We start from the raw sequence: 114,978 nt of genomic DNA, 5'->3' as shown, positions 1-114,978 counted from the left end.
GTCGGAGAAGGTGTCTGCGTCCAGAGCTTTGATCGAGAGCGAGATACGCTCTTTCTCGATGTCCACTTCGGTGACAACGGCCGAAACCATATCGCCTTTGCGGTAGTTCTGGATCGCGTCTTCGCCGCGCTGTTCCCACGACAGGTCAGACAGGTGAACCATGCCGTCGATGTCGTTGTCGAGGCCGATGAACAGACCGAATTCGGTGATGTTCTTGACTTCGCCTTCGATCTGGGTGCCGACCGGATGGGTCTCTGCGAAGACTTCCCACGGGTTACGCATGGTTTGCTTGAGGCCAAGCGAAACGCGGCGCTTCTGGGTGTCGATTTCCAGAACCATGACGTCGACTTCCTGGCTCGTCGAAACGATTTTGCCGGGGTGGACGTTTTTCTTGGTCCAGGACATTTCGGACACGTGAACCAGACCTTCGACGCCTGCTTCCAGCTCGACGAATGCACCGTAATCGGTGATGTTGGTCACGCGGCCCGAGTGCACCGAACCCAGCGGGAACTTCGCTTCGACCGAATCCCACGGATCCGCTTGCAGCTGCTTCATGCCCAGCGAGATGCGGTGGGTGTCTTTGTTGATCTTGACAACCTGGACCTTCACGGTCTCGCCGATCGTCAGGATCTCGGACGGGTGGTTCACACGGCGCCATGCCATGTCGGTGACGTGCAGCAGGCCGTCAACGCCGCCCAGATCAACGAAGGCACCGTATTCGGTGATGTTCTTGACCACGCCTTCGACAACCTGACCTTCGGTGAGGTTCGCGATGACTTCGGCACGCTGTTCAGCACGCGACTCTTCGAGGATCGCACGACGCGACACAACGATGTTGCCACGGCGACGGTCCATTTTCAGGATTTGGAAGGGCTGCTTCAGACCCATCAGCGGGCCGGCATCGCGCACGGGGCGCACATCGACCTGAGAGCCCGGAAGGAACGCAACTGCGCCGCCCAGATCCACGGTGAAACCGCCTTTGACGCGACCGAAGATAGCGCCTTCGACGCGCTCTTCTTTTGCGTAGGCTGCTTCGAGACGGTCCCAAGCTGCTTCGCGGCGAGCCTTGTCGCGCGAGATAACAGCTTCACCACGTGCGTTTTCAACGCGATCGAGGAAGACTTCGACTTCGTCGCCGACTTCGATCTGCGGAGCTTCGCCCGGGTTTGCGAATTCTTTAAGATCAACGCGGCCTTCCATTTTGTAGCCGACGTCGATGATGGCTTGGCCCGCTTCGATTGCGATGACCTTACCTTTAACAACCGAACCTTCGTTCGGGGTGTCGATTTCGAGGCTTTCGTTAAGAAGCGCTTCGAATTCGTCCATGGATGCGTTATGCGACATGCGTTTAGAGTTTCCTTTACAGATTTATTCAGGCCTGATGGTTGGCTCCACCGGTCTTGTCGTTGGATAGTCAAAAAGGGGCGCGACAGACTCGCCCCCCAGTTCGGACGCGCCCATATAAGCGCATTTTCCTTTTCAGGCAAGCCTGAATACGGCCCGCAGCCCTGTCCGCCCTAGCCTTTCAGCGCGGTTTCGATATCACGGCGCATCGCCTCGGACATCGGCGCATCGGAGGCGCGATAGGTGCGCAGCACCTCGCCACCGCGTCCCAGCAGCACTTTATTGAAATTCCAGTCCGGTTCGAAGTGATACCGGTCGCGCAGCCAGGCATAGAAAGGATGCGCCTTGGTGCCGGTGATCGCGGTAATCTGCGCCATCGGCATATCCTCGATCCCGAAGGCCATCACGCAATAGCGGCGCACCTCCTCATTGGTCGGAAGCTCCTGACGGAAATCATCCGAGGGCACCGCCAGCACCGTGAAGCCCTGATCGGCATAGCGGTCCAGAAGCTCCTGCATCTCCTCGAACTGGCCCGCATAGCCGCAACGGGAGGCGGTATTCACCACCAGCACGACCTTGTCCGACCAATCCGCAAGGCGGAAATTCTGCCCTTCGATCCCCTGAAATGTCACATCAGGCATCGGACTGCGCGAACTGGCGGAAACGGCGGCACCCGTAGCACTGAGAGCGAAGCCGATCAGCATGAAAAGCCCGATAACGCCGTAAACAACTTTGCGCATAATCCGATCTCCTTCGTCATCTAACGCAAAATCTCACGCATGGTTCACCTCTATGTGAAAATTATTTCACTCGCAGATGCGTTTGTAACGCCTCAAATGTGATGCTCCGTCGCATTCGGCTGTTTCCCGCTTATCGGGCGCATGCGGGCGCGGGCGACGACCGGCCTTGAACCGCGTTCGTGCAAGGCGATAGCGTGGACAGATGGCGACAGGACGGCGGCTGTCGGGGGTGGCCAGATCCGGCACCCACCCCTCCTTGCACGAGATCCCCGCGACCGCGAAATCAAGCGGTTCAGCCGGTTGCTGGACGAGGGTCCGCACCCAGCACAAGCGCGCCGCTGGCAGAGGAGGACAGCTCGATATAGACATCCCGTTCCGGAGGGGTCTTCACGATCAACGGAAAGCTGCGCGGCAGATCGCTATGGTAGGCCATCAACCCTCGGGGGGTTCGGGCGTCTCGGCACGAAGGGGCGATGCACGCAGACAAAGAAGGAGGATCAGGCGCATATGGGCAGGATGACCCAAGTGCCATATGCTGGCAATCCGGCCTAGCTGTCTCGGCGTTTACCTGCTGACCATAGCTTGTGACAAAAGCCCCAAAGCAGACCCGTCAGGATAGCCAGCGCGACCGTCACTCCTATAATGGCCAAAAAGAAGGTCAGAGGATCAGGGTCTTCAGGCCCGAAGACCAGCACGAGCACCACCGCCGCAATCAGCTGCGCCCAGTTTAACAAATTTTCGGCTACAGCCTTGGCGAGCCATTTAAGACAATTTTTCATCGACGAACCCCGCCAAAGCCTGCAACCTTGGCCCCCCGGCGCTAACCGCGCTTGGCCTCGATCAGGGCGATAGCTTGGGCGATGGCGTCCTCGATGCTCAGATCGGAGGTGTCCAGCAGATGCGCATCCGGCGCGGGGCGCAGTGGCGCGTCCGTGCGGTTCATGTCGCGCTCGTCGCGCTCGATGACCTCGGCCAGAACCTGCGCCTCATCCCCGCCAACTTCCAGCCAGCGACGATGGGCGCGCACCTCGGGCGAGGCCGTCACAAACAGCTTCACCTGCGCGCGCGGGCAGATCACCGTGCCAATGTCGCGCCCGTCCAGCACTGCGCCCTCGGGGCTTTCGGCAAAGCGGCGCTGGAAATCAACCAGAGCCACCCGCACCGTCGGCAGGGCCGCCACCCGCGAGGCCGCCTGCCCCGCGCCCAAAGTGCGCAGGTCCGAACGTTGCAGATCCTCGGGCACCAGCCCTTCGGCGGCGCGGAACGGGTCCTGCCCCTCGGCCACTTTCGCGCCCACGGCACGGTACAAAAGCCCCGTATCCAGATGGGCAAAGCCGAAATGCGCGGACACGGCCTTGGAGATCGTGCCTTTACCGGCGGCGGCGGGGCCATCAATGGCGACGGTAAAGCTCATATCAGTCCCGCGTGATCTTGGCGCCAAGGCCATTGAGAAGCGGCTCGAAGATCGGGAAAGAGGTCGCAATCGGCGAACCATCATCCACCGAGACCGGCTTTTGCGCGGCCAGGCCAAGGATCATGAAGCTCATGGCGATGCGGTGGTCCAGATGGGTTGCCGCCACCCCGCCACCCGGCACGCCATCTTGGCCCATGCCGTGGACGATCAGCGTGTCTTCATCTTCCTCGATCGTGATGCCATTGGCCTCAAGCCCGCGTGCCATCGCGTCGATCCGGTCGCTTTCCTTCACGCGCAGCTCATGCACGCCCTTCATCACGGTCTTGCCCGTCGCAAAGGCGGCCACGACCGAGAGCACCGGATATTCGTCGATCATCGAGGCCGCACGGTCTTCCGGCACCTCGATGCCATGCAGCGCCGAGTGACGCACACGCAGGTCGGCCACAGGCTCGCCGCCCTCTTCGCGCTCGTTCAGGAACTCGATATCGCCGCCCATCTCCTTGAGCGTGGTGAACAGCCCATTGCGGGTCGGGTTCTGGCTGACACCGGGCACCGTGATGTCGGACCCCGGCACGATCAGCGCTGCACAGACGGGGAATGCCGCCGAAGACGGATCACGCGGCACGGCCACGGTTTGCGCCACCAGCTCGGGGCGGCCCTGCAGGGTGATCTTATGGCCCTCGTTCGTGTCTTCCACGGTCACGTCTGCGCCAAAGCCGCGCAGCATGCGTTCGGTATGGTCACGGGTGGCGACCTTCTCGATCACCACCGTCTGTCCGGGCGCATTCAGCCCCGCCAGAAGCACCGCCGATTTCACCTGCGCCGAGGCCATGGGCGTGGTGTAGGTCACAGGCGCGGGGTCGGGCGCCCCCACCACCGTCATCGGCAGACGCCCGCCCTGACGGCCATAGGCCTTGGCCCCGAACAGAGCGATCGGGTCGGTCACACGGCCCATCGGACGCTTGCGCAAAGAGCCATCGCCCGTGAAGGTCGCGGTGATATCCGAGGTCGCCATGCAGCCCATGATCAGCCGCACACCCGTGCCCGAGTTGCCACAATCAATCACCTGCTCGGGCTCGGCAAAGCCGCCAACCCCCACGCCCTGCACGGACCATTCGCCCGGCCCATGCTGGGTCACGGTCGCCCCGAAAGCCCGCATCGCCTTGGCGGTATCCAGCACATCCTCGCCTTCCAGCAGGCCGGTGATCTTGGTCTCGCCCACAGACAGTGCCCCAAGGATCAGCGCGCGATGGCTGATCGACTTGTCACCGGGCACCTCGGCCACACCAGAAAGCGGCCCGCATTTCTGCGAACTCATACGGATCGGATCACCATGGCCGGACATATGGACCTCCCTTGTCTTGTCGCCCCTCTGCTAGCGCATGACAGGGCGGCAGGCAACGGGTTTGGGCGCTTATGCCTCGGGCTTGCGATAGGTCAGGTAATGCGGCTTGCGGCCTTCGCGCAGAGCCTTCTGCTCATAGCGCGTCGACAGCCAGTCATCCCAAGGCGTGTCCCAATCGCCCGAGACTTCCTGCGGATCGTCATAATCAAAAGCCGCGGGCACCTCGAATTGCGGGATAAAGCCCGCCTTCGGGACCTCCTGCACTGCCTGACGGACATAGTCACAGATATCGGTGGCAATGCGGAATTCGGACCCGGGGGCCAGCGCCTCGAACAAAGGCACCAGATGTTCCTGCGTCACGAAACGGCGGCGGTGATGGCGGGTCTTGGGCCACGGATCGGGATAGTTAAGGAAGGCTTTCGAGATACTGCCTGCGGGCAGGATATCCATCACATCGCGCGCATCGCCGGGATGGACCGCGACATTCTGCACCGCCATCCGCCGGATCTTGCCCAAAAGCATCGCAACGCCGTTGATATAGGGCTCGCAGCCGATGATCTCGACCTCAGGATAGGTCTCGGCCATATGGATCATATGCTCGCCACCGCCAAAGCCCACCTCAAGCCAGACCGGCTTGCCCTTGAAACGGGTGGCCATGTCGATAGGCGTGCGCTCGGGGTTCACATCCCAATCCACCGCCCCCGGAGACAGAGCCTCGAGGTCTTCATCCAGATAATCCTTCTGGGCCTTGTTCAGCGTCGGTCCGTGGCGGCGACCATAGAAGTTGCGCCAGCCGCGTTCGGGGTGATCCGGGGTTTTGATATCATCGCTCATGCCCGCGCGCATAGCCAATGCCATGCCCTCTGGTCAAGGCCCATCATGCGCCAGCCGCTGCGACCACGGCCTTGGCGATGGCGGCAACAATGCCGTAGAGCGCGGCGCAGAAGAGCACACCGAAGACAATCGCCATGACACATTCCAGAAAACGGGACGGCAGGCTATTGCGTGTGCTTGCGCGCAAAGCCTGTAGATCGAGACCCGAAGGCTGCGTGACTGCCCACTCTGCCCGATAAAGCTCCTTCGAGATATCATCCTCCAAGCAGAAGGCCAGCTCTGCCCGTCTGAGCGTTTGCATATATTCCGGTGCAGCGCCCATCTTGAGCTTCGGGTGACCATCTGAACACATACTATCCGTGAAAAACAGCCACGGCCGATGGGCCTGCACAAAACGAAACATATCTGCGGCAGGCGCAAAGCCTATGCGTTCGCCCATAGCAAACCACAGATCAGCGGCTTCCTCGGCCTCTGGCGAACCGATGTCGCATTTAAGATCGAAGGCACTGAAAGCTGGTGTCCACTGCGCCATGACCCATTGCGCAGGCCAGTTCATCCGGTTCAGGTCGATCCTCTCGCACCACGCTAAAAGCCCAGCCAGCTCCGCCCGAAACCGTAAATACGAGATGCCAGTTCCGCTACGCCCCGCCTCGAACTGCGCCGCAAAAAGAGCCAGAATTTCGGTGCCTCGTTCTGGGAAACGTGCCATAAACTGGTTCAGAAAGTCGCGCCCCTCGCCGCGTTGCCATAGATATGGTGAGGGCTGCTTTATCCGTTTCCAACCGAAAACCTGACACAGCATATCCGGCAGCGATCTACGTGGTTCTTCTTCGAGAACGGTCCGTATCCTTTGGGCATAGATAGCAACAATGGCCTTCCTTTTGGGGACCTCTGTGACGCGCCCCCTTGCCAGTTCCGACGGGCAAAGGAAGACGTCGGAGAAAGACGGCACTTGTAGACACGCCAGAAGCAAATCAATGCCAACGCGGTCCGTATCCAAGATTGACTGGCTGATTTCGACGATATCGTCGGGGTAGCCACCATGCGCATAGGCCATGCGCCATCTGTATATATTCTCCCGATATATTATACGATCCGCGTCTAACCGATAGGTGAAATGGGCATCGAAATACGGACGATTGGCATGTGCAAGTTCGATGAGCGTTTCAGACATGGTGCGTCCATTCAACGGCACGTTATCACGATGACAACGCATTCCTCCAAGGTTTACGAATATCGCAGCGGCTATAAACACGCGGCAGCCGATGGGCACGGGGAAGGCCCCATACGCACAAACCTGCCATACGTAAAACAGGAATATGGTGGCGTATCCTCATGCCATAATCGAAGCCAGAATGACTTTGGCGACCATCGCGACAATCCCGTAGAGCGTGCCACAGACGACCGCCAGCATAAGCAGGATGATCAGCAAGTCGGTTGGCTTCAGACTGGTCTGGTTCGAGCCATCATCCGCTGCCCGGTTTTCGAGCGGCGGCATGGTTTGGGGATTTCTGGCCGCTGGGACTATCCGTGCCGCCTGAAGATCCTCAACCGTCGGCGTGCCGATGATCAACCGCGCAAGCGCCAGACCTCTCTCTACCTGCGGATCAAGACCAAAGGCCAGCTCCGCCCGTTTTAGAAGAAGAGCATATTGGCGTGCAGTGCCGCTTTTCAGCCGAAGGGGAGTATTGAAGGCCATTTTGTTATTGAGAAGAAGGTCGGAGCGATCTTCCTTAATATAGTGAAGCACCTGTTCCGCCGCTTCGAAACCGATATTCTCCGCCAGTTCAAACCACAGGCTGGGAGTTTCCCCGCTTTCGACCGGCCCAAGCTCTGTTTCGACACATTTCGAAATGAACTTGAAGCGCCACTGCTGAAGCACCCATTGGGACGGCCAGTGATAGTGATTGAGTTCGATCCTCTGGCACCAATCCGCAAAGGCGATCACTTCGGCGCGCCAGTGAAGTTCGCCACTACATTCCTGCTGCCCGTCCTGTAGATACATATGGTAGAACTGTCCCAATAGCGGCGCGCCATTTGCAGGGAAAAGCTCGATAAATTCACGTTGCAAGGCCCAGAGCGGCATCGTATCGTCCGGCTTGACCATTTCGACTGGCGTCCAGCTAAACACCGCAGAGAGCATATCGTTCAACGACTGCTCAGGCGTCCTTTGAAGCGCCGACACCATCCGGTCCAGAAATGGCGCAAGCGCACGCAGCTCTTTGTCGGCGCTGCACCATTGGCGATCATCCCTCGGGTCTATGCCAAACCTGACAAGCCTTGCGAATTCAGGCACCTGTAGACAAGCGGCCAAAAGATCCACCCCGCGCGCGCCGAGAGGCGCGATACGCGCGATGAACTCGGGCTCTATCTGCGGATGCGCGACCGTTTGATACGTCGGTCGCGCTTCACTGAAAAGCTGACTGACACGAGATCTGTCTTTTTCAAATCCAGCGTCCCTGTAGAGATCGAAATACGCGCGATTCTGCTCCAGAACCTCTTCCAAGGGTTTTTGCCGGATCACTTTGATCTCCTTAGAACGCCAGCAAAAATACGCCAGCCGCCACAAGGCAGAGCACCGCGAACCCCAGCATGAACGCCATGCCCATGCCACCTGCAGCAGGCTGTACGGCACGAGGGGCCGGTTTTGCAGCAACCTTATGGACCTCGGCGCGGGTGTAGCTGGTCTGGGCGGGGCGGGGCTGGCTGCTGAGCACGGCTTGCGCCTTGGCAAGGCCCTCCTCTTGGGTGTCGGCGCCGCGATAGGCTGCGACGGCGGCCTCGAAGGCTATGCGATAGGCCTTGGCATGCTCGGCCTGCAAAGGCATCTGCCCGTGCTCCAAAGGGGCCTCGGGGGCAAAGAGCCAAGGCATCGTCGTCTTCACCATGCCGAAAATCTCGCGCGCGGGGCGGATGCCGATCTCTGCGGCGCGCTCGTACCACAGCGCGACAACCGCATCATGCGCATCGGGTTTTGGCAGCACCGGCCCGACCCAGACATCCAGCAGGCTATATTCCCACAAGGCAGCGGGCCAATAGCCCAGAATATCGTCCTCTTCGATGCGCATTGCCTCGCACAGCACCGCCAGCCCGACCAGTTCCAGCCGGAGCCACGCCTGAACCGCCATAGAGGTTGCGGAATCCTCGATAGGCGCGCCGTCCGGATCTTCTGCGCTTTGAAACAACGCACCTAAAAAGTAATCCAGCGCTTCGCCGCCGTGCTCAGGAAACAGGGCACGGAACTCCTCGCACAGCCGATCAACTTCGGGCGGCCATTCGGGATTTTTATACGCATCAATATAAAAATCATCATCGGGGGCCGGCCAATCGCACATATTGGCGAGCATCTTGTCGAGGTCGCCCTCTGTGTCCTCATAGAGCGCATAGGCCATCATTCTGAGGTAGCGATCCTCGAACACCGATGTAAGATTCTTTGTCTCTTTTGCAGTGGCCGGAGGCGTGCCGGCCAGCGCTTCGGCGGGCCGCCCGAGGGGGAAGAGGAAAGCAAAATCGGGTGTCGCTTGTAAAAAAGCCGCCAGAAGGGCTGCGGCCTTCTGGCCTTCGGACCGGAAATTCTTTGCGAAATCAATTTCCAAGGGCGTATAGCGCAGCTCCGCCCCTGCCGGATCGGGCGCATCCAGAAGCTGGCGCAGCAGAGCCTCGGTTTCCGTGCGGAAATGCGGATCGGGTAGCGCGAAACAATGGCGGTTCGCAGCTAAAAGCGCGTTCAATGAGGTCATGAGATCACCAATTCACGGACAGAAGCGCCAGCGCCAGGGCGAGGCAGCCTACGGCCAGCAGGGCCAGCCAGATAAGGCGGGGGGAGGAGCGATCCGGTCTGGACTGCGCCGCCGGTGTTGGGGGCACGGAAACCGGATCGGCCTCCGGTTCGGCCACAGGTTCGGGATGCGGCAGGGCGTCTATCGCGGCAAAGGCCCGCTCAAATGCCTCCTCCTCGGGGCGCGAGGGATCATAGGCGGCAAAGGCCTCCTCGAGCGCCATATGATAAACGTCCGCGTCATGCACCACCAGATGGGCAACGTGCTCGGACGAGACCTGCATTTCGGCACAATAGGGCCGCGTCTCGACCAGATGCCACAGGATGAAATGGGCCGCAGGCAGGCCCGCCTCCGGCACCTTGCGGAACCACAGGCCGGACACATCGTCGGGCAGATCCATCCTGCCAGACGACGAACGCGGCCAGAATTGCGAAAGGGCCCAATGCCTCTGATGCACGATCCAATAGCCCGGAAGATCGCAGTTTTCCGCCTCGTATGCTTCGTAAAGCAGGGCAAAATCGGCCAGTTCGAGCCGAAGCCACGCAAGCGCGGCATCTTCCACCTCGACATCCAGCACCAGATCAATCGCAATCTCGTCCGGCAACTGGTTGAAGAAATGGCTGAGAGCCTCGCCGCCGTGACGCGGGAAGCGGGCAATAAACTGCTCGGCCAGAGGTTTGATGCGCTCGGGGGCGAATTCAAGCGGATCTGTCTGCGGCCGCTGCGGCCAGTCGAACAGATCGCAAAGAAGCCAGTTCAGATCGGGTGCAGGCTCGAGCGACAACAGATGCGCGAGCGGTTCGGCCAGACAAGCCTCGAAATCCGCAAGGAAGCTTTCCGCGGTATCGCTCTCGATCTCGGGCATGTCGGGGTATCGCCCCGCCCGAAACAGCATCGCGCAGACTTCATCGGTCATAATCACAGCAGACAGCAACGCGACCGCCCGCTCGCCATAGCGGTGGTAGCGGTGATGGAGTTCCAGTTCGAAGGCGGAATACCGGCCCTTGCTGGCTGCGGGAGAGCTGTCTGCAAACAGGGTCCGTAGCCGCTGTTCGTCCTCCAGACGCCGTTTTTGCGCGGACATGTCCTCCTTCGGGAGAAACGGCGTCCGCATGGCTTCCATCAACTTGGTCAAATCGTTGATCATGTAATCATCCTAATAAAAACGCGCCCCACATTGGAGGCGCGTTTTATTAGCGTCTTTTCCGACCAAAGATCAAACCGCCTTCTTGAGCGCCTCGACAAGGTCCGTTTTTTCCCAGCTGAAACCGCCATCGGCTTCGGGCGCGCGGCCGAAATGACCATAGGCTGCCGTGCGGGCATAGATCGGTTTGCACAGATCCAGATGGGTGCGGATGCCCAGAGGCGTCAGGTCCATACATTGCACCAGCGCCTGTTCAATCACCTCGTCCGGCACCTGACCGGTGCCGAAAGTGTCCACATAGACCGAAAGCGGCTTGGCCACACCGATCGCATAGCTCAGCTGGATGGTGCATTTGCGCGCAAGCCCGGCCGCCACCACGTTTTTCGCCAGATAGCGCGCGGCATAAGCCGCCGAACGGTCCACCTTGGTCGGGTCTTTCCCCGAGAAGGCACCGCCCCCATGCGGGGCCGCGCCGCCATAGGTATCCACGATGATCTTGCGCCCTGTCAGACCCGCATCCCCATCGGGGCCCCCGATCACGAAGGTACCGGTCGGGTTGACCCACCATTCAGTCTCGGGCGAGATCCAGCCCTCGGGCAGGACTTCGCGGATATAGGGCTCGACAATCGCGCGGATATCATCCGAGCTCTGGCTTTCGCTTGCATGCTGCGTCGACAGCACGATCGAGGTCACCCCGACCGGTTTGCCGTTTTCATAGCGCACCGAGAGTTGGGATTTGGCATCGGGCCGCAGGGTCGGCTCGGCACCGGATTTGCGGGCCTCCGCCAGACGGCGCAGAATCGCGTGGCTGTAATGGATAGGCGCCGGCATCAGCTCGGGGGTCTCGTCGACCGCATGGCCGAACATGATCCCCTGATCGCCCGCGCCATCCTTATCCACGCCCTGCGCGATATGCGCCGATTGCGGATGCAGGAAATTGGCGACCTTCAAAGTGGCCCAATGGAACTCGTCTTGTTCATAGCCGATGTCTTTTACGCAATCGCGCACAAGACCATCAACCTTTTCCATATAAAGCGCCAGTTTGGCTTTGTCGGTCAGCCCGACCTCGCCGCCAACAACAACCTGATTGGTGGTGGCGAAGGTTTCGCAAGCGACCCGCGCGTTTTTCTCTTCCGAGAGAAACGCATCCAGAATGGCGTCGGAAATGCGATCACATACCTTGTCCGGGTGGCCTTCGGAGACCGACTCGGAGGTGAAAATATAGTTCTTACGTGTCATGAAAGACGTGCTCCGTTGGTTATATCCCCACCACGCCAGGAAGCCGTTGTGATGGTTCGATACCGTTGCCTAGACCTCTGCGCGGGGCCGGTCAACGATAATTAGCCCCAAACCCCTTAAGAGAAGTAAAGCCACAAGCATCGCCGTAATGCTGGGCCAATCCCCCAGACGGGCATAAACCGTTACGGGCAAGGCCTTAGGCACGGCAACATCCAGATGCCCCTCGCGGTTCATACCGATACGCTCCCGCAGGCGCCCATAGGGGTCGATCAGTCCCGAAATGCCGGTATTGGCCGCGCGCACCACCGGCAGCCCGAATTCGATCGCGCGCATCTGGGACAGACTCAGATGCTGGCGCGGCCCCGACAGCTGGCCAAACCACGCATCATTGGTGATCTGCATGATCCAGTCGGGCCGTTCGGGCGCATGGCGGATATCCTGCGGGAACACCGCCTCGTAGCAGATCAGCGGTTGCACCTGCCCTGCCGGTCCGAGATCAAGCACGGTTTCGGCGCGCCCTGCCGAATAGCCATTGCCCTCTTGCGCGGCAAAGGCGCTGATCCCCAGCTTCGCCAATGCATCCCCGAAGGGGATATATTCCCCGAACGGCACCAGATGCACCTTGTCGTAAAGCGCGGTGATCCTTGCCTGCCCGTCCAGCACGGCAAGGGAATTGTAATAACGGTCCCCGTCACTGCGCTGGATCCCCAGCGCAATCGGCACCCCCTTGCCCGACTGCGCCACCATCTCCAGACCATCGCCGGGCCAGTTGAGCAAGAAGGGCACCGAGGTCTCGGGCCAGACGATCAGATCCAGCGGCGTCTTGGCGGGGGCCGAGGACTGGTCCAGCAGGCGCTGGAAGAACAGGGCGCGATATTTTGGCAGCCATTTCAGCTTCTGCTCGGCATTGGGTTGGACAATGCGGATTTCGGCGGGGCGGGCGGGATAGTCGACAGGGGTGGCCAGTCGCGCCTGCCCCCAGCCCCAGATCGCCGCCGCGCCCAGCCACAGACACAGCCCCGCGCCCAAGCCCCCTTTGCGGCCCGGGAAAGACAGCGTGACCGCCAGCAGCAGGGTGACACAGCTCAGCCCCAGTTGCCCCGTAAGAGAGGCCAGTTGCGCCACCGGCGTTCCGATCCAGATATGGCCGAACAGCACCCAGGGAAAGCCGGTGAACGCGTAGCTGCGGATCGCATCGGTCAGCCCCAGCCCCAGCGCAATCCCCAAAGCCCGTGTCACCGGCCCATGCCCGAGCCGCGCCCCCAGACCGGCCCCCGCCGCCCAGAACGCCCCGAACCCCGCCCCCATCAGCGCCAGCGCGAAAGGGGCCATCCAGCCGAAAACCTCGGGCTCGACAAAGAACGGCTCGGTGATCCAGTACATCGTCACACAGGTATGGCCGACCCCCGCCATGAAGGCGGCCCAAGCGACATGGGCGGGGCGCTGGCGCGACAAAAAGCGCAGCAGCAGCCCCAAAGCGAGGATTGCCACCGGCCACAGGCTCACAGGAACCTGCCCCAGACCGATGCCACAACCGGCCAGAAAGGCCAGACCCAACACGTTCCAGACCGGTCGGGCCGGAGATCTCATGAAACCGAAAATACGCAAGAAATCCTGACCTTACCTGCCGATCTTAATCCAGCACATTCACTCTGCCGGAGCCACTCCGGGCAGGCGTACACGCAGACGTTTGATGCGGCGCGGGTCGGCATCGAGCACTTCGAATTCGACCCCGCTTTCGGCCACGATCACTTCGCCCCGTGCCGGAACACGCCCGATCTGCATGAAGACCAGCCCCCCCAGACTGTCAATCTCCTGCTCTTCTTCCGGATCGGCCAGCACATGCCCGATCTCGGCCTCGAAATCGCTGAGCGGCGCACGGGCCAGCACGACCCATTGGCCGGGCTTTTCCTGCCGCCACATTCCGCCTTCGACCTCGTCATGTTCGTCCTCGATCTCGCCAATGACCTGTTCGATCAGATCCTCCAGCGTGAGAAGGCCGTCTACCCCGCCATATTCGTCGATCACCAGAGCCATATGGATGCGCTGCACCTGCATCTTCTGCAAAAGCACCCCGATCGGCATCGAGGGCGGCACATAAAGCAGCGGGCGCATCAGATCCTGCATCACCACATGATCGGGTTGATGATCGTTGAACCCGTATTGCAAGGCAAGATCCTTGAGGTGGATCAGGCCAAGAGGCTGATCCAATGTCTCGTGGAAAACCGGCAGGCGGGAATAACCATGTTCGCGGAAAACAGCGACCAGTTCTGCGGGCGGGATATCGTCCGGAACGGCCACGATTTCGACTTTGGGAATGGCAATATCGCCGACACGCATGCGGCGCAGATTGCCCAAGCCAAGCGGGGCGTGTTGCGGTGTTTGCGCAGGTTCGTCATACACCGCGTCTTCGACCGCGGCAGAGCCCCCGAACAAACGTCCAAGAAAACCCCGCGATCGGGGTTCGGAATTTTCTCCCGGTTCCTCTTCGGAAACCGGGCTTTCGGCGGAGAGAGCTCCGTCAGCGGCCTGTCCCATTCGTCCTTTCCAAAATTACACCGCGCCTGGCGGCCTCAAAATTCATATGGGTTTGCGATACCCTGCTTTTCAAGGATGCGGATTTCCAGCGCTTCCATCAAGACCGCATCTGCATCCCTCACGTGATCGTAGCCCAAAAGATGCAATAACCCGTGAATAATCAGATGAAGAACGTGATCTTGCGCGGATTTCTGCTGCTCTGTGGCTTCACGGATGCAGGTTTCATAGGCCAGAGCCAGATCTCCCAGCGCAATCGTGCCGAACATATCGGGCTCCGGCACCTGTGGCACATCGCCCTCGGTTTCGGCCCCCCGTTCTTCGGCAGGCCAGCTCAGCACATTGGTGGCCTTGTCCTTTGCCCTGAATTCCGCATTCAGTTCCTTGATGCGGGCATCATCGCAGCCCAGCACCGACAGCTCGCAAAGGTCAGCCTCAAGACCAAGCGCCGCGCATACGGCCTCTGTCGCCTTTTCACAAAGCGCCTCAAGCCCGAGCTCCGCCCAGCGGGAATCGTCAATATCAATATCGATCTGCATTCCCGTTCGCTACAATGCGCCCCCCCTGTCCGGCAAGAGGCTTCCGCAGTGGCTCACCAAAATGCGTCCTCAGGCCCACCGCGATCCGTAACCGGCAGGCGGGCCCAAAGCTCAGAGCCGGAACCCCCTCACATGCGCTGGCATCTCGACCCCCGGCAGATTGCGCGGATCGGGTTCGGGGGCCCCCACCACGCTGCGCACCGGAAGGACGCCCGCCCAGATCGGCAGCTCGTAATCGGCATCCTCGTCCTTCGGACCGCCGCTCCGCGTCTTCGCGCTGCCCTCGGCGATCTCCAGCCCCAGCACCATCGTCGCTTTCAGATCCTGCGCATGATCGGGGCGCAGGGTGCCATAACGGCCCGGAAAGAGCGTATCGACAAAACGCCCCAGTTTCGCGTGCTTCTCGGCAGGGTCTTCCACCTTGAACGCCCGCCCGTATAGCGTGACCGAACGCGAATTGACCGAATGGTGCATCCCCGAGCGCGCCAGCACGAACCCGTCCAGAATGGCGACGCTCAGACACACGTCGGCATCGCGGGAATGGCGCAGCGCACGGCTGGCAGAGGAGCCATGCCAGTAGACATGATTGCCCTCGCGCCATTGCAGCGTGGGCGTAACAAAGGGTTTTCCATCAATTACATAGCCGACGCTGCACATCGGCTGCGCGTCAAGGATGGCATAAATGGCCTCGCGGTCGAAACAGCCGCGCTCATGGCTGCGGCGAAGGCGGGTGCGCTCGGTGACGGGCAGGGTATCTGACATGGGAAGAGATCCGAAATTGAACTTGCCGCCTCAGGTCTGGCGGCATATTGGTATTTTATAAATGGCCAATTCCGATAAATCATATCAGTCCAATCTGGACAGCGCCCTGTTTGCACTGCTGCTGGACCCTGCGGCCGCCGAAAGCCTGCAGGCCCAGCTTCTGGACGGGCTACGGCGCAAGATCCTGTCCTCCAACGCCTTTTGCGGCGTCAGGCTTCCGGCAAGCCGCGTTCTGGCGGCCGAATTATCGGTCTCGCGTACGACAGTGCAGATTGTCTATGACCAGTTGATTTCCGAGGGCTATCTGGTCACCAGACAGGGGGCAGGCACATTTGTCGCGCAGGAACTGCCGCATCTGTCACGGGTGGCCAGCGTGCCGCGTCACCCGCCCGCACCGGTCGCCAGCTGGCGGCCCTTTCAAAGCGCCCTGCCCGATCCGGCCCTGATGCCCCATGCCCAATGGGCGCGTCATCTGGACCGCGCCTGGCGCGCGCCCTCGGCCGATCTGCTGGCCCGCCCCGACCCGCTGGGGTGGTATCCGCTGCGCGCTGCAATCGCCGATCACCTTCTGGCATGGCGTCAGCTTGCCTGCGACCCGCAGCAGGTGGTGATCACCTCGGGGGCGCGCGACGCCTTCGAGATCATCTTCCGCGCGCTTTTGCCGCCCAAAACCACCGTGGCCATCGAAGATCCCTGCTGGCCGAAAATGGCGCGCACCCTGATGTCGTGCGGAGCGCGCGCCCATCCGGTCCGCATCGGCCCCGAGGGGCTGGACCCCGCGCAGATCCCCGCCCGCGCCAGAGCCGCGATAGTGACGCCCTCGCGCCATTACCCGACGGGTCGCAGCATGCCCCTGTCCAGCAGGCTGGCGCTTCTGGAATGGGCCGGTCGCTCCGGCGGGGTGGTGATCGAGGATGATTATGACAGCGAATTCCGCTATCGTGGCCAGCCGCTGCCAGCATTGGCGGGGCTCGACCGGCTGGAGAATGTCCTGTATCTGGGCAGCTTCTCGAAACTGCTCAGCGCCGCCCTGCGGATCGGCTATATGGTGGTGCCCCAGCGCATGCTGCCACAGATCGCGGCGTATTTCGACGCGGTCGGGGGGCAGGCCTCGCTGACCCCGCAGCCCGCGCTCGCCAGTTTCATGGAAAGCGGTGAATTCGCGCTGCATCTGCGCCGGATGCGACGGGTTTATGCGCGCCGGCAGGCCTATCTGCTCTCGGCGATGGCACCGGCGCAGGGGTTTGTAGAGCTCGCGCCCGATGCGGGCGGGATGCATCTTTGCGCGGGGCTCGGACCAAAGCTGCACGGGCGGGTCAGCGACCGCGAGATCAGTGCCGAGGCCGCCAAGGCAGGGCTATGCGTGGCCGCCCTCTCCGATCATTGCAGCCTGCCGCACGGACCAGAAGCCCTGCTTCTGGGCTATGCGGGGTTTGACGAGGATACGCTCGGGGACGCGGCCCGCCGCCTCTGCGCGCTTCTGGCCCGCATGGGATGAGCGGATGGCCTTGTGTTCTACCAAAGGCGGAAACCCGCCCGTGACCTGCCAGAGTTTTGCCTTGAACCCGCGGGCATCTTTCGCGATTGTACCGCACAACTCTTCTGGCTTTTGTATCCATGACTTTACTCTATGATCCGGGGCTTACCCCGTTTTTGATTGCCGCAGGCCTTGTGGTGGCCCTTCTCCTGCTTGAGGTGGTGATGCTTCTCACCGGCCTGTCGACAACGGGTGACAGCGGCGATCTGGCTTTGGATATGGAGGCCGATGCCGACCTGATCGGACTGAGCGCCCCCGAAATTGCCGCCGAGCTTGATCTGCCTACCGAGGTCGCGGTCCAGATCGAAGGCGCGTTTGACGGCCATTCGCCTGCCGCCCTGGAGGCCACACCCTCTGCGGGCGGTATCATGACCGATATGCTGGGGCTGAACAAACTGCCGCTCACAATCTGGCTGACCCTGTTCTGCGCGCTCTTCGCGGGGCTCGGGCTGGCGGTCCAGACCGGCCTGTGGCAGATCGTCGGGCAGGCCATGCCGCGCCTTCTGGCCGTGCCGGTGATCGCGGTTCCGGCCCTGGCGCTGACGCGGGGGCTGTCATCGGTCATCGCCCGTCTGCTGCCACGCGACGAAACCAGCGCGATCTCGGAGCGCAGTCTGGGGCGGCGGCGCGGTGTCGTCACGGTGGGCGAGGCACGGCGCGGCAGCCCCGCGCAGGTGCGGGTGACCGACAGTTTCGGCAACACCCATTATGCCATGCTGGAACCGCTATCGGAAAGCGATGTCATCGCGCAAGGCACCGAGGTGCTGGTTCTGAAACTTCCGGGCGGCGATCTGCGTCTGGTACCTATTGCGTAAAATTCCGGCAGAGCTTTCTGCCGTCAAAGTTTGTAAGAGACGGGAAATGTTTAAATGACTCTCATTCTAGGTGTAGCGATCCCTGTGCTACTGATTGTGGTGGCCTTTCTGGTGATCGCGATGATTTTCTCACGGATGTATAATCGTTCGACCCGCGAGGTCAGCCTTGTGAAAACCGGCACAGGCGGGCGCAAGGTCATCATCGACGGTGGCACGCTGGTCATTCCGGTGCTGCATGAAGTGACGCGGATCAATATGCGCACCACCCGTCTGGAAGTGCGTCGTGACGGCAATTCCGCGCTGATCACCAAAGACCGGATGCGGGTCGATGTGGGCGTGGAATTCTACGTCACCGTTCAGGCCACCGAAGAGGGCATCGCGCGCGCGGCCCAGACGCTGGGCGACCGCACCTTTGACGAACGCGCCCTGCGCGAGATGGTGGAAGGCAAGCTGGTCGATGGTCTGCGCGCTGTGGCCGCCAAGATGGATCTGGACGATCTGCACGAGAACCGCGCCAATTTCGTGCAGCAGGTGCAGCAGACGGTTACCGAGGATCTGCGCAAGAACGGCCTTGAACTGGAATCCGTCTCGCTGACCGCGCTGGACCAGACCCCGCTGAGCGGGCTGGACGAGAATAACGTCTTCAACGCCGAAGGGATGAAGAACCAGGCCGAGCGCATCGCCCAAAGCCGCAAACAGCGCGCCGCCATCGAGGCGGATGCCGAGGTCGCGGTCGCCCGCTCGCGTCAGGAGGCGGAGGTCAAACGCTATGAGGTCGAGCGCGAGCAGGAAGAGGCCCGTGTTGCCCAGCGTGTGAAGATGGAAGAGCTGGCCGCCCGCGAAGAGGCCGAGAAAGCCCGCCAGCACGAAGAGGCCGAGATGGCCGCACAACAGGCCCGTATCGCCCGTGAAAAGGCCATCGAAGTGGCCGAGCAGGACCGCCAGATTGCCGTCTCCGAGAAATCCGAGGCCGAAAGCCAGGCCCGCGCCCGTGCCGATCTGGCCAAAGCCGAGGCTATCAAAGCGACCGAGGCGATCGAGACTGAGCGCCGCGTGGCCGAGGGTGAGCGTCAGAAGCGCCTGACCATTCTTGCCGCGCAGGAAGAGGCCGAGCGTCAGGCAACCTCGATCCGCGTGGCCGCCAAGGCCGAACGCGAGGCCGCCGATGACCGCGCCGCCGCCATGCGCGAACTGGCGCAGGCCGAGGCCGACCAGATCACCATCCGCGCCGAAGCCGCCAAGAAAGAGGCTCTGGCCGAGGCCGAGGGGATGCGCGCGCGCAAGTTGGCCGAGGCCGAAGGCACCCGCGCATTGGCCGAGGCCGAGAACGGTCTGTCGGAGGCGATTGTCGAATACCGTCTGGCGCAGGCGCGTCTGGAGGCGATGCCGAAGATCGTGGCCGAGATGGTCAAACCCGCAGAGAAGATCGGCGGCATCACCATCCATAAGGTCGATGGTCTGGGCAATGCGTCCACGGCGGCCGAAGGGGCCAAGGCCTCGGGCGGTGACGGGCTGGTCAATCAGGCCTTTGACGAGATGCGCAAGATGGCTTTCCAGCTTCCGGCGCTGGACAGCATCGGCAAGCAGGTCGGGCTGAATATGGAAAAGGGCATGAGCGGGCTGTTCGACGAGGTGATGCCCAAACCTTCTGCCCCGCCCGAGGCCAGCGCGGCAGCCCCTGCCGCACAACCGGCGCAAGACGTCTGAGACCTCTCCGCGCGAGCCCCCCTGATGGGCTCGCGTTTTTCGTATGGCCCCCGTCCGGACGGAAGCCGCGCTCGACAGGCCAGTTCGGGACGCGCCTTATCCCCTGCGGCATTTTGCACCCTCCGTCACAGTCTCCGGCAGGTAAAAACCGTTTTGCTCGGCCCCACCTGCCCGCTATAGATGCCCCCATGATGCAGTCCGGCCGATCTTCTCCGCCCCGCGCCCCAGGAGGCCGCTCCGCATGTTCTGCGGGGGCGGGCGTCTGGCTGCTGCGTCTGTGCCTGCTCTGCGCGCTGTTTCTCTCGGGGATCGTACCGCAGGACATGATGCGCAACCCCGATGCGGAAGGCACGACGCTTGTGCTGTGCACCGGCGAAGGCCCCAAAGAACTGGTGATGCTGCCTGACGGCTCGGTCAAAGACCCCGATGCCCCCGCGCCGCAACGCCATAAGGTCTCGACCTGCCTTGCCGTGTCGCTGTCTCTGGCTGCGGTGCAGGCCGTGCCGGAATTGATGTTCAGCACCGCCGAATTCAGCCGTTATCGTCCCGCCCCTGCCCCCGCGCCGCCTGTGATCCTGCGCCTGTATGCGCCGGTCCAGCCGCGTGCACCACCGCGCGCCGCCTGATCGCGGAAGGCCGTGCTGCGCGGCATTCCGCTGTCTTCTGGCACCGCCGTTTCGGGTCTGCGGCCCTGCGGCAGGTTTTGGCATGCGGATCTGCGGGTCTGCGCAACAGGTTTGGAACTCAATATGAAAACGACTTTCTTTGCGGCGTTTGCCGCACTTGCCCTCTGCCCGCTTGTGGCACAGGCCGACATTACCGTGACCGATCTCGACGGGCGTGAAATCCATCTGGAACATGTGCCCGAACGTGTCGCATTGGGGTTTTACTACGAGGATTATCTGGCGGTTGCCGGTGCGGGCGCAGCCGATAAGATCGTCGCTCTGTCGCGCGCGCCCTGGGCCGATTGGCGCCCGAACCAATGGGCGGCCTATACCGCAAGGTTTCCGGCCCTTGAACAGGTGCCGGATTTCGGCAATGCCGATGATAACACCCTGTCCGCCGAGGCGCTGATTGCCACCCACCCCGATGTGGCGATCCTGTCAAGCTGGCAGACCGCTGCCTTGGGGCAGGCCGGAGTGGCACAGATCGAAGCGGCAGGCATTCCGGTGGTGGCGCTGGATTACAACGCCCAGACATTGGAGCGCCATGTCCTTTCGACCCGTGTTCTCGGGGCTGTCATGGGCCAGCCCGAACGTGCCGAGAGGCTTGTGCATCTTTACGAGACGAAAACCCGCGACACGCTGGCGCGCATTGCCACAGCAGGCCCGTCGCATAAGAAGATCTATGTGGAACTGGCCCAGAAAGGCCCGGAAACCATTGGCAATTCCTATGGCTCCGGCATGTGGGCGGGGGTGATTGATCTGGTAGGCGGCCAGAATATCGCCAAAGGGCAGATCGAGAATTGGGGGCCGCTTTCGCCCGAATATGTCCTTGCCCAGCAACCGGATGTGATCTTGCTGGCAGGGTCGGAATGGCGCAATGCGCCGCAGGCGGTCAGCTTGGGTTTCGGCGCACAGGAGGCCTTGGCCCAGACCCGTCTGGCGGCCTATCTCACCCGCCCCGGCTGGTCCGACCTGCCCGCAGTGCGCCAGCATGAGGTGTATGGCATCTATCACGGCGGCAACCGCACCCTGTCGGATTTCGTCTATGCGCGGGCCATTGCCAAAGCCCTCTATCCGAAACTGTTTGCCGATATCGACCCTGCCGAGGAGCTGCGCGCCTATTATCATGACTGGATGCCGATCGAGGCGCAGGGCACCTTCATCACGAAGATGCCATGACCAGCGCGGCAACAACTGTCTGGCGGGCATGGGAAATCCGTGCCCGCAAGCGCCGCCTCGCATTGGGGCTTGCCTGTGTTGTGCTGGGGCTTCTGGTGCTGGCGGATCTGGGCACCGGCCCGTCGGGTATGGGGCCTGCCAAATTGTGGCAGACCCTGCTGGACGGGCCGGACGGGGCCGACAGGGCGTCGGCGGTGATCCTGTTCCAGATCCGGCTGCCGCAAACCGTGCTGGCGCTGATCGTGGGTGCGGCCTTGGGGATTTCGGGGCTGATGATGCAGACCATCCTCGCCAATCCGCTGGCCTCGCCCTTCACGCTAGGGTTCTCGGCAGCCTCGGGGTTCGGCGCGGCGCTGGCCATCCTGTTCGGCACCCGCCTTGCCCTGCCGGTGCCGCCTTGGCTGCTGACACCGGCCTGCGCCTTTCTGGCGACACTCGGCGCTACGGCAATGATCTGGGCCGTCGCGCGGCTCAAGGGGTCCAAACCGGAGCTCCTCGTGCTGGCGGGGATTGCGGTGCTGTTCTTCTTCCAGTCGATGCTGTCTCTTGTGCAGTTCATGGCCTCGCCGGAGGTCTTGCAGCAAATCGTGTTCTGGCTGTTCGGGTCGTTGCTGAAGGCGAATTGGACGGCGGTGAAAGTCTCGGGCTGCATCGTACTGCTATGCCTGCCTTTTATCGCCAGAGACACATGGGCGCTGACCACGCTGCGCATGGGTGAGGCCAATGCCGAAAGTCTGGGGCTGGACACCGATGCCTTGCGGCGACGGGTCTTCCTGCTGACCGCAGCACTCACCGCCGCCGCCGTGGCATTTACCGGCACCATCGGCTTTGTCGGCCTGATCGCGCCGCATGTGGCGCGGGCAATGGTGGGCGAGGATCACCGCTTCGGGCTGCCATTGGCCGCCGTGATCGGCGCACTGATCCTGTGTTCGGCATCGGTGGCCGCCAAGCTTCTGTCCAGCGGTGCCGCCATTCCGGTGGGCATCGTCACCGCCATTGCCGGCATTCCGATGCTGGCCGTGGTGATCCTGCGTCACGGAGATCGCGGATGCTGAATGTAAGCCTCGAGCAACAAACCCGCGGGCGACGCACCATTCTGGCCCCGATGCGTTTCAGCCTGCCCTGCGGTCGCCTGACCGCCGTTCTCGGCCCGAATGGCGCGGGCAAATCCACGTTGCTACAGGCGCTTTCGCGGGGCAAGGCCGCGGGGGCGCAGATCCTTGACGGGCGCAGGCAGCTTGGCCCGCGCGACATCTGCTACCTGCCGCAGGCCTTTGCGGTGGTCTCCGAACTCAGCGTGCTGGACTGCGTCATTCTGGGACAGCGCGAACGGCTGGGGCTGCGGGTGCCGCAACAGGCGGTCACACAGGCCCGCAGCCTTCTTGATCGTCTGGGGCTGGGGGATCTGGCAACGCGGGCGATGTCGGCACTCTCGGGCGGGCAGCAACAGCGGGTCCTGCTGGCGCAGCGGCTGTTTCGGGGCGGACGGGTGATGGCGCTTGACGAGCCGACATCGGCGCTTGATCTGCACCACCAGCTGGCGGTTCTGGGCTATCTGCGCGATTTCGCCGAACGCACCGGTACTGCCGTAGTGCTGTCGCTACACGATCTGAACCTTGCCGCGCGGTTTTGCACCCATGCCCTTCTTCTGGCCGAAGGGCGTCTGATCTGCGAGGAGACGCCGGAACGGGCGCTGAACGCGCCCGCGATCCGCCGGTTCTGGAAAGTCGCACCGGAATGGCTGCGCGACAGCGAGAACAATGCGGTGTTCGTGCCGCATATGCTGGCGCATCGCTGAGCGCCCGAAAGACAGTCCCCGCCGCAACCGGATGACGGCTGCGGCGGGGAGATCCTGTCAGATATCGAAATTGCTGGGCAAAATCACGACATCGCGGATGGTGACCGTGCGCGGACGGCTCAGCATGAACAGGATCGCCTCGGCGATATCCGACGGCTCGATCAGCGCGCCGTTTTCCCTGGCCTTGCGCAGGTTTTCCTCGGGCCAGTCGGCCAGCAGGGCCGAAACCACCGGACCGGGCGAGACCGAGCCCACACGGATGCCATGTTTGTTCAGCTGGCGTCGCATGGTCTGGACAAAGCTGGTCATCGCCCATTTCGAGGCCGAATAGACCGGCTCCCACGGCACAGCCGTATGCCCTGCCACCGACGATGTGACGATGATATCGCCACAGCCCTGCGCGATCATCTGCGGGATCACGTTATGAACGTTCTTCATGACCGCGTTCACATTCAGATTGAGCATACGGTCAATCGCAGCGGGGTCCGTGACCTCGACCAGATCGCCACCGATATAGCTGCCCGCATTGCAGTGCAGAATATCGATCCGCCCCGCCAGTTCCATCACGCCCGACAGAAGCGAGGCACAGCTTTCGGGGTCCAGCAGGTCGATGACCAGCGGCAGGGCTTTCTCGCCCAGCTTTTCGGTCACGGCCTTCAATGCGGCACCATCACGGTCCACAAAGACCACCGTAGCGCCTGCCTCCAGCATCATCTGCGCACTGGCAAGACCGATCCCCGAGGCCGCACCCGTCACTGCGGCGACCTTGCCGCTTAGTTCATTGCTCATCTTCATCTCCTCCACGTTTTTCCCTTTCCGCCCCGATCGGGACGCGGATCAAGCGGTGTTGGCACAAGCCCCGTGCCTGTGCAAATGACAAAGCCCCGCGCGGCGCCCGTTTGCGCGCCGTGCAGCGGGCAGGCCTCAAACGGCACAGGCCGTATGATAGCTGCGGATCACCTCTTCGACCCGCCAGAGAAGCAGGGCCTCGGGGTCGAGCGGCCTATCGGCAAAAGCTGTCGCGGCAGGCAGGTGCTGCCACATCAGCGGCAATGGCACGACCTGCCCCTGCAGCGCCTCGAGAAGGGCGGCAACAGCGGCCTGTGCCTGCGGCTCGGCCCAGTAATAGCGGATACGATCCGACAGCGAATAATGCCGCAAGACACCCTGCTCGGCCGCATTGCCGCCGTAATGACGCGCCCAGTTAGCGGGTTTTTCCAACATCAGCGCCTCAAGCGCCACTTTCAGAGGCCGCGCGCCATAGTCGGGCAGCAGATCCGAGGCGATCAGATCCAGCGCATATAGCGCCTCGCGCAGCGCAAAGGTCAGCTCCGGCCCGACTTTCAGGATAGCAAAGCCGTCCTGCACCAGTTGTGCCAAGGGCGCGGTCCCCTGATAATCGGTCGAATGGGCCTCGAAAACCAGCCCGTCCAGCGCCGGCAGGACATCGATCAGCGGCCTCGCCGGTGCGGGGTCATAGGCGATGACGTTATGATTGCCAAATTCCACCCCCGGCTGCACCACAATCGCGATCACGCGCGACAGGGCCGCGTCCAGACCACGGGCGGCGAAGATTTCGCGGTGGACGGCCAAGGTCGTCTTGGCCGCGTCGGGCGCGGTGGGGGTGATGGCCTCCAGCGCGTGATCGGCACCACCGGGAGGCGGAACCTCCGTGCCGATCACATAAAGGGGCATCGGCCCCGCCGCACCCGACGCGGTTCTTTCGGCCACAGCCGCCAGACGCGCGGCCCGATCCGCCGTCTGATGGTCATCCAGCGCGACGGGTTCGCCGCGACAGCCCATAGAGGCGTCCAGATGGATCTTGCGGAAGCCCGCCTCCACATAGGCCGCCACCATCTTCTCGGCTTCGGCCATCGCGGTTTCCGCGTCTTGGTCGCGCCACGGATTGGGGCCAAGATGGTCCCCCCCCAACAGGATCAGATCCTCGGGGCAGTTTTCCTCGGCGGCAATCCGGTAGACCATTTCGGCGAAATCCGCCGGTGTCATACCGGTATAGCCGCCAAGATGATTGACCTGATTGCAGGTCGCCTCGATGAGAACCGTCGCCCGCGTCCGCGCGCCATGACGCAGGGCCGCGCGCAGAACAACAGGATGGGCCGAACAGATCGAGCTTATTCCGACCGGATGTCCCGCCGCCCGCGACGGGGCCAGATCTTGCAGCATGACATTCATGATGCTCTCCTTTGGGTGGTTGCGATAAAGGCATCCAGCTCCTCGCGGGTGCCTGCGCCCTCCATCGGGCCGCGCAGAGTGGCATTGCGCGCACCTGCGGCACAGCCATAGTCAAGCGCACTCTCCACAGGCTGGCCGAGCCTGCGGCAGGTCAGATAGGCCCCACCGAAACAGTCGCCCGCCCCTGTGGGATCGACCGCATCGACCACGAAAGACGGCGCATCGATGCGGCGGCCATCGGACAGGAAGCAGCTTGCCCCTGCCTCGCCGCGTTTGAGCACGATCTCCTTGATGCCCCGCGCGAACAGGGCGGCAAGAGCGGCCTCCTCTCCGGCCACGCCCGCCGCATCTTCCAGCTCCTCGCCCGAGGGCAGAAGCAGGTCGGCCTGCCCCACCAGCCACAGGAAGCGTTCGCGCGTTTCGACGTCCTGTGTCAGCTCTTTGCGCAGGTTCGGGTCGAGCGACAGGGTGCCACCGCGCGCCTTGACCTGCGCCAGCACCTGCCGGATCACCTCCCACGCGCCGGAAATCGACAGGGCCGACCCCATGACATGCAGATGTCCCGCCCGCGCGGCCAGCGTCGCAACCGCAGGCGTCCAGCCGAAACGCGCCGCAGCCGAGCGTTCGATATTGAAAACGAAATCGCGCGATCCATCCTCGCGATACCGCACGAAGGCACTGCCCGTGGGATAATCGGGATCGATCGCGATCCCCGAGACATCGACGCCATCGCGGACCAGCCGGTCGATATTGACCTGACCGAAATCATCGCGACCGACCGCGCCGATCATTGCGGCCTGCCCGCCGATACGCCCGCACTGGTCGATGAAAATCGCCGGTGCGCCACTGGGAAACGGGCCGATCAGCGGCAGGGCGTTGCGAAACCCCTCCCCCGGCATGGTCGCCACGATTTCCACCAATATCTCGCCGATACAAAGGGTCGGCCCCAAAGCATCGGGCGCAAGATGAGAATTGTTCATCGCATAGCTCCTCCTGTGCGAAGAACGGGCAAGGCCCGAAGCCCCTGCCCTGTTCCGACGGTCCCGACGGCCTTACGCCGTGATATTGACCTCGCGCTTGCGCTGCGCCTCGGCCCAACGTTGCTCGATGAACTGCTTGGCATGCGCGGCCAGCGGGTTGTTATCGGTCCACGTATCGCGCCAGATCCCGCAGGTGCGCGACAGGCTCTCGTCGACGATTGCGCTGGAGAAGCTTTCGAACACGATGTCGCGGTCGTAGTTGATATCGACAAGGGCGCTGAAGATCGACGCGAAGTCGATCGTGCCGGTGCCGAGGAAACCGCGATAGTTCTCGTTGAAATGGTAATAGGTGCATTTGTCACCCGCCATGCGGATCGCGGCAGCGGGGTCGGCTTCCTCGATATTGGCGTGGAAGGAATCCAGATGCAGGAACACGTCATCGCGGCCCGTATCCTTGATGAACTGCAGACCCTGTGCCGTGGTATTGAGAAGGTTCGATTCAAAGCGGTTGACCACTTCAAGCGCGATCTCGACACCGCAATCCTTGGCGATCTCGGCAGTGGCCGCGATGGACTCGGCGCTATGCATCCAGCCGGTGCGGGTCGGCATGCTGTCATATTTGCCATGCATCGAGTAAAGGATACCACCCAGACGGATGCCACCGATATCGCGCACCGCCTTGACCGCATCGGACAGAAGCTGACGGCCTTTGGCCACAACCGCCTTGTCGTCACTGGAGACATCTGCCGCCGCAGGCAGGCCCATCGTCACCACGATATCGACATCCAGCGCCTTCGCCTTCCGGGCCAACCGGTCCAGATCGAAGAGTTCGGGGCGCAGATAGGCGAATTCGATCATGCGGTAGCCATGCTCGGCTGTCTTATCAAGCGCCATTTCCAGCCCTTCTTGGGTCTGGCCGTTGGTCCATACGAAAGAGTGGATACCAAGTCGTCTCATGTTCAGTGCCTCCCTGAATCACATGTCAGAACAGGTTGTGCCTCTTTTTGTTTCTTCTAGCAACAAATAAGAAAGAGGATCGGAAAATTTTTGCCAGAAACCTGGCATATGCGCTTTCTAAAGATCAGGCAGCACGACGCATATGCCGGTTTTGTTGCAAACGGCATATGCATGTTTTCCGTAAGGCGATACGTTTACCGGATCGCTTTACCGTTTTCGTCGAAGCGGTGGATGTTATGCTCTTGGGGGGTGAGCCAGACGGTGTCGCCGGCATGGACATCGACCTCGCCCGAGACGCGGACGTTGAACTGGCCGATGCCTTCGACCTGCACATGGGCATAGGTGTCCGAACCAAGGTGCTCGGAGACGCCAACCAGACCCTCGATCGCGCCGTCGACCGGCGTGGTCGAGAGGTCGATATGCTCGGGGCGGATGCCGATGGCATGGGCCCCGCGGGCCGCGGCGCGCTCGCCTTCGATGAAGTTCATCTTGGGGCTGCCGATGAAGCCCGCGACAAAGCGGTTATCGGGGTTGCGGTAGAGATCGAGCGGGCTGCCCACCTGCTCGATGCGGCCTGCGCGCAGCACCACGATCTTGTCGGCCATGGTCATCGCCTCGACCTGATCATGGGTCACATAGATCATCGTGGTCTTGAGCTTCTGATGCAGCTCCGAGATCTCGAGGCGCATGTTCACCCGCAACGCCGCGTCAAGGTTCGAGAGCGGCTCGTCAAACAGGAAGGCGGCCGGTTCGCGCACGATAGCCCGCCCGATGGCCACCCGCTGGCGCTGGCCGCCCGAGAGCTGGCCGGGCTTGCGGTGCAGGTAATCGGTGAGGTTGAGCGCCTCGGCCGCCGATGCGATGCGGCGCTCTTGCTCGTCGGTGGGCACACCGGCCATCTTCATCGGGAAGGCGATGTTTTTCTTCACCGACATATGCGGGTAAAGCGCGTAGCTCTGGAACACCATCGCGAGGCCGCGCTTGGCGGGGGGGGCCTCGGTGGCATCCGTGCCGTCGATCATGATCTGCCCGCCCGAAAGATCCTCGAGCCCCGCGATCAGACGCAGCAGGGTGGATTTGCCGCAGCCCGACGGGCCCACGAAGACCACGAATTCGCCGTCCTTGATATCCAGATCCAGCGGCGGAATGACTTCGACTTCGCCAAAGGTCTTGCGCACGCCCTTCAGAGTGATTTGTCCCATGACTTATGTCCTTATTTCACCGCGCCGAAGGTCAGGCCGCGGACAAGTTGTTTCTGGCTGAACCAGCCCATGATCAGGATCGGCGCGATGGCCATGATCGAGGCGGCAGAGAGTTTTGCGTAGAAGAGGCCCTCGGGCGAGGAATAGGAGGCGATGAACTGCGTCAGCGGCGCGGCTTTGGAAGCCGTGAGGTTGAGCGTCCAGAAGGCCTCGTTCCAGGCGAGGATGATGTTGAGCAGCACCGTCGAGGCCATGCCCGGGACCGCCATCGGCGTCAGCACGTAAAGCACCTCTTCCTTCAGCCCCGCGCCATCCATGCGCGCCGCCTCCAGGATCTCGCCGGGGATCTCCTTGAAATAGGTGAACAGCATCCAGACGATGATCGGCAGGTTGATCAGCGTCAGCACGACGACCAGACCGATGCGGCTGTCCAGCAGTCCCAGATCGCGGAAGATCAGGTAGATCGGCACCAGAACCCCCACCGGCGGCAGCATCTTGGTGGACAGCATCCACATCAGGATATCCTTGGTCCGACGGCCCGGCACAAAGGCCATCGCCCAGGCGGCGGGCACCGCGATGATCAGCGCCAGCAGGGTCGAACCGACCGAGATGATGACCGAATTCATGAAGAATAGCGGGTAGTTCGAGCGTTCGAGCACGGTATGGTAGCTTTCCAGCGTCCAGCCCGAGAAGAGCACCTTGAGCGGCGAGGCGATCGCATTCCCTTCCGTCTTGAACGACAGGATGAAGATCCACAGGATCGGGAAGAAGATCGCAATGCCCACAGCCCAGGCAAGCACGGTGGTCAGCGCCTTGCGGCGGGGAGTGACGATACGGGACATCTCAGGCCTCCAGATTCTTGCCGATCATCCGCATCAGGAAGATCGCAACGATATTGGCCAGAATGATCGCGATGACACCGCCCGCCGAGCCGCCGCCGACATCGAATTGCAGCAGCGACTGCACATAGATCATATAGGTCAGGTTGGTCGAGGCCACGCCCGGACCGCCATTGGTGGTTACCAGGATCTCGGCAAAGATCGACAGCAGGAAGATGGTCTGGATCAGGATCACCACGGTGATCGCCCGCGACAGGTGCGGCAGCATGATGTAGAAAAACCGCGCCAGTTTCGAGGCCCCGTCCATCTCGGCCGCTTCCAGCTGTTCCTGATCAAGCGATTGCAGGGCCGTCAGCAGGATCAGCGTCGCAAAGGGCAGCCATTGCCACGAGACGATCCCGATGATCGAGGCCAGCGGCGCCTGAGCCAGAAAATCATAGGCCGGAAGCCCGAAGAGATGCGCGATATGCGCAAACAGCCCGTTGACCGGATTGAGGAACATGTTCTTCCACACCAGCGCCGAGACGGTGGGCATCACGAAGAACGGCGCGATCACCAGAATGCGCACGATCCCCTGCCCGAAGAAGGGCTGGTCCAGCAGCAGCGCCAGAAGAATGCCCCCCACGATGGTGATTGCCAGAACCCCCACCACCAGTAACACGGTGTTAAGCAGCGCCGTGATAAAGGCAGGATCCGTGACAAAGAACTCGTAATTGAGGAAGCCTGTCCATTCTTCCATGCCGGGCATGAGAAGGTTGTATCGCAGGAAGGAGAAGTAGAGCGTCATCGCCAGAGGGACGATCATCCAGCCGAGAAGAAGAATAACGGCAGGAGAAATCATCAACCTCGCAGCGGCGCGGGAATGCTTCGTGGCCATCTTAGCGCATCCCTCCTGCAAGGATGCGCCAGTGCCGCGCGGGATAGAAGCAAGATCTTATATCGCGCCGGTCGCGACACCCGAAATGCCGATGGCAAGGGGCGTAGGCTGTCATGGCGGCAGTCCTCCTCAGGCTTATCTGTCTGATAGAGGGGTCGACGATTTCTGCATGCCGCACCGACCGACAAGATGCCACGCATCTGTCGCTCCGGCCTTCCCCCCTCGCGAATTCCTCCATTCGCGGGACGTAGCATGACTATATTTGCATCTTTTAGCAACAAATATTTTTTATGCTAAAAAACGTTCCGTTTCAACTGTCTAGCAAAATGGCCGGGCGCTCTTCGGCATTTGTGAAGATCGCCTTATGCATCATACAGGCCGCCCCGAATGCAGATCCGGCCATCGCCTTGTCATTCAGATGAATCGCCGGAACCGGAAAGTCCTCGCCCTGCAGATCGCGAATATGGGCCAGCACGCGCGCCGCAATCAATGGATAGAGCAAGGCCAGCGATCCCCCCAGCACCACCTGATTGGGATCGATCAACCGGCTGGCCTGCACGATCGCCCAAGCCAGACCGCGCGCCCAGTCCTCTGCGATCTCCACGGCGCGGGGCACCCTGTCGCGCACCTCCTGCTCCAATGTCGCAAGATCCGCCTCTGCCAGCCCCGAAACCTCTCGGAAGCGGCGCAGAACCGCAGCGCGCCCGATCGTTTGCTCCAGGTTCAACACACTGTCAGGCATATGCAAATGGCCGATCTCGCCCGCCAGCCCATGCCCCCCCCGCAGCAACTCTCCCTCGACCAGAAGGCCGCCGCCAATCCCCGCTTCGAGGAGCAGAAACAAGGTGACACCACTGGCCGCATCGGGGGTAGAATAGGACGTGCCGATGGCAAATGCATTGGCGTCATTTTCGACGGCCACCGGAATTGTCTTTGGAAAACATTCCGGAAGGCTGGACAGCGCCAATTCCCGCAGGTCGACATTTTCCCATTTCAGCAGGGCCGCCGAGCGGACCTTGCGGCTGTCGCCTTCGGTGGTCAGCTGGGCCGGAACCGAGATCCCCACCCCCGCACAGCGCTCCATCAGAGCCGGATCGAAATCTTCAAGTAATTGCGCGATCGACTGGCGCACCGCATCTGCCGGACCAACCCTGTCCCCCTCGAACGGCTCTGTCCGGCAGTGGCGCAGCGCGCCGGTGAAATCGACCTGCACCGTTGTGATATGCTCGACACCAATCTCGACCCCCAGAACCCAAAGCGCCTCGGGGATCAGCTCCAGCAAGATCCCCGGACGCCCGGCCTGCGCGCGCGGCTCTGCCGTGGCGGTGGCGCGGACCTCGCGGACAAGCCCCCGCGCGATCATGTCACCAATGATCTTGCCCGAAGAGGACCGGTTCAGGCCCATGAGCCGTGCCAGATCCGCGCGACTCATCGAGCGGTGCTCGTGCAAGGCCTGCAAGGCCCCCAGAATATTGGTCTGACGGATTCGCTTCGGAGAGCTGGATATTTGTTGCATCATCAGTTCCCCTTTAAAGAGATATGCATAATTTGAGTTATGAATAGCATTCACTCACCGCTCATAGCGACAAAAGTCAAGAATTTCAGTCATATTTTTAAATCACACCAGACGTTATTTTTTATTTGCGTCAAAAAGCAACAAACAATAGCGTAAAGAGGCGAACAACGACCCGACAGTCTGATCCGGAGGAGCCTTGGGCCGCATATAGCCTGCTATATGCCAGCCCGAAGCGGATCACCTGTCACGATATATCAGGGAGGATATTACCAATGACCCTTCGCATGCCCCATCTCGGGCTTGTTACAACCGCGCTCGTCCTTCTGGGGGCCGGCATGGCCTCTGCCGAAGAAACGATCACCATTGCCACCGTCAATAACGCCGATGTCACGCGTATGCAGCGGCTGACCGGCGTCTTCAACAAAGAACACCCCGATATCCACATCAACTGGGTGGTCCTCGAGGAAAACCTCCTGCGCCAGCGCGTCACACAGGATATCGCCACCAATGGCGGCCAGTTCGATGTGGTGACCATCGGCAATTACGAGGTTCCGATCTGGGCCAAGCAGGGATGGTTGAAGCCGCTGGACGACCTTCCGGCAAGCTATGATGTCGATGACCTGATCCCGTCGGTTGCGGCCAGCGCCTCCTACGAGGACAAGCTCTACGGGCTGCCCTTCTATGCGGAATCCTCGATCACGATGTATCGCACCGATCTGGCGAAGAAAGCGGGCGTCACCATCCCCGAAAAGCCGACATGGGCCGAAATCACCGCGGCGGCAAAGGCGATGAACGATCCGTCGGCAGGGGTCTACGGCATCTGTCTGCGCGGCAAACCGGGCTGGGGGATCAACACGTCCTTCCTGACCTCCATGACCAATTCCTATGGCGGACGCTGGTTCGATATGGACTGGAAACCGCAATTCGACAGCCCCGAATGGGAAGAGGCTTTGGATAAATATCTGGAGCTGATGAAAAACTACGGCCCGCCCGGCGCCGTGGGCAATGAATTCAACGACAATCTCGCGCTGTTCGAGACCGGCAAATGCGCCATCTGGATCGATGCCAGCGTCGGTGCTTCGGTGATCACCGATCCGAAAGAGGCGAAATTCGCGAAGGATGTCGGTTTTGCGCGCTTCCCGCATAAAGACGGCGTGGACAATTACGGCAGCTGGCTCTGGGCGTGGACCCTGTCGGTTCCGGCAAGCTCCAAACACGCACAGGCCGCCGAAACCTTTATCAGCTGGGTCACGTCGAAGGACTACACCGATCTGGTAGCCCGCGAGGATGGCTGGGGCCATGCTCCGCCCGGCACCCGCCAGTCGCTTTATGCCAATCCCGAATACCGCAAATCCGCACCTTTCGCGGATGTGACGCTGGACTCGATCAAAGCGGTCGATGTCAAACATCCCTCGGTGCAGGACGTGCCCTATCTTGGCACGCAATGGGTCGGTATCCCCGAGTTCCAGGGCATCGGCACGGCGGTTGGGCAGGTCTTCTCTTCGGCGCTGTCCGGCCAGATCACGGCAGAACAGGCGCTGTCGCAGGCCCAGACCCTGACCGAACGCGAGATGAAACGCGCAGGCTACTAAACCCCTCTAGATCGAAGGCCCCCGCCAGCCGGTGCGGGGCCTTTGTTCCCACACCGCCCGTCACACGGTTTTTTGCGCCGAACGGGCCGCCAGCCCCGCCAGCAGGATCTCCAGCCGGTCAAGGATCTCTTCGGCCTGCATGTGGCGATCCACGGGGACAGTGGGGCGGCGTTTGGGCAACAGCACCCCGAACACCAGATCCAGCATCATCCCTGCCACCCGCTCGGGCTGCGCCTGCGCCACCCGTCCGGTCTGCATCTCGTCTTTCAGCCAGACCACAAGCGTTTCGCGAAACTGCAGGATCCGGCCGTCGTAAAGCAGCGCGTTCAGCGTGGGCAGCATCAAACTTTCGCGATGGATCAATGCCATAAGCGTATCTCTTTCGTCAGCATTGCGCGCGTCAAGATCCAGCCGGAACACCCGCCGCAGCAGGTCGCGCAATGGCAGGGTCTCTCCGTCAGGACGGGGCAGACCAAGGATCAGATGGCGGCGGGACTCGATCGTGGCGGCAAAAAGCGCCTGTTTATCAGAGAATTGCTTGTAAAGATCGCGCTTCGACATGCCCGCCTGCCGCGCGATATCGGACATGGTGGCACGGGCAAACCCCTTATCGATAAACGCTGACATGGCCGCCGCAAGGATCTGCTCCTGTCGGGCCTCGTCCGAACGTTTTTTGGGACGCCCGCGCGAGGCTGTTTTGGCCTTCGCCCCATCCTCGCCGCCCATTGACATCGTTTCTATGTCCCTCATTTAAGGAACCGATCAGGTTCCGGTTTATTCAGGTGGTAGCCGGTCGGCCTGACACGGTTTGGAAAGGACCCAGCATGACGACACGTCGTAACTTTCTTATCGGCCTTGGTGCAAGCGGCCTTGTCACCAGCCTTTCGCTTCCGGCTCTGGCCGGCACTCCCGCCCCGCTTAAAGCCATTGCGATCACGAAAGTCTATGGTGACGGTCTGCGATTTGTCGCCATCGCGCTGGAATATCCGCAAAGCCTCAGCGCCGATATGATCAAGGCATCGGAATTCTCCGTCGAGGGGCGCAATATTACCGATGTGTTCCCCGCCACGGCCGCAGATCCGGACAGCCGCAGCCAGAGCGGCAAGTTCCTCATCATCGCACTGTCCCCTGATGATGCGGCCGCCCGCCTGAAACAGGAAGACCAACCCCAAGCCATGCCTGCGGCGGCCTCCCAGACCGACGGGGCAGCCGCCGCGGGCAAGAAGCCGCACTGGTCGGCAGGCGACCCCAATGACAGCGGCGTCACATGGGCCACTCCGCAGGCCACCATTGCCACGCCCGAAGGGGATGTCACGACCTCTGGCGTCGTCAATCTGGTTCTGGATGCGTTCGAACAACGGGTCTGGAACGACCCCGAGACAGGCGATAGCCTGCCCTATAACCTGTTCATCCCCAAAGACTATGACCCCGCCAAGACCTATCCTCTGGTCAATTTCATGCCCGATGCAGGGGCCACCAGCACCGATCCGCTGATGACGCTGAAACAGGGGCTGGGGGCCATCAGCTGGGCCTCGCCGGAAGATCAGGCGGCACGGCCTGCCTTTGTGCTGGCCCCGCAATATGCGGAAATCATCGCGGATGATGACAACCGGACGTCGTCCATGCTGGAGACCACGCTCAATCTGATCAAGGCTTTGGGCGAGGAATTCCCGATCGACCCTGCGCGGCGCTACACAACGGGGCAGTCCGGCGGTGGCATGCTGTCCATGGCGATGAATATCAAATATCCCGATTTCTTCGCGGCAAGTTTCCTTGTTGCCTGTCAGTGGGGGCCGGAACTTGTTGCCCCTATGGCGCAGAACCGGCTGTTTATCGTGACCTCGCAAGATGACCCGGGCGCGTTCCCCGGCCAGAATGCCGACACGGAAGCCCTGGAAGCCGCAGGGGCGCATGTGGCCCGCGCCATCTGGGATGGCCGCTGGGATGACGACCAGTTCCAGTTCGCCTTCGATGCGCTGATCGCGCAGGGGGCACGGATCAATTATGTCAGCTTTGCCAAAGGCACCGTCATTCCCGCAACCGATAACGGGCAGGGCGCCGCCGGTCATCGCAACACATGGCGACTGGCCTATTCCATCGCGCCGATCCGCGCATGGATCATGCGCACCGATATATGAGGCCGAACATGAAAGCTTTCGCGATTGATCCCCCCTCCCGCATACTGGTGCGCGTACTGGTGCCGGTCTTCGTCCCCGTGCTGGTCAGCCTGGCCACCCCTGCTCTGGCCGATATGCGCACGCCCTCGGATCCGACCATGCGCGCGGCCAAAACCGCAACGGATCAGGGAGATCTGGCGCAGGCGGTGACGCTGTATAAAGAGGCCGCAGATCAGGGACAGGCCAGTGCCGCAAGCGAGCTGGCCCGCCTGTATCTGGAGGGCGGGACCGGCCTGACCCCCGATTATGCAGCCGCCGCAGACTGGGCGGAACGCGCTGCACAGGGCGGGGATAGCCGTGGCTATCTCTATCTTGGCAAGATCTATATGGACGGGTTGGGCGTGCCCGTGGACACCGCCAAAGCCAAGGACTATTTCCACAAGGGCGAGGCAGCCGGTGACATGAAAGCTCCGCGTTATCTGGGGCTTATCGCCAAGGCTGAAGGCGATGACAAAACCGCCGCCACATGGTTTGCGGAAGCGGCCGAGGCAGGGGATATCACCAGCCAGTTCTATCTCGGGCAGGCCTATGAAACGGGCGCAGGTGTCCCGCAAGACTACACGCAGGCGCTTTACTGGTATCGGAAATCCGCCGCACGCGAGGATCTGATCGGCTCCGATGGCATGGTCGGAGAAGCGGGGCTTTACGCACGCGGACTGGGTGTGGCGCAAGATCCGGCACGGGCCAAGGCGCTTTACACGAAGGCTGCGGCCTTCGGCAACCCCAAGGCGCAGGCCGCACTGGCGGCCCTGCCCGACGCCGCAAGCGCCCCCTGAAAAGGACGATCCTCCCGCAGGGCCGGCAATGCCCTGCGGGAGGAGACCCGCTCTTCCTGTCACCAACACTCAGCCCAGCGTCACCCCACGCGCGCCCAGACGTGCCACCGAACGCTCATAGACCGCCTGCAACCCTGCCTGATCCAGCGCCTGCCCTTGGAACAGGATCGCCTCGGCAATATCATAGGCATCCGCAAATCCGGCATAGCGCAGCGGCCCCAGCCCGATTGTGGCAATGGTGGCAATGTCACGGGTCTGCGTATCGCTTTTGAACACCGCCCCGCCCGAAGACCCACGGAAATAGCTCTTGCCCGTGGGAGACACGGTCATGGCGACAAAACTCCACCCTTCGGTCACAAGCGGCGATGCCGCCTCGGCAACGATGGCATCATTGGCCCCCGCAGTCTTGGCGTTAAAATACAGCGCCCCGCCATTCTCGAACATGCCCCAGCCGTGATTGCCCGTCCCGGGGCCGGACAGCGAACCGCCCAGAATGCCCTGACCACTGGCCCCGCTTGTCGCCCGTAACGCCAGACAGAGCGTGAAGCTCTCCGCATCCAGAACCGGTGTCTCGACGCCGCCATTATCACCCTGCATGGTGGTGATATGGCTTTGCGACACGGATGCGGGGGCTGTCAGAAGCGGGTTTGCGCCCGCGATATCGCTGTGGCCGGGATTGTCTGCGCCAAAAAGGTAATGCGCTGTGGCCGCCGTCTCCAGCGGCAGGCTCTGCTGTACGACACCGATCGTGACCCCGCGCGCCGCCAGACGGGCGGTCGAGCGTGCCGCCAACGCCTCCAGTTCGGCCTCGGACAGCGCACGGTCATAGACCAGAAACTCCGCCACATCGACCGCATCGCTGATACCCGTATAATAGCGCGACCCGATCGCGATGGCTTTCCCCGTAGGCGTTGCCCGCGCGATGGCCTGCGTGGCAAATTGCGCAGCGGTCCCATCATGCAGATAGGCCGACATGCTGGCCGCATCGAGCACCATCGCCACAAAGTTCCAGCCGTTCTCGACAAAAGGCGTCGGCGTGGCCAGCGGCATGAGGGTATTGCCGCCCGCATCGTTCTTCTGGTTGAGATACAGCGCCGAGGCCGCCCCATTGTCAAACAGCCCCGCCCCGTTGAACCCCTCGCCCAAGGTGGTGTTGGACCCGAGAGTGCCGAAATAGACGGTAGAAGGATCGCTTGACGGGTTGCGGATCACAGCACACAGCGTCATCTGCGCCGTCTCGGCCAGCGGCGTTTTCAGCCCGCCCCCATCGCCCGTGCGGGTGCTGATATAGCCCTGCGCCCGCGCCCCCGGTGTTTCGCTCAGCGCATTGGCGCCCCGCAAATCGGTATCGGCCACATTATCCTCCCCAAAGAGATAATGCGCCACAGCATCGGCCTCGGCTTCGGCAACCAGCGTGATCTGATGGCTCTGCGCGCGGGTCAGGGCCTGCGCATAGCGGGCACCCAGCACACGGCTCGAAGCCGCGTCCAGATGGATGCCATCCGTTTTCAGCGTCAGATCCGAGGCGTCGACATAAGCGCTATAGGACCGCCGGTTGGGCAGATCCGCATGGATCGCGGCAATCTGCGACAGATAGGGCCAGCCGCTGCCCACCGCCGAGGAGAACCCGCCCACGATGACCGGCGTGCGGGCCTCCATCACGGTGATCTCGCTTTGCAACCCCGCCAGCATGGCATCAAAGCGGGCCTCATAGGCGGTGGCCGCCGCCGCAGCCTGCGCATCGCTTTCGCCCTGATGCCACAAAACCCCCGCCAGCACGCATTCGGGATGTGCCGCAAAAAGCGCATTGGTATCGGCCACCGTCGCCGCATAAAGATCATCGTCGGGATTCCAGCGATTATCGACAAAGCCGGTATTGCCCACCGCCCGCGGCACCAGCACAAGCGGCTCGCGCGGGTTTGCCGCCATATAGGCGCGGGCAAAGGTCACCGCAGGACCGAAAACCTCGCCATTCGACAACCACGGGTCATCGAAATCCAGCTCGGACGTCTCCTCGACCAGAGCCAGTTCCCCCGCCCTTGTCCATTGGCGCACCCCCGCAGGGAACCGCCCGAGCCCGTCATAGAGGTTGCGCCCGACCATATTGGATTGCCCCAACAGCAGGAACACAGGCACCTGCTGCGCCGAGAGAACACGCGGCGGTCCCAACGCGACGACCCGCACTTCCTGATGGGCCGCGACCGGAAGGGTCAAGGGCAGGGTGGTTTCCTCGGTCCAGCTGCCGCCCCCATCGACCGACCAGCGGAACCCCAGCCCCGCCCCGCCGACCGTCACCGTGCCATCCCCGTTGCGGCGCAACGACACGCCCGCGCCGCCCGACATAAATCCAGATCCGATCCCGATCATCAGTACAGCCCCACCATCTCGGTGGCAGTGGTGCCGCTGGCCCAGACGCGGCGGATACGCAACCCGTGAATGCCCCCCGCCGCAATATTGGTGAATGTCACGGTCTGACCACCGGCCAGCGTCACCCGTAGATCCCCGCCCTGCCCCAGATAGATACCGCGTGTGACCTGCGCCAGATCCGCGTCGTCATCGGGCGCGATCGCAAATCCGTTCAGCGCCGGTCCGGTCAGGCTTGTAATTCCGTGATAGTCGTCCGCCATGAAAGCCTCCTGCGTGGAAATCCGGTTCAGGATCAGAGGGGCGGCTGAACAAAGCGTAAGACCACCGCACGTTGCGCCGCGAAGCCGCAAATCATCCGCTTAACTAGAGACATGGGCGCATCCTGCGCGACAGGGCACAATGCCCGCGAAGAGCTTGGAAAAAGTCTTTCATCATGAAAAATCGGCAGCTATCGGGCCGAACCGCGTGCCTTGCAGGAAGCCGATGCCCACAGATGACCTGAGGGAACATCGTCGTAACAGGATGGTCAAGGCAGGCGCAACGGACCGCCCATGCACGGGATGACCCCGAATCTTCCGAAGGACGACATGATTTCCTTGCCCGAAGGTGAAGCCGAACATGCGACCTTGGTATTATTGTCGCGCCAGTGCCGATATGCAGAAATCATCAGACGGGAGCCTTATGGGAGGAGACATCATGGCTTGGAAGAAACCTGTCCTGCGCGAGATCGATTGCGGCATGGAAATCAACATGTACGGCCCGGATTCCGGGGATGAAGGCGGCGTTCTGTTCTAAATCCGCCTGAACGCTGGGGCCTGCACCATGTCGATCAAGCTACGCATCCTCGGTGCGGCAGCCGGTGGCGGCTTGCCCCAATGGAACTGCGGTTGTGATAATTGCAATGCGGCACGTGAAGGCCGCATTGCGCCACAGACGCAAAGCTCGGTCGCGGTCAGCGGGAACGGGCGGGATTGGGCGGTGCTGAATGCCTCTCCCGACATCCGTACGCAGCTGGCGGCCACACCCGAACTGCATCCGACAGGGCTGCGGGAGCTGCCATTGCGCTCGGTTCTGGTGACCAATGGCGATATCGATCATGTGGCGGGCCTGCTGGTCTTGCGCGAAAGCCAGCCTTTCACGCTTTTCGCCACAGCCGATATTCACGGAACGCTGGCCGCCAATCCGGTCTTTGATGCTTTGCGCGCCGATTGTGTGACGCGGACCGCCGTGCGGCTTGACCAGCCTTTCGACTTGGCCCCAGACCTAAGCGCCACACTCTTCGCCGTGCCGGGGAAAGTGCCGCTTTATCTGGAAGGCGCAGAGGTCGAGACCGGCCTTCTGGGCGAACAGACCGTCGGGGTCGAGCTGCGTGCGGGCGGCAGGCGCGCCTATTACATTCCCGGTTGCGCCCATGTGCCCGACTGGCTGGCCACAAAGCTGGCAGGGGCGGATCTGGTGATGTTCGACGGCACCTTATGGACCGATAACGAGATGATCGCGGCGGGGCTCAGCCAGAAAACCGGACAGCGCATGGGGCATATCTCCATCTCGGGGCCACAGGGCAGCATGGCGCAGCTTGCCCGCCTGAATATCGCGAAAAAGATTTTCGTCCATATGAATAACAGCAATCCCGTGCTGGACCCCGCCTCGCCCCAGACCGCCATCGCTCAGGCGCAGGGCTGGATCATCGGACGGGACGGGATGGAGGTGTCCTTATGACCCAGACACGCGAAGAATTCGAAGCCCGCCTGCGCCAGATCGGGGCCGAACGCTATCATGACAAACATCCCTTTCACGACCTGCTGCATGGGGGCCGGTGCACCCCCGATCAGGTACGGGCATGGGTGATCAACCGCTATTACTACCAGCACACGATCCCGATGAAGGATGCCGCGTTCATGAGCCGTGTCGAAGATCCTGCCCTGCGCCGCGCTTGGCGCTCGCGCATCGAAGATCATGACGGGCATGGCGAAAACGAGGGGGGGATTGAACGCTGGCTGCGTCTGGCCGATGCCGTCGGCCTCGACCGCGCCTATGTCGCCGCGCGGGAAGGGGTGCTTCCGGCGACCCGCTTCGCCTGCGACGCCTATCTGCGCTTTGTGCGGGACAAGACCCTGCTGGAGGCGGTGGCCTCTTCGCTCACCGAACTTTTTGCCCCGAAAATTCACGCCAACAGGATCGAAGGGCTTCTGCAACATTATGATTTTGCGGATGAACGCGCCCTGTCCTATTTCAAGCGCCGCCTGTCCGAGGCCCCGAAAGACGTGGCCTTCGGGCTGCAATGGGTGCTGGACCATGCCGACACGCAGGAAAAACAGGATGCGGCGGCGGCGGCGCTGGAGTTCAAGACGGATGTGCTCTGGGCGCAGCTGGACGCGCTTTATTCGGCCTATGTCACGCCTGCGCGCATCCCCCCCGGCGGCTGGCAGCCCGGCACATATCTGCGGGCGGTGGCGGCATGATCGCGGCGACAGCCGTGCCGGTGATCCCGCGCGGTGTGCGCCTGCACCGTGACCGCGTGCGCGACCGCTGGGTCCTGCTGGCACCGGAAAAAACCATTGCCTTGGACGAGATCGGCCATGCCATCCTGACCGAGATCGACAACCACACAGATTTCGCAACCCTTGTCGGGCGGCTGGCCACGAAATACGATGCGCCAGAAGACGAAATCGCACCGGATGTGGCGGGGTTCATCTCCACGCTTGCCGCGCGCCGTATTCTGGAGGTTGCATGAGCCAGATCCCGCCCCCGATGGCCATGCTGGCCGAACTGACCCATCGATGCCCGCTCTCCTGCCCCTATTGTTCCAACCCGCTGGAACTGACCGCGAAAGACCGCGAGCTTGCGACAGAGGACTGGCTGCGTGTCTTCCACGAGGCCGCAGATCTGGGCGTCTTGCAGCTGCATCTCTCCGGTGGAGAACCCGCCGCGCGGCGGGATCTGGCCGATCTGGTTGCAGGGGCGCGGGCAGCGGGGCTTTATACCAACCTCATCACCTCGGGGATCGGCCTGACCGAAGCGCGGCTGACCGCGCTCGCAGAGGCCGGGCTGGACCATGTGCAGCTCTCGTTGCAGGGAATGGATGCCGCCACGGCCGACAGGATCGGTGGTTATCGCGGCGGGTTCGACCGCAAGATGCAGACGGCAGAATGGATCGGTGCGCTTGGCCTGCCGCTCACGCTGAACTGCGTCTTGCATCGTCAGAACCTGCACCAGCTGCCCCGTGCCCTGGAGATGGCCGTCGAACTGGGCGCGCGCCGGATCGAGGTGGCCATCGTGCAGTTCTATGGCTGGGCCATGCGCAACCGCGCCCCTCTCATGCCCACCCGCGAACAGGCCCGCGAGGCAGAGCGCCTTGTCCGCGAGGCGCGCATCAGGCTGAAAGGCACGCTGGTTGTGGATTTCGTGCCCGCCGATTACCACGGTGACTTCCCGAAACGCTGCATGAATGGCTGGGGCTCTGTCGGGCTGAACATCACGCCGGAGGGCACCGTTCTGCCATGTCATGCGGCCCAGACCCTAACCCATCTGACCTTCCAGTCGGTCAGGGACCATGGGCTGCGGGAGATCTGGTATGACAGCCCCGCCTTCAACGCCTATCGCGGCACCGAATGGATGCAGGAGCCCTGCCGGTCCTGTGAACACAAGCTCAAGGATCTCGGTGGCTGCCGGTGTCAGGCGCTGGCCATCGCCGGAGATGCGGCCGCCGCAGACCCTGTCTGCCAGAAATCTCCGGCCCATGCACAGATACAGGCCCTCGCGGAACAGTATTCCACGCAGGCTCCCTCACCGGCTTCCTCACGGGCCGCAGACATGGCAGACCACACCGATCTGGTCTTTCGCGAAAACGCGGCCAGCGTTACGGCATCCTGACGCGCCCCGAGGCGATCGGTCTGCGCGCACGCGGCCCCGAACGCTTTCGGGAAACGCAAAAAGGCACGACATGCAGAAGGCCTGCCGTGCCTTGGATGCGCCGCAGCGCGTCAGAGCCTCAGCTCATCCACTGGCCACCATCGACATTATAGGTTTGCGAGACGATGTAATTCGCCTCTTCGGAGGCCAGAAACACCGCCATCCCCGACAGATCCGACGGTTCGGCATAGCGGCCTGCGGGCACACCGGCCTCGACCTCGGCCTTTTTCTGGCCAAGCGGCTTGCCCTCCAGCTTGGCAAACATCGCATCCACATGTGCCCAATGTTCGCCATTCACCACACCGGGGGCGATGGCGTTGACATTGATCCCGTGCTTGATGAGGTTCAGCCCTGCCGATTGCGTCATCGAGATCACCGCCGCCTTGGTCGAACAATAGACCAGCACCAGCGGCTCGCCACGGCGTCCCGCCTGCGAGGCCATGTTGATGATCTTGCCACCATGCCCCTGCGCGATCATCTGCTTTGCCGCCGCCTGCATGGTGAACAGCGTCCCCGCGACATTGACGGCATAAAGCTTGTCATAGCTTGCGCGGGTAATATCAACCGTTTCCGCCGCATCGAACAGCGCGGCATTGTTGATCAGGATATCCAGCTTGCCCGCCGTCGCCACGACAGCGGCAATCGCGGCGTCAATACTGTCCTGCGAGGTCACATCCAGCTCGACCGCATAGGCCTGCGGCCCCAGCTCGGCGGCGGTCGCTTCGGCGGCGGCCAGATTGATATCGGCAATCGCCACCCTTGCGCCTTCGCGGATATAGGCTTCGGCAAAGCCCCGCCCGATGCCGCGCGCCGAGCCGGTGATCAGGGCGGATTTGCCCTCGAGTCGTTTCATAGATGATCCTCCAAACGGGCCCAAACCGCCCCTTGGCGGCCAGTTTTATGCGACCGCCAGAAAATGGCAACATGGCGCGGGCCCCTGCCGTGAAGGCAGCTAGAGCGAGGAGAGAACCCGCGGCCTCGGCACCTGCCCCGTCAGGCGGTGATAGAGATGGGTAAAGGTCGCCGCCCCGAGCACCGGCACCACCAGATTGACCACCGGAATGGTCAACACCACGGCCATCAGCGCGCCGGTCATCCAGACCGTCCAGCGATGCTTGAGATACAGCGCCTGCACCTGTTCCTTGCGCAGACGGCGCGCCGCCGCCATCTGGAAATATTCCCGCCCGAGCAGATAGCCGTTCAGCCCGAAAAACAGCAGCGGTGCAAAGGGCAGAATGAAGAAATAGACCGTGAAAGCGACAAGGTTCGCCACGATCACCACGCCCAGAAAGCGCAAACTATCGGCGATGGTCTCGGCCAGCGTGAATTTGCGGATCTGCGGCAGGTCGGGGTAATGGGCCTCTTCGACCAGCGCCGCCACATCCTCCAGAAAGAGGCCGGTAAACGCCGAGGCAACGGGGATCATCAGGAAGATCGACAGCACCAGCATCAGCCCGACGGTGGCCAGCGACGCGACATCATTGACGAAGCCGATCTGGTAATGGGTGAAAGGCAAGGTGAAATGGTCGGGGGTGATCGCCCCCACAACCCATGTGAACAGCACCGTGACAAGCACCAGCAGCCCGACCGAAAGCCCGACGCCCAGCCCCAGCACTTTCAAGGCGCCGGGCCGGAACACATCTTCCACAGCGTGGCGGATCGACGAAAAGATCATGGGCTGGCCCTTACTCGGTCACATAGCTGGTGATGCGCGCCAGATCGGGGCGCGGGCGGTCAACGGGCGTAACGCCCTCGGTGCCGATATGGACAAAGCCCGCCACCCATTCCCCGTCTGCCAACCCCAGCACATCGCGCCCGAAAGCCGCATTATGCGCAGCCCAGCCCGACAGCCAGCTTGCCCCCCACCCCGACGCCAGCGCGGCGCAGAGAAGCCCGTAACAGACAGCCCCTGCCGACAGGGTCTGCTCGATCTGCGGAATCTTGGCGCTGTCAACGGGGGCGCTGATCACGGCCACGCAAAGATGGCTGTCCCCGAACTGCTTGGCCGCCTTTTCGACGTCAACGGGGGCAAGACCTTCGGCCTGCGCAGCCGCCGTCGCGGCCTTGGCCAGACGTTCAAGCGCCGCACGACGCAATACGATAAAGCGCCAAGGCTCCAGCTTGCCATGATCGGGCGAACGCGCCGCGATCTCCAGCATCGGCTGCAATGCCGCGTCATCGGGCACCGGCGCCACAAGCGTCTTGGCCGGACGCGAGCGGCGGGTTTTCAGAAACTCCAGCACTTGCGGATGCATGATTGCCGGATTGATTGCTGCCTCTTGCACGGTCATTGTCGGGCCTCCTGTCCATCATCCGCCCAGATATCGGGGGCTTTGTCCCCGAATTCAACCGCTTCATTTATCGGCGCCACAACAACATGCCCCGCCAGCAAGGCCCCTGCGAAGGGCGAAAACGCATAGCAGCGGTTGCGCTGCTTCACGGCTTCGTGCTCTATGGTGAACAGCACGTCTGGCAATGAAGGTTGAACCTTGTGAAAAACCACCCGTCCGCATGGCGCAGCGCGATCACGGCTGCCCTTCTTTGTGGGGCCTGTCTGCCGGCGCGGGCACAGGACAGTCGCGACCTGCATTTCACCCAGCCTCCGGCCGCATCGCTGAACATGTACGGGGTGCCCGGCGGAATCGACATGCCATCCGCCGAGATGCTGCCCGACGGCCAGACCGCATTCAGCTATTCCTATACCAGTGGCATTTCGCGCTATAACCTGACCTTTCAAGCCTTCCCGTGGCTCTCGGCCACCTTCCGCTATAGCGGGATCAAGGATCTCGATCTTTACGGGTTCGACACCTATTACGACCGCAGCTTCGATCTGCGCCTGCGCCTGCTGAAAGAGGGGCATTACACGCCCCAGATCACGCTGGGGCTACAGGATTTCGCCGGAACCGGCCTGAATGCCTCGGAATATATCGTCGCGGGGAAAAGCTTTGCCACGCCCGGCTTCGGCCCGAATAACGAAGGCCGCCTGCATGTCAGCGCGGGGCTTGGCTGGGGGCGACTCGGGTCTTTCGGGGCGATCACCTCGACCGGCGACCGTCCGTCCTATGACAGCAACAGCCGCGGCGGCAAACTGTCGACCGATCAGTGGTTCCGTGGCGATGTCGCCCCTTTTGCGGGGCTGGAATGGGACAGCGGCGCGAATTGGAGCGTGAAGGCCGAATATTCCTCGGACCGCTATGAAACCGAAACAGAGGCCTCGGATGTGTTCGAGCGCAAGAGCGCCTTCAATTTCGGGGCCGAGTATCAGGTCTCGGACCAGCTACGCGTCGGGGCCTATTACCTTTACGGCTCGATCGTGGGGGTGAATGCGCAACTCCAGCTCAATCCGCGCCATGCCATCACCCCGATTGCCGTGGCCGCCCCCGATCCGGTGCCGCCGCGCCGCCAATGGGCCGATGCCAGCGATTGGGATCCCTCCTGGGTCCAGAGCGAGGCGGTGCATGACGAAATCTACACCGATCTGAAAGCGGCGCTTGCCAAAGACGGCCTGATCCTTGAATCGGTGACGCTGCATCTGCGCAGCGCCGAGCTGCGCTACCGCAATACCCGCCATCAGGCCGAAACGCTGGCTGTCGGGCGGGTTGCACGGGCACTGGCGCGCTATCTGCCTGCGACGGTTGAGGAATTCCACATCGTTCCGATGGTGGACGGGATGGCGGGCTCGGCGTTCAACATTGACCGCAGCACGCTGGAGAACACCGAATATCTTCCCGACGCAACCGACGCGCTTTGGGCCAAGGCCCGCATCACGGATGCCCCTGCCCTTGCCGCACAGGCACGCCGGAACGAGGATCTCTACCCGAAATTCTCGTGGTCGCTGACCCCCTATACCAAGCCCGGCTATTTCGACCCTTCCAAACCGTTCCGGCTGGATGTCGGGGCGCAGCTCGGCGCCAGCTGGCAATTCGCACAGGGCTGGACGCTGGCGGGCACGCTGCGCCAGCGCGCTTGGGGCAATATCAAGGACGGGCGCGGCTCGGATTCGGTGCTGCCGCATGTGCGCACCGACCAGACCGAATATGCGAAATATGACAGCACGGTGCAGAACCTCTATCTGCAGCATAACTGGAAACTGGCCCCCGATCTTTACGCCCGTGCCAGCGCGGGCCTGTTTGAACAGATGTATGGCGGGGTCTCGGGCGAAGTGCTGTGGAAACAGGCCGACAATCCCCTCGGGCTGGGGGTCGAGCTGAACTATGCCAAGCAACGCGACTATGACCAGCTTCTGGGCTTCCGCGATTATGACGTGGTGACCGGCCATGTCTCGGCCTATTACCGCTTTGACGACTATCTGCTGGAGGTCGATGCCGGGCGCTATCTGGCCGGCGATTATGGCGCGACCCTGTCGATTGACCGCATCTTCGACAATGGCTGGTCCGTGGGTGGTTTTGTGACCGTGACCGATGTCTCGTCCGACGACTTCGGCGAGGGGTCTTTTGACAAGGGGATCCGCTTCAGCATTCCGATCGACTGGCTGACGGGGGATGCCAATCGCAGCAACTATGGCCTGACCATCCGTCCGGTCCAGCGCGATGGCGGTCAGCGGCTCGATGTGCCCGGACGGCTTTACAACTCTGTTCGTGGCAAGGATGCAACGAGCTTGACACAACAGAAGGCAGGGTTCTGGCAATGAAGTTCTCCGCTCTCCTACCGGCCGTGTTGCTGGCCGCCCTTGCCGCCTGCTCGGGCGGGGTCGAGGCCCCCAAAGGCGAAGAGGTGATCGGCAAGAGCCTGATGACCGCCCTGAAACAGTCGCGCCAGCCTGCCCCGCCGCAGCTTTCGCGCGCCCAGCTTGCACAGGTCGGCCTGCCGGTCATGGAGGTCACCCCCGACCGGACCGGCCTGACAGGCTATGTCACCCCCGCCACGCGGCAGAGTGATTCGCTGCCCGGAACCGTGGTGACATGGCAAAGCTCCGACAAAGCGACCTTTACTTTTCGGAATGGTGTGTTGATTGCGTCACGCGGGCTGGGCTTCGATCTGCTCTCGGCCTCCGCGCCGATCGGCGCACAGGGCCGGATGGGTCCGGCACATGGCGGCGAACGCCACTACGTCATCCGCGCCGACGACTATTCCGAAATCCGCCTGACGCTACAATGCACCTTGACGGCACAACCGGACGAGACGGTTGAAATTCTTGGTGAAAATCACGCCACGCGTCACCTTGAGGAACGCTGCACATCGCCCGAGGGTGGACGGATCGTCAATGATTACTGGCTGGGCAAGGCGGATGGGGCGCTCTGGCAGTCCCGCCAATGGGGCGGGCCGCGGCTTGGCTATGTCCGCTTCCGGCAGATTATCCGCTGAAAGACCGGGCAATAGGACACAGGCATTTTCTGCATGAGCGAAAAAACGCGCGCCGCTGCACAAGAAAAATTGAAAGTGACCCTAAGCCTGCTACCCTAATCGTGATTGCTGTCCAAACTGGAGTGTACCCATGAAAAAAGTTCTCGCCGCTCTCGCGCTGTTGACTGCCGCTTCCACCGCACAGGCTCAAGGCGCAGACAGCCTTGCCGGTCCGACCAGCCTGCCGGGCGTGGGCGCTGGTGCCTATATTGCGGGCGGTCTGGTTCTGGCCGTTGCTGTCGGGATCGCTGTGGCTGAAGACGACTCGTCCTCGACCACCACCACGACCAACTGATCCCCCCTGCGGGCAAACCCGCCTGCTTTTCAGACGCAAGCCCGGCCTTTTGGCCGGGCTTTTGCGTGAGCTTTTGCATGGGCCTTCCTCACAGACCTTGCTGAAGGCGCCTTGCTGAAAGGGCCTTCCAAAACGACCTTCCACAATCGGGCTTTGCAAAAACAGGCCAACGACACCTTTGCGATACCCGCCCTGCGCGGGTTGAAGCCACGCGGACCCCATGTTCTAACCTGAAACAGGAGGAGGCCCGGCAGCGGAAACGCGCCGGAGCAAGAGGAGAGTAGAATGTCGAATTTGCAGCACAAGCCGTTCGGAACACGCGGCAAGGTCCATGACATCACACCGGCTTCGGCAGGGTGGCGCTATGTGGGGTTCTCGCTTTACCGGCTGAAAGCGGGCGACCGCGCGCATGAGGCGACAGGGTCAAACGAAGTGATCCTTGTCATGGTCGAGGGCCGCGCTGCGGTGAGCGGCGCAGGGAAGGACTGGGGGGTTCTGGGCGAGCGGATGGATGTCTTCGAGAAGACCCAGCCGCATTGCCTCTATCTGCCCAATGGCAGCGATTGGGAGGCCGTCGCTCAGACCGATTGCACCATCGCCGTCTGTCAGGCACCGGGCAAGGGCGGCCATGAAGCACGCCGGATCGGGCCGGACAACATCACCCTCACCCAACGCGGGGAAGGGTCCAACAGCCGGTTCATCAACAATATCGCGATGGAGGCCGAACCGTATTGTGACAGCCTGCTGGTGACCGAGGTCTTCACCCCTGCGGGCAACTGGTCTTCCTATCCCAGCCACCGCCATGACGAGGATGACTTCCCCCGCATCACCTATCTCGAAGAGACCTATTATCACCGGCTCAATCCGGCGCAGGGCTGGGGGGTGCAGCGCGTCTATACCGATGACGGCACGCTGGACGAGGTGATGGCGGTCAGGGATGGCGATGTGGTCTGTGTGCCGCGCGGACACCATCCCTGCGGTGCGCCGCACGGGTTCGAGATGTATTATCTCAACGTCATGGCAGGCCCCCGCCGCAACTGGCGCTTCGTCCCCGCGCCAGAGGTCGAGCATCTGTTTTAAACGACGGGTATGAACGACGGGCCCATAGGGGCCTGAAACACAGCTCCGCGCCCTGCGCGGACCACGCCGCCACACCCTGCCTGTGGCGGCGTGGTCCGGCCCATTACCGCGCCTTGTGACGGGGCGGCAAACAATCGGCTTGATGGTTATGGCGAATACAGGGATACATATTCAGCCGCATTCAGGCCGGAAAGACTGTATAGATGACTGACTTTATTGTTTTAGGCGCAGGAATGGTGGGCGTCGGATCGGCCCTTGCCCTGCAGGCACGCGGACATGAGGTATGCCTGATCGACCGTCAGGCCCCCGGCCTGGAGACGAGCCACGGCAATGCGGGCGTCATCCAGTCCGAAGCGGTCGAACCCTATGCCATCCCCCGCGATCTGGCGACATTGTGGAGCTATGCCAGCGGGCAAAGCAATGATGTCGTCTGGCATCTCGGACATGTGCTGCCGATGCTGCCGAACCTGTGGCGCTATTTCCGTGCCTCGGCTCCGGCCGCGCATAAGCGCGCAGCGGCCAGCTATGTCGAGCTGATCCGGCGCGCGCTGTTCGACCATGCGCCGCTGATCTCTGCCTCGGGCGCGGAACCGCTGATCCGGCGCAGCGGAATGGGCGAACTGTATCGCAGCCCCAAGGCGCTGGAGGCGGCACAGGCCCATGCCACAAGGATCGAGGCGGAATATGGCATCCCCTTCGAAACCCATAGCCGCGCCGAGCTTCAGGCCGCCGAACCCGCCCTGACCGGCGAGGTCGCGGGTATGGTGCTCTGGACCAGCCCGTGGAGCAGCATGGACCCGGGCGCGCTGACCCGCGCCTATGCCGACCTCTTCGTGGAACGCGGCGGGCAGATCGTCACCGGCGAGGCCATGACCCTGACCCGAGAGCCTGCGCAGGGCTGGTCGGTCATGACCTCCGACGGCAAGATCCATGCCGAACAGGCGGTAGTGTCCCTGGGGCCGTGGTCGCCTGCGCTGCTGGCGCGGTTCGGGCGGCGGGTTCCGATGATCCTCAAACGCGGCTATCACGGGCATTACCGGACCGCCCAGACCCTGAGCCGCCCCTATGTGGATGTCGATAGCGGCATCGTGCTGAGTTCGATGACGCGCGGGCTGCGCATCACCACCGGCGCCGAGCTGACCGCCGCCTCGGCCCCGCGCTGCCTCAGGCAGCTGGAACGCGGCCGTCAGGCGGCGGGTGAGTTAATGGAGATCGGCGAGGCCGTTCCCGACAGCCTGTGGCACGGGCACCGCCCCTGCCTTGCGGGCATGTTGCCGATGGTCGGGCCGGTCGCCGGAGAGGCGGGGCTATGGCTCAATACCGGCCACGGCCATCAGGGCTTCACCCTTGGACCGACCACAGGCGAGATTCTGGCCCAGATCGTTGAGGGGCGGCAGGATGCGTTGACTCAGGCGCTTGCACCGCAATTCTTGTAAGATCCTGCCGGTTTCCGGCGCTTGCGGCAAGAATCCGGCGCGTTTTCCGCGTTCCGGCGGCGGGATGCTTGCGTTCACCCTAGGGGCACGATAGCTGGAACACAGATCAAGCCGCGCAAAGGAGAGTCAGGTGAGCGATAAGGACCGGGTCAGAGATGGCCAGTCGATCAGTCGGGCGGTCTTCGTTCTGCGCGTGGTAGCGGACAATCCGGGAGCCAGTCTGGGCGAGATCGCCAAAGCCACAGGGCTGGCGCGATCGACCGTGCAAAGACTGGTCGCCGCCCTGCATGCCGAGGGGCTTCTGGCCAAGACGGCAGGCCATCAGGGCGTTTCGCTGGGCATGGAACTGGCGCGTCTCGGAGCGAAGGTCCAGATCGACATCCGCCAGCTTCTGCGCCCGCTGATGGAAGACCTGCATCGCGAGGTGGGCGAGAATATCGACCTCACCCTGTTTGATCATGGCAAGGCCATCGTGATCGAACAGCTGGCCGCGCATGAAGGCATCCGCGTGCTGTCCTATGTCGGACGCGAACACCCCATCCACTCCAGCGCCAATGGCAAGGCGCATCTGTCCCAGATGGGCCGCGAAAGCGCCCTTGCCCGTCTGGGCGCGGCTCCCGAGCGCTTTACCGAACACACGCTGACCGATCCGCAGGCCATTCTGGACCAGGTCGGCACCCAGGCGCAGTCGGGACTGTTTCTGGATAACGAGGAATTCTCGGAACAGACCTGCGCCATCGCGATCACCCTGCCGGTGATCAACGGCCAGAACCTCGCCTTGGGCGTGGCGATGCCGAAATTCCGTTTTGAACGCCATGCCGCTGCCGTCAAGGCGGCGCTTCTGCTGTTCCGCAAGCGGGTGCAGGACGCCTTCGGCGCCACCGTCTGAACACCCACCCCCGATCCACTGTATTGCCAAGCGGTCCCCCAGAGCCTCATGCCCTGCGGGGCTGTCCTGCGCCCTGCGCGCACCCTGCGGGCCCCAAAATCCTTCCGCCGCGCCGCCGCCCCCGCATAGGGCAAAAGGCCCTTTTTTGTGGCGAATTCTTCGCAACTTACCGAGATTCAAGGCAGCAACAGGCCCCGTTCCGCGTCCCCACCGGCGCGGAGAAATTTGATCTATCTCAAAAACTGTCGCTTGACATCACTTCGCGATTTTACCACATTGCGATACAGTGCACCACATTACGGTGCAGAGCCGTTGAGGAGCGGCCCATATATAGCATCTGGGAGGATCACCTATGCTTTTGGCAGCCAAGATTTTGCTGACCGTATCGACGCTGGGCTACAGCGCGATTCCCTTCGCGTTCGACACCAATAAAACCCATTGGTTCAACCATTCCTGGACCTCACATGCGCGCTTCCACTGCGTCTGGCAGGTGATGTCCTATGTGTATATCGGGCTTGTCTCGCTGTATCTGATCTGGACGGCAGGCGATGACAGCTGGCGGCTTTGGGTGCCCGCCATTCTGGCCCTTTGCGCCTATGGCGGCTTCTGGACAGCGGTTTTCCTGCGCAAGCGCCTTCAGCTTTCGCTGGTGGACGAGGTGAACGGTGTCACCCCCTTCATGCTGCCCATTCTGGGCGAATGCGATGCGAATGTGACGCTGTTCTCGTCTGCAGTCCTGCTGCTGGGATCGGCCTCTGCCGTGCTGGCGGTGGCGACCTTCCCCAGCGTGTAAGGGCGCGGCCCAAGACACTCCCGTGCGATCGGCGCTCCCCCCGCCGGTCCGCACCTGTCGGGCGCGGGGGCTGTCCCCAGATTGGCCAGCCCCCCGCCCTACAACAGCGCCGATCCGCACCAGACAGCGGCCCCTCTGGCAGACACAAAAATGCGCGCGGTCCTTGGCAAGACCGCGCGCATCGCGTTTTCAAACCGGCAGAACCTATCTGGGCATCTTGAAGAAATCCGCAATCTTCTCGCCAAAGCGGTCCGCGCTGAGCGGGACATCCAGACGCTGATAGGCGCGTTCTGCAATCTCGGGCGGCAGGACCGCCTGACGGGCTTCGAGGAGATCGCTCAGGAAGCTCGGGCTGAATTCGGGATGCGGCTGGACGCTCAGGGCTTTCGTACCATAGGCCAGCATCGCATTGGCACAGAAGTCGGATTGCCCGATCACATGCGCCTCGGGCGGCGGCACCACGACCTGGTCCTGATGCCAGGCCATCATCATCTGCTTGCTGCCATCTTCCATCCGGTATTCGGTGGCCCCGACAGACCAGCCGCCCGCGAATTTCTCGACCTTGCCCCCAAGGGCCTGCGCCAGAATCTGGTGCCCGAAACACACGCCCACAATCGGCACTTGCGCCGCATAGGCCGCACGCAGAAAGGCCTCGAGCGGGGCGATCCAGGGGTGATCCTCATAGACCCCGAATTTGGACCCCGTGATCAGCCAGCCATCCGCGTCATGCACCGAGTGCGGCAGTTCGCCATCCAGAACGCGCCATGTCGCGAAGCTGAAGCCCTTGCCTGCCAAGAGCCGCTTGAACAGGTCATCATAATCGCCGTGAATAGGCTTCAGCTCATCAGGCGAGGTGCCCGTCTGCAAAATTCCGATTTTCATGGCCACTCCTTTGAAACTCACTGCCAGAAAGACCAGAGGCGGAGACCTGCCCGCGCAGCCCTCCGCCCCATTCGTGTCAGGCCATCACGTAGCCCAGCACGAGAAAGACGCCCACCGTGACAACCGCGCCGAACAACGCATAGGGGAATTGCGTGAAGGCGTGGGAAATGGGTGAGCATCCTGCCCCTTGTGCGGCAAGCACGGTCGAGTCACTGAAGAAACACGCGTGGCTGCCGAAGGAAGATGCGGAAAGGAGCGCGCCGATCACCAGCGCCATATTGGCATGGATGCCCTGTGCAACCGGTGCGACAATCGGAATGGCGATGATGAACACGCCCCAGCTCGATGCGGTGCCAAACACCACCAGAGCCAGCGAGACAAAGACCAGCGCGGGCAGAAGTTCCTTGCTCATCAAGGGGGTCAGCGACTCGATGACATATTGCGTCATGCCCAGAGCATCATTGATATCCTTGAGCAGGAAGCCCGCGATCACCGTCGACAACGGATAGAGCATGACCTTGAAACCGTCGAAGATGGCTTCCATCTGGCGCTCGAAGCTTAGCAGGCCCTGCAGGTAATACAGTCCGACCGTGGCCACCAGCGTCAGCAGCACGCCGCGCAGAAGGTCGATTTCGTAATAGATCGTCGCCACAACCAGCAGCACCATCGGGAAGAGGAAGTTGAACATGCCGACGCCATTGCTCATCTTCTTGCCGTCATAGATCACGGCTTCGATTTCGGTGCCCTGAAAATCGGGCGGGATCGGCTGTCCGGCCTTGGCACGGGCTTCGGCTTTTTTCATCGGGCCGAAATCCTTGATGACGCCGAAAGCCACCAGAAACACGAGGATCAGCGCGACCCATGCATAGATCATGAAAGGGATCGCCGAGAGATAGAGCGACAGGCCCTTGCCGCTTGCGGCAATCCCGTTTTCTTCCAGCAGCCCCGCAAAGAACACCGCCCAAGTCGAGACCGGCACGATGACGCACATCGGCGCTGCGGTGGAATCGATGATATAGGCCAGCTTCTCGCGCGAGACCTTGTAATGGTCGGTCAGCTTCTTGACCGAGGACGAGACGGCCAGACAGTTCAGATAGTCATCGATAAATACGATCACCCCGATCATGGCCGTCACCACCAGTGACTGGCGCTGGGATTTGATCTTGGTGCGCAGCCATGACGAGAAGCTGCCAAGACAGCCCGAATGCTCCAGCAGCGCGATCAGCCCGCCCATCAAGCCGCAGACCAGAATGATCCAGACGATGGTCTCGCTGCCCATCACGCTGGAAAGCCGGTCTGAGAAATGCGCGATCAGATCGCCCCCGCCCAGCATGATCAGGCCGGCAAAGCCGCCAATGATCAGCGCCTCGAAGGGACGGCGCGTGACAATGGCCATGACAAGAACCAGCAGCGTGGGCAAAAGGCTCAGCGCGCCCCAGGACGTGTCAGGGGTATGGGTGACGTAGAGATAATAGAAAAAGGCAATCACCGCGAGCACACTGGCAAGAACCCATGCCGCTTTCGGATGATTACGATACGCAAGAATGGTGCGCGTCATTTGTTCCATGGTTAGTTCCTCTCTGGCCCTTTGTTTTTGTTGCGGCACGCGTCGGGCAGTGGCGTGCCGCTTTGGGGTGTCGGCCCCTTCGGGGCGCGAGGGTTGAAAAACGAGGTAACGGACGGTGGTCAGATACCCAGACGATCGCGCAGCGCATACCACCACGCGCCCATGACCGTGTAAGGCACGCGGAAGGTCCGCCCGCCGGGGAACGGAATCCACGGGATTTTGGCAAAGGTATCAAAGCGCGACAGATCGGCATCCACGGCCTCGGACAGGATCCGCCCGAACAGATGCGCGCCAGTGACCCCGTGACCGGAATAGCCATGCGCGAAATAGGTATTGCTACCGATCCGGCCCATCTGCGGCACGCGCGAGAAAGACAGTGCGAAATTGCCCGACCAGCGGTAATCGATCTTCACATTGGACAGCTGCGGGAAGACCTTCTTGAGGTTCGGCACGATCTTGGCCTCGATATCCGCCGGATCGGTGCCGCCATAGACAAGCCCGCCGCCAAAAATCAGCCGCTTATCCCCCGAAAGGCGGAAGTAATCGAGGATATAGCGGATATCTTCGATACATTCGTCCCCCGGCAGGATTTCCTGTGCCAGTGCCTCGCCCAGAGGTTCGGTGGCGATCATCTGCGTCGAGACCGGCATCACCCGCCATTCCAGCGTCGGCACCACCTTCCCCAGATAGGCATTGCCACACAGGATCAGCGTCTTGCAGGTCAGGCTGCCTTTGGCGGTGCGCACGACGGGCCGCGCGGCCTCGGTATCGACAGAGGTTACCGGCGAATGCTCGTAGATCACGCCACCATTCTGTTCGAATGCCGCAGCCTCTCCCAACGCCAGATTGAGCGGATGCATATGCCCGCCGGTATGGTCGATCATCCCACCGGAGAACACATCCGAACCGATTTTCTCGCGCAGCTGCGCTTTGCTCAGGATTTCCTGATTATGATGGCCATAGCTCTCCCAAAGCGCCTTGCGCTCTTCGAGTTCGCGCATATGCGCGGCGGTATAGCCCGCAAAGATATTGCCGTTTTTCAGATCGCAACGGATGTCATAAGTGGCAATCCGGTCCCGGATGATCTCCTGCCCCTCCTGCACGAGCCCCGCCACGAAAGAGGCCGTATCGCGGCCATAGCGCCGTTCGATGGTCTGCAAGGAGGCGTTCAGACCGTTCACGATCTGCCCGCCATTGCGCCCCGAGGCCCCCCAGCCGACCTGCGCGCCCTCGACAATCGCCACACGATGGCCCTTCTCGGCCAGAAACAGCCCCGCCGACAGCCCGCTATATCCCGCACCGACAATACAGATATCGATATCCTGATCGCCGGTCAGTTGCGGGCGACGGGGCGACGGGTTGGCCGAGGCAGCATAATAGCTGCCGGTGTGCTGGCCCGCGCCAGCATAGGAAGCGGTCATCGCATTCATCAGACGGTCTCCAGATAGGTGTGATATTCGAAATCGGTCACGCGGCGGTTGAACACACGCAATTCCTGCGTCTTGCAGGCCGTCAGCATACGCTGAAGCTGCGGGTTGTAGATCGCGGGCACATGCGCCCCGACCTTGAAGGCCTCGATTGCAGAGGCCCAGTCCAGCGGCAGATGCGGCAGATCCTGATCATAGGCATTGCCGGTAATCGGGGCGGCGGGGTCCCATTTGCCCTCGATCCCCATCAGGGCCCCGCCCAGAATGCTGGCCAGCACCAGATAGGGGTTGGCATCCGCACCGGCAACGCGATGTTCGATCCGGCGTGCCTTGTGGCTGCCGCCCGGAATACGCACCGCGACCGTGCGGTTTTCATAGCCCCATGCAATGGCGGAAGGCGCGTGCGACCCCGGCGCCAGACGGCGATAGGAATTTTCGTGCGGCGCAAAGGTCAATGTGCATTCGGCCATCGTATGCAAAAGCCCCGCCACCGCATGCCAGAGCAGATCCGTGCCCTGCGGCCCGCCATCGTCAAACACATTGCGACCGTCTTTGTCGATCAGCGAGAAATGGACGTGGAAGCCGCTGCCCGACAGCGCACCATAGGGCTTGGCCATGAAGGTCGCCACAAGGCCGTGCTTGCGGGCCACCCCCCGCACCGTCTGCTTGAACAAGATCGCATCATCGGCGGCGCGCAGCGGGTCGGGGACATGCATCATATTGATTTCAAACTGTCCCGCGCCATTTTCGGAAATCGCCGCATCGGCGGGAATGCCCTGCTCGCGACAGGCATCGAAAACATCGCTGAGAAAATCATCGAAATGCAGCAGCTCATCGACGGAATAGACATCATCGGAGTGAAGCTGCTTGCCCGAAACCGGCGAATTCGGAGGTTCCGGCAGATCGGGTTCGGGATTGACGAGGTAGAATTCCAGCTCGGTCGCGACAACGGGGGTCAGGCCAAGCGCGGCGAAACGGCGGGTGATCTCTTCAAGGGCGCGCCGTGGATCCGCCGGAAAGGGATCGCCATTCGCGCAGGAAAGCGTCATCGGGGCAAGGATGGCGGGCGGATCGGCCCATGTCATCGGTAACAGCCCGCGCTCGATCATGCCACCGCGTCCGATGGCCTCGCGGGAGGGGAAAAGCGGATCTTGCTGCGCGATCTCCTCCCCCCAGACATCCACCCCCAAAGCCGCAAGAGGTATCCGCAATCCGGCATCGCAGAGCTTGCCGATCTGCGCGACAGGAACGCGCGTTCCACGCAGCATCCCGTTCAGATCGCAGACCGTCACAAGGGCGCTTTCGATCTCCGGATGGTCTTGCAACCACAGATTCGCATCCTGTCGTTCCATCGCTCCCCCCAAATGCGATACTGATTCGAAAAATGTGATATCATTTTTCTGACTTGTATCTTCTTTTCACTTCCAGTCAACTGACACGGTGGTGACATAACATTTCAAGGCACGGAAAAGCGTAGCGCTTAATGAGCAAGACAAGCGACCTGAACCTCCCCGATATCAAAGCAGCCCCCGGATTGACCGTGCAGGAATATGCGTATCTGCGCTTGCGCAATGCCATCATGCTGGGCGCGATTGCTCCGGGAACCAACCTGACCATACGCGGTCTGGCCTCCTATCTGGATCTAAGCCCGACCCCTGTGCGCGAGGCGATCCGGCGGCTCAGCTCGGAGAATGCGCTCGAGGTTCTCAACAATCGCCGCCTGTCGATCCCGCATATGAAAGCGGGGCGTTTCGAGGAGCTGATCCAACTCCGGATCACCTTGGAAACCCACGCGGCCGAACGTGCCCTCCCCTATTTTTCTGACGTCATTATCAACGACTTGACCAGAATGGACGATGAAATGGATCAGGCCGTTCTGGAGCATCGCACGGAAGATCTGACCCAGTTGAACCATGATTTCCACCGCCGCCTCTATGCCGCCAACCCCAATTCCCAAGCGATCCCGCTGATTGAAAGTGTGTGGTTGCAATTAGGGCCGTTCCAGCGGCAGGTAGTGCGCGAGGTAAAGCAATATTACAGCGTGGACCGCCATAAAGAGATCCTGAATGCCTTACGCCAGCGGGACCCGATGGCGCTTGTGGTGGCCATCGAGAATGATATCCGCGACGGGATTGTGCGCTCGGGTCGCGAGAAGCTACAAAAAGAGGCGCAGCGCACCCAGCCGCTTTTGCACTAAACCGCGCCGCCCGTATCGGGATCACCATGTTTGACCCGAAACCGCAGCCATGAGCAGCGGATATAATGATATTGCTTTCTAAAAAATGTGATACTATTTTTGAAAATGTAATACCAATTTCAACATGGGGGTCTTCAGATGGCACTCAAAACGCATCAGGACTGGCTTGATGCCCGTCAGAATCTGACGATCCGTGCACAGGCGCTGATTGACGGGAAATTTGTGGCGGCGTCTTCGGGGCGCAGCTTTGCCTCGGTCTCGCCGGTTGATGGCAGCACCCTCGCGCAGGTCGCGGATTGCGGTCAGGAAGATGTCGATCTGGCCGTCGCGGCAGCACGACGCGCCTTCGAAGACGGCCGCTGGTCCAAGCGCGCGCCCGCCGAACGCAAGGCCGTGCTGTGCCGTCTGGGCGATCTGGTCCGCGCCCATCGCGACGAACTGGCCCTGCTGGAAACGCTGGACATGGGCAAGCCGATTGCCGACAGCACCTCGATTGATGTGCGCGCGGTGGCGAATTGCTTTGCATGGTATGGCGAGGCGATCGACAAGATCTATGACGAGATCGCCCCCACCCCTTCGGACACGCTGGCGCTGGTCAGCCGCGAGCCTCTGGGAGTGGTTGCTGCGGTTGTGCCGTGGAATTTCCCGATGCTCATGGCCAGCTGGAAAGTCGCGCCCGCATTGGCGGCAGGCAATTCGGTTGTGCTGAAACCATCGGAAAACTCGTCGCTCTCGGCGCTCCGGCTGGCCGAACTGGCACTGGAAGCGGGTGTGCCGCCCGGCGTGTTCAACGTGGTGACCGGCTGGGGTCCGGAAACGGGCAAGGCGCTGGGGCTGCATATGGATGTGGACGGGCTGTTCTTTACCGGCTCGACCGCGGTCGGGCGCTTCTATATGGAATATGCCGCGCGTTCGAACCTGAAAAAGATCGGGCTGGAACTGGGCGGCAAAAGCCCCAACATCATCCTGTCAAGCTATCACGACATCCGCCACGCCGCCGAAACCTCGGCCAATTCCGCCTTCTTCAACCAAGGAGAAATGTGCACCTGCCCCAGCCGCCTGATCGTCGAGGAAAGCGTTCATGACGAGGTGGTCGATGTGCTTCTTGCGCAAAGCAAAGCCTTCGCCCCCGGTCATCCGCTTGATCCGGCAACCCGTTTTGGTGCGATGGTGGACGAACGCCACACGACGCGCGTTCTGGGCTTTGTCGATATCGCGCAAGAAGACGGCGCGACCCTTGCAACGGGGGGCAAACGTGTCTGCATGGACAGCGGAGGCTGCTATCTGGAACCCACGATCTTCGACCATGTGCGCAATGACATGCGGATCGCGCAGGAAGAGGTCTTCGGGCCGGTGCTGTCGGTCATCACCGTCAAGGATGTGGACGAGGCACTCCGCGTGGCCAATGACACGCCCTTCGGGCTGGCCTCCTCGATCTGGACGGATGACCTGAGCACCGCCCATCGCGCCGCGAAGGAATTGCGGGCCGGTCTGACCTATGTGAACTGCTATGACTGCGACGACATGACCGTGCCGTTCGGCGGCTTCAAGGAAAGCGGGATCGGGCGGGACAAGTCCTTGCATGCGCTCGATAAATATACCGAGCTCAAGACCACATGGATCAAGTTGTCGAAGTAATCGAAAGGCCCCGTCCTTGCGCCGACTGACCGGCTTGGACTGACCGGCTTGGACTGACCGGCTTGGGGCGCAGGGCCTGCCGATATGGCCCGGAACACGCCAACGGACAAAGACCGGAAATTGAAAACGGGGCGCCTGCTGGGCGCCCCGTTCCTGTTGCAATCGATCCCTATGGCGCGGGTCAGCGCAAAGCGCTGACATCCTTGGCGCTGACAGGATCGGCAGAATTGCCCCATGCGCTGCGCAGGAAGCTGGCCAGTGCCGCAACATCGTCATCGGACAGGCGGTCGGCAAATCCGGGCATTTTCAGTTCTGCCGGCCGCTGCGCGGTCGACGGTATGGCCGCGCCATGCAGAATGGTGTCCACCAGCCCGTTCGACTGTTTCGCCGTCACAGTGGCATTGCCTGCCAGAGCCGGGAAGATCCCCGCAGCCCCTTTGCCATCGGCAAAATGGCAGGCCGCGCAATTATCCATGAACAGGCGCGCACCCAAAGGCTGGTTCTCGGGCGTCAACAACAGCTTGCGCGTGGCGTCATCCAGACCGGCTTTCAGCTCTGCCGGTCGTGCCACAGCCGCTTTCGGGGCCGCCTCGCCGGTCACCGCCACGGGCTGGTATGCAGCGATCGACCGCAGATAGGCGACCATCGCGGCGCGGTCTTCATCGCTGAGATATTGCAGCGAATCGCGGATCGCCAGCGCCATCTCGCCCGAGACCCCCGCATGGGCATTGCGCCCCGAAGCAAGGAACAGGTCCAGATCGGCCGCCGACCACGATTTGATCGTCGCATCGGCGCTGCGCAGATCGGGGGCGGTCCAGCCATCGATCACACCGCCCGACAGGAAATCGGGATCGGAGGCGTCCGTGCCATTCTGCGCGAAGGCCAGATTGCGCGGACTATGGCAGGCCGCACAATGGCCCGGCCCTTCCACCAGATAGGCCCCCCGCGCGATCCGCGCATCCTGCGAGGGCGGCACGAAACCGACCTTCGGAAGCCCTACCCATTTCCACGCGCGAATGCCCCAACGCTGGTTGAAGGGGAAGCTTAACGCCGTCGCCTGCACCTTGTTCTCGACCGGTTCCAGCGTGTCATGGAAATAGGTATAGAGCGCCTCTATATCGGCCTCGGACAGTTTGCGATAATTGTCGTAAGGCATGGCCGGATAAAGGTTTTCGCCATGTTTGCCGATGCCGTCCACCAAGGCGGCACGGAACTCGTCCAGTGTCCAGTCGCCAATTCCCGTCGCCTTATCGGGGGTGATATTGGAGGCATAGATCGTGCCGAAGGGGCTGGCGATCGCGCGCCCGCCCGCATAGGGCGTGCCCCCTTCTGCCGTGTGGCAGGCCGCGCAATCGGCCACACGCGCCACATATTCGCCGGTCTTGTCCTGATGCGCGGGCAACCATTGCGCATCGAAAGACAGGTCCTTCGCCGAACTGCGGTGCTGGGGCACCAGAATCATGGCGGCGATCACAATGATCGCGGCAATGGCCAGCCACATGATGAGGCGTAGAAACTTAAGCATCTTTCATCCTCCTCACATCAATGGCCGCGGATTGGGCAGATAGTCCTTGCGGAGGTGATCCACCGCCCAATAGGCCAACCCGCCGACCGCTCCGGTGGGGTTGTATTGCAGGTTCTGCGGGAAGGCCGAGGCCCCCATCACGAAGACATTGTGGCAGTCCCAGCTTTGCAGGTAGCGGTTGATCGCAGAAGTCTTGGGATCGGTGCCCATGATCACGCCACCGGTATTATGCGTCGTCTGGTACGGACGCACATCATATTGCGCCCCCGCCTCCTTGTAGGAGGATTTTATCATATCGGGATTGAGGCTCTGGGCGATGGGCTCGATCTTCGATTTCATGAACTGTGTCATGCGGATATCGTTGTCCTGCCAGTTATAGGTCATCCGCATCAGCGGGCGCCCGTGACGGTCTTTATAGGTCGGGTCCAGATCCAGATAGACATCGCGATAGGCCATATTCGACCCGTGCGAGGCAATCGACATCGAATGGCCGTACCATTCCTGCGTCGCCGCCTTCCATTCCGCCCCCCAGCTTGGCGTTCCCTGCGGCAGGGACATCTGCTGGATCGGGCGACCGCCGGTATGCCCGCCGGTGATATAGCTCCCACCGATAAAGCCTTCCTTGGCAAAATCGATCTGGCCGATAGAATAATCATCCAGCGAATAGCCAACCGATCCCGTGCCGATAAAGGGGTCGAAATTATGCTCTTTGAAGAACAGGCTCGTGCCGCCGGTCACCTGATAGGCATAGTTCTTGCCCACCACCCCCTCGCCCGTTACCGGATCGTAAGGCTGGCCGATGCCCGAAAGCAGCATCAGATGCACGTTATGCAGCGAAAAGGCCGCCACGATCACCAGATCTGCGGGCTGGAAGACCTCCTCACCGGCTTTTTCGTCCCAATAGGTGACGCCGGTTGCGGTCTTGCCATCTTCGGCCTTCTCGATCTTCAGAACTTCGGAATTAACCCGATATTCGAAATTCGGCATCCGCTTGAGAGCCCCCAGAACGCATGTCTGCGGCGAGGATTTCGAATAGTTCAGACAGCCGAACCGTTCACAGAAGCCGCAATAATTGCACGGACCAAGCTGCATGCCATATTCGTTCACATAGGCCGCAGAGGCGTTGGCCGACGGGCGCGGGAAGGGATGCAGCCCCTGCGCGCGGGCGGCCTGCGCGAACATCTCGCCATCAAGGTTCTGCACCAGCGGCGGCAGCGGGTAATCGGTCGAGCGCGGGGCCTCGAACGGATTGCCGCCCTCAATGATATTACCGTTGATATTGCCCGCCTTGCCGGAAATCCCCGCCATATTCTCGAAACGCGTCAGATAGGGCTCCATCTCTTCGGCGGTCACACCCCAATCCTGAATGGTCATGCCCTCGGGGATGGTCTGCGCGCCGAAGGTCTCCTCGACATAGGATTTCAGCCGCCATTCCACCTCTTGCGGACGCCATGTCTGGCCGTTCCAGTGGATCCCCGCACCGCCCACACCATCCCCGGGCAGGAAAGAGCCCAGATGCCGGTAGGGCAAGGCGGTCTCTTGCAGCGTGCGCCGGATGGTCAGCGTCGATTTGGCCGGTTTTTGCATGAATTTGTAGCGGATGCCGTATTTCAGCTCGTCCGCCACATCGGGATATTTGAAATCGGGCACGGTATCGCGGTCCTCGCCGCGTTCCAGTGCCAGCACATCCAGCCCTTCCTTGCACAGTTCTATCGAAAGGATCGAACCGGTCCAGCCAAGCCCGATCACAACAACGTCTTTTTTGGGTGCCTGACGTGTCATGGATTACCCCCTCTCGCCTTTGATCGACACCGGCCCGAGCGGATAGGGCTGGTCGCGCATCTCCACCCATTCGGTGTAGGACGCCCGCGCGCCGGGAAAGCCGATATGCTTCCAGCCCGCCATCTTGTAATTGCCGCCATACATCGGATCGGCAAAGAACCCCTCTTTGGTATTGCTCAGCAAAATGGTGAAGAAGTCACGCAGCTCGGGGGGAAGGATCTCGGCGCGCCCGCCTCCGGTGCCGTCTCCTTTGTTGTTTTGCAAGGCGGTCAGCGCGGCATCCTGATCGGCAGAAGACAGCTCAACGAAAGACGCGCCGAATTGGGCCCGACACCATGTGTCGAATTCCGGAATGGCCTTGCGATAGACCTGAGCCGGGGTCAGGGGCGTCTGCCAGCCCAGCAGCGGATCGGCGGCCGCATCATGCGGGCCGTCCATATACCAGTCATCGGCATTGCCATACTCACCGGCAAGCTGCCGGTCGATAAACACCGGCACCCGCGCCTCGATCGCGCCGGGAGCCGCCTCGTCACCGGGGATCAGCCGTGCGCAGGCCGCCATCAGGAACGACCATTCCGCCGCCGTCAGATAAACGGGTTCGTACTGGTCAAGCGGCGGAGCGTCCTTGGTCTGGGCGGCAGCTGGGTTGGTCACCTGGCTTAGGGCGAAACCCGCAGCGCCCGCTTTCAAAAACCCGCGTCGCGTCGCGGCGAAAGAGGAACTGGGCATCGGATACCTTTCTGACAATAGGTTGGGTCTTATGTGGCGCGCCCTGCAACATGGCGCATTTCCCGTCAGAAGCTGCGACAAATTGTCTGGCTAAGGCTGGTTCTAGGGCATGTTCACAGTTTGAAAAGCAAAATTGATCGATTTTGTGGGAAAATTTCTGTGTTTCGAGGCAATCCCTTAGCGCCGGTCGCACATAGTAGCCGCCCGTTCTGCCCGCCCGTCCGGCGGAAATGTGCCGCAAGGTAACAAATGCCTATCCCCGCGCCCCGCCCGCACGAAAATACAGGCGGCGCACGCGGGGGCCCAGGCATCCGGCCTCTGCTGGCGGGTGGAAAACCGCGCAAGTTCAGCCGCTAACGCTATTTCCTGCATCAACCATGCAGGATACGCATTAGACTTTACCTCCGGCCACGCGCTTGGTGGCGCAACCGGTGCCCGCTCAGGGCACCGCGCTTCTCACAGGGACCGGACCAGACGCATGTCGGATCAAAAATTCTTCGCCAATATCGAACGTTTCATCGCCAACGCGACGCCGCATCTTGCCTTGCCCGAAGGGCTGGACGAGCGGATCACCCAATGCAATTCCACCTATGCGGTGCGCTTCGGGGTGAAATTGCGGGGCCGGATCTACAGCTTCGAGGGCTGGCGCTCGGTCCATAGCGAACATATCGAACCGGCCAAAGGCGGCATCCGCTATGCGCCCGACGCGAATATGGACGAGGTCGAGGCGCTGGCCGCGCTCATGAGCCTTAAATGCGCGCTGGTCAATGTGCCCTTCGGCGGCTCCAAGGGTGCCTTGCGCATCAACCCCTCCGACTGGAGCGAGGACGAGCTGGAGCGCATCACCCGCCGCTTCACACAGGAACTGGCGCGCCGCGACCTAATCCATCCCGGTCGCAACGTTCCCGCCCCCGACATGGGCACCAGCGAACGCGAAATGGCATGGATCGCCGATGAATACCGCAAGACCGGCCGTGCCGATGCCATGAATGTCAATGCCTGCGTAACCGGCAAACCCGTGGCGCGTGGCGGCATCGAAGGCCGTGTCGAGGCGACGGGCCGTGGGGTGCAATATGCCGTGCGCGCCTATCTCGCCCATCCCGAAATGCCCGCCGTTTCGGGCCAGAAAACCGTCGAGGGCCTAAGCGTTGTCGTACAGGGCTTCGGCAATGTGGGCTATCACGCGGCAAAATTCCTTGCCGAGGACGGTGCTAAGATCGTCGGGATCGTCGAGCATGACGCGGCCATTTTCGCTGCCGAAGGTCTGGATGTCGAGGCCGTGGCCGCCCATCGCCGCGCGACCGGTTCGATCGGCGGGTTTGCCGGTGCCGAAACCGTGCCAAGCGCCGAAGGCCTGACCCATATGGCCGCCGATATCCTGATCCCCGCCGCCAAAGAAGCCGCCATCACCGAGGCGAATTGCGAAGACATCAACTACAAGCTGATCGTCGAGGCCGCGAACGGGCCGGTGACCGCTGCCGCCGAAGACTGCCTTGGTCGCCGTGGCATCCATATCCTGCCCGATCTCTTCGTCAATGCGGGCGGGGTTGTGGTAAGCTATTTCGAATGGGTCAAAAACATCACCCATATCCCCTTCGGCCTGATGGAACGCCGCCAGAAAATCGCGAACGGGCTGTCGATGGTGAATGCGCTCGAGCAGGTCTCCGGTCACACTCTGGCCGAGGAACTGCGCGCCAGCATCGCCCGCGACACGCAGGAAATCGACCTTGTGCGCTCGGGTCTGGAAGAGATCATGACCCGCGCCTTCAACGAGATCGCCACCCAGAAACAGGCCCTGCCCGACGCAAATCTGCGCACTGCCGCCTATGCCGTTTCCATTGCCCGAATTGCGGATTATTATCGCGCGATCGGACTGTAACGGGTGCACTGAATGGATATGCGTTGGCTGGAGGATTTCCTCGCGCTTGTCGAAATGCGGAATTTCACCCGTGCGGCAGAATTCCGCAATGTTTCGCAGGCCGCCTTCAGCCGGCGCATACAATCGCTGGAGCACTGGGTCGGCTCCGCCCTGATCGTCAAGGGGGCGGTGCCCGTGCGCCTGACCGAGGCGGGCGAGCAGTTCCGCGAGGATGCCGCCGCCTCTGTCGAGCGCCTGCTGGGGGCGCGTTCCAAGATCCGCTGCAACCAGTTCGAGCTGATGTCACAGGTGCGTATCGCCACGCCCAACTGTCTGGCACGGTCGGATTTCAAGCGCGTGCTGCAGATGCTGCGCGGGCGGGTCAAATCCTCTTTCTCGGTGATTGTGGGCAATACGCAGGATGTAACGGCCCGCTATATGGCCGGAGATGCCGATATCCTGCTGTGCCATGACAATCTGGCCCTGCCTAGCCCCGTGCATTCGGACGCACAGGAGCGGCTTGTCGTGCGCCGCGACCGCTTCATGCCCTATGCCGTGCTGAACGAGGACAAACGCGCCGCCTTCGGCTTTCCGGGCAATGCGCGCCATCCTTTCCCGCTGATTTCCTATTCGCACAAGGCCTATTTCATGCGCCTGTTCGAACATGTCCTTGAACGCGCGCCCGCCCTGCCCGCCTACAAGATCACCGTGCAATGCGACATGTCCGACGTGCTCAAGGAGATCATCATGGAGGGGCATGGCGTCGGCTGGTTGCCCGCCTCTGCGGTGGATGCCTCGGCCGCGCAGGTCATCGGGCCGATTGGCGGGCCGGAATGGGCGCTGGATGTCGAGATCTGCGCCTATCGCCCGCGCCGCGATCTTGCGCCGGAAATCGAGGCGCTTTGGGATGCGCTCAGACAGGAGGTCGGAAGTGACCGTTGACGCTCAGGCCCTACAGGCTTTTCTGGACAGGCTGACCGCCGATATCCACGCCCGCCACGATTGGGGCGAAGTGGCCAATTACATCCCCGAACTGGCCAAGGTCGATCCGGCGCAATTCGCCGTGTCGATTGCGCTGGCCGATGGCCGCCTGCTGCATGCGGGCGCCAGTGCGCGCCGCTTCTCGATCCAGAGCGTCTCGAAGGTCTTCACGCTGGCCTGCGTTCTGGGGCGGCATGGTGAACAGATCTGGACCCGCGTGGGCCGCGAACCCTCGGGGACGCGCTTCGATTCCATCCTGCTGCTGGAGCAGGAGAAAGGCCGCCCGCGCAACCCGTTCATCAATGCGGGCGCGCTGGTGACCACCGATGCCCTGCTGACAGGGCGTGCGCCCCGCGAAGCCCTGAGCGAAGTGCTGGCCTTCCTGCGCGAGGCCGCGGAAGAGGATGACATCCATATCGACCCCGCAGTGGCCCTTTCGGAGGAACGGACCGGGTTTCGCAATATCGCATTAGCCAACTACCTGAAATCCTTCGACAACCTGCAAAACGCGCCTGAGCTGACACTGGGCACCTATTTCCATCAATGCGCCATAGAGATGACCACAGACCAACTGGCACGCGCAGGCCGGATCATTGCACAACTGCCCGGGGTCTCGCCGCTGCTGACCGCCGAAAAGGCGCGGCGGCTCAATGCTCTGATGATGACCTGCGGCCATTATGACGGGTCGGGCGATTTCGCGTTCCGTGTCGGCCTGCCAGGGAAAAGCGGCGTGGGCGGCGGCATTCTGGTGATCGCCCCAGGCGTCGCCTCGATTGCCGTCTGGTCGCCCGGCCTCAATCTTTACGGCAATTCCCATATGGGCACATATGCCGCAGAACAGATCGCGAAATTCACCGGCTGGTCCGTCTTCGGCTAAAAGCCCCCCCACAGGCCAAGGTCGCAGGGCGGAAAATCGGTCTGCACAGGGAGCCTGCGCTGCGTAGTTAACTGAATAGTCACCCTATTCCCGTTCTATTCATCTCACCTTTCGCGTCGCTTTGACCCGAGGGGCCGACCTCAAGGGGACAGGCGGAATTCGGGATGGCCAATGCAACACTGACCGGCAATAGCGGGGCCAATGGCGCCACGCTGACAAACGCCGCCGATGGCAGCGGCAAGCCCTCCCAGAACCAGTCCGATGTCACATTGCAGACCTCCAGCGCGACGGTGACCGGCACCGGTCGTTTCTATGACGTCAATTTTCTTGGCGGCAATGACACGCTTGTGGCCACCAACATGCCTTGGGTGCATCCCGATAGCGGATCGACCATCGGGTTTGACAATATCAGCATGGGCACCGGCAATGACCTTGTCGAACTGCATCGCAGCGCCTTTTACGACACGCTCGATATGGGCGATGGCGATGACACGCTGATCCTCGACAATTCCGGTGGCCGCGATGTCGTCATGGGGGCAGGCAATGACCGTGTGCAGCTCGATATGTCGCAAGCCGGTGCCGCCTCGGAAGAGGAACTGGCCCAGAAAGTCGGACAGGCCGCGATTGATCTGGATGGCGGCACGGGGTCGGATACGCTCAATCTGGTGGGAGACTGGACGCTGACACTGGCGGCGGGCAGCATCACGCTCGACACCAATAATGACGGCATTGGCGACAGCGTCACCAATGTATTGCGCTCGGATCAATACGGGCAGGTGCTGGGCATGCCCACGGTGCTGTCGGGCACCGTGCGCTGGGGCGACACGATCACCCTCAGCAATGGCGACACGGTTCTGGCCGAGGCGGCATTCTCGAATTTCGAGGCGCTGGAGGCGGTATGTTTCGCCGCGGGCACCCGCATCGCCACACCGCAGGGAGAGATCGCCGTGGAGCAGCTTCGCGAAGGCGATCTGGTGACTACCCGCAACGGGCCGCGCCCGATCCGCTGGATCGGCAAAAGGCGGTTGGACCTGATCGACCTGATGACAAACCCCAAGCTCCTGCCGATCCGCATCCCCGCCGGAGCCTTCGGCACAGGCCGTCCGCATAGCGACCTGCGCGTATCGCCGCAGCACCGGCTGGCCGTCCGGTCAAAGATTGCCGAGCGGATCTTCGGCACGCCCGAAGTTCTGGTTCCCGCCAAGCTGCTGGTGGGCGTGGGCGATATCCATATCGAGGGCGAGACACAGGAGATCCGGTATTACCACTTCATGCTGGATCACCATGCGGTGGTCATGGCCGAGGGCATGGAGGCCGAAACGCTTTATCCCGGCCTCCATGCGCTCAACTTCCTGACACCGGACGGGCGCGCCGAAGTCCTGTCTCTCTTTCCCGAACTGGCAGATCCCGGACATCAGGCCGTGCCCGCGCTGCCCCTCGTGAAAAACCGCGAGGCGCGGGCGCTGGTCGAACGGCATCGGCGCAATGCCAAACCCCTCTGGTCATGAGATGAACCAGAAGGTAACCTTATGAAACCACACACAGGACCGGTCGGGCACCATCTGCGAGGTACAGCCATTGGAAAGCAGTCTTTCCGAAGAAGAGCGCGGCAAAGTCCGTATCGTTTTGGGCGAGGATGTCGCCGATGTCCCGCATGTGTTGCCGCTGGTACGGCAGATGCACAAGGAAAGCCTGTTTTCCGATCTGCCCTTCGACCAGCCGCAATTCGATCAGATCATCGGCTTCATCCGCGACAATCCCGGCTATAACGGTGCGCTCTATGTCGAATATGACGGCGAGCCGGTGGCCTTTGCCTATTACGTCTTCCGCCCCTTCATGGGCAGCCGGAAATCATGGGTCACGGTGATGCATACGCTCTATCTGCGGGCCGATATCCGGTCGACAGCCGTCGGCAGCTATATCTGGCAGCGCATCATGATGGCCGTGCGTGGCTGGTCGGCCCCGCGCGGGTCGAAAGGGGTGATGTTCAACGTCACCTCCGGCATCGCGATCGAAGAAACCGATACGGTGCTGCGCTCTGGTGGGGCCACCCATCTGGGCGGCAACTATTTCATGCGGATCTGACATGAAGGCGGCCCGATGAATTGTGACCATGACAACGCGCCCATCGTGGCGGGAATCGGACTGCGCCTGCCCGGCGCGCGTGGTCTGGCCGCCGCATGGTCCGTGCTCTCCGAGGGGCGCTGCACCGTCACAACCGTTTCCGCGCGCAGCTTCGATCCGGCCTTCTACCACGATCCGGCGCAGGGCCGTCGCGGCAAGACCTATTCGCTGGCCGCAGGACAACTGGACAACCTCTACCATTTCGATGCCGCCTTCTTCGGCATCAGCCCGCGCGAGGCCGCCGAAATGGACCCCCAGCAACGCCAGATGCTGGTTGCGACATGGGAAGCGGTAGAGGATGCGGGCCTTGACATGGCCGACCTGTCGGGGCCGCGCACCGGCGTGTTTATCGGGTCTTCCATCGTCGAGAACCTCTCGTCCTACTACTACGACACCGCGCGCGGCGGCTCGACCTTCACACTTGGCAACACGCTGGCCATCATCGCCAACCGGATCTCGGCTCGTTTCGATTTCGGCGGCCCGAGTCAGGTCATCGATACCGCCTGTTCCTCCGGCCTGACGGCGCTGGACACCGCCACAAAGGCGCTGTCGCGGGGGGATCTGGATATCGCCATTGTCGGCGGCGTGCATGTGCTGCGCGCACCGGGCGGCTTTGTCGGCTTTTCCCAGGCGCGGATGCTCAGCCCCAGCGGGCGCTGCAGGGCCTTTGATGCGGGCGCGGATGGCTATGTCCGTTCGGAAGCGGCGATCGCACTGGTCCTTCTGCGGCCCGAAATCGCGGCCCGCCTGCACGCACGGCACAGGGGGCGCATCCTTGCAACCGGCGTCAATACCGATGGCGGGGCCTCGCCGCTTCTGGTGCCCTCCAGCGACCGTCAGGAGACATTGATCCGCTCGGTGCTGGACCAGGCGGGCCGGGCCCCCGAAGACCTTGCCTTCTACGAGGCACATGGCACCGGCACACAGGTCGGCGACCCTGCCGAGGCGCACTCCATCGGTCGGGCGGTCGCATCGCTCAGGCGGGCTCCGCTGCTGATCGGCTCGGCCAAGAGCAATTTCGGCCATACCGAGCCCGCCTCCGGTCTGGTCGGGCTGGTCAAGGCCTTGCTGGCCATGCAGCACAGGGTTCTGCCCGCATCGCTGCATTTCAACACGCCGAACCCGAATATCGATTTCGACGGTCTCAATCTGGCGGTGGCCGCAACGCCAATGCCCTTGCCGGAGGGCCCCCTGCTGGCGGGGGTCAACGCGTTCGGCTTTGGTGGCACCAATGCCGTTGCCCTGATCGAGGGCGGGACACAAGCCACGCCTGCCCGCCGTTTCGTGCCGGTGTCATCGGGGACGCCTTGGCTGTGCCTGTCTGCCGCCTCGCCCGACAGCCTCGCAAAGCTTGCGGGGCACTGGTCGGCCCGACTGGACGCCAGCCCGCACGCCCGCGAGGCCCTTGCCGCCGCCGCCACGCGCCGCACCGCCCTGCCGCACCGGCTGGCGTTGCGCTGCGATGAAACCGCCAGCGCGCGGCTGCGCGACATCGCCCTTGGTCAGGCCGCAGCCCTTGGCGGGCGCGCGGCCTTCGAGCGCCCGCAGACCGTCTTCGCCTTTCCTGGCAACGGGGCGCAGATCATGGGGATGGGGCAGGACGCCTATCGCCATGATGCCCGTTTCCGCGACGGGTTCGACCAGATCGCTGCGGCCTTTGCACAGGAAGGGATCGACGCTCTGGCCGAGCAGCTCTTTGCCGCAGATCTCGACCGGCGTCTGGCCAGCCCGCTGGTGGCCCAGCCGCTGCTGGTGGCCTGTCAGGTGGCACAGGCGCAAAGCCTTATGGCCGCAGGGCTGCGCCCCGATGCGGTGATCGGCCATTCGGTGGGCGAACTCTCGGCGCTGACGGTTGCGGGATGCCTCACTCCCCAAGGGCTGGCGCGGGTTGTCGCCTCGCGCTCGCGCCGGTTCGAGGCGCTGCGCGGCAGCGGCGGCATGGCCGCGCTGGCCCTGTCCGAGGCCGAGGCCAGCCGTGCCATTGCCGGATTGGGGGCGCCGCTGCTGGCCCTTGCCGCCGTCAATGCCCCGCGCTCGGTCACGGTCTCGGGGCCGCAGAAGGCGCTGGAACAACTGGCAAAGGTCAGTATCGGCGGCAAACGGATTGCCATGATGCCGCTCGGGGTCGAGGTGCCCTACCATTCCCCCGCCGTCGCACCGCTGCGCGCCGCGTTCATGGCCGACATCGCGGGGCTACAGCTTGCCGCGCCGACCTGCCGGATTGCGGGATCGGCCTTGGGGCGCCTTCTGGAGACGCAGGATCTGACCGCCGACTATCTGTGGCGCAATGCACGAGATACCGTGCGGTTTTCCGATGCGCTGAAAAGCCTGTGTGCCGAAGCGCCCGCCGTGGTGGTCGAACTCTCGCCCCGTCGCCTGCTGGCGGCCAATATCCGCGATCTGGCACGGCTTGAGGGGCAGCCGCTCAGCTATTGCGCGGCGACACCCGCACAGGGCACAGAACCTGCCGAGGCCACCGTCCTGCGCTGCTGGTGCCACGGCGCGCGCATCGACCGCACGCAGCTTTCGGGCCTCCCCGAGGCCCCCCCGCCCGATCTGCCGCTTTACCCGTGGCAGGAGGTGGAACATGCCACGCAGCTTTCGCCGGACGGCTATGACGCTTGGGGGGAGGCCGGACAGAGGCATTTCGCCGGACGCAGGCCGGACCGCGAACTGCCGGTCTGGACAACCGAAATCACCCCGACCGCCCCCGAATGGCTGGCCGATCACCGGATCGGCGGGGCGCAGGTGCTGCCCGCTGCGGCGCTGGTCGAGCTGGCCCTGTCTGCCGCGCAGGAAACATGGCCCGAGACGCCGCTGACGCTGTCGGGGTTCGATCTGCTGCACCCTGCCGATATCGCGGGCGAGGGCCTCCGCCTGCGCACCAAGCTGCTGGATGGCGGGCGTGTCGGGATCGACATGCGCCCACGGCTTGCAAAAACCGACTGGACGCCGCTCGCGCGTGGCACCTTGCGCCCCGACGCGATTGCCCCGCCGCCGCGTCGGGACAGACCCACCCACGAGAGCATCCCCACCGAGGCGCTTTATACGGCACTGGCGGCGCAGGGGCTGCATTATGGTCCGGCTTTCCGACGGCTGGGCCGGATCTGGGCCGAGGAGGCCGGTGGTCTGGGCGCGACCCTTACGGGAGACCCGCCAGCGGGACAGTTCCTTTTGGACCCGACGGCGCTGGATGCCGCGTTCCACCTTCTGGCCCCCTATGCCGGACAGGTGGCTCTTGCGGGGGATACACCGCCTGCACTGGCCAAGGCCCTTGCGGCGGGTGCGGCGCTTTTGCCCACCCGTATCGGGCGGCTGACCCTCTGGCCCGAGGCCGGACCCGCGGCCACTGTGCGGCTTGTTCCGGGGCGGCTATGGCAGCGCGGACTAGAGGCGTCCTTCACACTTGAAACCGCTGACGGCCGGACACTGGCGGCGCTGGACGCGGTGGAGTTCACCCTTGCGCGGCCCGATGCCTTACCGATCGCCCCCGCCTTATGGCACAGACGCGCCGTCCGGCTGCGCCCGCCAGAACAGCCGGTCACAGGCCCCGAAAGCTGGCATGAGCCCAAGGCCGCGCTGGCCCGTCTGGGCTATGGCACGCCCCCGCCCCGCGCCGAAACGGACCTGTCCGATGCCGGAACCGTGCTGCGCCTGCACCCCGATCGCGCCAGCGACCTGCAACTGGCCATGCTTCAGGCCCGCGGGATGGACCAGCCCGATATCCGCCGCCACTCTGCGGCAACGCGCGCCTGCTGGCAGACAGCAGAGCGGCTGCTCGACGATCTGCTCGGGCAATGGCCCGCAGAAGAACGTTGCGCCCTGCTGCTGGTCGGATTGCCCCCCGGCTGGCTTGTCACCCGTCTTGCCGCCGATCCGCGCCTTGACGACCTCAGGCTGTCCCATCCTGACGAGACGGCGCGTGAAAGCCTGCGCCGCCTGTTGCCTGCGGCCTGCACGCCCCTGCTGCGCGATCCTCCCGAGGCAGGGATGTTCGACATCATGGTGACGGCCCTGCCCCATAGCCCGCCTCTCCTGACACCGCTGGCCGCAGGTGGCATTTGCGTCGCGCTCTCCACCGAGCCGGTCTGCGGGCCCCCGCCCGACGGGCGCGATCAACACGGGGCGACGCCACCGGTCGCACCACCACCGACCGAGCCGCTGTTTTACGATGGAACAGGCCCCGTGCCGGTGACCATTTCCGCCTGCCGCAGCCCCGTCCCCAAGCCCCCGCCCCTCTCCGTGGCACCAACGAGCACAGACAGGCCGGCGGCAGCCACGCCGCCTAAGGGCCCGCCCGAGCTGCGCGGGCTGGATACCGGCGGACGCAATCTACGCCTCATCGTGCGGCTGCATCAGGGCGCAGATGATCCGGTCACGGCGCTGGCCGATATGCTGGCGGAGCTGCGTCGTGCCACCTTGGATGCAGACGACATGCGCCCGCTGCGTCTGGTGGTGATGGGGGACGGCGATACAGACGGATTTGCGCAGCTGACAGCGGGTCTCGGGGCCGCCGTGATGGTGCTGCGCAACGAGGCTCCGGCAGCCGCTGCCTCACTGATTTCGGTGCAGACCGACGGCCTGCCGGACTGGGAGGCGCTCTTTGCCCTTGCCGACCGCGAACCCTGGGTCGATTGCGCCGGTTCCGCTTTGCGCGCGCCGCGCCTGCTGCCGCAGCCCCGCCCCGCAGAACCCGCCGCAGCATTGGGCCTGAAGGACAGAGCGAACGGGGCCCAGAACGGGGCCCAGAACAGGGGCCAAACCCACAGCTCGGCCTTCTCGTGGCAACCCAGACCGCGCCAACGTCCCCGCGCCGACGAGGTCGAAATCGCGGTGGCCGCGACAGGGCTCAACTTCCGCGATGTGATGCTGGCCAAAGGTCTTTTGCCCGAGCGGCTGATCCGTAGCGGGGCGTCCGGTGGCGGTCTGGGTATGGAATTTGCCGGTATCGTGCAGCGGGTGGGCCGCGATGCCCCGCTGGCGAAAGGCATGGCCGTCATGGGCTTTGCAGCCGATGCCTTCGCCACACATCTGACCGTGCCCGCAGCGGCAGTCATGCCCCTGCCCGAGGGGCTGGACCTGCATCAGGCGGCGGCCCTGCCGGTGGCCTATGTCACCGCATGGGAGGCACTGCGCGGTGTGGGGCGTGTCTCGGATGGCGACATCGTGCTGGTGCATGGCGGCGCGGGAGGCCTGGGGCTGGCAGCGATCCGTGTGGCGCGGCTTTTCGGGGCGCGGGTCTTTGCCACAGCCTCGAGCGCAGAGCGGCAGGCACTGGCGGTTGCCGCAGGGGCGGAGGCCTGTTTTGACAGCCGCACACTGGACTTTGCCGATGCGTTGCGCGCCGCGACCGGCGGACATGGGGCCGATATCGTGCTCAACAGCCTCACGGGGGAGGCGATGCTGCGCTCGGTCGAGGCACTGGCCCCTTTCGGCCGTTTCATCGAACTGGGCAAGCGTGGCTTTGTCGAGAATGCGATCCTGCCGCTCGGACAGTTGCCCGAAGAGGCCAGCTATCACAGCTTCGATCTGGACCGGCGTCTGGCGGCCCGCCCTGCACAACTGGCCGGAACGCTGCACAAGATCGGCGCGGCGCTTGCCGAAGGCCGCCTGCCCGCATTGCCGGTGACCCCTTTTGCGGCAGAAGACGCCGCCGAAGCCTTCGGGCATATGTTTGCCGCAAGACAGGTGGGCAAGATCATCATCACCCCGCCGCCACTTCCCACGGGCCCCGCCGCACCCTACCGGCCCATCCGCGACGACTGGGTGATCCTGGGTGGCACCGGGGGCGTGGGGCTGGCTCTGGCCAAAACCCTGCGCGAGAACGGGGCCAAACGGGTCCATCTGCTGTCACGCTCGGGCACGCCGAACCTTGGCAGCGGGGCGGCGGGCGCATGGGTTGCCGCCGATCAGGGCACGGTGCTCCACGCGCTGGATGGTCGCGACGCCGCCGCGCTTTCGGCCTATATGGCGCAGATCGATGCCGACGGCCACCGTCTGGGCGGCGTGATCCATGCGGCAATGGTGCTGCGAGACCGGTTGATCCGCGACCTCGACCCCGTCGAGACGGCGCTGGTGCTGCGCGCCAAACTGGGGGTGGCCCGCAGCCTTGATCAGGTGCTGCGCCAGCGGGCGGAGTCCCCCGATGCGGTGCTGTTTCTGTCTTCCGTGGCGGCCTGTCTCGGCAATCCGGGACAAGCCGCCTATGCCGCTGCCAATGCGGCGATGGAGGCGCTGGCCGAGCGCCGCCGCGCCGATGGCCACCCGGCCTCGGTGCTGGCACTGGGCCCGATCGGGGACGGGGGCGCGCTGGCACGCAATGCGGCCCTGTCGGCGCAGTTGGGACGGCTGGACGGGCTTGCGATGCTGCCGATGCGCACCGCCGTGGCAGAGATCCTGTCGACCCTGCGCGACCCCACCGCCCGAAACCGCCTTTTCGCCCCGCTGAACTGGGCGCGTCTGGCACCGCATCTACCGGCGCTTGCCGCCCCGCCTTTCTCGTGGATCGTGCCCGAGGGCGCGGCACAGGCCGCAAAACCCGGCGATCTGGCGCGCGCTCTGCGCGGCCTCGAATGGCCCGAGGCTCTGGCCCATGTCGAACGGGAACTGGCCGATATCCTATGCGATATCCTGCGCCTTCCAGCGGCAGAATATGACCCGCATCGCCCGTTGGGGCGCTATGGGATCGACTCGCTTATGGCACTGGAATTGCGGCTGGAAATCGAACGGCGACTGGGGCTGCAACTGGCAAGCTTCCCGCTGTCCGAAAGCACGACCCCCGCGCGCTTCGCCGTTGCGCTGCTGACACGCCTGCACGCACAGGAGGCGCCGGATGGCTGACGGCCCGCGCATTCTGCTGCTCCACCGCAACCAACCCGCGCAGTTCGAATTCTTCGGCAGGTGGCTGGCCCGTCGGGGCTGGCAGGTGACCTATATCCATGTCGGACCCGCCTCGGACAGCACGGATGCGCTCGGCATCCGCACGCTGCGCTTTCCGGTGGCGGCCATGGAGCGCCCCGAGACCGATTTCCGCTATGCGCTGGATTATGCCGCCGCCACCGCGATGGGGGCTGCGGTGCTGTTCGAGCATCTGCGCAATCACGAGGGCTACCGCCCCGATGTGGTCATGGCGCATGCAGGCTGGGGGATCGGGCTCGGGGTGCGGCAGATCTGGCCGCAGACCCGCTACATCGCTTATCACGAGTGGTATTATACCGATCTGGACTGGACCACCGGCAGGATCGAGCGCCCCAGCACGCCTCCCGTCGCGATGACCAACCGGATGCGGAACCTGCCGATCTCGGCCGAATTCGACAGCGCCGATGCCAACTGGTGTCCGACACAGTTTCAGGCCAACCGTTTCCCGCCCCCGCTGCGGCAGCAGATTTCCGTTCTGGCGGATGGCGTGGATTGCCGGTTCCATCACCCCGATCCGACCGCCAAGATGGATTTCGACTGGCTCTCCCTGCCCGACCGGCCAAAGCTGCTGACCTATGCGACCCGTGGTCTGGAGCCTTTGCGCGGCTTTCCGCAATTCATGATGGCGCTGGCCCGTTTGCAAAAACAGCGGCAGGATTTCCATACCGTGGTGCTGGCGCAGGACAGCGTCTCCTATGGTCCGCGCCTGCCCGAAGGAGAAAGCTGGGGCAAACGGGCGCTGGCGGCGCTGGACCTTGACCGGAGCAGGCTGCATCTGGAAAGCATGAAGCCCCGCAGCGACTATCTGCGCACGCTACAGGCCTCGAGCGCGCATATCTATTTCACCGAACCTTTCGTCACCTCCTGGTCGCTTTCGGAGGCCCTTGCAAGCGGCTGCCTTGTGATCGGGTCACGCACGGGGCCGGTGATGGAGCTGGTCGAGGACATGCAGACAGGCATTCTGGTGGACATGGACGACCCCGAGGAGGTTTCCGACATGATCGGCTGGGTCTTCGACCACCCCGAAGAGGCACAGGCGATCCGGCGGCGGGCACGGCAGCAGATGCTGGATCTCTATGACAGCGAGGCGGTCTTCCGGCGTAAGGAGGCCCTGTTGCGTCAGATGATTTCGCACGTGGCGGACACGACCGGACCCTATCAGCCCATCCTGTAAGCGCCTGTGAGGCCGGCACCGCCGCGCGCCATCTACCCGCCCGTGCAGGCCCTGCCGACACGCGGGCCGCAGCCGGAAAGACGGGCCGTGTCGCGGGCCTCTATAGCTTTGCCAGCACCTGCGCGATCACGTCACGGACACGGCGCGCGCGGGCCGGAAGCTGCCGGTTGCGGCGATAGGTCAGCCAGAGTGCGTGCCGGACCGGAACTGGCAGCACCATCACCTGAAGGCGGTGGCGCTGCGGATGGGCCTGAACCCCGCTGCGCGGCAGGATCGTGTAGCCCAAGCCCCTGAGGACAGGCGCGGGAATCTGACCGATCTGGTTGATGAAACTCCGCGCCCGGATATGTTCAGCGCCCTGAAAACTCTCCGGAAAGTTTGCGCCAAGCACCTCTTCGGCATAGGCGAACCCGTCTGGATGGGCAATGAAGCCCAAAGCGTCCAACCCTGCCAGATCCTGCGGTGGCGAGACCTGTTCCGGCAGGATCAGACACAGCTCGTCCTGCCCGACGATATCTCCGTCGAGCCGCATATGGGCGGGCGAGTGATCCACGATCCCCATATCACACTGCCCGCCCAGAAGGCCGTCGATGATACGCGGTTGCGGCATCGCCTCAAGGCGGATCGACAGGCCCGGGGCCTGCTCCATCAGATCCATGAAACGCGGATAGAGCAGCAGGGCAAGCGACCCCGAGCAAGCCACACAGACATCGCCATGATCCGGATCGTCATACTGCAACCGCCTACGCAAATCGGCCTCTTCCGTACGCCTGCGGCGCGCAAGGGCCAGAACCGTTTCTCCGGCGGGGGTCGGGGCAAAGCTCTTGCCGTCGCGCGACAGAAGCGGCTGCCCGACCTGCGCCTCGAGCTTGCGGACCTGCTGGCTGACACCGGGCTGGGTCATGTTCAGGGCCTGCGCGGCGCGTGTGAAATGACCGATATCGCAAAGCGTCGCAAAGGTTTCGAGCCAGCGGGCGTTCAACATCAGATCATTCCGGCATGTTATGAAATTCAGAATGAATGATAATTTGATGATTTTTGTGCTGCAACACATATCAACGGGACCAATCAAGGAGCTTTCCATGACCCGACCAACCCCCCGCACGTTCTCCCATATCGGCCTTTCGGTCCCCGATCTTGATCGCGCTGTCGAATTCTACCGCGATATCATGGGCTTCTATGTCATCATGGAACCGACCGAGATTGCGCAGGACGATAGCGATATCGGCATCATGTGTGATGATGTTTTCGGCGCGGGCTGGGGCAAATTCCGCATCGCCCATCTATCGACCGCCGACCGGATCGGCTTCGAACTGTTCGAATTTCCCGAAAACTACCAGCCCGAAGACACCCTGCCCTATCGCCAGACGGGCCTGTTCCACTTTGCGATTCAGGATCCCGACCTTGAAGGGCTGCTGGCCAAGATCGTGGCGGCAGGCGGCAAGCAGCGTATGCCCGTGCGCCATTATTTCCCGGGCGAGAAACCCTATCGCATGGTCTATGTCGAGGATCCTTTCGGCATCGTTTTCGAGCTATATTCGCATAGCTACGAGCTGACCTATTCGGCGGGGGCCTATAACTAAGGCCCCGCATAGGCCTGCGGCGCGACCGGCCCGATGCCGCGCGCAGGCCGCCACATCCCCGAGCGCTCAGGTCGGCGTGGGGGTATCATACCCGATTGCCGCGCAAAAGCGGGCCATTTCTTCCGCACTCGGGCGCTCGCCGATATAGACCTCGACATAATAGGGATGGCGCGCCACACGCTCGGCAAGATCCTCCTGCACCCGCATCGAGATATACCCGATCTGCACCAGATAGATCGTGCGGGCACGGACATCGGCATCTGCCGGTGCGAACCCCCAACGCAGCAACATCGCGCGAAGGGCCTCAAGGCGACGGGCATCATTGGCCTGCAACCGCGCCAGCACGGACGGATCCCGCTGCGCCCATGCCCGGACCGCCAGTTCGAGGGCGGTATCGAATTGCGCCTCCGACATGAAAATCGTGATCACGTTCAGCATCGCTTCGGGGCGGCTGGCGGCATAGCTTTCGGTGGCGGCAATCAGAGCCGCCGTCGTGGCCTTCTCCCAACGCTCCAGAAGCGCCGCCAGAAGCTGCCCGCGGTCTTTGAAAAACCAGTAAAAGCTCGTGCGCGACAATTTCAGGCTATTGGCCAGCGGCATGATCTTGACGGCATCCACCCCCTTGGCAACGAGGGCCTGATAGGCGGCATCCAACCATAGCTCGGAAGAGCCGCGCCAGCCGCGCTCGGGGGGGGGATCATCTGTCATCAGGCATTCTCGTCATGGGTGGAGGCGAATTGTCTATAAAATGTGCAATACTGTCCAGAGGCATTTCCCCTCAGGATCTACAAGGCGGCCCCATCCCGCCGGTGACCAAAAATCCGGCGCGCGCAATGAATGCCATCCGGGAATAGAGTACATTCGTGAACTCATAGTTGACACATATGAACATTTTGCCGCACCCTCCCGCTATGGCCCCAAGGCACCGCAGGGAAAGGTACCCAGATGTCGCATGATCCGCTGTTGCAGCCCTATCAGCTCAAGCATCTCACTCTTAAAAACCGTATCATGATCACCAGCCACGAACCGGCCTATCCCGAAGACGGCATGCCGAAAGAGCGCTATCGGGCCTATCATCTGGAACGGGCGAAGGCGGGGGTGGCCCTGACCATGACGGCAGGCTCGGCCTCTGTGGCGCGCGACAGCCCGCCGGTGTTCAACAATATCCTTGCGTGGAAAGACGAGGTGGTGGGCCATATGGCCAAGCTCGCGCAGGAATGCCATGACGAGGGCTGTGCGGTGATGATCCAGCTGACCCATCTGGGCCGCCGGACCCGGTGGGACAAGGCCGACTGGCTGCCCGTTGTCTCGGCGGGGCATGAACGCGAAGCTGCCCATCGCGCCTTTCCGAAAAAGCTGGAAGACTGGGACATCGCCCGCATCATCGACGATTATGTCGATGCGGCAGAGCGTATGAAGGCTGCGGGGCTCGACGGGATCGAGCTGCAAGCCTATGGCCATTTGATGGACCAGTTCTGGTCACCGCTGACCAATACGCTTGACGGGCCTTATGGCGGCTCTGTGGACAACCGGCTGCGCTTTACCTTCGACATCCTTTCCAAGATCCGCCAGCGCTGTGGCGCGGAATTTCTGGTGGGCCTGCGCTATACCGGCGATGAGGACCTGCCGGGTGGTCTGACCGAAACCGACGGGATAGAGATCTCGCGCCGCCTGCGAGACAGTGGTCTGGTCGATTTTCTCAACGTGGTGCGCGGCCATATCGATACGGATGCGGGCCTGACCGATACCATTCCGATTCAGGGAATGAAAAACGCGCCGCATCTGGAATTTGCCGGACGGATCCGTGCCGCGACCGATTTTCCGACCTTCCATGCCGCGAAAATTCCGGATGTGGCCACCGCGCGCCACGCGATTGCCAGTGGCAAGGTCGACATGGTCGGGATGACCCGCGCCCATATGGCGGACCCGCATCTGGCGCGGAAGGTGATCGAAGGCTGCGAAGACGATATCCGCCCCTGTGTCGGCGCGAATTACTGCCTCGACCGCATCTATCAGGGCGGGATGGCGCTGTGTTTGCACAATCCCTCGACCGGACGCGAAATCGAACAGCCCCACAGTATTGCGAAAGCCGAGACCGCGAAACGGGTCACCATTGTCGGGGCGGGCCCTGCAGGGCTTGAGGCGGCGCGCGTCGCGGCAGAACGCGGGCATCATGTGACGGTCTTCGAGGCGGCGGACCAGCCCGGAGGGCAAATCCGTCTGGCGGCACGGCAGGACCGCCGCCGCGAGATGTCATCGATCATCGCATGGCGTTACGAGCAATGCCTCAAACACGCCGTAACATTCCATTTCAACAGCTTCGCCGATGAAACCGATGTCGAGGCGACGCAGCCCGACGAGGTGATCATCGCGACGGGCGGCCTGCCCCATACCGAGGTGCTGGCGCGCGGCAATGATCTTGTTGTCTCGGCATGGGATATTCTTGCAGGGGATGTGAAGCCCGGACAGAATGTGCTGATCTTCGACGATGCGGGCGATCACGCAGGGCTTCAGGCGGCGGATCTTGTGTCCGCGACCGGCGCGAAAGTCGAAATAGTCACCCCCGATCGCGCCTTCGCCCCCGAGGTGATGGCCATGAATCTGGTGCCCTATATGCGCGCCCTGCAAAAACGCGACACGACCTTCACCGTGACATGGCGCCTCAGATCGGTGACCCGCGCAGGCAATCAGCTGACGGCTTGTCTCGGGTCCGATTACGGTGACATCACCCGCGAACGACAGGTGGATCAGGTCATCGTCAATCATGGCACCCGTCCTCTGGACGAGATCTATTTTGCGCTCAAGCCCCGCTCCCGCAATCTGGGCGCGGTCGATTACGACGCGCTGGCAACCGGTGGCCTGCAGGAACGGACACCCAACCCCGAGGCCGCATTCCGCCTGTTCCGCATTGGCGATGCCGTCTCGGCCCGCAATACCCATGCGGCCATCTATGATGCCTTACGCCTGATGCGCACATTATAGACCACGCCTCTTTGGCCGCGACCTCTGCCGTGGTGTCGCGGCCCTCTGCCCGAGAATGCGCGCCGTTCTACGCGTCGTCCCGCACCTTCTCGAGCCATGTCACAGCGGTTCCGTCAAGGCTTTCCTGAATGGCGATATGGCTCATGGCCGTGCTGTCGCAGGCCCCGTGCCAGTGCTTTTCTCCGGCAGGAAACCAGACGACATCCCCTTGCGAGACCTCCTCCACGGGACCGCCCTCGCGCTGCACGCGCCCACGCCCGAAGGTGATCAGGAGGGTCTGCCCCGCCGGATGGGTGTGCCATGCCGTGCGCGCGCCTGGCTCGAATGTGACATGTGCCCCCGAGCAGCGACCGGGCGCTTCGGCCTGAAACAGCGGATCGATACGCACGGTGCCGCTGAACCAGTCTTCCGGCCCCTGCATCGACGGGGTCTCACCGGAACGGGTAATTTTCATAATGCTTTCCTTTCTATGGGATTTCTATCGGACGTCCCCAGATTACAACCGGCCACCATAGACGGGAAAGACGCCAGCTTCGCCATAATCGCGGATCGTCTCGAACGCTTTCAAAACCGCCATATCTTCCGGCGTGATGGTGAAATCGAGCTGCGCATTGCGGCGCATATGGTCGGGATTGGCGGTCTTGGGCAGGGCGATCATTCCCAGTTGCAGCACATAGCGGATGCTCAGTTGCGCGACCCCCACCCCGTAGGTTTCCGCCATCGCCTGCAGATCGGGATGCGACAGGATCTGCCCGTGCCCGATAGGCGAATAGGCCTCGGCCAGCATGTCATGCCCCTGAATATAGGAAATCAGATCAAAGGGCGTGTTCGAGATATGGGCAAGGATCTGGTTGATCATCGGCTTGATCTTTGCATTTTGCAACAGATTGTCCAGATCCGCCTGCTGGAAATTCGACACCCCGATCGCGCGCAGCTTGCCTGCCTCGTAAGCCTCTTCCAAGGCACGCCATGCGGCCAGATTACCCTCGGAATAGGGATCGGCCTCATGGAAGGCGGCCCAGGGTTTCGGGCTATGGATGATCATCAGGTCGATGTAATCCAGCCCGAGCGTCTGTAACGACCCGTCAATCGCCTTCACGGCATCCGGATAGGATTTGATCTCTGCGGCCAGCTTCGTGGTCACGAAGACCTCGTCGCGCGCGATGCCACTGTCGCGCACACCCTTCCCGACGCCCGCTTCATTGGCATAGGCCTGCGCGGTGTCGATATGGCGATAGCCCAGTTCCAGCGCGGCCTGCACCGCGGCGGCCACCTCCGCATTCTCGATCATCCATGTGCCCAAGCCAAGCTTCGGGATCGCAACCCCGTTCGGCAAAGTCAGGGTTTCGGTCATTCCCATCTCGCAGTCCTCACATCATCCTATGGCGCCCGCGCAGTCTGGGCCAGCGGGCTCTGGACGGCACTTTAGAGCGATAAGCCAAGAGGGATAATCGGCGCGATACTTATAGGACTAATGAGCCAGCCGCATAAATCCTTCCTTCACAACCGCAGCGCCTCCAGCACTGCGCCAAAGGCCGAAGAGGGGCGCTGGCGGCTGGGGTAATACAGGTGGAACCCCGGAAAAGCGGGAGAAAACGTCTCGAGGCAGGACTGTAGCGCACCGCTTTCCAGATAGGGCGCCGCCAGACAGTCCGGCACCAGAGCCAGACCGTGCCCGTCAAGCACCGCAGGCAGCAGGACGCCAACCGTATTGAAACAGAGCTGCCCTGACACCTTGATACGGATGTCATGGCCCGCCGCATCCTGAAACTCCCACGCATAGAGGCCGCCATGCGTGCTGAGACGCAGGTTGATACAGGCGTGACGTGTCAGATCCTGCGGGACCTGCGGCACACCGGCTGCGGCAAAATAGGCGGGTGCCCCCACGCAGAGCATCCGCTCGTCCGGACCGATGCGCAAAGCGATCATCCCGTCACTGACATCCTCGCCATAGCGCACACCCGCATCACATTGCGCCGATGCAAGATCGGTAAAGCCGTAATCCATCACCAGTTCGAGACGGATCGAGGGGTACTGCTTCAGTAACGGAGAGAGTTTGGGCCAGAGCAAGGTCTCGATCGCATATTCGGTGGCCACGATCCGCACCGTACCTGTCGGATGTTGCCGCCCCTCGTCCAGCGCCCGCAACCGCGCCTCGATTGTCTCGAAACAGGGGGTCAATGTGGCCAGCAGGTCCTCGCCTTCCAGAGTCGGTGCCACAGAGCGCGTGGTCCGCGTCAGAAGGCGCAACCCAAGCCGGTGTTCCAGTGCCTTGATGGTGTGGCTCAGCGCCGATTGCGAGACATTGAGCCGCGCCGCCGCCCGCGTGAAGCTGCGCTCTTCGGCAACCGCGGCCAAAGCGATAAGGTCCTGAATATTCTCGCGCAGCATCCTGATCTCCTTCGCGGGGGCGTCTTCCGAAGGATATATGCGCACCACTCATAAGGTCTACAGAGTGATGCGCCCATTGCAGCAATCGGGCCCGCCCCCGTCTGAAGCCCCGAACCCCGTCCGGCGGGCCGCGCCGCGTCAGAAGGTTTTCGACAGCGTCAGACGGACATCGCGCCCCGCTTCGGGATAGGAGGCACTGCTGGTGGTATATTGGCGGATATACTGCTTGTCGAAGATGTTATCGACCGCGAAATCGACCCGCAGCCCCTCCAGACGGCCCTGCGCAACCGTATAACCCACGGCCAGATCGTTCACGCCCCAGCCTGCCTGTTCGACACCGTCAATCGTCTGTGCCCGCCCTGCCCGCAGGGTCCAGCTCAGATCCCAGCCAGAGGCGAACTGACGGCCCAAGGTCAGCCGCGCCTGATCGGTCAGCGCATAGTTATACGCGCTATATGCCGACAGGCTGTCATTGCTGTAGTCATTGTAGAAACTGGTGGTCAGGCTGGCCTGCGCATAGACCCCGTTTGCCAGCCGGTATTGCAGCGCCGCTTCCAGACCCGCGCTGCGCAGGTCTTGATAGGTCGTGCTGGGATAGGCATTATTGTCATCGATATCAGTCCGGTAAAGCCCGATGGACGCCGTCATCTGGTCGCCCTGCTGCAGCGCGTTGGTTGACTGCTGCTTTACGCCAATCTCCCACGAACGGCTCTTGGACACCGTCTCCCCCCAATAGGTGCCATCCGCCCATTGGCGGCCCGCATATTCGGGAAGGGCCAAGGCTTCCGAATAGGTGAAAGAGCCATAGAGGCGCAGATCATGGCCAAGCCCTTTCTCGAACCCCGCCCCCAGACTGCGCGCGGTGCTTGACATATCCGCCAGCGCGGCACCGGTATTGGAGGACAGATCGCTCAGCCGCTGATGCTCGATCCGCCCGCCCAGCGACACCGTCAGATCACGCCCGAAATCCATCTCGTCAATAGCAAAAAGGGCGGTGCGGCGCGAGGTGCCCTCGCCCGCGACGCCGCGCATGATCCCGTCATGTTCCTGCCGGATCAGCGCCACGCCGCCCCGCAGCCTATGCTGGATCGCGCCGGTGGAGAATTGCGCGGTATTGGTTGCCTGCAGCGTATCGGTATCGACCGTATAGCTGCCCGAAAAGGCAAGGGACGCCCCGCCCAGCCCCTCAATGTCGAACTCCTGCCGCGACTGGGAATAGCTCAGCTTGAAATCCACCAGCGGATTGGCCTCCGGCTGGTAGCTATAGGCGACCGAGGCCACATGGCCATCGCGGGTCCGGTTGACATTGCCGAAGGCCGCAATCTCGGACGAGGTGGCAAAGGGCACATTCTGCTGCACGCTTTCGGACCTGTCATAGGTAAAGGTCAGCGCCTGCTCATTTGCGGCCCCGAAGCGGTAGCGCCCCTTCAGCAGATAGGAGGGCACGTTATAGGCCCCCAGATCGATCTCCTCGCCCTTGCCATCCTTGCTGTTATCCTTGGCGCTGCGGGCATAGCTTGCCAGAAAATCGACGCTTTCATTGGGGGCCCATGCCAGCGTGGACGCCGTTTTCCACCCCTCGCCATTGGAGCTGGCCCCCAGCACCTGACGATAGCGGAACCCGCCTTCCGCACCGGTCAGGTCACGGCCATTGATCGTCTCCATCGCGATGGTGCCCCCCACGATCCCCGAGCCGTATTCCAGCGAGGCCAGTGGCCCCTTGAGCACGGAAACCGATTTCAGCAGGGCCGGATCGACCGCCTGTCCGCTGGAATTGCGATAGATCGAGCTGCCCGCAATCGAGATGCCGTCCAGCGCATAGACCACCTGCTGCGAACTGGGCATGGCGGCATTCCCGCCGAAATTGCGGATCGAGATATTGGAGGTCAGCAGATCGTTCTCGCGCGTGACCGACACGCCGGGCACCGATGCCACCGCCTCGGCCACCGACTGGACCTGACGGTGCGCCATGTCCTGTGCGGTGACACGCTCGGTCGCCGGTGCGCCCGCGGGCGCCTGCGACATATCCTCGACGCGGATCGTCTCCAGCAGAACGGGGTCGTCCTCCTGCGCCATTGCCTGCGGCGCGAATGCCACCATCATTATCAGCCCCAAAGCGGTGCTTCTGTGCCAAGGCTGTGTCGAACAGGCCATATCTGTCTCTCCATAGGGTCCGCCTTTTCTGCGGCGGTATTGCTGTTTCGGCTGGCGATGGCTGGCCTTCAGGATCATCGGGGGACGGCGTTAGCGGTCCCGTGCGGTTTGCGGCAACAACCAGGGCCGTCCGTCCTGCGGCGCGGTATTGATGCGCAACGGGCAGCCGTAGCAAGCACTGAGATCCCCATCGGTCAGCACCGCCTGCGGCGGCCCCTGCCGGTAAATCCGGCCCTGCGACATCAAGGCGATCTGGTCGGCAAACATCGATGTCAGATTGAGGTCATGCATCACCGCCACCACACCGCCGCCTGCATCGGCAAAGTCGCGCGCGATCTGCATGATGGAAAGCTGATGGCCGATATCGAGCGCCGAGACCGGTTCATCCAGCAGGAGCCAGCGCGGCTGTCCCTCATGCATAGGGTGCCAGATCTGCGCCAGAACGCGCGCCAGCTGTGCCCGCTGGCGTTCGCCCCCCGACAGTTCCTGCACCAGCCGCCCGCCATAGCCCGCCAGCCCCACGCGCCGGATCGCCGCCTCGACGATCCCCAAAGGGCCGGTCCCCTCTGCCCCCTGTTCGGCGATATGGCGGCTCAGCCCCGCGCCCAGCCCCAACCGGACCAGCTCGAACACGGTAAAGGGAAAAGCCACCTGCCCCGATTGCGGCAGCACCGCCCGCCAGCTTGCCTGCTCGGCGGGGCGCAGGGCAGAAAGCGCCCTGCCATTCAGATACACCTGCCCCTGATGGGACAGCTCCCCCGCGAGACAGCGCAAGAGGGTCGTCTTGCCTGACCCGTTCGGGCCGACAATGGCCGTCACCGCAGCAGGTCGGGCCTGAAAACTGACCCTCTCAAGCACCTGCCGCCTGCCGAATTGCACCGAAACCGTTTCTGCCACCAGCATGATCAGACATCCACCAAGGCGCGATTGCGCAGCAGGATCCACAGGAAAAACGGTCCGCCCAAGGCGGCTGTCACAATCCCGATCGGCAATTCCGCCGGTGCGATCACCACGCGGCTCAGGCAATCGGCAAGCAAAAGGGTGATCGCGCCCAGCAGGGCGGCATTGGGCAGCAGAAACCGGTGTGCAGGCCCCTGAACCAGCCGCAGCAAATGCGGCACCACAATCCCGACAAAGCCGATCCCGCCGGTCAGCGCAACAGAGGCCCCCACCGTGGCCGCCACCAGCACGATGGCCCGCCGCTTCAGCCGCTGGGGATCAACCCCCAGATGCACGGCCACCGCCTCGCCCAAAGACACCGCATCCAGCCCGCGCGCCAGAGCGGGGGCCAGACAGAGCCCCGCCAAGATCACCGGCGCGGCCACCACCAGCTTGGCCCAGCTGGCCCCCGCCACCGATCCCATATTCCAGAAGGTCAGATCGCGCAGCTGGCTGTCGCTGGCGCGATACACCAGCACTCCGGTCAGCGCCCCCGTCAACGCGCCAAGCGCGATGCCCGCCAGCAGCAGGGTCGCGACCGAGGTCCGCCCGCCCTGTGTGGCAATCCGATACAGCACGAAGGTCGACAGCCAGCCGCCCAGAAAGGCCGCCACAGGGGTCAGCCCCGCGCTTGCAGGCCCGAGCAGCGCAACCGGCAGCAGCCCGCCCAGCACAATGGCCGCCACCGCCCCGAGCCCGGCCCCCGCAGAAACCCCGACCAGCCCCGGATCGGCCAGAGGGTTGCGGAAAAGACCCTGCATCACGGTGCCCGACACCGCCAACGCCGCCCCCACAAGCGCCGCCGTCACCATGCGCGGCAGGCGGATGTTCCAGATGATCAGACTGTCGCGGGGATCGGCCACACCCAGCCCTGCCTTGGCGGCGAGAACGCCCAGCACATCGCTGGCCCCTGCCGCCCCCAGATGCAGCGACAGCGCCATCACCCCGATCAGGGTCGCGCATAATCCCAGCCCGAGCAGACGGGCACGGAGATGCCGGTCCCCCGCAGGGCGCGGCGCAGCCATGCGCCACCGGCCCGAAACGGCCCCGAAGCCACAGCGCAGGATCATTGCGGTGCAGCCGCGGCCAGAAGGTCGTGCCGCAAATGCGCGGCCATCTCGGCGGTGCGCGGCCCGAAGGCCAAGGCCGCAGGCGCGATCCGCACCAAGGCCTGCCGCTGCCCTGCCGGTGTGCCCGCCAAGGCCGCATTGCGCCAGAGATCGGCCGCAGGGGCGTCCATCTCGGGGCGGCCGGTATGATCAAGCATCACGACGATATCGGGGGCGGCCTGCAGGATCGCCTCGTCCGACACAAGGCGATAGCCCGTATAAGCGTCCGCCATCACGTTCTCCGCACCCGCAAGGCGCAGGATCCCGTCGGCGCCGGTGCCGGCCCCTGCCACATTCAGCCGTCCGGCCTGATCGGACAGCACGAACATCACCCGCGGATGCGGGCCTTGGGCCACCATATCGGCCAGCTGTGCAAAGACCGCCTGCTGCGAACGGGCCAATGCGTCGGCCTGTGGCGCACGCCCCAGCGCCGCCCCGATCAGACGGATATTGTCCAGCACCTGTGCCGGATCGAACCCGCCTTCCAGCGTCACAAGCGGCAGGCCGGTGGCGCGCAACTGCTGCAGCGTTTCCGGCGGTCCCGCCCCCGCCTGCAAGAGGATCAGATCGGGCGTCACCGACAGCACGCCCTCGGGCGAAAGCTGGCGCATATAGCCGATATCGGGCAAAGACAGCACCTCGGGCGGGAAACGCGATGTGCTGTCACGCGCCACCACCTGATCCCCCGCCCCCAGCGCGAAGACAAATTCTGTCGCCGCATCGCCCACCGGCAGAATACGTGCGGGCTCTTGCGCCTGAGCCGCCCTGACACAGACCAAGGCGACGCTGACCAAGGCGAGAACGGCGGCCCGTAGCTTCCGGCTCATTCTGCGGCCTCGGCGGAACAGGAGGGCAGCGCATCCAGCAGATGATGCCATTGCGCCAGATCGTCGCTGTCACTCTCGCGCTCGCCAAAGCACTGGAAGATCAGCTCGCCCGCCGCATCGAAAGCCTCCAGCGACACCGCCAGACCGCGACGGGTCGGCTTTTCGACCACATAGCATTCCGCAATATGATCGCCGCGCAGATGCAGGTTGAACCTTTCATCCAGCACATTCAGCCACGGTCCCAGCGGGCGGACATTGCGGATTGCGCCCCAATGAATCTGGATATGCCCACGGTTGCCGACGAAAAAGATCACCTTCTGGCCCGTCATCGACAGATCCCGCAACCAGCCGCCGACCGATGCCGGATCCACCGCGCGCACGAAGGGATGGCCAGCCATACGATAGGCCCCCAGACGGTTCATGCCCAACCTGTGGGTGAGCCGGTTGAACTGATGGGTGTCGGTCATCTCCTGCCAGCCCGCAATCAGCGCGGGCCGCTTGGCCGGATCGCCCTTGGGGCCTTCGGGGGCGGGCAGCGGCAGCGGTGCCAGCTCGGTGGCGGGGTCGGGCAGGCGCAGCCGGTCAACCAGCGGCTGCCATGCCGCAAGCTGCGATTGTGCCAAGAGGTAGATCTTCTGTAGCGCCTCGCCATAGAGATCATAGAACTGCAAAGAGCGGCGCGGACCTTCGGGACGAAGCTCGGTCACGGCAAAGCCATAAGCCCAGTATTTGGGAAAGATCCGCGTGTCGATCTCGCGGCCCAGAACCATCGCGGCATGAGGCCCCGCCTTATAGGTGCCAAAGCGCCCGACGCGTTCATGCACGCAAGACCCGTTGCGTGTCAGCGTCATGACCTCGCCCAGATCGGGCAGAAGCGGCATGACCTCGTCGGGATGGGCCGTGATGGGAGAGGCCGCATAATCCCCCGGCACATCCAGCGCCGCCCCGATATGGGCGGCCACGAAAGCGGCCTCGGACAGGCCAAGCTCTGCCGCCATATCCCGTTGCCGTTTGCCCGACGCCTTGCGGAAGTCCCGAATACTCTGCACCGTTCGCATGATATCCCTCATGTGAAAATATCGGGCTCGCAATCAATATGCTGGCGGTTTCATCTGGAAAAGGACGGGATCAGGCGCCGGACATGGGGAAAAATTCCCATGCCCCATCAGGGGCGCCCCCCAAGGCGAAATAAAGCGCATACAGAAAAGACGGCCTCTGCGCGCCAAGCCGGTCTGCCTTATAGGGCGGCAGGTTTCGGCAGCAGAGCGGCCAGACGTGCCGCCGTTTTCACGATCTGCTCATGGGCATTGGCTTCCGACAGGAAAATCGCGAACGGCTCGGCATTGGCGGGCTTGCCCTCCCAATGGGCCGCAACCACCCGCAGCAGATAATTCTCCAGCGGATTGATCTTATGCGCGCAGCAGTCGCAATCGGGATTGCCATAGCGCATCGGTGACTTGCGCGCCGTCAGCACCCGATCCATCAGCACGGCCATATCGGCGAACACCTCGGCCCCCTTGCCACGCCCCCAGATCTTCTGGGCAAAAGCCAACCCCCGCAACCAGCCATTTTTGGGCGGATTATCAAGACTTTGCATCTGCAACCGGAACAATCGCAGCAACTCGGCCTGCGGAAACTCTGCTTGGGTCTGATCCGAATGGTGGGTGCTTTGGATATGTGACAAGATCTGTGACTCCATTGTTGCGGGCAGAACTTGACAAAAATACTCGGAAAAATCAAGAGACGATTTCCTTGCGGCGGAGAAAACGAAAAAGGCCCCCGCGAACGGAGGCCTTTTATAGGCATTTCAATACCTTAAAGAAGAACGCGGATCATTCTTCCTCGAAATGGCCGCACCAGTCATCGGTTTTCACAACCGGCCAGAGGCCATGCGAGGAGGCTTCCGGCTGCGACACCGGCGGGTTGAAACGGCACAGACCCGCATCATCGGCGGCTGCAACGGTTTCGGAATTGGTTTTGTGGTCTTCGAAGAAGGCGCAATCGGCGCAGGACTTGCTCATGATATTTCCTCTCCTTTTTATGGCGGTCCGGACAGGACGCGGCCTTGCATAGGGGAAATATATGGCACAAAAAATAAAAGTCAACAAAAACAAATACTTGAGTGTAAATGTCAGGGATAGAAACCCGACCATTTCACTTGCAAAACGTCACCCAATCCCCAAGCCGCACGCCCATAAGAACCGCTTTGAGATGCCCCCCGAAGGCAAAGACAGGGAGATGTGGGCCCATCCCCCTGCCTGCCCTTACAAACGCCCCATCAGGAGGCGATTGCAGATCAGAATGTCATCTGCACCGACAGATACGCCGTCCGGCCCGGCTCGTTGACGCGGGGAACGGTGGTGTCGAACACGCTTTTGCGGTTGAGATGGCGGGCATAGGTTTTGTCCAACAGGTTATCCACCCCGCCCATCAGGCGCACATTATCGCGCAACTGGTAGCTGCCGAACAGATCCAGCGTCGCCCAGCCCGCGGTTTTGCCCGGATCGATCGACGGGTCGATCCGGTTCTGGCGGCTGGCCCAGTTCACCCGCGCCCCTGCCGACCACAGATCGGCGGACCATGTCGCGCTCAGGCTGCCCGATAGCGGCGGGATCTGCGCCAAGGCCGTGTCATCGCTGGTATTCTCGCCATGCGTCCATGTCGCATCCCCTGCAAAAAGCCATGCGCCATAGCTGTAGCTTCCCAAGACCTCGACCCCCGAGAGGTCCGCCCCGACATTGCGATATTGGGTGCGCGAGCTGCCTGTCGAGGTCGTGACGATCTCTTGCAGGATATAGTCATCCACACGGTCATAGAAAGCGGACGCATTCAGCGACCAGTTCTCCCGCGTGGTCTGGAAACCGATATCCAGCTGGTTGTGCTTTTCCGGCGCGATATCGGGATTGCCGACATAGCTTGCAACCCCCATCGACCCGCGCGCCATCGCGCGTTCATTCGCATCCGCCGTGCGCACCGCCCGCGACAGGCCGATAAAGGCTTTGGTCTGCGCATCGAACTGGTGTTCGTACCGCAAGAGCCCGCCGACATTGTCCTCGCTGCGGGCATGATCATAGCTGGTGCCATACACCTCGGTGTAATAGTCGTTGGGCGAATAGCCATTGACCGACTGATCGGCCTTGCCCACATCGGCATGCACGTGATCATAGCGCAGCCCCGCCCTGAGCGTGTCGCTGGCGCTCAGCATGGTTTCGGTCTGCACATAAAGGCCGGTCTGGGCGATGGTGACATCGGGCCATGTCAGCGAATAGGGGCTGTCCAGGTCGATCATCGCCGAAGACATCGCCATATAGCCCAAGGCCGTGCGGGAATTGGACTGGTAGTCGATGCCGACCGTCGCTTTGGTGCGCCCGAAATCCAGCTTGCCTTCCAGTTTCCCCCCATGCGTATCCGAAGTGGTGGGCGACAGCATGGCCATATTTGTGGGGCTGCGGAGCGAGTAGTTATCCATCCGGTGATCGACATCCGACCGGTAGACCGAGCCTTCGATCCGCGTCAGCGGCCCGTAGCTGAGGTCGACACCGCCCCGCAGACGGATCGTTTCGGTTTTTGACAGCGGGCTGTCCATCGCCGCGCCTGCAAATTCGACATCCTCGGCACGGTCATGTTCGACATCCAGCGCCAGATCCACACCATTGTTCTTGTAACCCAGCGTAACGCCGGTGCTTTTCTGGGTATAGCCCGCGCGGACATCCCTGCCGCTGCCGTCCTTATAGTCATTGGCCGTCTTATACTCGCCCGAGGTTTCCAGATAGAACCCGTGCCCCAGATCGAAGGCCAGCGTGCCCGAAATCTCTTTCGCCTCGGAATTGCTGGACCCGCCAACCGTCAACGACCCCGAGACCTTCTTGCCCGCCTCGAATTCGGGGGCGTCGCGCTCCAGCCGCACCGTGCCTGCCGGTGCTCCCGGCCCGTTGGTCACACTGGAATAGCCCTTTTCCACCACGATCCGGTCCGCCCGGTAAAAGCTGGCAATCGAGGTAGGCGGGTCCATCCGGCTGGGGCAGCCGCCATAGGTAAACGAGCCCGCATCAATGATATTGATCTGGTTCTTCGACATGCCCCGCAAGATGATGTCGATCCCGTGCCCCCCCATACGCGACCCTTCGATGCCGGGAATGGTGGACATCAGCGCCCCGCCATCCAGCGCAGGTGCCGTGGCAAGGGCCTCCTTGTCGAGAGTGACGGTGGTGCCGTCGGTCTGCATCGCAGCCCCTTCGACATAGATCGTGTCCAGATCGACGGTTGTCGCGTCCTTCTTTGCGGTTTCCGCAAAGGCAGGCAGGGCAATGGAACAAAGCAAAAAGGCGGTCACGCTACGGCGTGCCGTGAAAGACAGAATAGTCATGGAGAAGCTCCGGAAAGTAACGAAACATGCACAAGGCGGCAACGCCCTGCTGCGCAAGACATCTTGAGGGCAGAGCCTGCCCTGTCAGCGGTTGTCAGTTGATATCACGCTACAGACGGAGGGCCACGGATCCACAGCCGCACAGGATGGGCCGCCGGAACGATCCCCGCCAGCCGCACGGGTCCGAAACCGATCCCCCGCGCCAGTGCCACGAAATCCGGCGGGCCGCCCAGAACCGGCAAGGCGGTCAGGCCAAGAACACAGAACGGACATTTCGCAGCCGCCCTGCCCTCGGTCTCGGGCAGATCGCGCACCGCGCCGGTGACCGGATCATAAGCCACACGATGCAGCCCCGCCCCGTCGCAGAGCTGCAAGATCACCTCATCGGCGCGCAGACTGGCATCGGGCAAGGCGGGCTGATAGGCAAATGCCACCTGCAGCCCCAGAAGCGACGCAAGAAGAACGGCCAGAATGCCGTGAAATCCCTTCCCGATATGCGCCGCTTTTTTCATGACGCGAAGTAATCGCGTCACCCGAATGTGATCAAGGGGGCGAAGGCATTCCGTGCCGCAACGTGACATCACAACCACAGGTAGAACGCCGCGCCCTTTTCTGTGCGCAAGAGGGGCCGCCCCTGCGCGGCGGATGGAATGGTCCGTCAGGCTGTCATGTTGCAAGATGGCCCGAGAAAAGAACGACCCACCCAAACGGGGCAGACCCAACGTGATGCAGACCACTCCGAGACAGGCAAGGCAGATCCTCCACTGGGCAGGGCTTGGGGCGGCCTGTATCCTCTCGGGCATTGTCCTTTCGGCACTGGCGGTGCCGGCAGGGCTGCTGATCGGGCCGATCCTTGTGGGGATGTGTTTCGGCCTGTCCGGCCATGTGCTGACCTTCAACCGTGACCTGCGGGCGCTGGCACAAGGGGCGACGGGAGTGCTGATTGCCACCAGCTACCGCCCCGACACCCTTGCCCGTCTTGGCGAGGTCTGGCCTCAGGCGCTGGCCACACTGGCGGGCACGATGCTGGTGGCGATCCTCGCAGGGGTGATTGTGGGACGGCTCGGGGTCATTGCCCGCGAAGAGGCGATCTGGGGGTTCCTGCCGGGCATGGCCAGCGCCGTCATCGCCATCAGCGAGGAACGCAATCTGGATGCACGGGCCGTTGCCATCATTCAGGTGCTCCGGATTCTGGTGGTCATCCTGTCGATGTCGGCACTGGCGGCGATTTTGCATATGACGGGCCTGCATGTGACGGACCTGTCCGATCCGGCCCAAGCAGCCCCCGCCCGAAGCACCCCGCACGGGCCGGTCTGGATCACATGTCTGCTGGTGGTGCTGGCCCCGCTGTCACAGCGCTTCCTGCGTTTTGTCCCCGCCGGAGGGATGATGGTGCCGCTGATTGCCGCCATCGCGCTGAAATCCGCAGGCGTTCCGGTCGGCATCCCCCACGAGATGCTGGTCGCCGCCTATCTGGTCATCGGCGCGAATGTCGGCCTGCGCTTCGACCGCCCCCTTCTGCGTCAGGCCGGTCGGGCCATGCCCGCAATCATCGGTGCGGCGATAGGGATGGTGCTGCTGGGCGGCGGGATCGGACTGGCTCTGGGCTGGACGGTCGGGCTCGACCCGCTCAGCGGGGTACTGGCCGCCGTGCCCGGAAGCATCGATGCCGTGGCCGCGCTCGCCTATTCCAGCAATGCCGATATGTCTTTCGTGATGACCTTGCAGATCCTGCGGCTGTTTGTCGTGCTGATTGCCGGACCGCCCCTTGCGGCTTGGGCCGCCCGACACTCCGCCCCGCGCCGCAGATAGCGGCGCAGGCCTGCACAGCTCAGGTCCAAGGGCTGTTTTTATCCCGCTGGCGGTTCACCTTGGGCAACGATGACGGGCGCGCTTGCAACGGGCTGGCGGCTTCGGCCGGACGAGGCGCCGTCGCGCGAGGCGCGCCAGAGCGTTCGCCCCGATCGCCCATCTGCACAGCCAGTTCCCGCAGCGCGGCCACACGGTTTTCTGTGGCGGGGTGCGTCGAGAACAGCTTGTCACGCCCGCCCCCGTGCAGCGGATTGATGATGAACATATGCGCGCTGGCCGGATTGCGCTCGGCGGTCAGGTTATCGACCTGCGCAGCCCCCTGCTGGATCCGCTGCAAAGCCGACGCCAGCCACAAAGGATGGCCACAGATCTGCGCCCCCTGCTTGTCGGCGGCATATTCCCGCGTGCGGGAAATCGCCATCTGCACCAGAGAGGCCGCCAGAGGGGCAAGGAACATCATCGCCAATGTCCCCACAATGCCCAGCCGGTTCTCGTCGCGGCTGCCACCGAAGAATAACGCAAAATTCGCCAGCATCGAAATTGCCCCCGCGAAGGTCGCGGTAATGGTCATGATCAGCGTGTCACGGTTCTTGATATGGGCCAGTTCGTGGGCCACCACGCCCGACAGCTCTTCGCGCGATAGCACGCGCATCAGACCCGTGGTCACCGCAACAGCGGCGTTCTCGGGGTTGCGCCCTGTCGCAAACGCATTGGGCTGGGGCGTGTCGATCAGATAGACCGCAGGCATCGGCAGGCCCGCATTGCGCGCCAGCCCCGCCACCAGCTCGGTCAGTCCCGACGGATCACGCGGACCGATAGGCTGGGCGTTATGCATCCGCAGCACCATCTTGTCGGAATTCCAGTAGCTGAACAGGTTCATCGCGGCGGCAATGGCCAATGCGATCACCATCCCCGTGCTGCCGCCAAGCAGATAGCCAAGGCCCAAAAACAGCGCCGTGACAGCGGCCATCAACATTCCGGTTTTTACATATCCCATTGCCTTGATCCTAATCCGGTCTCCTCTGGAGGGGTTCAACTGGATATAGGTGTCAAACCGGACGGCACAATGGGGCACAGGGATTACGCAGGACCGAAGGGGCGCAGGACCGGCGGGGCGCAGCGCCCTTCAGGCCGGTGGCCAAAGATATCGGCCGAATTTCGTTAGCGCGCTGTTGAATATTCCACAAACCCCGCCATCACATTGCCGAAGCAGAGGGGGGCGCCGGAATTGGAAGAAGGGCAACCCGAAACCGGATCACCCTTCCTCACTGGAGATGCACATCAGTGATGTGCAACGGTAGCGACGGAGCCGATTACGAACGGCCAGCGCCGCGATAGGGGCGCTCGATCGGCGCAACGGTATTGCGCGATGCGCCGGTTTCGATGAAGCGCGCTTCTTGGTCATCATCTGCGGTCGACATCGACACGAGTTCTGCCATCGAATATTTCGATGCATCAACGCCAAGCTGAGCTGCCAGCTGTGCTTTACCTTGAGAAACCGAGGTATTTTCCGAAGTACGGTTTTCGTGCTTCAGGAAGTAATTCGCGGTTTGCGTGTCGCCGTTGATTTTTGCATCGCGGATATTGGTCAATTCAGCGGTGGTGAAATCTGCGCCGTTCAGGCCGAGCTGCGCTGCGAGCTGTGCGTGACCTGCGGATTCTGCCGAAGCGATCCCTGCGGAAGCGGAAAGGGCAACAACGGCTGCGATAAGAACGTTTTTCATAGTCATCTCCAATGATTGCGGATGGCCTTTAGTGATTCAGGCCACCTGCCTAGTGATGACGCCCCTCTACGCCTGTGACTTTCACCGGTAAACGCTAGAAAGAAAGCAAGCTTATGTTTATATATGCACAGTCACAATTCTGTCATTTTAATGATTGATTCGAAATATATTAAGCGCCAATGATCGCGAGGCTCTTCGACGCGCCAATCCGGCTGGCCCCTGCGGCAATCATCGCCAGCGCCTCTGCGGTGGTCGAAATCCCACCCGACGCCTTCACGCCCATCTCCGGCCCCACCGTCTTGCGCATCAGCGAAACCGCCTCGATCGTGGCACCGCCGGAAGAAAACCCGGTGGAGGTCTTCACAAAATCCGCCCCCGCATCCTTGGCCAGATGGCAGCCCGTGGCGATCTGGGCGCCTGTCAGCAGGCAGGTCTCCAAGATCACTTTCAGACACAGAGGACCGCAAGCCGCTTTGACCGTTGCAATATCTTCACGCACGGCATCCAGATCTCCGTCGATCAGCGCACCGACAGGGATCACCATATCGATCTCCCGCGCGCCCTGCGCGATGGCCCAGCGGGCCTCTGCCGCTTTCACCTCGCTCGGGGAGGCGCCCAGAGGGAACCCCACAACGGTGCAGACCAGCACATCGCTTTGCGCCAGCGCCTTGACCGCGCGCGGCACATGCAGGGCATTCACACAGACGGATTTGAACCCGTGGCTGGCCGCCTCGGCACAGAGCGCGTCAATCTGCGCCGCCCGTGTCTCGGGTTTGAGCGCGGTATGGTCGATATAGGCTGCGATCTCTGCCGGGGTCATCGGAACTCTCCTGAAACTGTCTGCCCCAATCCTTGGCAGGCCCCCCGTGGCAGGTCAACTGCCGAGCGCAGCGCCCGTCTCCGGCGGGGGCGCGATCCGTGGAAAGACAGGTGTGGCCGCGCCATCAAGCTTTCGGGCCTCGGCCAGCAGCGCCTCGCGCAAATCACAAGACGTCGCCCAGCCGGTATTGGGGTCGTCACTTGGCACCAGAAACAGCACGGTCTGGCCCCAGATATCATGCTGCGTCACATAGACCCCACGGCTATCGGGCGCATCGCTCAACCCGTAATCGTCCAGCAGGCGGTGATAGGCCAGCCGCAGCGGCGCGACATCCGTGAGGTGATCAAGACGCAAAATCACCTCGAACAGGGTGAAATGCTCCTGCATGGTCCAGTTCTCGAAAGGCTCGGCCACGAAATCCACCACCGGCACCACAAGACGCTTGCCTGTCCAGACACGCAGCTGGACATAGGTGAAATTGATCCGCTCGACCGAGCAGACATAATCGCGGAACAGGATCTTGTCACCGATCCGCGCCGACTGGTTCATCGAGATCTGCAACGAGGCCATGATATTGGACAGGATATTGCGCGCGGCAAAAGCCAGCAGGATCCCGATGGTCCCTGCCGAGGCCAGAAGCGAGATCCCCAGCGACTGCATGACGCTGGCCTCGTTGAGGACAATCCCCACCCCCACCATCGCAATCAGCACAATCGCCCCGCGCCGCAAGGCCGATACGCGCGTGGCCATCGCGCGGCGCAGCTCCTGGCCTTCGCCGATGGCACTCAGTTCGGCCCCGTCAAAAGAGACCAGCCTCTCGATGATCACATCGGCGATATTGACGATCAGCCACAGCACCGCCGCCACCACACCCAGCACCACAAGCGGCGAGATCACCGTGTCGATCCGGCCAGAGAAGATGAACAACCGGTTCGAGATCATCGCCAGCGTGACGGTCATCACCAAAAGCACGACCGGCCCGCGCATCGCCACCAGGAACGAGGCGGGGGCCACGCGGCGGTTGCGGTGTAGCCCGCGCGACAGGAGCTTCTGCGTGATCCATCCGGCCAGTGCGGTGATCGCAATCGCCAGCGGCAAACCGATCGCCTCCCACCATTGCAGGCCCCAGACGGCCTCGCGGCGCAGAACGGATGGCAGCGCCTTTTCCAGTGCCGAGGGCGCATAGGCCTGTCCCAGAGCGGGCAGATTATCCACCGTCTGGCGCGACACGACCCAGACCGCCGCGCCGTTTTTCGGCTTGATACGGTTGATACGGATCGGCACCGGACGGTTACCCAGATCGACATACCATAGCAGGATGGAACGGCGCGGCTTGCCCGCCATAGGCGCATCCCCGACCGCACGTTCATCCAGCCCGTCAGGCCGGTCCCTGAGTGCATACCAGTCAATCACGATCTTCCGGTCGAGCAATGTCTTGAAATCGCGGGCAAGTTCCGGCCCCTTGGTCCGCTGTTCCATCTCGGGCACATCCGACAGATCCAGCATATGCGCCGCCGCCAGCCACTTGCCGTCATTGGCCTGTATCAGGAAGCTTTCCAAAGACGATCGCGGCGTGCTGCGGTCCAACCCGTCCGGCGGCGTGCCAAGACCGCGATTGAGCGCATCGGCCTCATACCATTCCGACGAGGCGCTTTCGGTTTGCTCGGCATATGCCGCGTGCGGCAGGGCCTGCGCCAGACAGACAAGCAGCAAAAACAGGCCAGCACAGCGAAGGGGGCGACGGAACAGCACGAGATAAGGCATCATTCCTGCCAACACCTCACGTCGCAAACGGTTCCCTGTCCCACAATCGCGGGGGCAAGGCTGGATTTCCCTAAGGTAGCTGACTAAAGATTACGCCATATAAAAGGGGGAGCCTTCCGACATGACTATCGAGACCACCGGCTGGATCGAGAAATTCGAAGGGTTGCGCCGCCTGCCCGAAGACATCAAATCCGTACTGATCGCAGGCAGTCAGGTGCTCAGCGTGCCCGCCGGCACCGAAATTTTCGCCCCCGGACAATCGGCCGACAACCTGCTTTTGCTGCTGGACGGCACAGTGCGGGTCCAGCAGAAATCCGAGACCGGTCGCGAGGTGATCCTGTATCGGGTCAATGCCGGTGAAAGCTGCGTTCTGACCACCGCCTGCATGCTGGCCTTCGAAGACTATGCCGCCGATGGCGTCGCGGAAACCGATGTCACCGCCGTGGCCATTCCGCGTGCGACCTTCGACGATCTGGCCGGACGCTCGTCCCTGTTCCGCGAGTTCATCTTCAAGGCCTATTCGCGCCGGATCACCGATCTGTTCACGCTGATCAATGACATCGTCTTCCAGCGGATGGATGTCCGGCTGGCGCAGCGCCTGCTGGAACTGGCGGATGCGACCGATACCATACGGGCCACCCACCAGCAGCTTGCCAACGAACTTGGCACCGCCCGCGAGGTGATCTCGCGGACGCTTTCGGAATTCCACCGGCGCGGCTGGATCGAACAGGCGCGCGGCGAGGTGCATCTGACAGGAAAGGTCGGGCTGGAACGTCTTGTTAAGGCTGCTGGCACAATTTAAGCGCGAAATTCATAGTTGTGTGACGAAGTCACCGTTACCCTGACACGCGCGGGTCTATGATCATGCATCTGCTCATCGGGAGGATATGATGACAAGAAATATGGGAAAAACGGATCGTGCCTTGCGGGTCATTGTCGCCGTAGTGCTTCTGGTTCTGGCCATAGCGGGGATACTCCCTGCCGGGCTCCTGAAGATTCTGGCCGTCATCGTTGCCTTGGTCTTCATCGTGACCTCGCTGATCGGGACTTGCCCGCTCTATACGATCGTGGGCATCCGCACCTGCCCGCGCTCCTGAAACCGCGACGCCCCCTGCACAAGGAACTATGCGCATGAATTATCCGACCGACATGTCCGTCACCCCCGAGGTCAAAGGCTTCTTCGACCCGGCGACCAATACGATCAGCTATATCGTCAAGGATCCGGCCAGCCAGTCCTGCGCCATTGTCGATAGCGTCATGGATATCGATTATGCCGCAGGCCGGATCAGCTATGAGCATGCCGATGAGCTGATCGCCTATGTCGAGGCGCAGGGGCTGAAGCTGGAATGGCTGATCGAGACCCATGTCCACGCCGATCACCTCTCGGCGGCCCCCTATATCCAGAAGAAACTGGGCGGCAAGCTGGGAATCGGGCGCCAGATCACCGTGGTGCAGGATACATTCGGCAAGGTCTTCAACGAAGGCACCGAATTCCAGCGTGACGGTTCGCAATTCGACAAGCTGTTCGAGGATGGCGACACCTATCAGGTGGGCGGCATGACCTGTTTTGCCATGCATACACCGGGCCATACGCCCGCCTGTATGGTGCATGTAATGGGCAACGCCGCCTTTGTGGGCGATACGCTCTTCATGCCCGATGGCGGCTCGGCGCGGGCCGATTTTCCGGGCGGCGATGCCGCGACCCTGTATGACAGCATCCAGAAAGTCCTGTCTCTGCCCGACGAGATGCGCCTGTTCATGTGCCATGATTACGGCCCCAATGGCCGCGAGATCCGCTGGGAAACCACAGTGGCCGAAGAGAAAGCGCATAACATCCATGTGGGCGCGGGCAAGACCAAGGAAGATTTCGTCAAGTTCCGCACCGAACGCGATGCGCAACTGGATATGCCCAAGCTGATCATTCCGTCGCTTCAGGTCAACATGCGCGGCGGGGACCTGCCGCCGCAGGACAAGGACGGCAAACGTTTCCTGAAGGTGCCGCTGAACGGGCTTTAACCCCCGCCGCCTTAAGTCTTGCATGGCCCCAGGCCTTGCACCGCCCGGTAGCGCGACAGCGACATGCGCGATCGGGAGAGGCAGGGCGGAGAACAGCGCGACGGGGAACAGCGCAACGGAGCCGCGTTTTGACAGGGCTGCGTTTTGACAGGCCCGCGCTTTGACAGGCCCGCAAGGGTCACGTTTTAAACCTCGGGGTTGGCTACGGCCTGCCCCCTTTTGACACTTTATTCCAAGGAGGAGGGAGATCTTTGGAAAAACACGAATTGACGCGTGGCCTGTCTGTCGGCCCGCAAATCACGGCGGAAGATATCGACACGCTTGCCGCCGCCGGTTTCCGCTCGATCATCTGTAACCGGCCCGATGCAGAAGGCGCAGACCAGCCCAACCATGACGAGATCGCGCGGGCGGCCAGCGCGAAGGGGCTGGAGTTCCGCTACATCCCCGTAACGCCCGGCATGGTGACGGAGGCCGATGCCGAGCAATTCGCCTCGGCGCTGACCACCCTGCCCGGCCCGACCTTCGCCTATTGCCGCACCGGCACGCGCTCGACCACGCTCTGGTCGCTGTCGCAGGCCAATGACCGCCCGCTGACCGAAATCCTCGCCCGCACCAAAGCGGCAGGGTACGACATGAACGGCGTTGCACGGCGCATCGCCAATGGCGGCAAAACCCCCACCGATACCGCAGATGCCAAATTCCAGATCGTGATCGTGGGCGCAGGCGCGGGCGGCATCGCGGTGGCCTCCAGCCTGAAGGCGCGACGTGCCGATCTGGAAATCGCCATCATCGATCCGGCAGATATCCATTATTACCAGCCGGGCTGGACGATGGTCGGCGGCGGCATTTTCGAGCCTGCCCAGACCGCCAAGACGATGGGCAGCCTGATCCCGCATGGCGTGAAATGGATCAAGGCGGCGGTGGCCGCTTTCGAACCGGAAAACAACGCCATCATCCTCGATGGGTGTCGTGTGGTGAAATATGACCGACTGGTGGTATGCCCCGGCCTCAAGCTGGACTGGGCCGGTATCGAAGGGCTGGAAGAGACGTTGGGGCGTAACGGGGTGACCTCGAACTACCGCTATGATCTTGCGCCCTATACCTGGCAGCTTGTGTCTTCGATGAAAGAAGGGCGGGCGCTGTTCACCCAGCCGCCGATGCCGATCAAATGCGCGGGGGCTCCGCAGAAGGCGATGTATCTTTCGGGGGATGCGTGGTTCAAACGCGGCGTCCTGAACAAGATCGACATCCAGTTCATGAATGCGGGAGGGGTGCTGTTCGGGGTGAAGGACTATGTTCCCGCCCTGATGAAATATGTCGAGAAATACGACGCGACGCTGAATTTCTTCCACAAGCTTGTCGCAGTCGACGGACAGGCGAAGACCGCCACGTTCGAGGTCACCAAGCCCGAGACCGAGACACAGACGATCACCACCGAATTCGACATGATCCATGTGGTTCCGCCGCAGACCGCGCCGGATTTCATCCGCGTCTCGCCTCTGGCCGATGCGGCAGGCTGGGTCGATGTGGATCAGGCGACGCTGCGGCATAGGACCTATGACAACATCTGGTCGCTGGGCGATGTGATGAATGCCCCCAATGCGAAAACCGCCGCCGCGGCCCGCAAACAGGCCCCGACAGTGGCCGAAAACATCATGTCCGATCTGATGGGCAAATCGGCACATGCCCAATATGATGGCTACGGGTCGTGCCCTCTGACCGTGGAACGCGGCAAGATCGTGCTGGCCGAATTCGCCTATGGGGGCGTGCTGAAACCCTCCTTCCCGAAATGGCTGCTGGACGGCACGCAACCCACGCGCGCGGCCTGGTTCCTGAAAGAGAAGCTGCTGCCGCCGATCTACTGGAAGGCCATGCTGCGCGGCCACGAATGGATGGCCAAGCCCGAGCCCCTTTCGGCCAAGTCCGAATAATTCAGGCCCAACCCGATGCTGCTGCGGACCGACAACCGGTCCGCAGCCATAGCGCAGGACCCCAAAGCCATGCCCTCTTTTTCCCGCTATCTGCCCATCCTGACCTGGGGCCGTGCCTATAACCGCACGGCTCTGTCCAACGATCTGGTCGCGGCCATTATCGTGACCATCATGCTGATCCCGCAATCGCTGGCCTATGCGATGCTGGCGGGGCTCCCTCCCGAAGCCGGCATCTATGCCTCGATCGCGCCGATCATCCTCTATGCGATTTTCGGCACAAGCCGCGCGCTTGCGGTGGGGCCGGTGGCGGTGGTTTCGCTGATGACAGCCGCCTCTATCGGCGAGATCGCCGCCAGCGGCACCGCAGGTTACGCGATTGCCGCCTTGACCCTTGCCCTGCTTTCCGGCCTCTTCCTGCTGGCCTTGGGGCTGTTCCGTCTGGGTTTCATCGCCAATTTCCTGAGCCATCCGGTGATTGCGGGCTTCATCACGGCCTCGGGCATCCTGATCGCCACCAGCCAGTTGAAACATGTGCTGGGGATCAAGGCCAGCGGTGCCACCCTCCCCGAGATGGTCACCGCACTTGTCGCACATCTGGGGCAGACCAACCCGATCACCCTGACCATCGGCGTCCTCAGCACCGCCTTCCTGTTCTGGGTCCGCAAGGGGTTGAAGCCGCTTCTGCGGCGGTTGGGTCTGGGTCCGCGACTGGCCGACATCCTGACCAAGGCCGGTCCCGTCGCCGCCGTTGTCATCACGACGCTCTGCACATGGGGGCTGGATCTGAACGCGCAGGGCGTGGCCATCGTCGGCAGCGTGCCGCAAAGCCTGCCGCCCCTGACCATGCCGGGCCTGTCCCCCGAATTGATCGGCCAGCTGGCGCTTCCGGCCATCCTGATCTCGATCATCGGCTTTGTCGAATCCGTTTCCGTGGCCCAGACATTGGCCGCGAAAAAGCGCCAGCGGATTGACCCCGACCAAGAGCTGATCGGCCTTGGCGCGGCCAATATCGGGGCCGCTTTCACCGGCGGCTATCCGGTCACCGGCGGCTTTGCGCGTTCGGTCGTCAATTTCGATGCAGGGGCCGAAACGCCCGCAGCAGGTGCGTTCACGGCAATCGGCCTCGGCATCGCGGCCATCGCGCTGACCCCGCTGGTCTATTTCCTGCCCAATGCCACGCTTGCCGCGACTATCATCGTGGCCGTGCTCAGCCTTGTCGATTTCTCGATCCTCAAGAAAACATGGCAGTATTCGCGCAAGGATTTCGTCGCCGTTCTGGTGACCATCCTGCTGACCCTTGCCGCAGGCGTCGAAATCGGTGTGGCGACAGGGGTGATCCTATCGATCGTGATGCATCTGCTGCACACCTCCAAACCGCATGTGGCAGAGGTCGGTCTTGTGCCCGGCACCGAGCATTTCCGCAATATCCGCCGCCACGAGGTCATCACCGAACCGAGCCTGCTGACCCTGCGGGTGGATGAAAGCCTGTATTTCGTCAATGCGCGCGTGCTGGAAGACCGCTTGCAGGACCGCCTTGCCAGCGCCCCCGAAATCCGCAACGTCGTGCTGATGTTCTCGGCGGTCAATAGCGTGGATTACTCGGCGCTGGAAAGCCTCGAGGCGATCAACCATCTGCTGAAAGAACGCGGGATCGGCTTCCATCTCAGCGAGGTCAAAGGCCCCGTGATGGACAGGCTGGCCACTGCGCATTTCCTGTCGGAACTGAACGGGCAGGTCTTCCTGTCGCAATATCAGGCATGGAAAACACTGGTGCCTGCCGCGCAAACGGCCGCCGCAGAATAGACGCTGACAGGCCGAAACACATGGCCTGCAAAGCGTGGCGCCCTGCCCGTTCGGGGCGCCATGCCTGCCGGAAGGATCAGGGGCGCAGACCCGTGGGAAGCGCCTCCGCTAGAGAGCCTTCGATCACCTGCCCAAGCCATTTCGCCTCTTTTTCAAGGTCGAATTCGGCGCAGACCTTGCGGCGGCCCTCTTTTCCCATCTGCGCCCGCAGGGCCGGATCGGCCAGCAGGCGATCCAGCCGGTCGGTCAGGCTTTCCAGATCCCCCGCCGGAATCGTAAAGCCGGACACCCCGTCTTCCACCAACTCGCCCACACCCGCCACGCGGCTGGCGATCACCGGAAGTTGGGAGCCCATCGCCTCCATCAGCGTGACCGGCACCCCTTCGGCAAAAGAGGCCAGCACCAGCATATCGGCACGGCGCATATGGTCGGCCACCGCATCCGAAGGCTGATACCCCCAGAACTTCACCCGCTCGGCCACCCCCATCGTGCGGGCCATCGTCTCGCAATAACTCCGCTCCGGCCCGTCACCGATAATCGACAGGGTCGCCTCGGGATGCGTATCCCTGAGCCGCGCGAAGGCCTCGATCAGAAGCGGCACGCCCTTGATGGCCGCCAGACGCCCGACAAACAGGATTTCCTGCCCCGCTTCTTTCGGCGTGGACGGGGTCTCGGGCGGGGTCTCATGCCCATAGAGCGCGGGGAAGATACCGCAATGGACGATTTTCAGCTTCGACCAATGCTCGGGCTTGGAAAAATACATTGCCTGCGAGCGGCAGAAATGGCTGATGCAGGACACAAAGCGCGCCCGCGCGATCTTGGCATCAATGCGCCACCAGCGCGGCTCGTAGAAAATGGCGGGGCCATGCATGGTCACCGAGAAGGGGATGCCCGACAGCTCGGATGCCAGCATCGCCACCGAACAGCTGGAATTGGCAAAATGGTTATGCAGATGACGCACGCCTTTGGCCTGCAGATGCTGCGCCAGAATGGCCGCTTCAAGGAAGTAGAACCCTTGCCAAAGCGCCGCTTTCACCCCCGGCGGGCGGGTTTTCCATGCCAGCCTTGCGGTGCGCAACCAAGCTTTCGCATCGCGTTTCAACGCCCAGACCTGCGCCCCCAGAACCTTGGCAGGCGATTTGATCGCATCGAAAATGGCAAAGGTTGCCGCCTGCTCGCGGATCTGGTCCTCCCCGACAACATCACGGGCCGCCGTGCGCCGGACCGAACAGGTATGCACCTGCCACCCCTCATCGCGCAGCGCGGCAATCTCGCGCTGGATAAAGGTATGCGAGACCTTCGGATATTCGCCGGTCAGGTAGGCAATGGGAGGACGGGTATGCGTCATGAGAAATTCCAAAATGAGCGAGTGGGGAGGGAAAGGCCGCCTCAGGAGGTGACGGCCGGCCGGTTCAACCGGCCCTTCTTGCGCGTCGGTTTGGCCGGAACATCGGGGGCTATGTCGAAATCGGCATCGCGCTTGTGATACAGGCGGCGTTCCCGCGGTGAAAGATGCGAGGCCATCTCGGTTTGGCGGGCCTGATCATAGCGGACCCAGAGCGCCCCGCTCAGAAGCCAGATCGGCGCGACCAGCGACGAATTCGGGATGAGGTCGATCATATTCGCCGCCATGACCACCATCATCCCTATATCGATCGTATCGAGCCTGAGTTTGCGATAGGAAAAGGCACAGAGGATGACCGGCAGACAGATGAAGCCGAACAGGCTGAGATACCCGATCCAGCCATATTGGCCGATGATAATGATCCAGATCCCGTCGGTAATGGTGCTTGGCTTGCCCGTTTCAGGGTTGAACAGCAGGTTCCGGCCCCAGCCGCCCCACCCCGCCAGAGGTTTGAGATTGGCATGCGCCAGCAATTCGTCTTCATTGCGCAGGCGGAATTCCAGTGAGGCGGCCCGTTCGGGCGCATAGGGCGCAATCGTCTCGGCCACGCTTTCGGTGGGCACGAGGTTTGTGCCGCGCACAATCGGATAGCATAGCACCAACGCCGCGATGATGCCTGCCATCACCGCCTGCATCCCGCGCGAGCCGACCAGCAGGATCGGCAGCAGCAGCACGGTAATCAGCAGCGCGCCGGTATTCTTGGATAGGTAGAGTGCGACCAACAGCCACAGCGACACCAGCAACCAGCGCAGGCGCGACTTGCCATTGTCACTGGCCCGCGCCAGCGTCGCCGCCGCCAGCACCGCCATCGACATGAAAATCCCCACCCGCAGACCATGCGCAAGGAACACGATGGGCCGCCAGCCGCCATTGCGGTAATGCTGCCGGAAGTCATGCGCAAAGAAGCCATAAATCCAAGTGCTTAGCTGGGGGCTCATGCGGATTTCAATGAGGATTGCCACGGTATAGAGCAGCCCGCCGAAAACGATGGTCCGCAACAGCCAGATCTGCCCCTGACGGTCTGTCACCAGCTTCAACCCGACAAAGAACGGCAGCAGAAGACAGGCCAGATTGCGGGTATAGGCCGCAACGTCATAGGGCCGGATGCCCGGAAGATAGGTCAGGCCGTCTACAATCGGAGCGCGATTTGTCAAATAGGTGATCACCGGCGAAATCAGCAGGAAAACCGTCGCCAAAATCAGCATCAGCCGAACTTTTGTGCGGGGCTTTTTCAGCAGGAAGGCCTGACGTTTCTTTGCAATCGGCGACGCGACGCCCTCGCCCGTCTTTTCGGCAACCGGTGCCAGTGCGGCTTCGTGCCGCGCCGCACGCCGCGCCATGAAGATCTCGTTTTTCTTCACATAGTGATAGACGATCAGCACCGCCAGAGACGGGACAATGGACTTGTTTATGTTGGGAATAACCGGAAAATTCAGGTTTGGCCGCTCCGGCAGGAGCAGATAGCCCCAGATCACGGCACCGATTGCGGCCTTGGTTGCGGGGTAACGCTTGAACAGCTGCCATGTAATGAGCGGCCAGACAAAAAGCATGAAGTAGGCAAAGAGGTTGGGCATCGGCGCTCGTGTGCTGACTCAAGGACTTGCAGAATGTGCGTCTATCTTTGGCAGAGTTTTGCACGTGCCTCAATCGCACAGTGCATCCTTTCTTGTCCCTGCCCCCCAGATCGGTCATGATCAACGCAAAGTTGATTAAGGAAATGGATTCCTGTGTCTGATATTGCTGTCATTGTCGTCAATTACGGTACCGCCGACCTTTCAGCCGCTGCCGTGCAAAGCGTGCTCGAGCATTCGCATGGGGGGCGGACGGTCGAGGTGCATCTGGTCGATAACGCCTCGCCCGGCGATGATGCGCAGGTCTTTGCGCGCCTGCATGCCGAGCGGAACTGGGGATCGCAGGTCACCTTATGGCCCGAAACCGAAAATCACGGCTTCGGACGGGGTAACAATGTCGTGCTCGACACATTACTGGCACGCCCCGCCTCTGAACGCCCGCGCTATGCTTTCCTGCTGAACCCCGATGCCACGCTCGAAAACGAGGCGCTGTCGATCATGGCGGATTTCCTCGACGCGCATCCGCAGGCCGGAGCGGCAGGCGCCAAGATCGCCAAACCCTCGGGAGAGCCGGTTTCGGCGGCCTTCCGGTTCTTTTCGCCGACGGCAAGCTTCGTGCATGCGGTCAATTTCGGCCCGCTGGCCCGCGCCTTCCGCAACCACGAGGTCGCCCTGCCCCCTGACACTCCTGAAGGCGAGGTGGATTGGGTCTCCGGGGCTGCGGTGATGTTCCCGCTTGCGGTGCTTGAAAAGGTGGGCACTTTCGATCCCGAATTCTTCCTCTATTTCGAAGAGACGGAATTGATGCACCGCATTCGCGCGCATGGCTATCAGGTCTGGCATCTGCCGCAGGCACGGGTGCTGCATGCCGAAGGGGCCGCGACCGACGTGCGCTCGAACGAGGCCGTGCGCAAAGCCAAGCCGGGATATTGGTATCGGTCGTGGCTTTATTACCACCGGAAATGTCAGGGACGCGGCGGAGCCTTGCTGACGGGGTTGGCCTGGATGGCGGGGGCTGCGCTCAACGCGCCGCTGGCCAAATTGCGCGGCCAGAAACTGCATGCGCCGCTGCATTTCTTCCGTGATTTTTCGGCCCAGGTGATGTGGCCCTTGCTTCGGGGACGCTGATCCATGCCGGAAAGATTTGCCGCGATTGTCATCGGGCGCAACGAAGGCGAACGCCTGCTGCGCTGTCTGGCCTCACTGGAAGGGGCGATGCCGTTGATCTATGTCGATAGCGGCTCGACGGACGGCTCCCGCGAGGCCGCGCGCGCGCGCGGTGTGGAAGTCGTCGAACTGGATCTGACCCAGCCCTTCACCGCAGCACGGGCCCGCAATGCGGGGCTGGAGCGGCTGCGCGCGATTGCCCCGGATGCCGCCTTCGTGCAACTTGTCGATGGCGATTGCGAGATCCGCAGCACATGGATCGAGACAGCCCGGAGTTTTCTGGAAACCCGACCGGAGGTCGCCGTGGTCTGTGGCCGCCGCCGCGAACGCTTTCCCGAGGCGACCCCCTATAACGCCCATTGCGATCGGGAATGGGATACCCCTGTTGGCGAGGCCCGCGCCTGTGGCGGTGATGCGCTGATGCGTGTTCAGGCCCTGTCCGAGGTTGGCGATTACAACCCGACCCTGATTGCGGGCGAAGAGCCGGAGATGTGTGTCAGGCTGCGTAAGGCGGGGTGGAAAATCTGGCGGATTGACGCCGAAATGACATGGCATGATGCGGCCATGACGCGGTTCGGGCAGTTCTGGAAGCGGGCGCGCCGCGCCGGTCATGCCTATGCCGAAGGGGCCTATCTGCACGGAGCGGCCCCCTATCATCACAATGTCGCACAAACGCGGCGGGCTCTGCTATGGGGGCTGTATCTGCCTCTCGCACTCCTGCTTGGCGCGCTGCTTCTCAGCCCATGGATCGTGTTGGGCTTTCTGATCTACCCCGTGCAGATCCTGCGACTGGCGCGTAAGGAAACGGCGCGTTACGGCAGCCTGCGCACGGCCCTCGAACATGCCGCCTTTCTGACCATCGGAAAGGTCCCCGAAGCCATCGGGATCTGCGAGTTCCATCTGCGGCGCCTGACCGGCAAACGGGCGGGCATCATGGAGTATAAATAGTTCGCCTTGTGCCTCCTCCTCCCCTTTCAAAACGAGATCTTCACCATGACCGGAAGCGACGCCCATGAAATCTAATCCCGCGTATATTCCGTCTCTGGATGGCCTGCGGGCTATCTCTATTGCCATCGTCTTCCTGAGCCATGCCGGTCTGGGCCATATCGTCCCCGGCGGCTTCGGGGTGACGGTCTTTTTCTTCATTTCGGGCTTTCTGATCACCTCGCTGCTCTGCCGCGAATATGACCGCTATGGCAGCATTTCCCTGCGGGTCTTCTACCTGCGCCGCGTGCTGCGCCTGATGCCGCCACTGGCCTGCGCGATGGGGCTGGCCATCGTGCTGGTGCTGGCCGGTGCACTGGTGGCCAAGATCGATATACCGACCCTGCTCAGCCAGATTTTCTTCCTGTCGAATTACTACCAGATCTACGGCAACTCGCAGTCGATCCCCGGCCTCGGCGTCTTGTGGTCGCTGGCGGTCGAGGAGCATTTCTACATGCTCTGGCCCTTCATCTTTATCCTTTTCGCTAGAAATATCATCGGCTTCCGCAGCCTGACTCTGGCGCTGATCGGCTTTCTGGTCTGGCGCGGCATCCGGTTTTACGTCCTAGGCAGCAGCGAAAACGCGCTTTACTATCTCAGCGATGCACGTCTTGACAGCCTGCTCTATGGCTGTGTGCTGGCACTGATGATGTGGTGTGGCTACCTCCCGCGCGAGAACGTGTCGACGAAATGGCGCGGGGCGCTTCTGGTCGGGGCGCTCGGGGTGCTGCTGGTCAGCTTGGTGCTGCGCGATGCGGCCTTCCGTGGCACGCTGCGCTATTCGTTGCAGAGCCTCGCGCTGATGCCGGTTTTCTACTACGCGGTCACCACGCCCGATATGGCCCTGTTCCGCCCGCTGAACTGGCCGGTGCTGCGCAAGATCGGGGTCTGGTCCTATTCGATCTATCTGGTGCATTTCGTGCTGATCAACCTGTTCAACCAGCAGATCACCGGCGCCCATGCGCACCTCATTTCCGGCGGGCTCGCCCTGATCGGGTCGCTGGTTTATGCGGCAGTGGTCTATCACTTCGTCGAGGTCCCCTCGGCGCGTTTCCGCCACAAGATCACACGCCGCGCCCCGAAAGGAGAACCGGTCGGCGCGTAATGCCCCGACCGGTTCCGAAAGTCCTGCACCTTGTCTGCCCCTCCGGGGTCAGTCGAGGTGCAGCTTGATCCGGTCATAAAGCGGCTGGGCCATCAAACGCGAGGCGGTTGCCGTAATATGGTTTGAATCGCGGTAAAGCATGATCTTGTCACGCACCGCAGGGCACCGCCCCTTCTCGCAGAAGAACCCCGAAAAATCGACAGCTTCCACATGATCGGGCAGGTTTTCCGGCTGCAACGCATCGCGCGCAAGCGTCGGGCGCATCGCATCGCAGGCGGGATCGTCCTCGCCATTACGGTCGATACAGGCTGCGATGTCGAAGCTGGCACGCGGATTGTCGCGGATGGCGATCACCGGCGTATGGGGTAACGCATCCCACGCCATACGATAGCCCTGCGGAATCGTTTCGCCATCGCGCTGGATCCGCGTGGCATTGGTGACCACCATATCGGGGTCCAGCGCCTTCAGCTTTTCCACCGCCTGACGGTTCCAGTCCAGACAGGCCGCACGGTCGGAATCGATCTCCATCCCGTCCAGTGACAGGGTGAATGTGCAGCCGCTTTTCACCAGATTGATAATCTTGATACGCGGGTCCTTACGGGCAATCTCCTGTAGCGCAGGCAGCCATTGCAGGGCGTGGCTCCCCCCCACAAGCGCAATCCGGTAGCTGCCCGACGGGTTGCCGTAATTACAGCTGACCACATCCGAGGCGCGGAAATTGCGCTGATAGCAGCCATCCTTGTAACTTGAGGGGATGTCATCCTTGATCAGGCGCAGATCAGGGGTCAGTTGCGCCACCTTCTCGCCGGTTACCGCCTTCTCGATATCTTCAAGCGAGGCGACCTGACGTTCATCAACATGGTGTTTCCACCCCCATGAGAACCCCAGCGTCGGCACCAGCGCCAGCGCGCAAACGGTCACGGCCGTGGCCAGCCGCTTCTTGACCAGTCGCAGGTTCCGGAACGGTGTTTCAAGGAAGTGATAGGTCACGAAGGCCAGCACAAAGGCCACCAGCAGAATGGCCATCCCCACCCCGACGGACACGTTCGGGGTGCCGGTGCGATCCCAGATGAACAGATAGATCGGCCAGTGCCAGAGATAGAAGGTAAAGGACAGGTTGCCGAGCCATTGCATGGCGCGGTTGTTCAGCACCACCATACCGGCGTTGTTACGGGCGGCGACGATAATCGCCGATGTGGCCAGCACGGGAATGAGCGCGGCCCAACCGGGGAAGGAGTCCGCCACAGGGATCACGGCGGCAAATCCGACAAGCGTTATCAGGCTGGCATAGCCCAGCCCTTTGGCCACCGCACGGCCCACAACGATGCGCGGCAGGACAAGTGCCAGCAGGCCGCCGGCCAGAAATTCCCACAGGCGGGCAAAGGTGTTGAAATAGGCGCTCGGCTGGTAGCGATAGGTCTTGTAAAGCGCATAGGCAAAGGCCAGCGCGAGCAGCCCCAGAAAGACCTGCGTCATGGCGCGGCGCGCATTGGTGCGGTTGCGGCACAGCCGGAAGACCAGATAGACCAGCGGCGGCAGCATGAAATACAGCTGGAACTGCACTGACAGTGCCCAGAGCTGCTGGAAGGGGGATGGCGTCTGCCCCATCGAGAGGTAATTCACCCCGTGGTTCGACAGCCACATGTTTTCATAGAACAGAATGCCCGCAATCGCGCTGTCGATGCGCTCTTCGGACAAGATACGCGTCCCGAAACCGCTGAACAGAAGGGATGTCCCCAGCACGACCGCCGAGGCACTGGGCACGATCCGCCCCAAGGTACGGCGCCAGTATTTGGTGACATCGCCAAAGTGCAGATCGTCCCGCTTGAGAAAGCCCTGAAACAGGAAAAACCCTGCGATTACGAAGAACGCATCCACCCCACCGGACACGCGGTGAAACCAGATATGGTAGATGGCAACCAGCAGGGCCGCGACCACGCGGAAACCCTGGATTTCTTTTAAATACACGACATGAGGTCCCTGAATAACGAAGGATAAAAGGCGAATTGAGCTGACACAAAGCAAGCTCAGGTTGCACAGTCACCGATTACGTCATCATGGGAAAGGGGGCTCGATGCCGCATGGCAGAAAATTGCTAGCGTGCAAAGAATTCGGGCAGGCTATCCGGAGACCGCCTGCCCTGTCTGATCAGTTATACCCGTAATTATAACCGGTCGGATCATTCTCGTCGGGGAAGTTGCATTTGTTCAGCACCACCCCCAGCA

General features: G+C 62.4%; 102 protein-coding genes and 1 riboswitch (2 of these 103 only partly in view). Of the genes, 42 read left to right on the top strand and 60 right to left on the bottom strand.

The features are described 5' to 3' along the window. The 16 genes from rpsA to WDB88_RS16615 all read right to left on the bottom strand — a co-directional run. On the bottom strand, positions 1–1,344 hold the 5' portion of the coding sequence (gene rpsA, locus WDB88_RS16690) for a 30S ribosomal protein S1 (protein WP_330629266.1). It extends 336 nt beyond the left edge of the window; 1,344 of the gene's 1,680 nt are visible here — the first part of the coding sequence; the start codon lies at positions 1,342–1,344; its stop codon lies beyond the left edge, outside the window. Between the two features lie 173 nt (positions 1,345–1,517). Beyond that, on the bottom strand, positions 1,518–2,084 hold the full coding sequence (locus tag WDB88_RS16685) for a glutathione peroxidase (RefSeq protein ID WP_330629265.1): 567 nt from the start codon (positions 2,082–2,084) through the stop codon (positions 1,518–1,520). A 292-nt stretch (positions 2,085–2,376) separates the two neighbouring features. Further along, positions 2,377–2,517 carry a hypothetical protein gene (locus WDB88_RS16680; RefSeq protein WP_339109843.1) on the bottom strand — a complete coding sequence of 47 codons (141 nt, stop codon included), beginning with the start codon at positions 2,515–2,517 and terminating at the stop codon, positions 2,377–2,379. A 115-nt stretch (positions 2,518–2,632) separates the two neighbouring features. Next, a complete protein-coding gene (locus WDB88_RS16675; RefSeq protein ID WP_339109842.1) occupies positions 2,633–2,863 on the bottom strand; it encodes a hypothetical protein in 231 nt (76 codons plus the stop codon). Positions 2,864–2,904: 41 nt separating this feature from the next. Further along, a complete protein-coding gene (locus tag WDB88_RS16670; RefSeq protein WP_330629262.1) occupies positions 2,905–3,498 on the bottom strand; it encodes a d(CMP) kinase in 594 nt (197 codons plus the stop codon). Between the two features lies 1 nt (position 3,499). Further along, a complete protein-coding gene (gene aroA / locus WDB88_RS16665) occupies positions 3,500–4,843 on the bottom strand; it encodes a 3-phosphoshikimate 1-carboxyvinyltransferase (RefSeq protein WP_339109841.1) in 1,344 nt (447 codons plus the stop codon). Between the two features lie 69 nt (positions 4,844–4,912). After that, entirely contained in the window at positions 4,913–5,677 is a 765-nt protein-coding gene (locus WDB88_RS16660) for a tRNA (guanine(46)-N(7))-methyltransferase TrmB (protein ID WP_330629259.1), read from the bottom strand. Positions 5,678–5,720: 43 nt separating this feature from the next. Next, a complete protein-coding gene (locus WDB88_RS16655) occupies positions 5,721–6,851 on the bottom strand; it encodes a hypothetical protein (RefSeq protein WP_339109840.1) in 1,131 nt (376 codons plus the stop codon). Positions 6,852–7,010: 159 nt separating this feature from the next. Beyond that, entirely contained in the window at positions 7,011–8,201 is a 1,191-nt protein-coding gene (locus WDB88_RS16650; protein ID WP_339109839.1) for a hypothetical protein, read from the bottom strand. A 10-nt stretch (positions 8,202–8,211) separates the two neighbouring features. Further along, the gene (locus WDB88_RS16645; RefSeq protein ID WP_339109838.1) at positions 8,212–9,417 is read right to left on the bottom strand and encodes a hypothetical protein; all 1,206 of its coding nucleotides are present in this window, start codon (positions 9,415–9,417) and stop codon (positions 8,212–8,214) included. Between the two features lie 4 nt (positions 9,418–9,421). Continuing rightward, a complete protein-coding gene (locus tag WDB88_RS16640) occupies positions 9,422–10,603 on the bottom strand; it encodes a hypothetical protein (RefSeq protein ID WP_339109837.1) in 1,182 nt (393 codons plus the stop codon). Positions 10,604–10,672: 69 nt separating this feature from the next. Further along, complete coding sequence (metK, locus tag WDB88_RS16635) at positions 10,673–11,839, bottom strand: methionine adenosyltransferase (protein WP_330629252.1); 1,167 nt, start codon at positions 11,837–11,839, stop codon at positions 10,673–10,675. Between the two features lie 8 nt (positions 11,840–11,847). Then, positions 11,848–11,897, bottom strand: a riboswitch (SAM-SAH riboswitch). 11 nt (positions 11,898–11,908) lie between these two features. Beyond that, entirely contained in the window at positions 11,909–13,447 is a 1,539-nt protein-coding gene (gene lnt, locus WDB88_RS16630) for an apolipoprotein N-acyltransferase (RefSeq protein ID WP_339109836.1), read from the bottom strand. A gap of 39 nt (positions 13,448–13,486) precedes the next feature. Beyond that, positions 13,487–14,377, bottom strand: coding sequence for a hemolysin family protein (locus WDB88_RS16625; RefSeq protein ID WP_330629250.1), 891 nt, complete (start codon positions 14,375–14,377; stop codon positions 13,487–13,489). 35 nt (positions 14,378–14,412) lie between these two features. Further along, positions 14,413–14,913 carry an rRNA maturation RNase YbeY gene (ybeY, locus tag WDB88_RS16620; RefSeq protein WP_330629249.1) on the bottom strand — a complete coding sequence of 167 codons (501 nt, stop codon included), beginning with the start codon at positions 14,911–14,913 and terminating at the stop codon, positions 14,413–14,415. 111 nt (positions 14,914–15,024) lie between these two features. After that, complete coding sequence (locus WDB88_RS16615) at positions 15,025–15,675, bottom strand: pyridoxamine 5'-phosphate oxidase family protein (protein WP_339109835.1); 651 nt, start codon at positions 15,673–15,675, stop codon at positions 15,025–15,027. Positions 15,676–15,736: 61 nt separating this feature from the next. Between WDB88_RS16615 and WDB88_RS16610 the strand changes: the two genes are divergently transcribed. From WDB88_RS16610 to WDB88_RS16580, 7 genes are all read left to right on the top strand, one after another. Then, positions 15,737–17,173, top strand: a complete 1,437-nt coding sequence (locus WDB88_RS16610; protein ID WP_339109834.1) for a PLP-dependent aminotransferase family protein — start codon at positions 15,737–15,739, stop codon at positions 17,171–17,173. A gap of 119 nt (positions 17,174–17,292) precedes the next feature. Then, complete coding sequence (locus WDB88_RS16605; RefSeq protein WP_339109833.1) at positions 17,293–18,027, top strand: OB-fold-containig protein; 735 nt, start codon at positions 17,293–17,295, stop codon at positions 18,025–18,027. Between the two features lie 54 nt (positions 18,028–18,081). Further along, complete coding sequence (locus WDB88_RS16600) at positions 18,082–19,734, top strand: flotillin domain-containing protein (RefSeq protein WP_330629245.1); 1,653 nt, start codon at positions 18,082–18,084, stop codon at positions 19,732–19,734. A gap of 188 nt (positions 19,735–19,922) precedes the next feature. Next, complete coding sequence (locus tag WDB88_RS16595; RefSeq protein WP_339109832.1) at positions 19,923–20,360, top strand: DUF2946 family protein; 438 nt, start codon at positions 19,923–19,925, stop codon at positions 20,358–20,360. 123 nt (positions 20,361–20,483) lie between these two features. Then, a complete protein-coding gene (locus WDB88_RS16590) occupies positions 20,484–21,578 on the top strand; it encodes an ABC transporter substrate-binding protein (RefSeq protein WP_339109831.1) in 1,095 nt (364 codons plus the stop codon). Continuing rightward, a complete protein-coding gene (locus tag WDB88_RS16585; RefSeq protein ID WP_330629242.1) occupies positions 21,575–22,633 on the top strand; it encodes an iron ABC transporter permease in 1,059 nt (352 codons plus the stop codon). The genes WDB88_RS16590 and WDB88_RS16585 overlap by 4 nt, the downstream gene beginning before the upstream one ends. Further along, positions 22,627–23,376 (top strand): ABC transporter ATP-binding protein, encoded by a 750-nt coding sequence (locus WDB88_RS16580; protein WP_339109830.1) that lies wholly within the window; start codon positions 22,627–22,629, stop codon positions 23,374–23,376. Before WDB88_RS16585 ends, WDB88_RS16580 begins: the two co-directional genes overlap by 7 nt. Positions 23,377–23,433: 57 nt before the next feature. On the opposite strand, the gene WDB88_RS16575 is transcribed toward WDB88_RS16580, so the two are convergent. The 8 genes from WDB88_RS16575 to WDB88_RS16540 all read right to left on the bottom strand — a co-directional run bounded on the left by WDB88_RS16575 (position 23,434) and on the right by WDB88_RS16540 (position 31,943). Beyond that, positions 23,434–24,165 carry an SDR family oxidoreductase gene (locus WDB88_RS16575; RefSeq protein WP_339109829.1) on the bottom strand — a complete coding sequence of 244 codons (732 nt, stop codon included), beginning with the start codon at positions 24,163–24,165 and terminating at the stop codon, positions 23,434–23,436. Between the two features lie 135 nt (positions 24,166–24,300). Further along, entirely contained in the window at positions 24,301–25,569 is a 1,269-nt protein-coding gene (locus tag WDB88_RS16570; protein WP_339109828.1) for a D-tagatose-bisphosphate aldolase, class II, non-catalytic subunit, read from the bottom strand. Then, positions 25,566–26,549 (bottom strand): sugar kinase, encoded by a 984-nt coding sequence (locus WDB88_RS16565; protein WP_339109827.1) that lies wholly within the window; start codon positions 26,547–26,549, stop codon positions 25,566–25,568. Before WDB88_RS16565 ends, WDB88_RS16570 begins: the two co-directional genes overlap by 4 nt. 72 nt (positions 26,550–26,621) lie before the next feature. Next, complete coding sequence (locus WDB88_RS16560; RefSeq protein WP_330629237.1) at positions 26,622–27,506, bottom strand: sugar phosphate isomerase/epimerase; 885 nt, start codon at positions 27,504–27,506, stop codon at positions 26,622–26,624. Between the two features lie 194 nt (positions 27,507–27,700). Further along, positions 27,701–28,708 (bottom strand): ABC transporter ATP-binding protein, encoded by a 1,008-nt coding sequence (locus WDB88_RS16555; protein WP_330629236.1) that lies wholly within the window; start codon positions 28,706–28,708, stop codon positions 27,701–27,703. An 11-nt stretch (positions 28,709–28,719) separates the two neighbouring features. Further along, entirely contained in the window at positions 28,720–29,550 is an 831-nt protein-coding gene (locus WDB88_RS16550; protein ID WP_330629631.1) for a carbohydrate ABC transporter permease, read from the bottom strand. Position 29,551: 1 nt separating this feature from the next. Continuing rightward, entirely contained in the window at positions 29,552–30,424 is an 873-nt protein-coding gene (locus WDB88_RS16545) for a sugar ABC transporter permease (protein ID WP_330629630.1), read from the bottom strand. Positions 30,425–30,734: 310 nt separating this feature from the next. Next, complete coding sequence (locus tag WDB88_RS16540) at positions 30,735–31,943, bottom strand: ROK family transcriptional regulator (RefSeq protein WP_339109826.1); 1,209 nt, start codon at positions 31,941–31,943, stop codon at positions 30,735–30,737. 269 nt (positions 31,944–32,212) lie between these two features. Here WDB88_RS16540 and WDB88_RS16535 point away from each other — a divergent pair, with 269 nt between their 5' ends. Further along, on the top strand, positions 32,213–33,532 hold the full coding sequence (locus tag WDB88_RS16535) for a sugar ABC transporter substrate-binding protein (protein WP_339109825.1): 1,320 nt from the start codon (positions 32,213–32,215) through the stop codon (positions 33,530–33,532). 60 nt (positions 33,533–33,592) lie between these two features. On the opposite strand, the gene WDB88_RS16530 is transcribed toward WDB88_RS16535, so the two are convergent. Continuing rightward, complete coding sequence (locus WDB88_RS16530; RefSeq protein WP_339109824.1) at positions 33,593–34,282, bottom strand: helix-turn-helix domain-containing protein; 690 nt, start codon at positions 34,280–34,282, stop codon at positions 33,593–33,595. Positions 34,283–34,356: 74 nt separating this feature from the next. On the opposite strand from WDB88_RS16530, the gene WDB88_RS16525 reads away from it, so the two are divergent. Then, a complete protein-coding gene (locus tag WDB88_RS16525) occupies positions 34,357–35,670 on the top strand; it encodes a hypothetical protein (RefSeq protein ID WP_339109823.1) in 1,314 nt (437 codons plus the stop codon). A gap of 8 nt (positions 35,671–35,678) precedes the next feature. Next, on the top strand, positions 35,679–36,485 hold the full coding sequence (locus WDB88_RS16520) for a tetratricopeptide repeat protein (protein WP_339109822.1): 807 nt from the start codon (positions 35,679–35,681) through the stop codon (positions 36,483–36,485). A 69-nt stretch (positions 36,486–36,554) separates the two neighbouring features. On the opposite strand, the gene WDB88_RS16515 is transcribed toward WDB88_RS16520, so the two are convergent. Then, a complete protein-coding gene (locus WDB88_RS16515) occupies positions 36,555–38,852 on the bottom strand; it encodes a sialate O-acetylesterase (protein WP_339109821.1) in 2,298 nt (765 codons plus the stop codon). Continuing rightward, the gene (locus WDB88_RS16510) at positions 38,852–39,112 is read right to left on the bottom strand and encodes a hypothetical protein (RefSeq protein ID WP_339109820.1); all 261 of its coding nucleotides are present in this window, start codon (positions 39,110–39,112) and stop codon (positions 38,852–38,854) included. Before WDB88_RS16510 ends, WDB88_RS16515 begins: the two co-directional genes overlap by 1 nt. 436 nt (positions 39,113–39,548) lie before the next feature. On the opposite strand from WDB88_RS16510, the gene pqqA reads away from it, so the two are divergent. From pqqA to pqqE, 5 genes are read left to right on the top strand one after another with little or no spacing between them, the layout of a single operon-like run. After that, a complete protein-coding gene (pqqA, locus tag WDB88_RS16505) occupies positions 39,549–39,647 on the top strand; it encodes a pyrroloquinoline quinone precursor peptide PqqA (protein WP_330629620.1) in 99 nt (32 codons plus the stop codon). Between the two features lie 27 nt (positions 39,648–39,674). Continuing rightward, positions 39,675–40,571: a pyrroloquinoline quinone biosynthesis protein PqqB gene (gene pqqB / locus WDB88_RS16500; RefSeq protein ID WP_330629619.1), complete on the top strand. Its 897-nt coding sequence runs from the start codon at positions 39,675–39,677 to the stop codon at positions 40,569–40,571. Beyond that, positions 40,568–41,314: a pyrroloquinoline-quinone synthase PqqC gene (gene pqqC / locus WDB88_RS16495; RefSeq protein ID WP_330629618.1), complete on the top strand. Its 747-nt coding sequence runs from the start codon at positions 40,568–40,570 to the stop codon at positions 41,312–41,314. The genes pqqB and pqqC overlap by 4 nt, the downstream gene beginning before the upstream one ends. Beyond that, a complete protein-coding gene (pqqD, locus tag WDB88_RS16490; protein WP_330629617.1) occupies positions 41,311–41,586 on the top strand; it encodes a pyrroloquinoline quinone biosynthesis peptide chaperone PqqD in 276 nt (91 codons plus the stop codon). The genes pqqC and pqqD overlap by 4 nt, the downstream gene beginning before the upstream one ends. Continuing rightward, the gene (gene pqqE, locus WDB88_RS16485) at positions 41,583–42,725 is read left to right on the top strand and encodes a pyrroloquinoline quinone biosynthesis protein PqqE (RefSeq protein ID WP_339109819.1); all 1,143 of its coding nucleotides are present in this window, start codon (positions 41,583–41,585) and stop codon (positions 42,723–42,725) included. Before pqqD ends, pqqE begins: the two co-directional genes overlap by 4 nt. 118 nt (positions 42,726–42,843) lie before the next feature. Here the strand turns inward: pqqE and WDB88_RS16480 are convergent, their stop codons facing one another. The 4 genes from WDB88_RS16480 to WDB88_RS16465 form a co-directional block, all read right to left on the bottom strand. Then, entirely contained in the window at positions 42,844–43,617 is a 774-nt protein-coding gene (locus WDB88_RS16480; RefSeq protein ID WP_330629615.1) for an L-iditol 2-dehydrogenase, read from the bottom strand. A gap of 99 nt (positions 43,618–43,716) precedes the next feature. After that, positions 43,717–44,439, bottom strand: coding sequence for an EI24 domain-containing protein (locus tag WDB88_RS16475; RefSeq protein WP_339109818.1), 723 nt, complete (start codon positions 44,437–44,439; stop codon positions 43,717–43,719). Positions 44,440–44,449: 10 nt separating this feature from the next. Continuing rightward, positions 44,450–45,055, bottom strand: coding sequence for a nitroreductase (locus tag WDB88_RS16470; protein WP_339109817.1), 606 nt, complete (start codon positions 45,053–45,055; stop codon positions 44,450–44,452). Further along, positions 45,052–45,240, bottom strand: coding sequence for a hypothetical protein (locus WDB88_RS16465; RefSeq protein WP_339109816.1), 189 nt, complete (start codon positions 45,238–45,240; stop codon positions 45,052–45,054). The genes WDB88_RS16470 and WDB88_RS16465 overlap by 4 nt, the downstream gene beginning before the upstream one ends. 15 nt (positions 45,241–45,255) lie before the next feature. On the opposite strand from WDB88_RS16465, the gene WDB88_RS16460 reads away from it, so the two are divergent. The 7 genes from WDB88_RS16460 to WDB88_RS16430 all read left to right on the top strand — a co-directional run bounded on the left by WDB88_RS16460 (position 45,256) and on the right by WDB88_RS16430 (position 52,621). Then, on the top strand, positions 45,256–47,415 hold the full coding sequence (locus tag WDB88_RS16460) for a YjbH domain-containing protein (RefSeq protein ID WP_339109815.1): 2,160 nt from the start codon (positions 45,256–45,258) through the stop codon (positions 47,413–47,415). Continuing rightward, a complete protein-coding gene (locus WDB88_RS16455) occupies positions 47,412–48,089 on the top strand; it encodes a YjbF family lipoprotein (RefSeq protein WP_339109814.1) in 678 nt (225 codons plus the stop codon). The genes WDB88_RS16460 and WDB88_RS16455 overlap by 4 nt, the downstream gene beginning before the upstream one ends. A gap of 130 nt (positions 48,090–48,219) precedes the next feature. After that, on the top strand, positions 48,220–48,423 hold the full coding sequence (locus tag WDB88_RS16450) for a hypothetical protein (RefSeq protein WP_339109813.1): 204 nt from the start codon (positions 48,220–48,222) through the stop codon (positions 48,421–48,423). Between the two features lie 285 nt (positions 48,424–48,708). Next, positions 48,709–49,503 carry a 5-deoxy-glucuronate isomerase gene (gene iolB, locus WDB88_RS16445; protein WP_339109812.1) on the top strand — a complete coding sequence of 265 codons (795 nt, stop codon included), beginning with the start codon at positions 48,709–48,711 and terminating at the stop codon, positions 49,501–49,503. Positions 49,504–49,706: 203 nt separating this feature from the next. Further along, on the top strand, positions 49,707–50,939 hold the full coding sequence (locus WDB88_RS16440) for an FAD-dependent oxidoreductase (RefSeq protein WP_330629607.1): 1,233 nt from the start codon (positions 49,707–49,709) through the stop codon (positions 50,937–50,939). A gap of 130 nt (positions 50,940–51,069) precedes the next feature. Further along, the gene (locus WDB88_RS16435) at positions 51,070–51,828 is read left to right on the top strand and encodes an IclR family transcriptional regulator (RefSeq protein ID WP_330629606.1); all 759 of its coding nucleotides are present in this window, start codon (positions 51,070–51,072) and stop codon (positions 51,826–51,828) included. A gap of 352 nt (positions 51,829–52,180) precedes the next feature. Then, positions 52,181–52,621 carry a hypothetical protein gene (locus WDB88_RS16430; protein WP_330629605.1) on the top strand — a complete coding sequence of 147 codons (441 nt, stop codon included), beginning with the start codon at positions 52,181–52,183 and terminating at the stop codon, positions 52,619–52,621. 204 nt (positions 52,622–52,825) lie between these two features. Here WDB88_RS16430 and WDB88_RS16425 read toward each other — a convergent pair whose 3' ends face one another. From WDB88_RS16425 to WDB88_RS16410, 4 genes are all read right to left on the bottom strand, one after another. Then, positions 52,826–53,503: a type 1 glutamine amidotransferase gene (locus WDB88_RS16425; RefSeq protein WP_339109811.1), complete on the bottom strand. Its 678-nt coding sequence runs from the start codon at positions 53,501–53,503 to the stop codon at positions 52,826–52,828. 76 nt (positions 53,504–53,579) lie between these two features. Then, complete coding sequence (locus tag WDB88_RS16420; protein WP_330629603.1) at positions 53,580–55,070, bottom strand: Na+/H+ antiporter NhaC family protein; 1,491 nt, start codon at positions 55,068–55,070, stop codon at positions 53,580–53,582. A gap of 119 nt (positions 55,071–55,189) precedes the next feature. Then, complete coding sequence (locus WDB88_RS16415) at positions 55,190–56,500, bottom strand: FAD-binding oxidoreductase (protein ID WP_330629602.1); 1,311 nt, start codon at positions 56,498–56,500, stop codon at positions 55,190–55,192. Further along, on the bottom strand, positions 56,500–57,849 hold the full coding sequence (locus tag WDB88_RS16410; protein WP_339109810.1) for a glutamine synthetase family protein: 1,350 nt from the start codon (positions 57,847–57,849) through the stop codon (positions 56,500–56,502). The genes WDB88_RS16415 and WDB88_RS16410 overlap by 1 nt, the downstream gene beginning before the upstream one ends. 131 nt (positions 57,850–57,980) lie before the next feature. On the opposite strand from WDB88_RS16410, the gene WDB88_RS16405 reads away from it, so the two are divergent. Together WDB88_RS16405 and WDB88_RS16400 are read left to right on the top strand one after the other, a co-directional pair. Continuing rightward, positions 57,981–58,694 (top strand): GntR family transcriptional regulator, encoded by a 714-nt coding sequence (locus tag WDB88_RS16405; protein ID WP_330629600.1) that lies wholly within the window; start codon positions 57,981–57,983, stop codon positions 58,692–58,694. A 138-nt stretch (positions 58,695–58,832) separates the two neighbouring features. Beyond that, a complete protein-coding gene (locus tag WDB88_RS16400; protein WP_330629599.1) occupies positions 58,833–60,332 on the top strand; it encodes an aldehyde dehydrogenase in 1,500 nt (499 codons plus the stop codon). Between the two features lie 181 nt (positions 60,333–60,513). On the opposite strand, the gene WDB88_RS16395 is transcribed toward WDB88_RS16400, so the two are convergent. The 3 genes from WDB88_RS16395 to WDB88_RS16385 are packed head-to-tail and all read right to left on the bottom strand — an operon-like array spanning position 60,514 to position 64,368. Next, complete coding sequence (locus WDB88_RS16395) at positions 60,514–61,857, bottom strand: c-type cytochrome (RefSeq protein ID WP_339109809.1); 1,344 nt, start codon at positions 61,855–61,857, stop codon at positions 60,514–60,516. Between the two features lie 12 nt (positions 61,858–61,869). Next, on the bottom strand, positions 61,870–63,639 hold the full coding sequence (locus tag WDB88_RS16390; protein WP_339109808.1) for a GMC family oxidoreductase: 1,770 nt from the start codon (positions 63,637–63,639) through the stop codon (positions 61,870–61,872). A gap of 3 nt (positions 63,640–63,642) precedes the next feature. Then, complete coding sequence (locus WDB88_RS16385; protein WP_330629596.1) at positions 63,643–64,368, bottom strand: gluconate 2-dehydrogenase subunit 3 family protein; 726 nt, start codon at positions 64,366–64,368, stop codon at positions 63,643–63,645. Positions 64,369–64,846: 478 nt separating this feature from the next. Between WDB88_RS16385 and WDB88_RS16380 the strand changes: the two genes are divergently transcribed. From WDB88_RS16380 to WDB88_RS16350, 7 genes are all read left to right on the top strand, one after another. After that, the gene (locus tag WDB88_RS16380) at positions 64,847–66,247 is read left to right on the top strand and encodes a Glu/Leu/Phe/Val dehydrogenase (RefSeq protein WP_339110048.1); all 1,401 of its coding nucleotides are present in this window, start codon (positions 64,847–64,849) and stop codon (positions 66,245–66,247) included. A gap of 12 nt (positions 66,248–66,259) precedes the next feature. Beyond that, positions 66,260–67,168, top strand: a complete 909-nt coding sequence (locus WDB88_RS16375) for a LysR family transcriptional regulator (protein ID WP_339110047.1) — start codon at positions 66,260–66,262, stop codon at positions 67,166–67,168. Then, positions 67,158–68,084, top strand: coding sequence for a glutaminase (locus tag WDB88_RS16370; RefSeq protein ID WP_330629593.1), 927 nt, complete (start codon positions 67,158–67,160; stop codon positions 68,082–68,084). Before WDB88_RS16375 ends, WDB88_RS16370 begins: the two co-directional genes overlap by 11 nt. Positions 68,085–68,248: 164 nt before the next feature. Next, on the top strand, positions 68,249–69,592 hold the full coding sequence (locus WDB88_RS16365; RefSeq protein ID WP_339110046.1) for a Hint domain-containing protein: 1,344 nt from the start codon (positions 68,249–68,251) through the stop codon (positions 69,590–69,592). A 70-nt stretch (positions 69,593–69,662) separates the two neighbouring features. Further along, positions 69,663–70,169, top strand: coding sequence for a GNAT family N-acetyltransferase (locus tag WDB88_RS16360; RefSeq protein ID WP_339110045.1), 507 nt, complete (start codon positions 69,663–69,665; stop codon positions 70,167–70,169). 15 nt (positions 70,170–70,184) lie between these two features. After that, positions 70,185–77,048, top strand: coding sequence for an SDR family NAD(P)-dependent oxidoreductase (locus WDB88_RS16355; RefSeq protein WP_339110044.1), 6,864 nt, complete (start codon positions 70,185–70,187; stop codon positions 77,046–77,048). Further along, on the top strand, positions 77,041–78,300 hold the full coding sequence (locus WDB88_RS16350; RefSeq protein WP_339110043.1) for a glycosyltransferase: 1,260 nt from the start codon (positions 77,041–77,043) through the stop codon (positions 78,298–78,300). Before WDB88_RS16355 ends, WDB88_RS16350 begins: the two co-directional genes overlap by 8 nt. Before the next feature lie 100 nt (positions 78,301–78,400). Here the strand turns inward: WDB88_RS16350 and WDB88_RS16345 are convergent, their stop codons facing one another. Next, positions 78,401–79,285, bottom strand: coding sequence for a LysR family transcriptional regulator (locus tag WDB88_RS16345; RefSeq protein WP_339110042.1), 885 nt, complete (start codon positions 79,283–79,285; stop codon positions 78,401–78,403). A 97-nt stretch (positions 79,286–79,382) separates the two neighbouring features. On the opposite strand from WDB88_RS16345, the gene WDB88_RS16340 reads away from it, so the two are divergent. Further along, a complete protein-coding gene (locus WDB88_RS16340; RefSeq protein ID WP_339110041.1) occupies positions 79,383–79,883 on the top strand; it encodes a lactoylglutathione lyase family protein in 501 nt (166 codons plus the stop codon). Between the two features lie 66 nt (positions 79,884–79,949). Here WDB88_RS16340 and WDB88_RS16335 read toward each other — a convergent pair whose 3' ends face one another. After that, the gene (locus tag WDB88_RS16335) at positions 79,950–80,591 is read right to left on the bottom strand and encodes a TetR/AcrR family transcriptional regulator (RefSeq protein ID WP_339110040.1); all 642 of its coding nucleotides are present in this window, start codon (positions 80,589–80,591) and stop codon (positions 79,950–79,952) included. Between the two features lie 237 nt (positions 80,592–80,828). On the opposite strand from WDB88_RS16335, the gene hpbA reads away from it, so the two are divergent. Next, positions 80,829–82,865 (top strand): N-methyl-L-proline N-demethylase HpbA, encoded by a 2,037-nt coding sequence (gene hpbA / locus WDB88_RS16330; protein ID WP_339110039.1) that lies wholly within the window; start codon positions 80,829–80,831, stop codon positions 82,863–82,865. A gap of 67 nt (positions 82,866–82,932) precedes the next feature. On the opposite strand, the gene WDB88_RS16325 is transcribed toward hpbA, so the two are convergent. The 12 genes from WDB88_RS16325 to WDB88_RS16270 form a co-directional block, all read right to left on the bottom strand. Continuing rightward, positions 82,933–83,319, bottom strand: coding sequence for a cupin domain-containing protein (locus WDB88_RS16325; RefSeq protein WP_330629582.1), 387 nt, complete (start codon positions 83,317–83,319; stop codon positions 82,933–82,935). Between the two features lie 42 nt (positions 83,320–83,361). Beyond that, positions 83,362–84,225, bottom strand: a complete 864-nt coding sequence (locus tag WDB88_RS16320; RefSeq protein WP_339110038.1) for an aldo/keto reductase — start codon at positions 84,223–84,225, stop codon at positions 83,362–83,364. Between the two features lie 140 nt (positions 84,226–84,365). Then, the gene (locus tag WDB88_RS16315) at positions 84,366–85,256 is read right to left on the bottom strand and encodes a LysR family transcriptional regulator (protein ID WP_330629579.1); all 891 of its coding nucleotides are present in this window, start codon (positions 85,254–85,256) and stop codon (positions 84,366–84,368) included. A 138-nt stretch (positions 85,257–85,394) separates the two neighbouring features. Continuing rightward, positions 85,395–87,410, bottom strand: coding sequence for a TonB-dependent receptor (locus tag WDB88_RS16310; RefSeq protein WP_339110037.1), 2,016 nt, complete (start codon positions 87,408–87,410; stop codon positions 85,395–85,397). A gap of 90 nt (positions 87,411–87,500) precedes the next feature. After that, positions 87,501–88,313, bottom strand: coding sequence for a heme ABC transporter ATP-binding protein (locus WDB88_RS16305; protein ID WP_339110036.1), 813 nt, complete (start codon positions 88,311–88,313; stop codon positions 87,501–87,503). 2 nt (positions 88,314–88,315) lie between these two features. After that, positions 88,316–89,374 carry an iron ABC transporter permease gene (locus WDB88_RS16300; RefSeq protein ID WP_330629647.1) on the bottom strand — a complete coding sequence of 353 codons (1,059 nt, stop codon included), beginning with the start codon at positions 89,372–89,374 and terminating at the stop codon, positions 88,316–88,318. A gap of 41 nt (positions 89,375–89,415) precedes the next feature. Next, on the bottom strand, positions 89,416–90,285 hold the full coding sequence (locus WDB88_RS16295) for an ABC transporter substrate-binding protein (protein ID WP_339110035.1): 870 nt from the start codon (positions 90,283–90,285) through the stop codon (positions 89,416–89,418). Continuing rightward, a complete protein-coding gene (locus WDB88_RS16290) occupies positions 90,282–91,343 on the bottom strand; it encodes a ChuX/HutX family heme-like substrate-binding protein (RefSeq protein ID WP_339110034.1) in 1,062 nt (353 codons plus the stop codon). The genes WDB88_RS16295 and WDB88_RS16290 overlap by 4 nt, the downstream gene beginning before the upstream one ends. A 179-nt stretch (positions 91,344–91,522) precedes the next feature. After that, complete coding sequence (locus WDB88_RS16285; protein ID WP_339110033.1) at positions 91,523–91,969, bottom strand: hypothetical protein; 447 nt, start codon at positions 91,967–91,969, stop codon at positions 91,523–91,525. Positions 91,970–92,117: 148 nt separating this feature from the next. Continuing rightward, complete coding sequence (locus WDB88_RS16280) at positions 92,118–92,306, bottom strand: hypothetical protein (RefSeq protein ID WP_330629571.1); 189 nt, start codon at positions 92,304–92,306, stop codon at positions 92,118–92,120. A 275-nt stretch (positions 92,307–92,581) separates the two neighbouring features. Continuing rightward, positions 92,582–94,651: a TonB-dependent receptor gene (locus WDB88_RS16275; protein ID WP_339110032.1), complete on the bottom strand. Its 2,070-nt coding sequence runs from the start codon at positions 94,649–94,651 to the stop codon at positions 92,582–92,584. A gap of 104 nt (positions 94,652–94,755) precedes the next feature. Next, entirely contained in the window at positions 94,756–95,163 is a 408-nt protein-coding gene (locus WDB88_RS16270; protein WP_339110031.1) for a hypothetical protein, read from the bottom strand. A 214-nt stretch (positions 95,164–95,377) separates the two neighbouring features. Between WDB88_RS16270 and WDB88_RS16265 the strand changes: the two genes are divergently transcribed. Continuing rightward, positions 95,378–96,463 (top strand): AbrB family transcriptional regulator, encoded by a 1,086-nt coding sequence (locus WDB88_RS16265; RefSeq protein WP_330629646.1) that lies wholly within the window; start codon positions 95,378–95,380, stop codon positions 96,461–96,463. A gap of 19 nt (positions 96,464–96,482) precedes the next feature. Here WDB88_RS16265 and htpX read toward each other — a convergent pair whose 3' ends face one another. The 4 genes from htpX to WDB88_RS16245 all read right to left on the bottom strand — a co-directional run bounded on the left by htpX (position 96,483) and on the right by WDB88_RS16245 (position 100,774). After that, positions 96,483–97,460, bottom strand: a complete 978-nt coding sequence (htpX, locus tag WDB88_RS16260) for a zinc metalloprotease HtpX (RefSeq protein WP_330629568.1) — start codon at positions 97,458–97,460, stop codon at positions 96,483–96,485. Between the two features lie 316 nt (positions 97,461–97,776). Continuing rightward, on the bottom strand, positions 97,777–98,187 hold the full coding sequence (locus WDB88_RS16255) for a hypothetical protein (protein WP_330629566.1): 411 nt from the start codon (positions 98,185–98,187) through the stop codon (positions 97,777–97,779). Between the two features lie 169 nt (positions 98,188–98,356). Continuing rightward, on the bottom strand, positions 98,357–99,007 hold the full coding sequence (gene deoC / locus WDB88_RS16250) for a deoxyribose-phosphate aldolase (RefSeq protein ID WP_339110030.1): 651 nt from the start codon (positions 99,005–99,007) through the stop codon (positions 98,357–98,359). 54 nt (positions 99,008–99,061) lie between these two features. Further along, positions 99,062–100,774 carry a mechanosensitive ion channel domain-containing protein gene (locus WDB88_RS16245; RefSeq protein WP_339110029.1) on the bottom strand — a complete coding sequence of 571 codons (1,713 nt, stop codon included), beginning with the start codon at positions 100,772–100,774 and terminating at the stop codon, positions 99,062–99,064. A 118-nt stretch (positions 100,775–100,892) separates the two neighbouring features. Here WDB88_RS16245 and WDB88_RS16240 point away from each other — a divergent pair, with 118 nt between their 5' ends. The 5 genes from WDB88_RS16240 to sulP all read left to right on the top strand — a co-directional run bounded on the left by WDB88_RS16240 (position 100,893) and on the right by sulP (position 106,521). Further along, positions 100,893–101,573, top strand: a complete 681-nt coding sequence (locus tag WDB88_RS16240; protein ID WP_339110028.1) for a Crp/Fnr family transcriptional regulator — start codon at positions 100,893–100,895, stop codon at positions 101,571–101,573. 100 nt (positions 101,574–101,673) lie between these two features. Further along, the gene (locus tag WDB88_RS16235) at positions 101,674–101,868 is read left to right on the top strand and encodes a DUF2892 domain-containing protein (protein WP_339110027.1); all 195 of its coding nucleotides are present in this window, start codon (positions 101,674–101,676) and stop codon (positions 101,866–101,868) included. 34 nt (positions 101,869–101,902) lie between these two features. Continuing rightward, positions 101,903–102,787 (top strand): MBL fold metallo-hydrolase, encoded by an 885-nt coding sequence (locus WDB88_RS16230; RefSeq protein ID WP_330629560.1) that lies wholly within the window; start codon positions 101,903–101,905, stop codon positions 102,785–102,787. Positions 102,788–103,038: 251 nt separating this feature from the next. Then, positions 103,039–104,718, top strand: coding sequence for a TIGR01244 family sulfur transferase (locus tag WDB88_RS16225; protein WP_339110026.1), 1,680 nt, complete (start codon positions 103,039–103,041; stop codon positions 104,716–104,718). 69 nt (positions 104,719–104,787) lie between these two features. Continuing rightward, positions 104,788–106,521, top strand: a complete 1,734-nt coding sequence (gene sulP / locus WDB88_RS16220) for a sulfate permease (RefSeq protein WP_330629645.1) — start codon at positions 104,788–104,790, stop codon at positions 106,519–106,521. Positions 106,522–106,597: 76 nt separating this feature from the next. Here the strand turns inward: sulP and WDB88_RS16215 are convergent, their stop codons facing one another. Both WDB88_RS16215 and WDB88_RS16210 read right to left on the bottom strand, forming a co-directional pair. Beyond that, positions 106,598–107,869 (bottom strand): glycosyltransferase, encoded by a 1,272-nt coding sequence (locus tag WDB88_RS16215; RefSeq protein WP_339110025.1) that lies wholly within the window; start codon positions 107,867–107,869, stop codon positions 106,598–106,600. A 41-nt stretch (positions 107,870–107,910) separates the two neighbouring features. Then, positions 107,911–109,500 (bottom strand): hypothetical protein, encoded by a 1,590-nt coding sequence (locus tag WDB88_RS16210; protein WP_339110024.1) that lies wholly within the window; start codon positions 109,498–109,500, stop codon positions 107,911–107,913. Positions 109,501–109,653: 153 nt separating this feature from the next. On the opposite strand from WDB88_RS16210, the gene WDB88_RS16205 reads away from it, so the two are divergent. The 3 genes from WDB88_RS16205 (at position 109,654) to WDB88_RS16195 (ending at position 112,753) form a co-directional block, all read left to right on the top strand. Beyond that, the gene (locus WDB88_RS16205) at positions 109,654–110,625 is read left to right on the top strand and encodes a glycosyltransferase (RefSeq protein ID WP_330629555.1); all 972 of its coding nucleotides are present in this window, start codon (positions 109,654–109,656) and stop codon (positions 110,623–110,625) included. Positions 110,626–110,628: 3 nt separating this feature from the next. Further along, the gene (locus WDB88_RS16200; RefSeq protein WP_339110023.1) at positions 110,629–111,612 is read left to right on the top strand and encodes a glycosyltransferase; all 984 of its coding nucleotides are present in this window, start codon (positions 110,629–110,631) and stop codon (positions 111,610–111,612) included. A 64-nt stretch (positions 111,613–111,676) separates the two neighbouring features. Then, complete coding sequence (locus WDB88_RS16195; protein WP_330629553.1) at positions 111,677–112,753, top strand: acyltransferase; 1,077 nt, start codon at positions 111,677–111,679, stop codon at positions 112,751–112,753. Positions 112,754–112,801: 48 nt separating this feature from the next. Here WDB88_RS16195 and WDB88_RS16190 read toward each other — a convergent pair whose 3' ends face one another. Both WDB88_RS16190 and WDB88_RS16185 read right to left on the bottom strand, forming a co-directional pair. Continuing rightward, entirely contained in the window at positions 112,802–114,721 is a 1,920-nt protein-coding gene (locus WDB88_RS16190) for an acyltransferase family protein (RefSeq protein ID WP_339110022.1), read from the bottom strand. A 180-nt stretch (positions 114,722–114,901) separates the two neighbouring features. Further along, positions 114,902–114,978 carry the final stretch of a hypothetical protein gene (locus WDB88_RS16185; RefSeq protein ID WP_330629551.1) on the bottom strand. It continues 757 nt past the right edge of the window, so 77 of the gene's 834 nt are visible here — the last part of the coding sequence; its start codon lies beyond the right edge, outside the window; its stop codon occupies positions 114,902–114,904.

Origin of the sequence: Thioclava sp. GXIMD4216 (genome assembly GCF_037949285.1) — a bacterium.
GTDB lineage: Bacteria > Pseudomonadota > Alphaproteobacteria > Rhodobacterales > Rhodobacteraceae > Thioclava > Thioclava litoralis.
The sequence above is the reverse complement of the archived record's forward strand: the minus strand, read 5'-3'. Positions and strand labels throughout refer to the sequence as shown.

What these genes read in the sequence shown, in the direction of transcription:
- hpbA (WP_339110039.1), top strand. Translation starts at nt 80,829, where the DNA reads ATGTCGCATGATCCGCTGTTGCAGCCCTATCAGCTCAAGCATCTCACT.
- WDB88_RS16660 (WP_330629259.1), bottom strand. Translation starts at nt 5,677, where the DNA reads ATGAGCGATGATATCAAAACCCCGGATCACCCCGAACGCGGCTGGCGC.
- ybeY (WP_330629249.1), bottom strand. Translation starts at nt 14,913, where the DNA reads ATGCAGATCGATATTGATATTGACGATTCCCGCTGGGCGGAGCTCGGG.
- WDB88_RS16235 (WP_339110027.1), top strand. Translation starts at nt 101,674, where the DNA reads ATGGGAAAAACGGATCGTGCCTTGCGGGTCATTGTCGCCGTAGTGCTT.
- WDB88_RS16255 (WP_330629566.1), bottom strand. Translation starts at nt 98,187, where the DNA reads ATGAAAAACGTTCTTATCGCAGCCGTTGTTGCCCTTTCCGCTTCCGCA.
- aroA (WP_339109841.1), bottom strand. Translation starts at nt 4,843, where the DNA reads ATGTCCGGCCATGGTGATCCGATCCGTATGAGTTCGCAGAAATGCGGG.
- WDB88_RS16290 (WP_339110034.1), bottom strand. Translation starts at nt 91,343, where the DNA reads ATGCGAACGGTGCAGAGTATTCGGGACTTCCGCAAGGCGTCGGGCAAA.
- WDB88_RS16195 (WP_330629553.1), top strand. Translation starts at nt 111,677, where the DNA reads ATGAAATCTAATCCCGCGTATATTCCGTCTCTGGATGGCCTGCGGGCT.
- WDB88_RS16430 (WP_330629605.1), top strand. Translation starts at nt 52,181, where the DNA reads ATGCTTTTGGCAGCCAAGATTTTGCTGACCGTATCGACGCTGGGCTAC.
- WDB88_RS16380 (WP_339110048.1), top strand. Translation starts at nt 64,847, where the DNA reads ATGTCGGATCAAAAATTCTTCGCCAATATCGAACGTTTCATCGCCAAC.
- pqqB (WP_330629619.1), top strand. Translation starts at nt 39,675, where the DNA reads ATGTCGATCAAGCTACGCATCCTCGGTGCGGCAGCCGGTGGCGGCTTG.
- WDB88_RS16305 (WP_339110036.1), bottom strand. Translation starts at nt 88,313, where the DNA reads ATGCTGGTGGCAGAAACGGTTTCGGTGCAATTCGGCAGGCGGCAGGTG.
- WDB88_RS16535 (WP_339109825.1), top strand. Translation starts at nt 32,213, where the DNA reads ATGACCCTTCGCATGCCCCATCTCGGGCTTGTTACAACCGCGCTCGTC.
- WDB88_RS16325 (WP_330629582.1), bottom strand. Translation starts at nt 83,319, where the DNA reads ATGAAAATTACCCGTTCCGGTGAGACCCCGTCGATGCAGGGGCCGGAA.
- WDB88_RS16615 (WP_339109835.1), bottom strand. Translation starts at nt 15,675, where the DNA reads ATGTCAGATACCCTGCCCGTCACCGAGCGCACCCGCCTTCGCCGCAGC.
- WDB88_RS16480 (WP_330629615.1), bottom strand. Translation starts at nt 43,617, where the DNA reads ATGAAACGACTCGAGGGCAAATCCGCCCTGATCACCGGCTCGGCGCGC.
- WDB88_RS16685 (WP_330629265.1), bottom strand. Translation starts at nt 2,084, where the DNA reads ATGCGCAAAGTTGTTTACGGCGTTATCGGGCTTTTCATGCTGATCGGC.
- pqqE (WP_339109819.1), top strand. Translation starts at nt 41,583, where the DNA reads ATGAGCCAGATCCCGCCCCCGATGGCCATGCTGGCCGAACTGACCCAT.
- WDB88_RS16335 (WP_339110040.1), bottom strand. Translation starts at nt 80,591, where the DNA reads ATGACAGATGATCCCCCCCCCGAGCGCGGCTGGCGCGGCTCTTCCGAG.
- WDB88_RS16340 (WP_339110041.1), top strand. Translation starts at nt 79,383, where the DNA reads ATGACCCGACCAACCCCCCGCACGTTCTCCCATATCGGCCTTTCGGTC.
- WDB88_RS16355 (WP_339110044.1), top strand. Translation starts at nt 70,185, where the DNA reads ATGAATTGTGACCATGACAACGCGCCCATCGTGGCGGGAATCGGACTG.
- WDB88_RS16585 (WP_330629242.1), top strand. Translation starts at nt 21,575, where the DNA reads ATGACCAGCGCGGCAACAACTGTCTGGCGGGCATGGGAAATCCGTGCC.
- WDB88_RS16610 (WP_339109834.1), top strand. Translation starts at nt 15,737, where the DNA reads ATGGCCAATTCCGATAAATCATATCAGTCCAATCTGGACAGCGCCCTG.
- sulP (WP_330629645.1), top strand. Translation starts at nt 104,788, where the DNA reads ATGCCCTCTTTTTCCCGCTATCTGCCCATCCTGACCTGGGGCCGTGCC.
- WDB88_RS16525 (WP_339109823.1), top strand. Translation starts at nt 34,357, where the DNA reads ATGACGACACGTCGTAACTTTCTTATCGGCCTTGGTGCAAGCGGCCTT.
- WDB88_RS16440 (WP_330629607.1), top strand. Translation starts at nt 49,707, where the DNA reads ATGACTGACTTTATTGTTTTAGGCGCAGGAATGGTGGGCGTCGGATCG.
- WDB88_RS16680 (WP_339109843.1), bottom strand. Translation starts at nt 2,517, where the DNA reads ATGGCCTACCATAGCGATCTGCCGCGCAGCTTTCCGTTGATCGTGAAG.
- WDB88_RS16345 (WP_339110042.1), bottom strand. Translation starts at nt 79,285, where the DNA reads ATGTTGAACGCCCGCTGGCTCGAAACCTTTGCGACGCTTTGCGATATC.
- WDB88_RS16310 (WP_339110037.1), bottom strand. Translation starts at nt 87,410, where the DNA reads ATGGCCTGTTCGACACAGCCTTGGCACAGAAGCACCGCTTTGGGGCTG.
- WDB88_RS16405 (WP_330629600.1), top strand. Translation starts at nt 57,981, where the DNA reads ATGAGCAAGACAAGCGACCTGAACCTCCCCGATATCAAAGCAGCCCCC.
- WDB88_RS16425 (WP_339109811.1), bottom strand. Translation starts at nt 53,503, where the DNA reads ATGAAAATCGGAATTTTGCAGACGGGCACCTCGCCTGATGAGCTGAAG.
- WDB88_RS16455 (WP_339109814.1), top strand. Translation starts at nt 47,412, where the DNA reads ATGAAGTTCTCCGCTCTCCTACCGGCCGTGTTGCTGGCCGCCCTTGCC.
- WDB88_RS16230 (WP_330629560.1), top strand. Translation starts at nt 101,903, where the DNA reads ATGAATTATCCGACCGACATGTCCGTCACCCCCGAGGTCAAAGGCTTC.
- WDB88_RS16385 (WP_330629596.1), bottom strand. Translation starts at nt 64,368, where the DNA reads ATGCCCAGTTCCTCTTTCGCCGCGACGCGACGCGGGTTTTTGAAAGCG.
- WDB88_RS16540 (WP_339109826.1), bottom strand. Translation starts at nt 31,943, where the DNA reads ATGATGCAACAAATATCCAGCTCTCCGAAGCGAATCCGTCAGACCAAT.
- WDB88_RS16395 (WP_339109809.1), bottom strand. Translation starts at nt 61,857, where the DNA reads ATGCTTAAGTTTCTACGCCTCATCATGTGGCTGGCCATTGCCGCGATC.
- WDB88_RS16300 (WP_330629647.1), bottom strand. Translation starts at nt 89,374, where the DNA reads ATGGCTGCGCCGCGCCCTGCGGGGGACCGGCATCTCCGTGCCCGTCTG.
- WDB88_RS16365 (WP_339110046.1), top strand. Translation starts at nt 68,249, where the DNA reads ATGGCCAATGCAACACTGACCGGCAATAGCGGGGCCAATGGCGCCACG.
- WDB88_RS16625 (WP_330629250.1), bottom strand. Translation starts at nt 14,377, where the DNA reads ATGGGACAGGCCGCTGACGGAGCTCTCTCCGCCGAAAGCCCGGTTTCC.
- WDB88_RS16590 (WP_339109831.1), top strand. Translation starts at nt 20,484, where the DNA reads ATGAAAACGACTTTCTTTGCGGCGTTTGCCGCACTTGCCCTCTGCCCG.
- WDB88_RS16215 (WP_339110025.1), bottom strand. Translation starts at nt 107,869, where the DNA reads ATGACGCATACCCGTCCTCCCATTGCCTACCTGACCGGCGAATATCCG.
- WDB88_RS16420 (WP_330629603.1), bottom strand. Translation starts at nt 55,070, where the DNA reads ATGGAACAAATGACGCGCACCATTCTTGCGTATCGTAATCATCCGAAA.
- htpX (WP_330629568.1), bottom strand. Translation starts at nt 97,460, where the DNA reads ATGGGATATGTAAAAACCGGAATGTTGATGGCCGCTGTCACGGCGCTG.
- WDB88_RS16565 (WP_339109827.1), bottom strand. Translation starts at nt 26,549, where the DNA reads ATGAACAATTCTCATCTTGCGCCCGATGCTTTGGGGCCGACCCTTTGT.
- WDB88_RS16410 (WP_339109810.1), bottom strand. Translation starts at nt 57,849, where the DNA reads ATGGAACGACAGGATGCGAATCTGTGGTTGCAAGACCATCCGGAGATC.
- WDB88_RS16240 (WP_339110028.1), top strand. Translation starts at nt 100,893, where the DNA reads ATGACTATCGAGACCACCGGCTGGATCGAGAAATTCGAAGGGTTGCGC.
- pqqC (WP_330629618.1), top strand. Translation starts at nt 40,568, where the DNA reads ATGACCCAGACACGCGAAGAATTCGAAGCCCGCCTGCGCCAGATCGGG.
- WDB88_RS16200 (WP_339110023.1), top strand. Translation starts at nt 110,629, where the DNA reads ATGCCGGAAAGATTTGCCGCGATTGTCATCGGGCGCAACGAAGGCGAA.
- deoC (WP_339110030.1), bottom strand. Translation starts at nt 99,007, where the DNA reads ATGACCCCGGCAGAGATCGCAGCCTATATCGACCATACCGCGCTCAAA.
- pqqD (WP_330629617.1), top strand. Translation starts at nt 41,311, where the DNA reads ATGATCGCGGCGACAGCCGTGCCGGTGATCCCGCGCGGTGTGCGCCTG.
- WDB88_RS16675 (WP_339109842.1), bottom strand. Translation starts at nt 2,863, where the DNA reads ATGAAAAATTGTCTTAAATGGCTCGCCAAGGCTGTAGCCGAAAATTTG.
- WDB88_RS16245 (WP_339110029.1), bottom strand. Translation starts at nt 100,774, where the DNA reads ATGATGCCTTATCTCGTGCTGTTCCGTCGCCCCCTTCGCTGTGCTGGC.
- WDB88_RS16655 (WP_339109840.1), bottom strand. Translation starts at nt 6,851, where the DNA reads ATGTCTGAAACGCTCATCGAACTTGCACATGCCAATCGTCCGTATTTC.
- WDB88_RS16320 (WP_339110038.1), bottom strand. Translation starts at nt 84,225, where the DNA reads ATGGGAATGACCGAAACCCTGACTTTGCCGAACGGGGTTGCGATCCCG.
- WDB88_RS16375 (WP_339110047.1), top strand. Translation starts at nt 66,260, where the DNA reads ATGGATATGCGTTGGCTGGAGGATTTCCTCGCGCTTGTCGAAATGCGG.
- WDB88_RS16270 (WP_339110031.1), bottom strand. Translation starts at nt 95,163, where the DNA reads ATGAAAAAAGCGGCGCATATCGGGAAGGGATTTCACGGCATTCTGGCC.
- WDB88_RS16575 (WP_339109829.1), bottom strand. Translation starts at nt 24,165, where the DNA reads ATGAGCAATGAACTAAGCGGCAAGGTCGCCGCAGTGACGGGTGCGGCC.
- WDB88_RS16210 (WP_339110024.1), bottom strand. Translation starts at nt 109,500, where the DNA reads ATGCCCAACCTCTTTGCCTACTTCATGCTTTTTGTCTGGCCGCTCATT.
- WDB88_RS16560 (WP_330629237.1), bottom strand. Translation starts at nt 27,506, where the DNA reads ATGAGACGACTTGGTATCCACTCTTTCGTATGGACCAACGGCCAGACC.
- WDB88_RS16390 (WP_339109808.1), bottom strand. Translation starts at nt 63,639, where the DNA reads ATGACACGTCAGGCACCCAAAAAAGACGTTGTTGTGATCGGGCTTGGC.
- WDB88_RS16295 (WP_339110035.1), bottom strand. Translation starts at nt 90,285, where the DNA reads ATGAGCCGGAAGCTACGGGCCGCCGTTCTCGCCTTGGTCAGCGTCGCC.
- WDB88_RS16510 (WP_339109820.1), bottom strand. Translation starts at nt 39,112, where the DNA reads ATGGCGGACGACTATCACGGAATTACAAGCCTGACCGGACCGGCGCTG.
- iolB (WP_339109812.1), top strand. Translation starts at nt 48,709, where the DNA reads ATGTCGAATTTGCAGCACAAGCCGTTCGGAACACGCGGCAAGGTCCAT.
- WDB88_RS16415 (WP_330629602.1), bottom strand. Translation starts at nt 56,500, where the DNA reads ATGAATGCGATGACCGCTTCCTATGCTGGCGCGGGCCAGCACACCGGC.
- WDB88_RS16595 (WP_339109832.1), top strand. Translation starts at nt 19,923, where the DNA reads ATGATGCAGTCCGGCCGATCTTCTCCGCCCCGCGCCCCAGGAGGCCGC.
- WDB88_RS16315 (WP_330629579.1), bottom strand. Translation starts at nt 85,256, where the DNA reads ATGCTGCGCGAGAATATTCAGGACCTTATCGCTTTGGCCGCGGTTGCC.
- WDB88_RS16640 (WP_339109837.1), bottom strand. Translation starts at nt 10,603, where the DNA reads ATGATCAACGATTTGACCAAGTTGATGGAAGCCATGCGGACGCCGTTT.
- WDB88_RS16470 (WP_339109817.1), bottom strand. Translation starts at nt 45,055, where the DNA reads ATGACCGTGCAAGAGGCAGCAATCAATCCGGCAATCATGCATCCGCAA.
- WDB88_RS16555 (WP_330629236.1), bottom strand. Translation starts at nt 28,708, where the DNA reads ATGGGACAAATCACTCTGAAGGGCGTGCGCAAGACCTTTGGCGAAGTC.
- WDB88_RS16580 (WP_339109830.1), top strand. Translation starts at nt 22,627, where the DNA reads ATGCTGAATGTAAGCCTCGAGCAACAAACCCGCGGGCGACGCACCATT.
- WDB88_RS16570 (WP_339109828.1), bottom strand. Translation starts at nt 25,569, where the DNA reads ATGAATGTCATGCTGCAAGATCTGGCCCCGTCGCGGGCGGCGGGACAT.
- metK (WP_330629252.1), bottom strand. Translation starts at nt 11,839, where the DNA reads ATGACACGTAAGAACTATATTTTCACCTCCGAGTCGGTCTCCGAAGGC.
- WDB88_RS16550 (WP_330629631.1), bottom strand. Translation starts at nt 29,550, where the DNA reads ATGTCCCGTATCGTCACTCCCCGCCGCAAGGCGCTGACCACCGTGCTT.
- WDB88_RS16520 (WP_339109822.1), top strand. Translation starts at nt 35,679, where the DNA reads ATGAAAGCTTTCGCGATTGATCCCCCCTCCCGCATACTGGTGCGCGTA.
- WDB88_RS16670 (WP_330629262.1), bottom strand. Translation starts at nt 3,498, where the DNA reads ATGAGCTTTACCGTCGCCATTGATGGCCCCGCCGCCGCCGGTAAAGGC.
- WDB88_RS16450 (WP_339109813.1), top strand. Translation starts at nt 48,220, where the DNA reads ATGAAAAAAGTTCTCGCCGCTCTCGCGCTGTTGACTGCCGCTTCCACC.
- WDB88_RS16605 (WP_339109833.1), top strand. Translation starts at nt 17,293, where the DNA reads ATGACTTTACTCTATGATCCGGGGCTTACCCCGTTTTTGATTGCCGCA.
- WDB88_RS16515 (WP_339109821.1), bottom strand. Translation starts at nt 38,852, where the DNA reads ATGATCGGGATCGGATCTGGATTTATGTCGGGCGGCGCGGGCGTGTCG.
- WDB88_RS16275 (WP_339110032.1), bottom strand. Translation starts at nt 94,651, where the DNA reads ATGACTATTCTGTCTTTCACGGCACGCCGTAGCGTGACCGCCTTTTTG.
- WDB88_RS16530 (WP_339109824.1), bottom strand. Translation starts at nt 34,282, where the DNA reads ATGAGGGACATAGAAACGATGTCAATGGGCGGCGAGGATGGGGCGAAG.
- WDB88_RS16600 (WP_330629245.1), top strand. Translation starts at nt 18,082, where the DNA reads ATGACTCTCATTCTAGGTGTAGCGATCCCTGTGCTACTGATTGTGGTG.
- WDB88_RS16400 (WP_330629599.1), top strand. Translation starts at nt 58,833, where the DNA reads ATGGCACTCAAAACGCATCAGGACTGGCTTGATGCCCGTCAGAATCTG.
- WDB88_RS16475 (WP_339109818.1), bottom strand. Translation starts at nt 44,439, where the DNA reads ATGATCTTTTCGTCGATCCGCCACGCTGTGGAAGATGTGTTCCGGCCC.
- WDB88_RS16280 (WP_330629571.1), bottom strand. Translation starts at nt 92,306, where the DNA reads ATGAGCAAGTCCTGCGCCGATTGCGCCTTCTTCGAAGACCACAAAACC.
- WDB88_RS16545 (WP_330629630.1), bottom strand. Translation starts at nt 30,424, where the DNA reads ATGGCCACGAAGCATTCCCGCGCCGCTGCGAGGTTGATGATTTCTCCT.
- WDB88_RS16350 (WP_339110043.1), top strand. Translation starts at nt 77,041, where the DNA reads ATGGCTGACGGCCCGCGCATTCTGCTGCTCCACCGCAACCAACCCGCG.
- pqqA (WP_330629620.1), top strand. Translation starts at nt 39,549, where the DNA reads ATGGCTTGGAAGAAACCTGTCCTGCGCGAGATCGATTGCGGCATGGAA.
- WDB88_RS16265 (WP_330629646.1), top strand. Translation starts at nt 95,378, where the DNA reads ATGCAGACCACTCCGAGACAGGCAAGGCAGATCCTCCACTGGGCAGGG.
- WDB88_RS16645 (WP_339109838.1), bottom strand. Translation starts at nt 9,417, where the DNA reads ATGACCTCATTGAACGCGCTTTTAGCTGCGAACCGCCATTGTTTCGCG.